This window comes from Micromonospora sp. NPDC050200, assembly GCF_040656135.1.
GTDB lineage: Bacteria > Actinomycetota > Actinomycetes > Mycobacteriales > Micromonosporaceae > Micromonospora.
In genome coordinates this window covers 1-110,635 of sequence record NZ_JBFALG010000013.1, presented here as the reverse complement: position 1 = coordinate 110,635, position 110,635 = coordinate 1, and the positions used below count along the sequence as shown (strand labels likewise).

The 110,635-nt window shown below is 73.2% G+C and carries 115 protein-coding genes, 1 tRNA gene and 2 riboswitches (1 of these 118 cut by a window edge); of the genes, 44 read left to right on the top strand and 72 right to left on the bottom strand.

Going from position 1 to position 110,635, the window contains the following annotated elements; translation table 11 throughout:
- Positions 1-302, top strand: the 3' end of a protein-coding gene (locus AB0I41_RS11855; RefSeq protein WP_357105220.1) for a nucleotidyltransferase domain-containing protein. Its footprint begins 376 nt before the window's first position; only the last 302 of its 678 coding nucleotides appear in the window; the start codon falls outside the window, past its left edge; the stop codon is at positions 300-302.
- Positions 303-479: 177 nt separating this feature from the next.
- On the top strand, positions 480-1,055 hold the full coding sequence (locus tag AB0I41_RS11850; RefSeq protein WP_357105218.1) for a dihydrofolate reductase family protein: 576 nt from the start codon (positions 480-482) through the stop codon (positions 1,053-1,055).
- A gap of 71 nt (positions 1,056-1,126) precedes the next feature.
- Here AB0I41_RS11850 and AB0I41_RS11845 read toward each other — a convergent pair whose 3' ends face one another.
- The 5 genes from AB0I41_RS11845 to AB0I41_RS11825 all read right to left on the bottom strand — a co-directional run bounded on the left by AB0I41_RS11845 (position 1,127) and on the right by AB0I41_RS11825 (position 4,413).
- Positions 1,127-1,861 (bottom strand): alanyl-tRNA editing protein, encoded by a 735-nt coding sequence (locus AB0I41_RS11845; protein ID WP_357105215.1) that lies wholly within the window; start codon positions 1,859-1,861, stop codon positions 1,127-1,129.
- An 11-nt stretch (positions 1,862-1,872) separates the two neighbouring features.
- Positions 1,873-2,760, bottom strand: coding sequence for an alpha/beta hydrolase (locus AB0I41_RS11840; protein ID WP_357105212.1), 888 nt, complete (start codon positions 2,758-2,760; stop codon positions 1,873-1,875).
- Positions 2,757-3,071, bottom strand: a complete 315-nt coding sequence (locus AB0I41_RS11835; protein WP_088964374.1) for a DUF2516 family protein — start codon at positions 3,069-3,071, stop codon at positions 2,757-2,759. The genes AB0I41_RS11840 and AB0I41_RS11835 overlap by 4 nt, the downstream gene beginning before the upstream one ends.
- Positions 3,072-3,145: 74 nt before the next feature.
- Positions 3,146-3,832: a hypothetical protein gene (locus AB0I41_RS11830; protein ID WP_357105209.1), complete on the bottom strand. Its 687-nt coding sequence runs from the start codon at positions 3,830-3,832 to the stop codon at positions 3,146-3,148.
- Positions 3,829-4,413, bottom strand: a complete 585-nt coding sequence (locus AB0I41_RS11825; RefSeq protein WP_357105206.1) for a helix-turn-helix transcriptional regulator — start codon at positions 4,411-4,413, stop codon at positions 3,829-3,831. Before AB0I41_RS11825 ends, AB0I41_RS11830 begins: the two co-directional genes overlap by 4 nt.
- Positions 4,414-4,529: 116 nt before the next feature.
- On the opposite strand from AB0I41_RS11825, the gene AB0I41_RS11820 reads away from it, so the two are divergent.
- Positions 4,530-5,321 (top strand): alpha/beta hydrolase, encoded by a 792-nt coding sequence (locus AB0I41_RS11820; protein ID WP_357105310.1) that lies wholly within the window; start codon positions 4,530-4,532, stop codon positions 5,319-5,321.
- Between the two features lie 329 nt (positions 5,322-5,650).
- Here AB0I41_RS11820 and AB0I41_RS11815 read toward each other — a convergent pair whose 3' ends face one another.
- From AB0I41_RS11815 to AB0I41_RS11800, 4 genes are all read right to left on the bottom strand, one after another.
- The gene (locus AB0I41_RS11815; RefSeq protein ID WP_357105203.1) at positions 5,651-6,610 is read right to left on the bottom strand and encodes an asparaginase; all 960 of its coding nucleotides are present in this window, start codon (positions 6,608-6,610) and stop codon (positions 5,651-5,653) included.
- A 94-nt stretch (positions 6,611-6,704) separates the two neighbouring features.
- On the bottom strand, positions 6,705-7,532 hold the full coding sequence (locus AB0I41_RS11810; protein WP_357105200.1) for a 3-keto-5-aminohexanoate cleavage protein: 828 nt from the start codon (positions 7,530-7,532) through the stop codon (positions 6,705-6,707).
- Positions 7,533-7,589: 57 nt separating this feature from the next.
- Positions 7,590-8,702, bottom strand: a complete 1,113-nt coding sequence (locus tag AB0I41_RS11805) for a folate-binding protein (protein WP_357105197.1) — start codon at positions 8,700-8,702, stop codon at positions 7,590-7,592.
- The gene (locus AB0I41_RS11800; protein WP_357105307.1) at positions 8,699-9,103 is read right to left on the bottom strand and encodes a Fur family transcriptional regulator; all 405 of its coding nucleotides are present in this window, start codon (positions 9,101-9,103) and stop codon (positions 8,699-8,701) included. The genes AB0I41_RS11805 and AB0I41_RS11800 overlap by 4 nt, the downstream gene beginning before the upstream one ends.
- A gap of 92 nt (positions 9,104-9,195) precedes the next feature.
- Between AB0I41_RS11800 and AB0I41_RS11795 the strand changes: the two genes are divergently transcribed.
- Positions 9,196-10,044: an aminotransferase class IV gene (locus AB0I41_RS11795; RefSeq protein WP_357105194.1), complete on the top strand. Its 849-nt coding sequence runs from the start codon at positions 9,196-9,198 to the stop codon at positions 10,042-10,044.
- A 14-nt stretch (positions 10,045-10,058) separates the two neighbouring features.
- Here the strand turns inward: AB0I41_RS11795 and AB0I41_RS11790 are convergent, their stop codons facing one another.
- Positions 10,059-10,649 (bottom strand): FABP family protein, encoded by a 591-nt coding sequence (locus AB0I41_RS11790; protein WP_357105192.1) that lies wholly within the window; start codon positions 10,647-10,649, stop codon positions 10,059-10,061.
- 4 nt (positions 10,650-10,653) lie between these two features.
- Positions 10,654-10,758, bottom strand: coding sequence for a small membrane protein MtfM (gene mtfM, locus AB0I41_RS11785; protein ID WP_357105190.1), 105 nt, complete (start codon positions 10,756-10,758; stop codon positions 10,654-10,656).
- 12 nt (positions 10,759-10,770) lie between these two features.
- On the opposite strand from mtfM, the gene AB0I41_RS11780 reads away from it, so the two are divergent.
- A complete protein-coding gene (locus AB0I41_RS11780) occupies positions 10,771-11,145 on the top strand; it encodes a DsrE family protein (protein WP_357105188.1) in 375 nt (124 codons plus the stop codon).
- 35 nt (positions 11,146-11,180) lie between these two features.
- Here the strand turns inward: AB0I41_RS11780 and AB0I41_RS11775 are convergent, their stop codons facing one another.
- The 6 genes from AB0I41_RS11775 to AB0I41_RS11750 all read right to left on the bottom strand — a co-directional run bounded on the left by AB0I41_RS11775 (position 11,181) and on the right by AB0I41_RS11750 (position 15,653).
- A complete protein-coding gene (locus AB0I41_RS11775; protein ID WP_357105304.1) occupies positions 11,181-11,969 on the bottom strand; it encodes a hypothetical protein in 789 nt (262 codons plus the stop codon).
- Between the two features lie 135 nt (positions 11,970-12,104).
- Complete coding sequence (locus AB0I41_RS11770; RefSeq protein ID WP_357105185.1) at positions 12,105-12,434, bottom strand: DUF1416 domain-containing protein; 330 nt, start codon at positions 12,432-12,434, stop codon at positions 12,105-12,107.
- A gap of 1 nt (position 12,435) precedes the next feature.
- On the bottom strand, positions 12,436-13,311 hold the full coding sequence (locus AB0I41_RS11765) for a sulfurtransferase (protein WP_357105183.1): 876 nt from the start codon (positions 13,309-13,311) through the stop codon (positions 12,436-12,438).
- Between the two features lie 204 nt (positions 13,312-13,515).
- Positions 13,516-13,593 (bottom strand): Ms5788A family Cys-rich leader peptide, encoded by a 78-nt coding sequence (locus tag AB0I41_RS11760; protein WP_323135737.1) that lies wholly within the window; start codon positions 13,591-13,593, stop codon positions 13,516-13,518.
- Between the two features lie 118 nt (positions 13,594-13,711).
- Positions 13,712-14,500, bottom strand: a complete 789-nt coding sequence (locus AB0I41_RS11755; RefSeq protein ID WP_357105180.1) for a DUF2993 domain-containing protein — start codon at positions 14,498-14,500, stop codon at positions 13,712-13,714.
- A 106-nt stretch (positions 14,501-14,606) separates the two neighbouring features.
- A complete protein-coding gene (locus AB0I41_RS11750; RefSeq protein ID WP_357105178.1) occupies positions 14,607-15,653 on the bottom strand; it encodes a hypothetical protein in 1,047 nt (348 codons plus the stop codon).
- A 252-nt stretch (positions 15,654-15,905) separates the two neighbouring features.
- Here AB0I41_RS11750 and AB0I41_RS11745 point away from each other — a divergent pair, with 252 nt between their 5' ends.
- The 3 genes from AB0I41_RS11745 (at position 15,906) to mshD (ending at position 18,641) form a co-directional block, all read left to right on the top strand.
- Positions 15,906-16,619, top strand: coding sequence for a response regulator transcription factor (locus AB0I41_RS11745; RefSeq protein WP_357105175.1), 714 nt, complete (start codon positions 15,906-15,908; stop codon positions 16,617-16,619).
- Positions 16,620-16,819: 200 nt separating this feature from the next.
- On the top strand, positions 16,820-17,683 hold the full coding sequence (locus AB0I41_RS11740) for a polysaccharide deacetylase family protein (RefSeq protein WP_357105173.1): 864 nt from the start codon (positions 16,820-16,822) through the stop codon (positions 17,681-17,683).
- A gap of 31 nt (positions 17,684-17,714) precedes the next feature.
- A complete protein-coding gene (gene mshD / locus AB0I41_RS11735; RefSeq protein WP_357105170.1) occupies positions 17,715-18,641 on the top strand; it encodes a mycothiol synthase in 927 nt (308 codons plus the stop codon).
- Here the strand turns inward: mshD and AB0I41_RS11730 are convergent.
- Entirely contained in the window at positions 18,622-18,852 is a 231-nt protein-coding gene (locus tag AB0I41_RS11730) for a hypothetical protein (RefSeq protein ID WP_357105168.1), read from the bottom strand. The two genes, mshD and AB0I41_RS11730, sit on opposite strands and share 20 nt — an antisense overlap.
- Before the next feature lie 241 nt (positions 18,853-19,093).
- On the opposite strand from AB0I41_RS11730, the gene pstS reads away from it, so the two are divergent.
- From pstS to pstB, 4 genes are read left to right on the top strand one after another with little or no spacing between them, the layout of a single operon-like run.
- Entirely contained in the window at positions 19,094-20,200 is a 1,107-nt protein-coding gene (gene pstS, locus AB0I41_RS11725) for a phosphate ABC transporter substrate-binding protein PstS (RefSeq protein ID WP_357105165.1), read from the top strand.
- Positions 20,201-20,242: 42 nt separating this feature from the next.
- The gene (pstC, locus tag AB0I41_RS11720) at positions 20,243-21,334 is read left to right on the top strand and encodes a phosphate ABC transporter permease subunit PstC (protein WP_357105163.1); all 1,092 of its coding nucleotides are present in this window, start codon (positions 20,243-20,245) and stop codon (positions 21,332-21,334) included.
- Positions 21,331-22,419 (top strand): phosphate ABC transporter permease PstA, encoded by a 1,089-nt coding sequence (gene pstA / locus AB0I41_RS11715; protein WP_357105161.1) that lies wholly within the window; start codon positions 21,331-21,333, stop codon positions 22,417-22,419. Before pstC ends, pstA begins: the two co-directional genes overlap by 4 nt.
- 20 nt (positions 22,420-22,439) lie before the next feature.
- Positions 22,440-23,216 carry a phosphate ABC transporter ATP-binding protein PstB gene (gene pstB, locus AB0I41_RS11710; RefSeq protein ID WP_357105158.1) on the top strand — a complete coding sequence of 259 codons (777 nt, stop codon included), beginning with the start codon at positions 22,440-22,442 and terminating at the stop codon, positions 23,214-23,216.
- Between the two features lie 206 nt (positions 23,217-23,422).
- Here the strand turns inward: pstB and AB0I41_RS11705 are convergent, their stop codons facing one another.
- The 3 genes from AB0I41_RS11705 to AB0I41_RS11695 all read right to left on the bottom strand — a co-directional run bounded on the left by AB0I41_RS11705 (position 23,423) and on the right by AB0I41_RS11695 (position 26,074).
- Positions 23,423-24,256, bottom strand: coding sequence for an NUDIX hydrolase (locus AB0I41_RS11705; protein WP_357105156.1), 834 nt, complete (start codon positions 24,254-24,256; stop codon positions 23,423-23,425).
- Between the two features lie 182 nt (positions 24,257-24,438).
- On the bottom strand, positions 24,439-25,443 hold the full coding sequence (locus AB0I41_RS11700; RefSeq protein WP_357105154.1) for an inorganic phosphate transporter: 1,005 nt from the start codon (positions 25,441-25,443) through the stop codon (positions 24,439-24,441).
- Positions 25,444-25,447: 4 nt separating this feature from the next.
- Positions 25,448-26,074, bottom strand: a complete 627-nt coding sequence (locus tag AB0I41_RS11695) for a DUF47 family protein (protein ID WP_347670841.1) — start codon at positions 26,072-26,074, stop codon at positions 25,448-25,450.
- 408 nt (positions 26,075-26,482) lie between these two features.
- Between AB0I41_RS11695 and sigJ the strand changes: the two genes are divergently transcribed.
- Positions 26,483-27,445, top strand: coding sequence for an RNA polymerase sigma factor SigJ (gene sigJ, locus AB0I41_RS11690; RefSeq protein ID WP_357105301.1), 963 nt, complete (start codon positions 26,483-26,485; stop codon positions 27,443-27,445).
- A 7-nt stretch (positions 27,446-27,452) separates the two neighbouring features.
- Here sigJ and AB0I41_RS11685 read toward each other — a convergent pair whose 3' ends face one another.
- Positions 27,453-27,959: a DUF402 domain-containing protein gene (locus AB0I41_RS11685; protein ID WP_357105151.1), complete on the bottom strand. Its 507-nt coding sequence runs from the start codon at positions 27,957-27,959 to the stop codon at positions 27,453-27,455.
- 119 nt (positions 27,960-28,078) lie between these two features.
- Between AB0I41_RS11685 and AB0I41_RS11680 the strand changes: the two genes are divergently transcribed.
- The gene (locus AB0I41_RS11680; protein WP_357105149.1) at positions 28,079-30,271 is read left to right on the top strand and encodes an ATP-dependent DNA helicase; all 2,193 of its coding nucleotides are present in this window, start codon (positions 28,079-28,081) and stop codon (positions 30,269-30,271) included.
- 140 nt (positions 30,272-30,411) lie between these two features.
- On the opposite strand, the gene AB0I41_RS11675 is transcribed toward AB0I41_RS11680, so the two are convergent.
- The gene (locus AB0I41_RS11675) at positions 30,412-31,716 is read right to left on the bottom strand and encodes an AI-2E family transporter (RefSeq protein ID WP_357105145.1); all 1,305 of its coding nucleotides are present in this window, start codon (positions 31,714-31,716) and stop codon (positions 30,412-30,414) included.
- Between the two features lie 160 nt (positions 31,717-31,876).
- Here AB0I41_RS11675 and AB0I41_RS11670 point away from each other — a divergent pair, with 160 nt between their 5' ends.
- Both AB0I41_RS11670 and AB0I41_RS11665 read left to right on the top strand, forming a co-directional pair.
- Positions 31,877-32,224, top strand: a complete 348-nt coding sequence (locus AB0I41_RS11670) for a co-chaperone GroES (protein WP_357105143.1) — start codon at positions 31,877-31,879, stop codon at positions 32,222-32,224.
- A gap of 85 nt (positions 32,225-32,309) precedes the next feature.
- A complete protein-coding gene (locus AB0I41_RS11665; protein ID WP_357105140.1) occupies positions 32,310-32,477 on the top strand; it encodes a hypothetical protein in 168 nt (55 codons plus the stop codon).
- A 33-nt stretch (positions 32,478-32,510) separates the two neighbouring features.
- Here the strand turns inward: AB0I41_RS11665 and AB0I41_RS11660 are convergent, their stop codons facing one another.
- Positions 32,511-34,001: a PrsW family intramembrane metalloprotease gene (locus tag AB0I41_RS11660; protein ID WP_357105138.1), complete on the bottom strand. Its 1,491-nt coding sequence runs from the start codon at positions 33,999-34,001 to the stop codon at positions 32,511-32,513.
- A gap of 23 nt (positions 34,002-34,024) precedes the next feature.
- Positions 34,025-34,146: riboswitch (SAM riboswitch) on the top strand.
- Positions 34,147-34,195: 49 nt separating this feature from the next.
- Here AB0I41_RS11660 and AB0I41_RS11655 point away from each other — a divergent pair.
- Complete coding sequence (locus AB0I41_RS11655) at positions 34,196-35,467, top strand: aminotransferase class V-fold PLP-dependent enzyme (RefSeq protein ID WP_357105136.1); 1,272 nt, start codon at positions 34,196-34,198, stop codon at positions 35,465-35,467.
- Between the two features lie 45 nt (positions 35,468-35,512).
- On the opposite strand, the gene AB0I41_RS11650 is transcribed toward AB0I41_RS11655, so the two are convergent.
- Positions 35,513-36,772: an FUSC family protein gene (locus AB0I41_RS11650; protein WP_357105298.1), complete on the bottom strand. Its 1,260-nt coding sequence runs from the start codon at positions 36,770-36,772 to the stop codon at positions 35,513-35,515.
- A 65-nt stretch (positions 36,773-36,837) separates the two neighbouring features.
- Between AB0I41_RS11650 and AB0I41_RS11645 the strand changes: the two genes are divergently transcribed.
- Entirely contained in the window at positions 36,838-37,473 is a 636-nt protein-coding gene (locus AB0I41_RS11645) for a metal-dependent phosphohydrolase (protein WP_357105133.1), read from the top strand.
- 139 nt (positions 37,474-37,612) lie between these two features.
- Here the strand turns inward: AB0I41_RS11645 and AB0I41_RS11640 are convergent, their stop codons facing one another.
- Positions 37,613-37,885 (bottom strand): DUF4031 domain-containing protein, encoded by a 273-nt coding sequence (locus AB0I41_RS11640; RefSeq protein ID WP_357105130.1) that lies wholly within the window; start codon positions 37,883-37,885, stop codon positions 37,613-37,615.
- Between the two features lie 35 nt (positions 37,886-37,920).
- On the opposite strand from AB0I41_RS11640, the gene AB0I41_RS11635 reads away from it, so the two are divergent.
- Entirely contained in the window at positions 37,921-39,321 is a 1,401-nt protein-coding gene (locus AB0I41_RS11635) for an FAD-linked oxidase C-terminal domain-containing protein (protein WP_357105128.1), read from the top strand.
- Between the two features lie 12 nt (positions 39,322-39,333).
- On the opposite strand, the gene AB0I41_RS11630 is transcribed toward AB0I41_RS11635, so the two are convergent.
- Both AB0I41_RS11630 and AB0I41_RS11625 read right to left on the bottom strand, forming a co-directional pair.
- Positions 39,334-39,846 (bottom strand): hypothetical protein, encoded by a 513-nt coding sequence (locus AB0I41_RS11630; RefSeq protein ID WP_357105295.1) that lies wholly within the window; start codon positions 39,844-39,846, stop codon positions 39,334-39,336.
- 84 nt (positions 39,847-39,930) lie between these two features.
- Positions 39,931-41,748, bottom strand: a complete 1,818-nt coding sequence (locus AB0I41_RS11625; RefSeq protein ID WP_357105293.1) for a glycerol-3-phosphate dehydrogenase/oxidase — start codon at positions 41,746-41,748, stop codon at positions 39,931-39,933.
- Between the two features lie 203 nt (positions 41,749-41,951).
- On the opposite strand from AB0I41_RS11625, the gene AB0I41_RS11620 reads away from it, so the two are divergent.
- The 3 genes from AB0I41_RS11620 to AB0I41_RS11610 all read left to right on the top strand — a co-directional run bounded on the left by AB0I41_RS11620 (position 41,952) and on the right by AB0I41_RS11610 (position 45,736).
- Entirely contained in the window at positions 41,952-44,372 is a 2,421-nt protein-coding gene (locus tag AB0I41_RS11620) for a S8 family serine peptidase (RefSeq protein ID WP_357105127.1), read from the top strand.
- 47 nt (positions 44,373-44,419) lie between these two features.
- On the top strand, positions 44,420-45,340 hold the full coding sequence (locus AB0I41_RS11615) for a GNAT family N-acetyltransferase (RefSeq protein WP_357105124.1): 921 nt from the start codon (positions 44,420-44,422) through the stop codon (positions 45,338-45,340).
- Between the two features lie 153 nt (positions 45,341-45,493).
- On the top strand, positions 45,494-45,736 hold the full coding sequence (locus AB0I41_RS11610; protein WP_357105122.1) for a hypothetical protein: 243 nt from the start codon (positions 45,494-45,496) through the stop codon (positions 45,734-45,736).
- A gap of 60 nt (positions 45,737-45,796) precedes the next feature.
- Here the strand turns inward: AB0I41_RS11610 and groL are convergent, their stop codons facing one another.
- The 3 genes from groL to AB0I41_RS11595 form a co-directional block, all read right to left on the bottom strand.
- A complete protein-coding gene (groL, locus tag AB0I41_RS11605) occupies positions 45,797-47,419 on the bottom strand; it encodes a chaperonin GroEL (protein WP_357105119.1) in 1,623 nt (540 codons plus the stop codon).
- Between the two features lie 277 nt (positions 47,420-47,696).
- Complete coding sequence (locus AB0I41_RS11600) at positions 47,697-48,731, bottom strand: hypothetical protein (RefSeq protein ID WP_357105117.1); 1,035 nt, start codon at positions 48,729-48,731, stop codon at positions 47,697-47,699.
- Between the two features lie 190 nt (positions 48,732-48,921).
- On the bottom strand, positions 48,922-49,125 hold the full coding sequence (locus AB0I41_RS11595; protein WP_007073263.1) for a cold-shock protein: 204 nt from the start codon (positions 49,123-49,125) through the stop codon (positions 48,922-48,924).
- Between the two features lie 222 nt (positions 49,126-49,347).
- On the opposite strand from AB0I41_RS11595, the gene AB0I41_RS11590 reads away from it, so the two are divergent.
- Positions 49,348-49,878 carry a GNAT family N-acetyltransferase gene (locus tag AB0I41_RS11590; protein ID WP_357105114.1) on the top strand — a complete coding sequence of 177 codons (531 nt, stop codon included), beginning with the start codon at positions 49,348-49,350 and terminating at the stop codon, positions 49,876-49,878.
- Positions 49,879-50,111: 233 nt separating this feature from the next.
- Here AB0I41_RS11590 and paaN read toward each other — a convergent pair whose 3' ends face one another.
- On the bottom strand, positions 50,112-51,785 hold the full coding sequence (gene paaN / locus AB0I41_RS11585) for a phenylacetic acid degradation protein PaaN (RefSeq protein WP_357105111.1): 1,674 nt from the start codon (positions 51,783-51,785) through the stop codon (positions 50,112-50,114).
- A gap of 149 nt (positions 51,786-51,934) precedes the next feature.
- Between paaN and AB0I41_RS11580 the strand changes: the two genes are divergently transcribed.
- Positions 51,935-52,225, top strand: coding sequence for a hypothetical protein (locus tag AB0I41_RS11580; protein ID WP_357105109.1), 291 nt, complete (start codon positions 51,935-51,937; stop codon positions 52,223-52,225).
- A gap of 70 nt (positions 52,226-52,295) precedes the next feature.
- On the opposite strand, the gene AB0I41_RS11575 is transcribed toward AB0I41_RS11580, so the two are convergent.
- From AB0I41_RS11575 to AB0I41_RS11560, 4 genes are all read right to left on the bottom strand, one after another.
- Positions 52,296-53,315: a GNAT family N-acetyltransferase gene (locus tag AB0I41_RS11575; protein ID WP_357105107.1), complete on the bottom strand. Its 1,020-nt coding sequence runs from the start codon at positions 53,313-53,315 to the stop codon at positions 52,296-52,298.
- Between the two features lie 422 nt (positions 53,316-53,737).
- Entirely contained in the window at positions 53,738-55,027 is a 1,290-nt protein-coding gene (thrC, locus tag AB0I41_RS11570; RefSeq protein ID WP_357105104.1) for a threonine synthase, read from the bottom strand.
- Positions 55,028-55,037: 10 nt separating this feature from the next.
- Positions 55,038-55,170, bottom strand: a riboswitch (SAM riboswitch).
- Positions 55,171-55,492: 322 nt separating this feature from the next.
- Positions 55,493-56,668 carry a Fic/DOC family N-terminal domain-containing protein gene (locus AB0I41_RS11565; RefSeq protein ID WP_357105102.1) on the bottom strand — a complete coding sequence of 392 codons (1,176 nt, stop codon included), beginning with the start codon at positions 56,666-56,668 and terminating at the stop codon, positions 55,493-55,495.
- 514 nt (positions 56,669-57,182) lie between these two features.
- Positions 57,183-57,416: a winged helix-turn-helix domain-containing protein gene (locus AB0I41_RS11560; RefSeq protein WP_357105099.1), complete on the bottom strand. Its 234-nt coding sequence runs from the start codon at positions 57,414-57,416 to the stop codon at positions 57,183-57,185.
- 249 nt (positions 57,417-57,665) lie between these two features.
- On the opposite strand from AB0I41_RS11560, the gene AB0I41_RS11555 reads away from it, so the two are divergent.
- The 3 genes from AB0I41_RS11555 to AB0I41_RS11545 all read left to right on the top strand — a co-directional run bounded on the left by AB0I41_RS11555 (position 57,666) and on the right by AB0I41_RS11545 (position 58,862).
- Entirely contained in the window at positions 57,666-58,196 is a 531-nt protein-coding gene (locus AB0I41_RS11555; RefSeq protein WP_357105096.1) for a hypothetical protein, read from the top strand.
- Between the two features lie 157 nt (positions 58,197-58,353).
- Positions 58,354-58,602, top strand: coding sequence for a DivIVA domain-containing protein (locus AB0I41_RS11550; RefSeq protein WP_357105094.1), 249 nt, complete (start codon positions 58,354-58,356; stop codon positions 58,600-58,602).
- Positions 58,590-58,862 (top strand): hypothetical protein, encoded by a 273-nt coding sequence (locus AB0I41_RS11545; protein WP_357105092.1) that lies wholly within the window; start codon positions 58,590-58,592, stop codon positions 58,860-58,862. The genes AB0I41_RS11550 and AB0I41_RS11545 overlap by 13 nt, the downstream gene beginning before the upstream one ends.
- Here AB0I41_RS11545 and AB0I41_RS11540 read toward each other — a convergent pair.
- Complete coding sequence (locus AB0I41_RS11540) at positions 58,852-59,760, bottom strand: ABC transporter permease subunit (RefSeq protein ID WP_357105090.1); 909 nt, start codon at positions 59,758-59,760, stop codon at positions 58,852-58,854. The genes AB0I41_RS11545 and AB0I41_RS11540 overlap by 11 nt on opposite strands.
- The gene (locus tag AB0I41_RS11535) at positions 59,760-62,627 is read right to left on the bottom strand and encodes an alpha/beta fold hydrolase (protein ID WP_357105087.1); all 2,868 of its coding nucleotides are present in this window, start codon (positions 62,625-62,627) and stop codon (positions 59,760-59,762) included. Before AB0I41_RS11535 ends, AB0I41_RS11540 begins: the two co-directional genes overlap by 1 nt.
- Before the next feature lie 31 nt (positions 62,628-62,658).
- Here AB0I41_RS11535 and AB0I41_RS11530 point away from each other — a divergent pair, with 31 nt between their 5' ends.
- Positions 62,659-62,817, top strand: a complete 159-nt coding sequence (locus AB0I41_RS11530; RefSeq protein WP_357105084.1) for a hypothetical protein — start codon at positions 62,659-62,661, stop codon at positions 62,815-62,817.
- Between the two features lie 41 nt (positions 62,818-62,858).
- A complete protein-coding gene (locus AB0I41_RS11525; protein WP_357105082.1) occupies positions 62,859-65,144 on the top strand; it encodes an AAA family ATPase in 2,286 nt (761 codons plus the stop codon).
- Positions 65,145-65,293: 149 nt separating this feature from the next.
- Here the strand turns inward: AB0I41_RS11525 and AB0I41_RS11520 are convergent, their stop codons facing one another.
- The 9 genes from AB0I41_RS11520 to AB0I41_RS11480 form a co-directional block, all read right to left on the bottom strand.
- Positions 65,294-65,422 carry a hypothetical protein gene (locus AB0I41_RS11520; protein WP_357105080.1) on the bottom strand — a complete coding sequence of 43 codons (129 nt, stop codon included), beginning with the start codon at positions 65,420-65,422 and terminating at the stop codon, positions 65,294-65,296.
- A 6-nt stretch (positions 65,423-65,428) separates the two neighbouring features.
- Positions 65,429-66,472, bottom strand: a complete 1,044-nt coding sequence (locus tag AB0I41_RS11515; protein WP_357105077.1) for an SRPBCC family protein — start codon at positions 66,470-66,472, stop codon at positions 65,429-65,431.
- A gap of 2 nt (positions 66,473-66,474) precedes the next feature.
- Positions 66,475-66,909 (bottom strand): hypothetical protein, encoded by a 435-nt coding sequence (locus tag AB0I41_RS11510; RefSeq protein WP_357105074.1) that lies wholly within the window; start codon positions 66,907-66,909, stop codon positions 66,475-66,477.
- Between the two features lie 286 nt (positions 66,910-67,195).
- Positions 67,196-67,705, bottom strand: coding sequence for a GNAT family N-acetyltransferase (locus AB0I41_RS11505; protein ID WP_357105071.1), 510 nt, complete (start codon positions 67,703-67,705; stop codon positions 67,196-67,198).
- Positions 67,706-67,869: 164 nt separating this feature from the next.
- Positions 67,870-68,769: a hypothetical protein gene (locus AB0I41_RS11500; RefSeq protein ID WP_357105068.1), complete on the bottom strand. Its 900-nt coding sequence runs from the start codon at positions 68,767-68,769 to the stop codon at positions 67,870-67,872.
- 128 nt (positions 68,770-68,897) lie between these two features.
- Positions 68,898-69,371, bottom strand: a complete 474-nt coding sequence (locus AB0I41_RS11495) for a DUF3263 domain-containing protein (RefSeq protein ID WP_357105066.1) — start codon at positions 69,369-69,371, stop codon at positions 68,898-68,900.
- Between the two features lie 128 nt (positions 69,372-69,499).
- Positions 69,500-70,522, bottom strand: a complete 1,023-nt coding sequence (locus AB0I41_RS11490) for an ABC transporter permease subunit (RefSeq protein WP_357105063.1) — start codon at positions 70,520-70,522, stop codon at positions 69,500-69,502.
- Positions 70,519-71,529, bottom strand: coding sequence for an ATP-binding cassette domain-containing protein (locus tag AB0I41_RS11485; RefSeq protein WP_357105060.1), 1,011 nt, complete (start codon positions 71,527-71,529; stop codon positions 70,519-70,521). The genes AB0I41_RS11490 and AB0I41_RS11485 overlap by 4 nt, the downstream gene beginning before the upstream one ends.
- A gap of 122 nt (positions 71,530-71,651) precedes the next feature.
- Entirely contained in the window at positions 71,652-72,437 is a 786-nt protein-coding gene (locus tag AB0I41_RS11480; protein WP_357105057.1) for a DeoR/GlpR family DNA-binding transcription regulator, read from the bottom strand.
- A gap of 194 nt (positions 72,438-72,631) precedes the next feature.
- Here AB0I41_RS11480 and AB0I41_RS11475 point away from each other — a divergent pair, with 194 nt between their 5' ends.
- Genes AB0I41_RS11475 through nagA form a run of 3 tightly spaced genes read left to right on the top strand, consistent with a single transcriptional unit; the run spans position 72,632 to position 75,599 of the window.
- Positions 72,632-73,561, top strand: a complete 930-nt coding sequence (locus AB0I41_RS11475) for a sugar isomerase (RefSeq protein ID WP_357105055.1) — start codon at positions 72,632-72,634, stop codon at positions 73,559-73,561.
- Complete coding sequence (locus tag AB0I41_RS11470) at positions 73,558-74,487, top strand: ROK family protein (protein ID WP_357105053.1); 930 nt, start codon at positions 73,558-73,560, stop codon at positions 74,485-74,487. The genes AB0I41_RS11475 and AB0I41_RS11470 overlap by 4 nt, the downstream gene beginning before the upstream one ends.
- Before the next feature lie 2 nt (positions 74,488-74,489).
- A complete protein-coding gene (gene nagA, locus AB0I41_RS11465) occupies positions 74,490-75,599 on the top strand; it encodes an N-acetylglucosamine-6-phosphate deacetylase (RefSeq protein ID WP_357105050.1) in 1,110 nt (369 codons plus the stop codon).
- A gap of 324 nt (positions 75,600-75,923) precedes the next feature.
- Here nagA and AB0I41_RS11460 read toward each other — a convergent pair whose 3' ends face one another.
- Positions 75,924-77,189 (bottom strand): DUF4032 domain-containing protein, encoded by a 1,266-nt coding sequence (locus AB0I41_RS11460; protein ID WP_357105047.1) that lies wholly within the window; start codon positions 77,187-77,189, stop codon positions 75,924-75,926.
- A gap of 56 nt (positions 77,190-77,245) precedes the next feature.
- Here AB0I41_RS11460 and AB0I41_RS11455 point away from each other — a divergent pair, with 56 nt between their 5' ends.
- Positions 77,246-78,013: a phosphatase PAP2 family protein gene (locus AB0I41_RS11455; RefSeq protein WP_357105045.1), complete on the top strand. Its 768-nt coding sequence runs from the start codon at positions 77,246-77,248 to the stop codon at positions 78,011-78,013.
- A gap of 9 nt (positions 78,014-78,022) precedes the next feature.
- Complete coding sequence (locus tag AB0I41_RS11450) at positions 78,023-79,261, top strand: APC family permease (RefSeq protein ID WP_357105043.1); 1,239 nt, start codon at positions 78,023-78,025, stop codon at positions 79,259-79,261.
- Positions 79,262-79,307: 46 nt separating this feature from the next.
- On the opposite strand, the gene AB0I41_RS11445 is transcribed toward AB0I41_RS11450, so the two are convergent.
- Entirely contained in the window at positions 79,308-81,095 is a 1,788-nt protein-coding gene (locus tag AB0I41_RS11445) for an NAD-binding protein (protein WP_357105040.1), read from the bottom strand.
- Positions 81,096-81,605: 510 nt separating this feature from the next.
- Between AB0I41_RS11445 and AB0I41_RS11440 the strand changes: the two genes are divergently transcribed.
- A complete protein-coding gene (locus AB0I41_RS11440) occupies positions 81,606-82,049 on the top strand; it encodes an HNH endonuclease (RefSeq protein ID WP_357105038.1) in 444 nt (147 codons plus the stop codon).
- A 95-nt stretch (positions 82,050-82,144) separates the two neighbouring features.
- Here the strand turns inward: AB0I41_RS11440 and AB0I41_RS11435 are convergent, their stop codons facing one another.
- The gene (locus AB0I41_RS11435; protein ID WP_357105035.1) at positions 82,145-82,765 is read right to left on the bottom strand and encodes a TetR/AcrR family transcriptional regulator C-terminal domain-containing protein; all 621 of its coding nucleotides are present in this window, start codon (positions 82,763-82,765) and stop codon (positions 82,145-82,147) included.
- 71 nt (positions 82,766-82,836) lie between these two features.
- Between AB0I41_RS11435 and AB0I41_RS11430 the strand changes: the two genes are divergently transcribed.
- Positions 82,837-83,430: a peroxiredoxin-like family protein gene (locus AB0I41_RS11430; RefSeq protein ID WP_357105032.1), complete on the top strand. Its 594-nt coding sequence runs from the start codon at positions 82,837-82,839 to the stop codon at positions 83,428-83,430.
- Positions 83,431-83,652: 222 nt separating this feature from the next.
- On the opposite strand, the gene AB0I41_RS11425 is transcribed toward AB0I41_RS11430, so the two are convergent.
- The gene (locus AB0I41_RS11425; RefSeq protein WP_357105029.1) at positions 83,653-84,420 is read right to left on the bottom strand and encodes an enoyl-CoA hydratase-related protein; all 768 of its coding nucleotides are present in this window, start codon (positions 84,418-84,420) and stop codon (positions 83,653-83,655) included.
- 115 nt (positions 84,421-84,535) lie between these two features.
- On the bottom strand, positions 84,536-86,932 hold the full coding sequence (locus tag AB0I41_RS11420) for a M4 family metallopeptidase (RefSeq protein WP_357105026.1): 2,397 nt from the start codon (positions 86,930-86,932) through the stop codon (positions 84,536-84,538).
- 206 nt (positions 86,933-87,138) lie between these two features.
- Between AB0I41_RS11420 and AB0I41_RS11415 the strand changes: the two genes are divergently transcribed.
- The gene (locus AB0I41_RS11415) at positions 87,139-87,630 is read left to right on the top strand and encodes a hypothetical protein (RefSeq protein WP_357105023.1); all 492 of its coding nucleotides are present in this window, start codon (positions 87,139-87,141) and stop codon (positions 87,628-87,630) included.
- Positions 87,631-87,737: 107 nt separating this feature from the next.
- Here the strand turns inward: AB0I41_RS11415 and AB0I41_RS11410 are convergent, their stop codons facing one another.
- The 7 genes from AB0I41_RS11410 to AB0I41_RS11380 form a co-directional block, all read right to left on the bottom strand.
- On the bottom strand, positions 87,738-88,163 hold the full coding sequence (locus AB0I41_RS11410; RefSeq protein ID WP_357105021.1) for an ASCH domain-containing protein: 426 nt from the start codon (positions 88,161-88,163) through the stop codon (positions 87,738-87,740).
- A gap of 29 nt (positions 88,164-88,192) precedes the next feature.
- Entirely contained in the window at positions 88,193-88,807 is a 615-nt protein-coding gene (locus AB0I41_RS11405) for a histidine phosphatase family protein (RefSeq protein ID WP_357105018.1), read from the bottom strand.
- Between the two features lie 71 nt (positions 88,808-88,878).
- A complete protein-coding gene (locus AB0I41_RS11400) occupies positions 88,879-89,106 on the bottom strand; it encodes a hypothetical protein (protein WP_357105015.1) in 228 nt (75 codons plus the stop codon).
- A 14-nt stretch (positions 89,107-89,120) separates the two neighbouring features.
- Positions 89,121-89,540 carry a VOC family protein gene (locus AB0I41_RS11395; protein ID WP_357105013.1) on the bottom strand — a complete coding sequence of 140 codons (420 nt, stop codon included), beginning with the start codon at positions 89,538-89,540 and terminating at the stop codon, positions 89,121-89,123.
- Between the two features lie 35 nt (positions 89,541-89,575).
- Positions 89,576-89,980, bottom strand: coding sequence for an AraC family transcriptional regulator (locus AB0I41_RS11390; RefSeq protein WP_357105010.1), 405 nt, complete (start codon positions 89,978-89,980; stop codon positions 89,576-89,578).
- Positions 89,981-90,358: 378 nt separating this feature from the next.
- On the bottom strand, positions 90,359-90,715 hold the full coding sequence (locus AB0I41_RS11385) for a hypothetical protein (protein ID WP_357105007.1): 357 nt from the start codon (positions 90,713-90,715) through the stop codon (positions 90,359-90,361).
- Positions 90,716-91,074: 359 nt separating this feature from the next.
- Positions 91,075-91,911: an aminoglycoside 6-adenylyltransferase gene (locus AB0I41_RS11380; RefSeq protein ID WP_357105004.1), complete on the bottom strand. Its 837-nt coding sequence runs from the start codon at positions 91,909-91,911 to the stop codon at positions 91,075-91,077.
- A 369-nt stretch (positions 91,912-92,280) separates the two neighbouring features.
- Here AB0I41_RS11380 and AB0I41_RS11375 point away from each other — a divergent pair, with 369 nt between their 5' ends.
- The gene (locus AB0I41_RS11375) at positions 92,281-92,727 is read left to right on the top strand and encodes a cytidine deaminase (protein ID WP_357105002.1); all 447 of its coding nucleotides are present in this window, start codon (positions 92,281-92,283) and stop codon (positions 92,725-92,727) included.
- Between the two features lie 670 nt (positions 92,728-93,397).
- On the opposite strand, the gene AB0I41_RS11370 is transcribed toward AB0I41_RS11375, so the two are convergent.
- Positions 93,398-93,474 (bottom strand) — tRNA-Thr (locus tag AB0I41_RS11370).
- Between the two features lie 366 nt (positions 93,475-93,840).
- Here AB0I41_RS11370 and ugpC point away from each other — a divergent pair.
- A complete protein-coding gene (gene ugpC, locus AB0I41_RS11365; RefSeq protein WP_357105000.1) occupies positions 93,841-94,932 on the top strand; it encodes a sn-glycerol-3-phosphate ABC transporter ATP-binding protein UgpC in 1,092 nt (363 codons plus the stop codon).
- Positions 94,933-94,999: 67 nt separating this feature from the next.
- Here ugpC and rlmB read toward each other — a convergent pair whose 3' ends face one another.
- Both rlmB and cysS read right to left on the bottom strand, forming a co-directional pair.
- Positions 95,000-96,127 (bottom strand): 23S rRNA (guanosine(2251)-2'-O)-methyltransferase RlmB, encoded by a 1,128-nt coding sequence (gene rlmB, locus AB0I41_RS11360; RefSeq protein WP_357104998.1) that lies wholly within the window; start codon positions 96,125-96,127, stop codon positions 95,000-95,002.
- Entirely contained in the window at positions 96,127-97,542 is a 1,416-nt protein-coding gene (gene cysS / locus AB0I41_RS11355) for a cysteine--tRNA ligase (RefSeq protein ID WP_357104995.1), read from the bottom strand. The genes rlmB and cysS overlap by 1 nt, the downstream gene beginning before the upstream one ends.
- 63 nt (positions 97,543-97,605) lie before the next feature.
- Here cysS and AB0I41_RS11350 point away from each other — a divergent pair, with 63 nt between their 5' ends.
- Both AB0I41_RS11350 and AB0I41_RS11345 read left to right on the top strand, forming a co-directional pair.
- Entirely contained in the window at positions 97,606-98,271 is a 666-nt protein-coding gene (locus AB0I41_RS11350; protein ID WP_357104992.1) for a helix-turn-helix domain-containing protein, read from the top strand.
- A 251-nt stretch (positions 98,272-98,522) separates the two neighbouring features.
- On the top strand, positions 98,523-99,374 hold the full coding sequence (locus tag AB0I41_RS11345; protein WP_357104990.1) for an AfsR/SARP family transcriptional regulator: 852 nt from the start codon (positions 98,523-98,525) through the stop codon (positions 99,372-99,374).
- On the opposite strand, the gene AB0I41_RS11340 is transcribed toward AB0I41_RS11345, so the two are convergent.
- The 3 genes from AB0I41_RS11340 to AB0I41_RS11330 all read right to left on the bottom strand — a co-directional run bounded on the left by AB0I41_RS11340 (position 99,336) and on the right by AB0I41_RS11330 (position 102,426).
- Positions 99,336-101,021, bottom strand: a complete 1,686-nt coding sequence (locus AB0I41_RS11340; RefSeq protein ID WP_357104987.1) for a vanadium-dependent haloperoxidase — start codon at positions 101,019-101,021, stop codon at positions 99,336-99,338. The two genes, AB0I41_RS11345 and AB0I41_RS11340, sit on opposite strands and share 39 nt — an antisense overlap.
- Before the next feature lie 92 nt (positions 101,022-101,113).
- Positions 101,114-101,389 (bottom strand): hypothetical protein, encoded by a 276-nt coding sequence (locus AB0I41_RS11335; RefSeq protein WP_357104984.1) that lies wholly within the window; start codon positions 101,387-101,389, stop codon positions 101,114-101,116.
- A gap of 77 nt (positions 101,390-101,466) precedes the next feature.
- Positions 101,467-102,426 (bottom strand): EamA family transporter, encoded by a 960-nt coding sequence (locus AB0I41_RS11330; protein WP_357104982.1) that lies wholly within the window; start codon positions 102,424-102,426, stop codon positions 101,467-101,469.
- Between the two features lie 83 nt (positions 102,427-102,509).
- Here AB0I41_RS11330 and AB0I41_RS11325 point away from each other — a divergent pair, with 83 nt between their 5' ends.
- Complete coding sequence (locus AB0I41_RS11325) at positions 102,510-103,055, top strand: CGNR zinc finger domain-containing protein (protein ID WP_357104980.1); 546 nt, start codon at positions 102,510-102,512, stop codon at positions 103,053-103,055.
- Here AB0I41_RS11325 and AB0I41_RS11320 read toward each other — a convergent pair.
- From AB0I41_RS11320 to AB0I41_RS11305, 4 genes are read right to left on the bottom strand one after another with little or no spacing between them, the layout of a single operon-like run.
- A complete protein-coding gene (locus AB0I41_RS11320; RefSeq protein ID WP_357104977.1) occupies positions 103,015-103,581 on the bottom strand; it encodes a GNAT family N-acetyltransferase in 567 nt (188 codons plus the stop codon). The genes AB0I41_RS11325 and AB0I41_RS11320 overlap by 41 nt on opposite strands.
- Before the next feature lie 39 nt (positions 103,582-103,620).
- Positions 103,621-103,860 (bottom strand): hypothetical protein, encoded by a 240-nt coding sequence (locus AB0I41_RS11315; RefSeq protein WP_357104974.1) that lies wholly within the window; start codon positions 103,858-103,860, stop codon positions 103,621-103,623.
- Positions 103,832-104,014 carry a DUF397 domain-containing protein gene (locus AB0I41_RS11310; RefSeq protein ID WP_357104971.1) on the bottom strand — a complete coding sequence of 61 codons (183 nt, stop codon included), beginning with the start codon at positions 104,012-104,014 and terminating at the stop codon, positions 103,832-103,834. Before AB0I41_RS11310 ends, AB0I41_RS11315 begins: the two co-directional genes overlap by 29 nt.
- Positions 104,005-104,817: a helix-turn-helix transcriptional regulator gene (locus AB0I41_RS11305; protein WP_357104969.1), complete on the bottom strand. Its 813-nt coding sequence runs from the start codon at positions 104,815-104,817 to the stop codon at positions 104,005-104,007. Before AB0I41_RS11305 ends, AB0I41_RS11310 begins: the two co-directional genes overlap by 10 nt.
- A gap of 315 nt (positions 104,818-105,132) precedes the next feature.
- Here AB0I41_RS11305 and AB0I41_RS11300 point away from each other — a divergent pair, with 315 nt between their 5' ends.
- Both AB0I41_RS11300 and AB0I41_RS11295 read left to right on the top strand, forming a co-directional pair.
- Entirely contained in the window at positions 105,133-105,429 is a 297-nt protein-coding gene (locus tag AB0I41_RS11300) for a hypothetical protein (protein WP_357104966.1), read from the top strand.
- Positions 105,423-105,683 carry a hypothetical protein gene (locus tag AB0I41_RS11295; RefSeq protein WP_357104963.1) on the top strand — a complete coding sequence of 87 codons (261 nt, stop codon included), beginning with the start codon at positions 105,423-105,425 and terminating at the stop codon, positions 105,681-105,683. The genes AB0I41_RS11300 and AB0I41_RS11295 overlap by 7 nt, the downstream gene beginning before the upstream one ends.
- On the opposite strand, the gene AB0I41_RS11290 is transcribed toward AB0I41_RS11295, so the two are convergent.
- From AB0I41_RS11290 to AB0I41_RS11280, 3 genes are all read right to left on the bottom strand, one after another.
- Positions 105,684-107,093, bottom strand: a complete 1,410-nt coding sequence (locus tag AB0I41_RS11290; protein ID WP_357104962.1) for a class II fumarate hydratase — start codon at positions 107,091-107,093, stop codon at positions 105,684-105,686.
- Between the two features lie 152 nt (positions 107,094-107,245).
- Positions 107,246-108,913, bottom strand: a complete 1,668-nt coding sequence (locus tag AB0I41_RS11285) for a fumarate hydratase (RefSeq protein ID WP_357104959.1) — start codon at positions 108,911-108,913, stop codon at positions 107,246-107,248.
- A gap of 91 nt (positions 108,914-109,004) precedes the next feature.
- A complete protein-coding gene (locus AB0I41_RS11280) occupies positions 109,005-110,459 on the bottom strand; it encodes a PQQ-binding-like beta-propeller repeat protein (RefSeq protein ID WP_357105290.1) in 1,455 nt (484 codons plus the stop codon).
- Between the last annotated feature and the right edge of the window lie 176 nt (positions 110,460-110,635).

Here is a 110,635-nt window from a genome sequence, read left to right as displayed (position 1 = left end):
CGTCGGTGGGCGGCCGGCGGCGCTCGGCGAAGCACGCCCGGCACCTGGCCCGGCTGCTGCACCAGGGGCGGGTGCTCTACGCGACCGGGTTCCTGGAGATCCGGCTGGCCGACCCGGAGTGGTTCCGGGCCTTCGGCGAGCGGGTGGCCGGCGGCGCGCTGGACGAGGCGCAGGCGCTGGTCGCCGCGGCGGAGCGGGACTTCGACACCATCCGTACGCCGCTGCCGGACCGGCCGGACGAGGCGACGGTGGAGCGGTGGCTGCTCGACGTCCGCGCCGCCCACCTGTCGCCGGCCGGCTGAGCCCTCACTGCACGCCGAACGCCGACCTGGTCGGTGATCTCTACCAGCAGACCCCGGCCCCGGAGTCCTGCGCAGGGCAAAATCGGCGCATCAGAACTTTCTCGGCGCGAGGTGTCGAATTCGACAGCTCCCGTTCGTCGCACTGACGACAACGTCAGACCAACCAAGGAGCAACCAATGCGCACCCTGATCGCCACCGCGTTCGTCTCGCTCGACGGCGTCATCGAGGCGCCCGGCGGAGAACCGGGCTACCGCAACTCGGACTGGACCTTCAACGACATCGAGTTCGACGAGGCCGCCTACGAGATCAAAGGCCGCGAGCAGGACGAGGCCGCGGCTATGATGCTGGGCCGGGTCAGCTACCAGGCATTCTCGCCGGTGTGGCCGGACATGACCGCGGAGTTCTCCCGCTACAACGCGATGCCGAAGTACGTCGTGTCGACCACGCTGCAGGAGCAGAACCTGGTGTCCAACTGGGGCGAGACCAGCATCCTCCGTTCACTGGACGACGTCGCCGCACTCAAGGCGACCGAGGGCGGGGCGATCATCATCCACGGCAGCGCCACCCTGAACCGCAGCCTGTCCGATGCCCACCTGATCGACCGCTACCACCTGCTGGTCTTCCCGGTCCTGCTCGGCGCGGGCAAGCGGCTGTTCAGCGACACCGACAAGGACAAGCAGAACCTCAAGCTCGTCGAGAGCGAGTCCTACGCCAACGGAATCCAGAAGCTGGTCTACGACGTCGTCCGCTGACCCACCGCACACCGTCACCCGCCGCACCGGGTCCCCGGCAACGGCCCGCCGGTGCCGGGGACCTCACCCGCTCAGTCCGCGAGCCGGACGCGGACCCGGCGGTTGGCGCGGCCCTTGCTCTCCACCTTGACCACCTGCACCTTGCCGATCTGGGCGGTCGAGGCGACGTGCGTGCCGCCGTCAGCCTGCACGTCCAGCCCGACGATGTCGACGATCCGGACCTCCTGCTCGTCCGGCGGAATCAGGTTGGACTGGGTACGGATGATGTCCGGCAGGGCCAGCGCCTCGGCCCGGGGCAGCACCCGCACGGCGACCGACCGGTCGGCGGTCACCTCGGCGTTGACCAGCTCCTCGATCCGGGTCTTGAAGTCCGGCGGCACCTCGGGCAGGTTGAAGTCCATCCGGGCCTCGCCCGGCTCCATGTTGCCGCCGGTGACCAGCGCGCCGAAGTCGCGGAACACCACCCCGCAGAGCACGTGCAGGCCCGAGTGGGTACGCATCAGCCGGGTCCGGCGGTCGTCCTCCACCGCGCCGGTGACCGTGGTGCCGGGCGGCGGCACCGGGTCACCCTCGGCGGGGATCAGGTAGAGGTCGTCGCCCTTGCGGGTGCCGACGATCCGGGTCTGCACGCCCTGCCAGAGCAGCACACCGTGGTCCGGCGGCTGACCACCGCCGCCCGGGTAGAACGCCGACCGGTCCAGCACGACGCCCTGCTCGTCGGCGGCCAGCACCGTGCACTCCCACTCCCGCAGGGTGGGGTCGGCGAGGTCGAGGCGGTGCGTACGGCCGTGGTGTGTGACGCCCATGACAGCAGACGTTACCCGTTGAGGAACGTCGAGATCCGCTCCCGCAGGTCGGCGCGTTCCGACCAGAGCACGCCCGGCCGGTCGTACACGTGCAGGGTGGCGTGCGGCAGCGCGGCGGCCAGCTCCTCGGCCACGTGCGCCGGGTGCAGGTCGTCGCCGGCGCAGCCGATCACCAGCACCGGAGCGGTCACCGCGGCGAGCGCCGAGACGTCCCGCAGCGGGGCCTGCTCCGGCAGGTCGGCCAGCCCGGGGGCGAGCCCGTCGCGGAGCAGCTGGTCGAGCCGCTGCCGCAGGTACGCCCAGCCGGCCGGGGTGTTGCGCACCGCCGTCGGCAGCTCCAGCGAGACCACGTCGGCGACGGCCGAGGCGTCCCCGCCGGCCACCGCGTCCAACAGGTCGGTCAGCCGTTCCCGGGCGACCGGGCCGCGCGGGGTGTCGAGCACCGCCGGCAGGAAGAAGACCAGCTTCTCGAAGCGGTCGGGGCTGTCCGCCAGCAGCCCGCAGAGCGCCCCGGCGCCGAGGCTGGCCCCGAAGGCGCGGGTGGCCACACTGAGGTCGGCGACCGCCCGCAGGTCGCGGGCGAGGTCCAGGTAACTCCACGGGCCGGGCGGCGCCTCGGAGCGCCCGTGCCCCCGGAACTGGAAGAAGATCTTGCGGCCGGTGACCGCGCTGCCGAACGGGCGGGTGGTGGCGATGCCGTTGCCCAGCCCGTGTGCGAAGACGGTGACCGGGTCACCGGCGCCGGTTACCAGCCGTTCCAGCCGTACGCCGTGCGGCGTGGTGACCAGCTCGGTCTCCGGCTCGGGCAGGGCCGGGCGCCCGGTACGCGGGCCGCCCGGGCCGGGCCCCCAGGTGCGGGGTCCGCCGTCGGGCGGTGGGGGCCAGCGGAAACCCCTCACCAGAACCCTTTGCCGTCGTGCAGGTCACGCAGCCCGACGCGGACGTCGAGCAGGTAGATCAGGCCGGCCGCGATGCCGATCAGCCCGAAGATGCTGAGCGCGCCGAAGCCGAGCAGGGTGAGCACCAGACAGACCGCCAGGATGGCGATCCAGCCACCCTTGGGCAGGGTGCCGATCGCCGGAAACGCGTCGGCCCGCTGGGTGATGGCGTGCACCAGGGCGACGCCCTGCACGATCAGCGCGAACACGAGCAGGATCCGGTCGATCACGAAGACGACGTCGAAGACGAAGATCGGCGCGGCGATGGCCATGCCGGCCAGCATATGCCGACGACCCCGGAAACGCCCCACAGGACGCTTCCGAGGTCGTACCGATGGTGGCCCGGTTACTCGGCGGCCGGGCGGGTCCGCTTGGTGGTCTTCGGCAGCTTCGCCGACGGGGTGGCGGTCGGCTCGGCGGCCCGGGCGGACCGGGCGGCCCGCGGCCGGGTGCTCTTCGCCGCGGCCGGCTTGGCCTCGACGACCTCGGCCACGTCGGCCGGGGTGGGGTTCCCGGTCCCCGCCTCGGCCGGAGTGACAGCCGGCGCGACCTCGGTCTTCACCTCGGCAGGGAGGGTGGCGTCGGTCGCCTCGATGTCGGCGTTGACGGTGTCGGCGGCCCCCAGCACGCCGGCGCCGACCACGCGCTCGCCACGGGCGATCAACGCACCGTACGCGGCCAGCGCCCGCTCCTGGGCGGCCTGCGCGCCGACCAGCAGCGCGGCGGCGTTGCGGGCCGCGACCTCGCGCACCTTGTCCAGGTCGAGGTCGCCCGGGACGGCCTTGTCGCGCAGGCCGGTCGCGGTCAGGTTGGCGGTCTTGAAGGTCTCGGTGGCCTTCTGGCGCAGCTCGACACCTGTGACGACGGCCTTGCCGCCGATCTCGGTGGCGACCTTGGTGCCGTCGGTGGCGATCTTGGTGCCCAGCTCGCTCACCACGGCGGGGAGCTTGCGGAGCTGCTGGTACGCCAGCTCGCCGGCGCCGGCGGCGGCGTAGAGCGGGGCCGGGATGCGGTTGGTCTTCGGCTGGGTCATGACTTCTCCTCCTCGGCCGCTCCGGCGGCCTTGCTGTCGGGAATGCCGGGAGCGGACGCCTGGCCCGCCTCGGTGACGGCGACCGATTCGAGGACCGCCTCGGTCGGGGTGCCGTCCGGGGTGGTGGGGCCGGTCGCGGCCGGCGTGGCGGTGGCGGCCGCTTCGGTCGGCTCCGCCGGTGGGGTGGGTTCCGCCGCCGGGGTGGCGTCCGGGCCGGCCGCGGCGGTCGCCTCGGCGAGCCGGATGTTCTCCCGGCGGAAGGTCTCGTAGATCTGGCTCAGCGACTGCTTCTGCGCCATCGTCAGGTCGGGATCGACGGCGATCGCCGCGAGCACTCCCTGACCCTCCTTGTCGTCGAGCAGCCCGGCGCGCAGGTACATCGCCGGGGTGGAGACCCGCAGCGCGCTGGCGAGCTGCTGGAGGACCTCGGCGCTCGGCTTGCGCAGCCCGCGCTCGATCTGGCTGAGGTACGGGTTGCTCACCCCGGCCTGCTCGGCGAGCTGGCGCAGCGAGATCTTGGCGTTCCGGCGCAGGTCACGGATGAATCCGCCGACGTCGGGTAGATCCTTGGGTGCGGCCATGAGCCCAACGGTAGTCCGCGATGCTAACTACAGCAAGCAAAACGCTAGCCAGAGTTAGCAAGCTAACGATAGCGGTTGCATACCGCGTGTCCGGTCCGTAGCTTGCACGCGTGACGATGATCGACATCAACGACGCGCGGCTCGCGTACGACGACCTGGGCACCGGCAGCCCGGTGCTCCTGCTGCACGCCGGCATCGCGGACCGGCGGATGTGGCGGGGCCTGCTGCCCGCCCTCGCCGAGCGGCACCGGGTGGTCGCGCTCGACCTGCGCGGCTACGGCGACTCCGAGCTGCCGCCGGCCTCCTTCGCCCACCACGACGACGTGGTCGCGGTGCTGGACGCGCTGGGCATCGACCGAGCCGCCCTGGTCGGCTGCTCGTTCGGCGGGGCGGTGGCGATCGACACCGCGCTGGCGCACCCGGAACGGGTGTCCGCGCTCGCGCTCTTCGGCTCGGCCGTCTCCGGCAACGAGTGGTCCGAGGAGGCCGAACAGCTCTGGGAGACGCTGGTCGGCGAGGTGGACCCGGAGGACTTCGCGGCGAGCGCGGCCGGCGAGGTGCGGTTCTGGGTGGTCGGCCCCGGCCGCCGCCCGGAGGACGTCGACCCGGGCCTGGTCGCCTTCGCCGAGGAGATGGACCAGCGGGCGCTCGCCGCCGAGCTGGCGCTCAGCGCGGTCGAGGTCGACGACCTCGACCCGCCGGCGATCGAACGCCTCGGCGAGCTGCGGCTGCCGGTGCTGGTCACCGCCGGCGCGGCCGACGTCCCGGACATCTCCCGGCTCGCCGACCGGATCGCGGCCGAGGTGCCCGGCGCGGTGCGCCTGCCCGACGTGCCGGACGCCGCCCACCTGTTGCCGCTGGAACGCCCGGAGGCGGTCGACGCCGCCCTGCGCGACTTCCTGGGCTGAGCCGGACCGGGCACCGGGCACGGGCACCGGGCACGGGCACCGGGCATGGGCACCGGGCATGGGCACCGCGCCTTCCGGCACACGGAGAGCGCCGGCCTGCCTGCCCGAACCAGCCGGCTACTGGGGTGAGCTGCTAAGCGCCCGGGCCTGTCGCGGCCCGGTAAACATGTGGCCAGTGAGCCTCATGCCTGTCGGGCACAAATATGCCCGACAGGCATGACGCTCACGAGAGTGTCCGGCCAGCCGGGCATCACGGTCGGTAGCCGGCGGTGGGCCGGCACCGCGGAAGGCCGGCACCGCAGAAGGCCGGCACCACGGAAGGCGGGGCATCACCAGACCGGGCGCACCGCGCCGACCGGCAGGCCGCCGCCGAGCAGCGGCAGTTCGGCGTACTCGGTCAGCACCGGGGCCTCGACGCCCAGCCGGCGCAGCGCGGAGACCAGCACCGGCATCCGGGCCCGGGCCGCGCCGTCGTCGATCTTGAGAGCGACCGCACCCAGGCCGGGGACGGCCGCGGCGATCACACCCTCCGCGCCCACCTTGGCCAGTGCCCCGGGTACGCCCCGCATCAGCCGGGTGTCGTCGGCCCCGGTCCCGCCCACCAGCTCCGGGTACGCCCGCATCGCGTCGGACACGGTCCGCTCCACCGAGCCCGGTTCGGCGGAGACCAGCCGCAGGTACGCCCGGGCCAGCCCGGTCAGCGACACGGCCAGCACCGGCGCGCCGCAGCCGTCCACCCCGACGGCCGCCACCTCCTCGCCGGTGAACTCCTCGACGGTGGCAGTCAGCCGCTGCTGCAACGGGTGCTCCGGACGCCAGTAGCCGTCCAGCGGCCAGCCGGCGGCCACGCAGGTCAGCAGCATCCCGCTGTGCTTGCCGGAGCAGTTCATCTGCACCCGGGTCGGCCCGCCGCCGGCGCGCAGCACCGCCTCCCGGGCGGCCTCACCGACGGGCAGGTCGGGCGGGCAGTGCAGGGCCGAGCCGTCCAGCCCGACCCGGGCCAGCAGCGCCTCCACCCGGGCCAGGTGGAACTCCTCGCCGGCGTGGCTGGCCGAGACCAGCGCCACGTCGGCCGGATCGGTCAGCGGCAGGCCGGCGCGCAGCATCCCGACCGCCTGCATCGGCTTGCTCGCCGAACGCGGGAAGACCGGCGAGGTGACGTCCCCCGCCCCGGCCACCGGCGCGCCACCGACGTCGAGCACCACCACCGAGCCGCGGTGCACGCCCTCCACGAAACCGGACCGGACCACCTCGGCGAGCGGCACGCCGCCCTCGTACGTCACTCCCACGGGGTGGACGGTACCGACGCCCCCGGCGGGCTCGGCAGCCGGGTGACCAGGGACGTCGGCCGTCGCCGTACAGGAGCGTCCGGCGGGGCCGGCCTTACAGGCCGAGCAGCGCGCGGGCCTCGGCGGTGGTCAGCGGCGGACGCTGGGCGAGCTGGGCGAAACCGACCGCCCGGGCGACCAGCTGCATGTTGGACTCCACCGGCTGGCCCTTGGCGTACGTGACGGTGTCCTCCATGCCGACCCGCAGGTGGCCGCCGGTCGAGAGGGAGGCCAGCAGCACCGGGAGGGTGCTGCGCCCGACGCCGGTGGCCGAGAAGGTGGTGCCCTCCGGCAGGTCGCGCAGCGCCTGGTGGGCGGCGACCAGCGCCTGCGTGGTGCCCGGCATGCCACCCGGCACGCCCATCACGAAGTCGACGTGCACGTGGCCGCCGTGCGGCAGCCCGTACCTGCCGAGCAGCCGCTGGAGGGCGGTGAGGTGGCCGAGGTCGAAGATCTCGTACTCGGGGACGATGCCGCGCTCCTGCATCCGGGTGTGCAGGTCGACGATGAACTCCCACCGGTTGAGGAAGACGTCGTCGCCGAAGTTCAGCGTGCCCATGGTGCAGGAGGCCATGTCCGGCCCGGCGTCGAGCACGGCCAGGCGGGCGGACTCCGGGTCGGTCACCGCGCCACCTGAGGAAAGCTGCACGATCAGGTCAGTGCCCTCCCGCAGCGCCGCCACGGTCTCCCGCAGCCGCCCCTGGTCCAGGGTCGGCTGCGCCTCGTCGTCGCGGATGTGGACGTGGATCACGGCGGCACCGAGCGCCTCGCACTCCTTGGCGGTCAGCAGCAACTCGTCGAGGGTCACCGGCAGCGCCGGCACCTCCGCCTTGGCCGACTCCGCGCCGGTGGGGGCAACCGTGATCAACGTCCCTGTCGTCATGCCGGCGATCCTAGACGCCCCGCTCGGGCCGAGTCGACAGCCGGACTGAACGCAGGTTCAGGACGGGTCGATCGCCGCCGCGGTCCCCCCCACCAGCAGGCGGGCGTCGTCGGGGACGTTGCGCTTGACCACGGCGAGGGCGACCTGCCCCAGCTCGTAGTGGTGCACCGCGGTGCCGACGAAGCCGACCGCCCGGCCGTCCAGGGTCACCGGGGTGCCGGCGGCCGGCGGCTGGTCGGTGGTCACCCCGTCCAGGTGCAGCAGTACGAGCCGGCGCGGCGGCTTGCCCATGTTGTGCACCCGGGCCACCGTCTCCTGCCCCCGGTAGCAGCCCTTGTCCAGGTGCACCGCCGGGGCGATCAGACCCACCTCGGCGGGGATGGTCCGGTGGTCGGTGTCCACCCCGACCCGGGTCCGTCGGGCGGCCGCCCGCACCGCCTCGTACGCCCACAGCCCGGCCACCGGCACCCCGTTGCCGCGCAGCTCGGCGACGACCTGGTCCATCGCAGCCCGGGGCACCAGCAGGTCCACGCCGAGCGGGACCCGGCGGGCCCAGCCGCCGACGGGCAGCGGCCGCACGTCGTACACGGCGGTGGGCCGGGGCGGCAGCTCGCCGGAGCGGAACTTCGGGCCCGGCACCGCGACCACGTCGGGGTCGGCCAGGCCGGTGACGCCGAGCGCCGCGACGGCGGTGGCCGCCTCCGGACCGACCAGCGAGAGCAGCGCGTGGTCGGCGGTCGCGTCGCGCGGCTCGACCCGGCTGAAGAACCGCATCTTCTCCAGGTACGCCAGCAGCCCCTCGGTGGCGCCCGGCTCGGTGTCGAGCCAGGTCGTCTCGCCGTCGTCGGCGACCATGGCGTGCTGCTCGACATGCCCGTGCGGGCTGAGCACCAGCAGCTCGGTGCCCTGCCAGGGCTTCAGCGCGGCCAGGTGCTGGCTGGTCAGCGTGTGCAGCCAGCCGATGCGCTCCTCGCCGGGCACCGCTACCACGCCCCGGTGCGACCGGTCGACCAGGCCGACGCCGGTGGCCAGGGTGCGCTGCTCGCGCATCGGGTCGCCGTAGTGCGCGGCGACGCCCCGGACCCCGGCCGCACGGTGCGCCGGCTCCGGCTGGTCGCGGCTGGACTCGTCGATCGCCTCGACGGCCACCGCTCCCGCGATGTCGATCATTTCGGTTCCCCGTCCTCGCAGTGGCCGCAGACGCCGAAGAGCGCCACGTGCCCGATGTCGACCCGGAACCCGCGCTCGGCCACGAGCTGGTCGGCGAGGGGGCGGAGCAGCTCGGGATCGATCTCGTCGATCGCCCCGCACTCGCGGCAGACCAGGTGGACGTGCTGGTGCTCACCCGCCGCGTGGTAGGTCGGCGACCCGTGTGACAGGTGGGTGTGGGTCACCAGCCCGAGCCGTTCCAGCAGCTCCAGGGTCCGGTAGATGGTGGTGATGTTGACGCCGGCGGCGACCTCCCGGACCGCCGTGTGCACCTGCTCCGGCGTGGCGTGCCCCAGGTCCAGCACGGCCTGGAGCACCAGCTGCCGCTGCGCCGTCAGCCGCAGCCCACGGGAGCGGAGCATTTCCGCGAGGGAGGATTCGGACACCGTCCGATCATAGTTCGGCCGCCGCACCGCCTCCGGACAGCGGGCGTACGCCACTAGGCTCGGCGGTCATGGAGGCATCGAGGATCGCCGTGCTCGGCCGGGGCGTCGTACCGGTCGGGGAGCCGGTGCTGCGGGGTGACGACCTCGGCGTGCTGCGCGGCGACGGCCTGTTCGAGACCATGCACCTGCGCGACGGGCGACCCTGGCTGCGTGGGGCGCACCTGGCCCGGCTGCGGGCCGGTGCCGCCGCCGTGGAGCTGCCGCTGCCGCCCGAGGCCGCCCTGGTCGAGCTGCTGGAGAGCGTGGCCGCCGGGTGGCCCGCCAAGGTGGAGGGCGCGCTGCGGCTGGTCTGCACCCGGGGCCCCGAGGGCGGCGGGCTACCGACCGTCTACGCCATTCTGGGCGAGGTCGCGCCGGCGGCGAAGCGGGCCCGACGGGACGGCGTGCGGGTGGCCACCCTCTCCCTGGGTGTGCCCGCGGCGGCCCGCCCAGAGCTGGACTGGCTCCCCGCCGGCATCAAGTCCACCTCCTACGGGGCGAGCACCGCCGCCCGGCGCTGGGCCGCCCGCAACGGCGTGGACGACGTGCTCTGGGTCTCCACTGACGGGTACGCCCTGGAGGGGCCGAGCGCGAACGTGGTCTGGCTGGCGGGCGGGACGCTCTGCACCGTCCCGGCCGCGGCGACCGGCATCCTGCCCGGCACCACCTGCGCCTGGCTCCTCGCCCACGCCGGCGAGGTAGGTCTCGCCGCCGACGAGCGGATGGTCACGCCGCGGGAACTGGACCGCGCCGACGGCGTGTGGCTCACCTCGTCCGTCCGCGGCCTGGTCGAGATCCACACCCTGAACGGCCACGACCTCCCACCCAGCGCCCACACCCGGGCCCTCCAGAACCTTCTCGCCTTCCCCCTCCCCTGACGGGAGGTGTCGGGTCAGCCGGCTACCCGGGTGAGGCGGGCGGAGAGGTGGGGGGAGAGGGCGTGGCCCATGCCGGCCATCTCCTGGGCGTACAGCAGCGCGCCCTCGACGATGCCGAAGAGGCGGGCGCCGGCGGTGACCTCCTTGGCGGTCGAGGTCCGCACGACCGCGTCGGTGGCGAACTCGATCTGGGTGCCGGTGCGCTTGCCGAGGTAGAGCTCCATGATCCCGGTCGGGCTCATCATCAGGGCCTCCAGCTCGTCGGTGGCCCGCTCGCCGCTGAGCACCGGACGCCACCAGCCGACCTCACGCCCGGCGGGCCGGACCGGCCGGCTCTGCGCGTCGAGGATCCACGCCCGCGACTCGTAGAACAGGAACGGCCGACCGTCGTGGCTGATCCGGATCTCCTGGCCGAAGTCGAAGTCCTCGATGGTGGGGAAGCCGCCCCGGCCCCGACCACGCCACACCCCGACGTACGGCAGCAGGCCGTCGAGCGCCGGGTGCAGCTTCGGGCCGACCCGCAGGTCGTGGCTCTCCTCGTACGGGTACTCCTCGACCGGCGGCGCGTTCAGCCATGGCGGCTGCAGGGGGTTCTCGTCGCTCACCGGTTCACCAACGTCCTCTCGATATGCGTACGGCAAGGTAGACCAGGCCACCGGCGAACGCGCCCAGGCCCGCGACCAGCAGGCTGACGAACCCGATCTCGGTAACCATCATGGTCATCCTATGCTGGGCGTCATGGCCCGCACTCTCGTCGTCAAGGCCACCGCCGGAGCGGACGCACCGGAGCGGTGCGCCCAGGCCTTCACGGTCGCCGCCACCGCCGCCGCAGCCGGGGTGGAGGTGTCGCTCTGGCTGACCGGCGAGTCGACCTGGTTCGCCCTCCCCGGTCGGGCGGAGCAGTTCGAGCTGCCGCACTCGGCGCCCCTGGCCGAACTGCTGCACATCATCCTCACCACCGGCCGGGTCACCGCCTGTACGCAGTGCGCCGCCCGGCGGGACATCGGCCCGGGCGACGTGCTGCCCGGCGTACGCATCGCGGGGGCGGCCGTCTTCGTCGAGGAGGTCATGGCCGAGGGGGCTCAGGCGCTGGTCTACTGACCGAACGGACGTCATGTCCGGACGGCGGGAGAGGATCAGCAGCCGGTGGAGGCGGACACCCGTACCTGCTCGCCGGCCGCGTCGGCCAGGACGACGACCGCGCCGCGCCGGTAGGCGTACACCTCGGGGGTGTCGATCACCGCGGCGCCGGCGGCCAGCGGCTTCAGCCCGGCCAGCGACACCGGCGCGGGACCGGCGGTGACCCACGCGGTCCGGGCGGCCCCGCCGCCGGGGCAGGGCGCGACGACCTGCCCCGGGGTGTCCGCCGGCCGGCCCAGCGCGCGCATCGCGTCGTCCAGGGCCGGCTCGGCGGGATACCCGGGGAGGAGCGTCACGTAGTCCACGTCGACCGGGCGGCAGCCGCTGTCGGCGGTCAGCCGGACCCGGCCGGCGGTGACCACCCGGCCCTCCACCGCGACGAACTCACCGGCGTCGGCGCGCAGGCGGGGGCCGTCGGAGGTGACCCGGACCCCGGCCCGCCAGTCCGCCGGGAGCCGACCGGCGATCCCCTCCAACAGCGCCCGCTCCCCGCCGTCGGCCACCACCACGTCCAGGTCCCGGGCCAGCGTCGCCCCGTCGTCCATCGGGGTGACCCGGCAGCCCCGGTCGAGCCGCGGGGCGCCCATCTCCCAGGCGCCGTCGCCGGTCGCCGCGACGAGCTGACCGAGCGCCCGGTCGACCACCGGACCGGCCTGGTCCAGGGGGCGCTGCTCACGCACGGTCGGCGGGTCGTGCCGCACGGACCACCAGGTGAGCGCGCCCAGCAGCACCGCCCAGAGCACGGTCGCGGCCAGCAGCCAGCGCGGCCAGCCGCGGATGGGCACCGGCTCGGGAGGACCAGTCGGCGGGGCCCACCCCGCCTGGACAGCACCGCTCACCGTCCCATCGTGTCACGCGCCCGCGGGCGGGGCCGGTCACCCCGGATGGGGTGACCGGCCCCGGGCCGATCAGAGCGTGGGTCAGGCGACCGTCACGGAGACCTCGTTGATCCCCCGCCCGGCGGTCACGGCGGTGTCGCCGTTGCCGTGCCGGGAGAGCGCCCGCAGCGTCCAGCTGCCCGGCGCGGCGAAGAAGCGGAACTGCCCGGTCGGGGAGGTGACCACCTCGGCGGTGAACTCACCGGTCGAGTCGAGCAGCCGGACGTACGCGCCCGGCACGGCCTCGCCCGCGTCGGAGCGGACCACACCGGTGATGACGGTTTCCTTCTCCAGGTCCAGGCTGGCCGGCAGCGGCGCGGCCTGGTCCGGAGCGGCGCAACCCGCGGCGGTAGGGGCGGTAGGAGCAGTCATCTCAGGCCTCCCCGCCAGAGCTGTCCGACCCGGCTCCGCCGGGAGTGTCGCCGAGCGCCACCGGCACGCCGACCAGCGAGCCGTACTCGGTCCAGGATCCGTCGTAGTTCTTCACGTTGCGGTGGCCGAGCAGTTCCTGGAGCACGAACCAGGTGTGCGAGGAGCGCTCGCCGATCCGGCAGTAGGCGATGGTCTCCCTGCTGTCGTCCAGCCCGGCGTCGGCGTAGATCGTGCGCAGCTCGTCGTCGGACTTGAAGGTGCCGTCCTCGTTGGCCGCCTTCGACCACGGCACGCTGATCGCGGTGGGGATGTGTCCGGCCCGCTGCGCCTGCTCCTGCGGCAGGTGGGCGGGGGCGAGCAGCCGGCCGGCGAACTCGTCGGGGCTGCGCACGTCGACCAGGTTCCTGGTGCCGATCGCGTCGACCACCTCGTCGCGGAAGGCGCGGATCGAGGTGTCCGGCTCCTGCGCGACGTACTCGGTCTTCGGACGGGTCACCGGGTCGGTGACCAGCGGACGGGCGTCCAGCTCCCACTTCTTGCGGCCGCCGTCGAGCAGCTTGACGTCCCGGTGGCCGTAGAGCTTGAAGTACCAGTACGCGTACGCGGCGAACCAGTTGTTGTTGCCGCCGTACAGGATCACGGCGTCGTCGTTGCCGATGCCCCGCTCGGAGAGCAGCGCCTCGAACTGGGCCTTGTTGACAAAGTCCCGGCGGACCGGGTCCTGCAGGTCGGTCTTCCAGTCCAGCTTGATCGCACCGGCGATGTGGCCGGTGTCGTACGCCGAGGTGTCCTCGTCGACCTCGACGAAGACGACGCCCGGAGCGTCGATGTTCTTCTCGGCCCACTCGGCCGAGACGAGTGCGGTGTCGCGACTCATCAGATCACTCCCTGGTGAGGTGGATGGTGAGCCAGCGCGGGGATCGAAATCGGTGATTGTCGCACCACGCGCGGGACCCAAAGAGGAACGGATCACGGGTTCGTGCGACGGCGCCGCTGCCGGGCGTGCGGTGGGAGAGCACCGGGAGGGTACGCGGACCCTGGAAGCCGGTTGGCCGCTAGGCGGCCGGAGACAGCCCCGCCGTCAGATGACGGAGCGACACAGGCAGGTGGCCACGCGGCACAGGTCGACCGCGCGCCGTTTGGTGAGGTGCGTCCCCATGAGCAGGGAGCCTATCAGCCGTCCCGGAGAGCGCCACCGACCCGACCAGCATGCGGGACGCACCCCGGGACACGGCGACGGCCCGGCCGTGGGGCCGGGCCGTCGCCACGCCGCCGGCTCAGCCGGCGGAGTTGATCGGTACGTCCGTCGCGTCGGCGGTCACCGCCAGCCCCTCCGGCTTCGGCTCGACCTTGCGGACGTTGAGCTGGAACGGCAACTTGGGCAGGGGCACGTCGATCGAGATGCTCTTGGCGTAGTTGTTCAGCAGCGTCCGGGCCAGCGGCACCGCCGGCAGCCCCTCGGCGGTCAGGTCGTTGAAGCGCAGGGCCACCTTGTTGCCCTCGGCGACGGTCACGTCGGCGGTGCCGGTGACGGTGAGCTTCTGCCCCAGGATGTCCACCGGGGCGGTGACGACGAGCTTGCCGTTCTGCTCGCCGAGCTTCAGCCCGGGGCGGTCCAGCAGGGCGGCGAGGCTGTCGTAGGTGACGGTGCCGGTGCCGTTGACCTTCTTGGCGACCACCTCGCCGTTGCCCGAGCGGAGGGTGTCCAGCGAGGCCCGCACGTCACGGGCGTCCACGTCCAGCCGGGGCAGGCTCACCGCCTTGCCCTCGACCGAACCCCGCACGTCGGTCAGCACGATGGAGATCCGCTCGTAGCGCCCGTCGAGCACCTGGGTCAGGAACGGGAAGCCGCCGACATCCACCTTGGGCGGGGCGGACCGGGCGTTCTGCTTGGCGACCTCCCGCTCCACCTGGTCGGCGATGGCACGCTCGGCCACCCCGGCCGCCACCCGGTCAGCCACGACCAGCAGCCCGACCAGGAGCAGCACCAGGACGACCAGGGTGACCAGCACCTTGCGCCCCCGCCGCCGGGGACGCTCCTCGTACGCGGGGTACGCCTCTGCCACGCCGCCTCCTTGTCCGTCGCCGTCGCGGTCCCGCGACGCCCGTTCCTACCGGCGCCACCACGCGGCGCACCGTTGGTACCCGAGGGGTGGAACGCTCAACCGTAGGTCAGAGAAACAGCACGCACATCGCGTACGCGGCCGGCGCGGCCAGCGCGAACCCGCCGAGCGGCCCCTGCATGTGCCGGGCGATCCACATGGTCGGCGGCTCCCCGGCCATCAGCCGGCCCGCCTCGGCGTACCCGACGGCGAGGTCGGCCAGCACGGCGGTGGCGGCGGTGACCAGGCCGATCAGCGCCGCGCTGGTCGGGGTGAAGCCGACCAGGTAGCTGCCGAGCACCGCGCTGGTCAGGGTGCCGATCATCGCGCCGGCGACCACGCCGGCCGCGCCGCGCGGCACCTGCGGGGCGAGCCGGGGCCAGGGCAGCACCGCGTCGGTGACCCGGGCGACGGTGAGCGCGACGCCGGTGGCGGCCAGGCAGACGGTGATCGCCTGGGTGCCGGCCGGGATCCGGCTCAGCGTGATCAGCGTGGCGAACGCGACGACCCCGACCACGATGAGCAGGGTGGTGCCGAGCGAGTCGGTGACCCGGATCCGGTCCACCCGGCGGACGAGCTGACCCAGCACGCCGAGGACGAAACCGCCCGCGGCGACGTAGCCGAGCGGCGCGAGGCCGGCGATGTCGGACTGCACCGCGGCGACGTCCGCCGCCCCGGCGACGGCGGCGCTGACGACCGCGACCAGCATCAGGGCGGGCGGGCGCATGGCCATCGTCCAGGCGAGGACGAAGAGCAGCTGCACGCCGAAGACGATGAAGGCGAAGGGCAGCCGGTGCCCGGGCCCGGCGGTCTGCGCGCCGAGCACCAGACCGACGCCGAGCAGCGCGGCGAAGCCCGCGACGGTCATCGAGAGCGGCTTGCGCACGTCGACCGGCTCGACGAACTCCTCCTCCGGCTCGGCCGGCTCGTCGTCGGGCCGGCGGGGCGCGCCGCCCTTGCGGGCCCGGCGCGGCCCGCGCTCCCGCCGCTGCTCACCGTCGTCGGCCGGACCGGTGCGCGGGCCGGGCGGAAGGCCACGGACGGGGCCGGCCGGCCCCGGGCGGGCGTCGCCGGCCCACGGGTCACGGCCGGTCTCGGGCGAGGTGGAGGAAAACACGACCTGATCGTGCCAGACCAGGCGGCTCCGGCGGAGGTCACGGTTTCAGCAACGTTAAAACCTGCGGCGCGATCATGGGCAGAAGCCGCAAAAGGGGAAAGGACGAACGGGTCCCACCTGGGCGACCAGTTACGCTCAAGCCGTTACCCGCCCGTCAGCGACGCCGGGACCCACGCCAGTTCGCAGCGCCACGCCCCGTCGGGCTGCCGCTGGTCACGCGCGGCTTCGCGCCGCCGGGACGGAGGTGATCGTGTGGAGATCCTGTTGCTGGTGACCGCGCGCGCAGGTGAACCATCGGCAGTGCTGCCGGCGCTCGACCTGCTGCCGCACTCGGTCCGCACCGCGCCCCGCGACGTCCGCACCCTGGTCGCCGCGCCGAGCCCGGACGCGGTGCTGGTGGACGCGCGTTCCGAGCTGAGCGAGGCGCGGGCGACCTGCCGGATGCTGCACGCCACCGGCCTCGGAGTGCCGCTGGTGGCGGTGGTGACCGAGGCGGGGCTGATCGCGCTGAACGCCGACTGGGGCGTGGACGACGTCATCCTGGCCAGCGCCGGTCCGGCCGAGGTGGAGGCTCGGCTGCGCCTGGCGGTCGGCCGGCTGAGCGACGCCACCGCCGGCGCCGGTGGCTCGATCCGGGCCGGCGAGCTCACCATCGACCCGGACACCTACGCGGCCAAGCTGAAGGGCCGGCCGCTCGACCTCACCTACAAGGAGTTCGAGCTGCTGAAGTTCCTGGCCCAGCACCCGGGTCGGGTCTTCACCCGGGACCAGCTGCTCCGCGAGGTCTGGGGGTACGACTACTTCGGCGGCACCCGGACGGTGGACGTGCACGTCCGACGGCTGCGGGCCAAGCTCGGCTCGGAGTACGAGTCGATGATCGGCACGGTCCGCCAGGTGGGCTACAAGTTCGTGGTCCCGCCGTCGCGCTCGCTGCCCGAGGCGGAACACGCCCCGCTGCCGGTCTGAGCGGAGCACGTCCGGCCGTCCGGCTGGGCTCGACCGCCGCGATTCCACCCGTCCGGAGTGCTGTTTCCGGTACGCCCTTTTTGCCCCTCTTGCCGGTTCTATTCTCGGTGCGAGTCGGCGGCGAAAGGGGCAACGGTGCGTGCACTGACCACGGTGGCGACGAGGGGACCGGTTCGCGGTCCACATCGGCGGTGGCACTGATGGGCGCCCGGACCACCGGCCGCACCGTCGGCGTCGTCGTCCTCGTGCTGGCCGCCCTGCTCGGCTCCGCGTACGCGCTCGGCCGGAGCCTGATCCACGACCCGCCGCGATCCAGCTCCGGCGTCACGACCAGCGCCCACGGCGCCGACTACGGCGAGCAGCCGGCCGCAACCGCCTCCCCGGCGGGATCGCCGTCGAACCGCGCCGAGGCCGGGCAGGAGGCCGACCGCCGCCGCGCGGCCGAGAACCAGGACGACGGCCCGTTCGGCAGCCGGGTGAGCACCGGCTCCCCCGAGGTGGCGCTCACCTTCGACGACGGGCCGGACCCGCAGTACACCCCGCAGGTGCTGGAGCTGCTCCGCACGTTCCACGTCCGGGCCACCTTCTGCGTGGTCGGCGAGAACGCCCAGAGCTACCCGGACCTGATCCGGGCGATCGTGGCCGACGGGCACACCCTGTGCAACCACTCCTGGCAGCACGACGTGCAACTGGGCGAACGCTCCCCCAGCACGATCCGCGCCGACCTGCTGCGGACCAACCAGGCGATCCGGGACGCGGTGCCCGACGCTCCCATCGCCTGGTACCGGCAGCCCGGCGGGGCCTGGACGAAGCCGGTGGTGTCGGTCGCCGCGGAGCTGGGGATGACCTCGCTGCACTGGGACGTCGACCCGTCGGACTGGCAGATGCCTGGCGCCGCCCGGATCACCACCCTGGTCACCCGGGACGCCGGGCCCGGCTCGATCGTGCTGATGCACGACGCCGGCGGGGACCGGCAGGGGACGGTCGACGCGCTGCGCCGGATCCTGCCCGACCTGACCAGCCGGTTCCGCCTGGCGGCACTGCCGGTCGACGGCACCACCTGAGCCCCGCCGCCGATCCGGCTACGGTAACGGGGTGAGCAGCGCGGAACCGACGACCGACCGGGTGGCCCGAGCCGACCGACTCGCCCCGGCCGAGGTGGCCGAGGCCCTGGCGCTGGCCCGCCTCGCGGGCGACGCCGACGGCGCGGACCCGTTCGACGAGCACACGCTGCTGCGGCTGCGCGACCCGGAGGCGGCCGTCGTGCACCTGACCGCCCGCGCCGCCGACGGCACCCTGACCGGGTACGCCCACCTGGACACCTCGGACCCGGCAGCCGGCGTCGGTACGGAGCTGGCGGTGCACCCGGCGTACCGGCGGCGGGGCACCGGCCGGGCGTTGGCCCGGGGCGTGCTGGCGGCGGCGTCCGGACCGCTGCGGGCCTGGGCGCACGGGGACCACCCGTCCGCCGCGGCGCTCGCGGTCGACCTGGGCTTCGCCCGCGCCCGGGTGCTCTGGCAGCTGCGCCGCCCGCTGGCCGCCGCGCTGCCCGCGCCCCGGTTGCCGGACGGCGTCGCGCTGCGCGCCTTCCGTCCCGGCGCCGACGACGAGGCCTGGCTCGCGCTGAACGCCCGCGCCTTCGCCACGCATCCCGAGCAGGGCCGGTGGTCCGAGGCCGACCTGCGGGCCCGGCTGGCCGAGCCGTGGTTCGACCCGGCCGGCTTCCTGCTCGCCGTCGAGGAGTCCGGCGACCGGCTGCTCGGCTTCCACTGGACCAAGGTGCACGAACGCCCGGGCTCGGGCCGGATCGGTGAGGTCTACGTGCTCGGGGTGGACCCGTCCGCGCACGGCGGCGGGCTGGGGCGGGCGCTGACCACCGCCGGCCTGGCCCACCTGCGGAACGCGCGGGGGCTGGACCGGGTGATGCTCTACGTCGACGAGTCGAACACGGGCGCGATGGCGCTCTACGAGCGGCTCGGTTTCGCCCGCTGGTGCGGGCACGTCAACTACCACCTGGGCTGAGCCGGCGGGCGGGCGGGCGGACGGCCGCGCACTGCCGCTCGTCGCCGTCGACGGCGACGCGGGCCGCCGGTAGGGTCGCCCCGCTCTGCCGCTCGTCGCCGTCGACGGCGACGAGGCCCGCCGGTACGGCGGCGCCCACCGGCCTGTGCGCGCCCGCGATGCCTCTCGTGAGGCCGTCCGCGCGGGTCACCGCGCGGTAACGGCGACGCATCGGCGCGATAACGCCGGGCCGGGAAAGTCGGATAAATAACGATAGCAGGACGGCAGTTCACCTATCGGACAACCGCTACTCAGGCAGCGGTCACCCCGCTGGCCGTGCTTGTTCATTCTCCGTTCACTTCTGACCGGCGAATCGTCTACCTGGCACTTCTAGCTTCGTGTCAGCCGGTCAGCGCCGGCACCCGGTCCCCCTCCGGGCGACCTGACCAAAGACGTGAAGGGAAACTCCTCAGGTGAAGCTCCAGCGGCACGGCACCATCGCCTGCCTCGCCCTTACCGCGGTGCTCGGTCTCAGTGCATGCGGCTCGGACAACAACGACGCGGCCAGCACCTCCGCCTCGGGCTCCGCCAGCGCCGCCGACTGCGCCAAGGGCACGCTGAACGCGCAGGGCTCCTCCGCCCAGAAGAACGCGATGGCCGAGTGGATCAAGGCGTACCAGCAGAAGTGCGCCGGTTCGACCATCAACTACGAGCCCTCCGGCTCGGGCGCCGGCATCCAGGCCTTCATCGCCGGCACCGCCGACTTCGCCGGCTCCGACTCGGCGCTCAAGCCGGAGGAGCAGCCGCAGGCTGACGCCAAGTGCACCCCCGGTGGCCAGGCCATCCACCTGCCGATGGTGATCGGCCCGGTGGCGGTCGCCTACAACGTCAGCGGCGTGGACAACCTCCAGCTCAAGCCGGCCACCCTGGCGAAGATCTTCGCCGGCAAGGTGACCAAGTGGGACGACGCGGCGATCAAGGCCGACAACCCGGACGCCAAGCTGCCGTCGACCACCATCCAGACGGTGCACCGCTCGGACGAGTCCGGCACCACCGACAACTTCACCAACTTCCTCTCGAAGACCGCCGAGGCGGACTGGACCTTCGGCAAGGCGAAGGCCTGGAAGGCCCCGGGCGGCACCGGCTCCAAGGGCTCGGACGGCGTGGCCAGCTCCGTCAAGGGCGCGGACGGCGCCATCGGCTACATGGAGTGGTCGTTCGCCGAGAACGCCGGCCTGAAGACCGCCAAGATCGGTAACGGCGCGGGCGAGTTCGCCGCGCTGACCGCCGAGAACGCCGGCAAGACCATCGCCGGGGCGACCGTCGAGGGCCAGGGCGACGACCTCAAGATGAAGATCGACTACAACACCAAGGCGGCCGGGGCGTACCCGATCGTCCTGGTGACCTACGAGATCGTCTGCGGCAAGGGCATCGCCGCCGACAAGCTGCCGCTGGTCAAGGGCCTGCTGGGCCACGCCGCCAGCAGCGAGGGTCAGGCCGAGCTGACCGAGCTGGGCTACGCCCCGCTGCCCGACTCGGTCCGTACCAAGGTCGAGGCCGCGGTCAAGAACCTCTCCTGACCGGCACCACCACCACCTTCTCAATTCGAAGCGAGCGAGCAGATGGGTGAAACCCCTCCGCGCTCGGCACACGCCGGCACCGGCGGGACCAGCGTGACCTCCGGTCACAACTGGCCCGCCGGTGCCTCGGCGCGTGTGGCCGAGACGTCAGTCAGCACCCGCACCCCGGGCGGGAACGGGGTGGGCGGCGGTGGATCACTGCCCCGGGCCCGGACCTTCGGCGCGGAACGCGCGTTCCGCGGGCTCACCCTGGCCGCCGGCATCGCCGTGCTGGTCGTCATCGCGGCGATCGCGATCTTCCTGATCGCCAAGGCGGTCCCGGCGCTGCGCGCGAACACCGAGAACTTCTGGACCTACGAGGGCTGGTCGCCCAACGAGGCGCAGCCGAAGTTCGGCATCGGCACGCTCGCCTTCGGCACCGTGCTCAGCTCGGCGCTGGCGCTGCTCATGGCGGTGCCGGTGGCGCTGGGCATCGCCCTCTACCTGTCGCACTACGCCCCGCGCCGGCTGGGCACCACCCTCGGCTTCCTGATCGACCTGCTGGCCGCCGTGCCCAGCGTGGTCTTCGGCCTCTGGGGGCGGGACATCTTCATCAACCCGGTGCGGGACTTCTCCGCCTGGCTCAACGAGTACTTCGGCTGGATCCCGATCTTCGGCGGCGACGGCCCGTTCGGTAAGTCGATCATGCTGGGTTCGCTGGTGCTGGCGATCATGGTGCTGCCGATCATCACCTCCCTCTCCCGCGAGGTGTTCCTGCAGACCCCGACCGCCAACGAGGAGGCCGCCCTCGCGCTGGGCGCGACCCGCTGGGAGATGCTGCGCACCGCGGTGCTGCCGTACGGCCGCCCGGGCATCATCGCCGCGGTGATGCTCGGCCTCGGCCGCGCACTCGGCGAGACCATCGCGCTGGCGATGACCCTCGGCATCACCTTCGGGATCTCGTTCAACCTGATCGAGAACGGCGGCAACACCATCGCCGCGAACATCGCCAACGCGTTCGGCGAGGCGAACGACACCGGTCGGGGCGCGCTGATCGCCTCCGGCCTGGTGCTCTTCACCATCACGCTGATCGTCAACATCACGGCGCGGGCGATCATCTACCGCCGCCGGGAGTTCACGGAGTCGGCCGCATGACCACGACACTCACCTCCCACCGCCCCCGGCCCCCGGCCCAGCCGCCCAGCCTCAAGGCGAAGCGGCTGCCCCGGTACGCCGCCCCGGCCATCGCCCTGGCCGCCGTGCTCGTCGCCGCCGGCATCGTCTACGGCGCGGGCATCGGCGGCCCGGTCCTCGTCGTGGTGGCCGGCGCGCTGCTCTACCTGGCCGGTCTCTTCGCCGCGGCGAACGCCGTCGAGGGGCGCCGGTCGGCCCGCAACCGCACCTGGAGCGCGCTGATCCACTCCGCCTTCGCGCTGGCGGTGCTGCCGCTGGCCTCGGTGGTCTGGACCCTGGTCAGCAAGGGCGCGGAACGCCTCGACGGGGACTTCTTCGGCACCTCGATGAACAACATCGGGGCCCGGGACGCTGGCGGCGGCGCGTACCACGCCATCGTCGGGACGCTGGAGCAGGTCGGGATCGCCGCCCTGATCACCGTCCCGCTCGGCGTCCTCTGCGCCATCTACGTCGTGGAGTACGGCCGGGGCCGGTTCGCCTTCGCGATCCGGTTCTTCGTCGACGTGATGACCGGCATCCCGTCGATCGTCGCCGGCCTCTTCGTGCTGGCGTTCTGGGTACTGATCGTCTCGCCGGTCTTCAACGACGGCCGGCCGGGCTTCTCCGGCTTCGCCGCCGCGCTGGCGCTCGGCGTGCTGATGCTGCCGACCGTGGTCCGCTCCACCGAGGAGATGCTGCGTCTCGTCCCGGCGCCGCTGCGCGAGGGGGCGTACGCCCTCGGCGTGCCGAAATGGAAGACCATCCTGCGGGTCGTGCTGCCGACGGCGCTGCCGGGCATCGTCACCGGCGTCATGCTCGCCGTCGCGCGGGCCGCCGGTGAGACCGCCCCGGTGCTGCTCGTCGCCGGTGGCGGCGCGGCGATCAACTTCAACCCGTTCGAGAACAACCAGTCGTCGCTGGCCCTCTTCGTCTACCAGCAGGCCGGTGACGCGTCGAAGTACGCGCCGGCACGGGCATGGACCGCGGCGCTGACCCTGGTCGCCCTCGTGCTCGTCCTGACCATCGCGGCGAAGTTGCTGGCCCGTCGCAACCGGCTCGGCCGATGAACCCCGGAGGTACCACCACCATGGCCAAGCGCATCGACGCCACCAACGTCAGCGCCTACTACGGCGCCTTCAAGGCGATCGAGAACATCAACCTGACGGTCGAGCCGAAGACGGTCACCGCCCTGATCGGGCCGTCCGGCTGCGGCAAGTCGACCTTCCTGCGCTCGATCAACCGGATGCACGAGGTGCTCCCCGGCGCCCGGGTCGAGGGCAGCCTGACCATCGACGGCCAGGACATCTACGACCGGGACGTGGACGTCACCGCGGTCCGCCGCACGATCGGCATGGTCTTCCAGCGCCCCAACCCGTTCCCCACCATGAGCATCTTCGAGAACGTGGTGGCCGGGCTGCGGCTCAACGGCGTACGGAAGAAGTCGATCCTGGACGAGGCCGCCGAGAAGGCGCTGCGCTCGGCCAATCTCTGGGACGAGGTGAAGGACCGGCTGGGCAAGCCGGGCGCCGGCCTCTCCGGCGGTCAGCAGCAGCGGCTCTGCATCGCCCGCACCATCGCGGTCGAGCCGCAGGTGGTGCTGATGGACGAGCCCTGCTCGGCGCTCGACCCGATCTCCACGCTGGCCATCGAGGACCTGATGTTCCAGCTCAAGGACAAGTTCACCATCATCATCGTCACGCACAACATGCAACAGGCCGCCCGGGTGTCGGACCGGACCGCCTTCTTCTCGATCGAGAAGACCGGCGACCCGGGCCGGCTGATCGAGTACGACAACACCCAGAAGATCTTCAGCAACCCGAGCGTGAAGAAGACCGAGGACTACATCACCGGCCGCTTCGGCTGAGCCGCTGGTTCCCGGTCCGGTGACCGCTGGGTCGGATCACCCCATCCCGGTGACCTCGACCCGGCGGTCGCTGTCGTTCGGGGTCAGGAACGCCAGCAGCCCCTCGGCCTCCCGGGCCACCGCGTCCGCGTCGGCCCGGGACAACCGGTGGTACGCCCGGACGGTCAGCGTCGCCGTCCCGCGCCGCCGGCTGGCGTCCGCGCGGCTCAGCCCAGGACGAAGCGGGGTTCGCCGTCGTCGGGGAGGTCCAGGCGCGGGGTGACCGGGGTGGCGGCGTCCCGGCCGGCGGCCACCCGCGCCACGCCGGCCAGGTCACCGGCGGTGGCCACCTCGGCCAGCGTGACCAGCGTCGGCGGCAGCATGGTCAGCTCGCCGGCCTCGGCCCGGGCCAGGGCGTCCGCCGGACGGACCCACATGGTGTGATCGGCCTCGCCGGACACGTCCCGGGTCCGCTGCCCCGCCGGCAGCAGGGCCACGAAGAAGTACGTGTCGAAGCGGCGCGGCTCGAACTCCGGGGTGATCCACCGGCTCCACGGCAGCAGCAGATCCGACCGGAGCGTCAGCCGCCGCCCGGCGAGCAGGTCGGCGAAGCCCACCCGGCGCGCCTCCAGGTCCTGCCGGGCGGCCTCCCAGTCGTCGCCGCTGACGTCGCCGACCACGATCGAGGGGTCCGGGCCGGCCAGCAGCACGCCGGCCTCCTCGAAGACCTCCCGCGCGGCGGCGCAGACCACGGCCTGAGCGGCCGCCGGGGCCACCCCCAGCCGGCCGGCCCACTGCGCCGGTTCCGGGCCGGCCCAGTCCAGGTGCGCCTGCGAGTCGGAGCGGTCCACCCCGCCACCGGGGAAGGCGTACACCCCGCCGAAGGCCATCGCGGCGACCCGGCGGATGACGTACACCTCGAAGTCGTCGCCGGCCGGGCGCAGCAGCAGCACGGTGGCCGCGACCCGCGGCACCGCGGGGGTGCCACCCTCGGCACGGAACCGGCGGGCGTGCTCGACCAGGGCGGCCGGGGCGGCGAAGCCGTGACTGTCGATCGTCATCCCGCGAGCCTAGTCCCGCCCGGCGGATCGCCCGCCGGGCCAGGGTGTCGATCTTGGTGCCGCACTCCGCCACCCTGGAGGTGATGGCACTCCTCGACAAGATCCGGGCCCAGATCGGCGTCGATTACTCCTGAGCAGCCGAATGGCCCCCGCCGAGTGGCGGGGGCCATTCGGTTCGGCCGTCAGGCGAAGAGCGGTCGGACCAGGAAGTACATCACGGCGCCGATGGCGCCGGCGGCCGGGAAGGTCAGGATCCATGCGCCGACGATGTTGCCGGCCACGCCCCACCGTACGGCGGAGAGCCGTTTGGTAGCGCCGACACCCATGATCGCGGAGGTGATCGTGTGGGTGGTCGAGATCGGGGCGCCCAGCACCAGCGCGTTGAAGTAGAGCACCGAGCTGGCCACGGCCTCGGCCGCGAAGCCCTCCGGCGGCCGGAGGTCGATGATCTTCCGACCCAGGGTCCGGATGATCCGCCAGCCACCGGCGTACGTGCCTACGGCCAGCACGGCGGCCGAGGTCCAGAACGCCCACTCCGGGATGCTCTTCGCGTTGTCCTGGTAACCACCCACGTACAGAGCGAGCACGACGATACCGATGGTCTTGGCGGCGTCCTGCATGCCGTGGCCGACCGACATCGCGGCGGCCGAAGCGGTCTGCGCCCAGCGGAAGCCCCGGTTGAGCTTGCCCGGGTTCCCCTTCCTGAAGATCCACTGCACCGCGATCATGACGATGTACCCGAGCAGGAAGCCGACCATCGGCGACAGGATCATCGGGAGCACGACGTTCTTGCCGAGACCGTTCCAGAGAACAGTGCCGGAGGCGGCGAGCGTCGAGCCGACCAGCCCCCCGATCAGTGCGTGCGACGAGGACGACGGCAGGCCGAAGTACCAGGTGATCAGGTTCCAGGCGATCGCGCCCACCACACCGGCGAAGACGATGGCCAGACTCGACGTCTGCGGCGGCAGCTTGACCAGGCCGCTGCCGACGGTCTTGGCGACGTCCTCGCCGAAGTGGGCGCCGATGAAGTTGCCGATCGCGGCCATTACCAGGGCCACTCGGGGGGTCAGCGCCCGGGTGGAGACGCTGGTCGCGATCGCGTTGGCGGCGTCGTGGAAGCCGTTGGTGTAGTCGAACACCAGGGCCACCCCGATCACCGCCAGCACGGCGATGAGTTCGGGACTCACAGGATCAGGACTCCTTGACCGCGATGGTCTCGACGGTGTTGGCGACGTGCTCGAAGGCGTCGCAGGCGGCCTCCAGCTCGTCGGCGACCTCCTTCATCTTCAGCACGGTGAGCGCGTCGTACTCGCCGGAGAAGAGCCGGACCAGCAGCATCCGGTACGCCTGGTCGCCGTCGTTCTCCAGCCGGTTGCACTCGATCCAGTAGTCCTCGAGGTCCTTCATCGACTTCAGCCGGGGCATCGCCTCGGCGGTCAGCTTGGCCTGCTGGTCGAGCACGTTCACCAGCTCGTGCAGCTCGCGCGGAAGCGCCGGCAGCTTGGTGAGGCCGTACAGGTAGAGCAGGTTGCCGACCGCCTCCAGGTGGTCCATCACGTCGTCGAGCAGCGAGCCCAGCCGGTAGATGTCCTCCCGGTCGAACGGGGTGATGAAGGTAGAGTTGATCTTCTTGTACAGCTCGTGGGTGATCTGGTCGCTGTCGTGCTCGACCTCGGTCAACCGCTCGCTGACCGACTGGACGTCGACGCCGGGCAGCGCCAGCTCGTTGAGCAGCTCGGTGCCCTTCACCAGGTTCTGCGCGGCCCTGGTGAAGAGCTCGTAGAAAGCGCCCTCGGTGGGACGGAAGGAAAACTTCACAGCACGGACCTCGTCGTGTCGGTGGAAGGGTGGCCGACGCCGCCGGGGCGCCTGCTCTGGGCATGCTAAGGACACGGCCGGAACGGGCATTCCCCGGCCCACCCCTGGCCAGACCCCATTTACCGGTCGTTCACCCGCCGTTAACCTTCATCCTTCATCCCCGGTTCGCAACCGCTCGCGCTCCCGCACCACGTCGAAACCGGCAGCCGGATACCGCAGCCGCAGATCGACGAACGTCTCCCACAGCAGATCCCCACCCCCGCCCAAGACCCCCGCACTTTCAGAGAAGGAGTGGCTTCCGGAGCCGGAATGAGCACTCTTTCGCTGAAAGTACCGGAATGGGAGGGTGGTGGGGGCGTTCAGGGGGCGGGGAGAATCCTGGTCGAACACGGGGAGGTGGCGGTGGCGGTGGACGAGGTGAGCGAGTTCGAGGCCGAGCGGGGGCGGCTGATGGCGGTGGCGTACCGGATGCTGGGCAGCCGGAGCGAGGCCGAGGACGCCGTCCAGGAGACCTGGCTGCGCTACGCCGGCGCGCTCGGCGACCCGGCCGCCCGCGCCGAGGTGCGGCACCTGGGCGGCTGGCTCACCACCACCTGCGCCCGGATCTGCCTCGACGTGCTCCGCTCCGCCCGGGTACGCCGGGAGACGTACCCGGGGCAGTGGCTGCCCGAGCCGCTGGTGACCCCGCTGGGTCCGGCCCCGGGGCCGGACGGCTTCGCCCCCGACCCGGCCGAGCGGGCCGTCCGCCGCGACCAGCTCGGCGCTGCCCTGATGGTGGTGCTGGAACGGCTCACCCCCGAGCAGCGGGTGGCCTTCGTGCTGCACGACGTCTTCGCGGTGCCGTTCGGCCAGATCGCCGAGGCGCTCGGCACCAGCCTCGAAGCGGCCCGGCAGCTCGCCTCCCGGGCCCGCCGCGCGGTCAACGCCCCGGACGCGCCCCGGCACACCGCCGACCTGGCCGAGCAGCACCGGGTGGTGTCCGCCTTCGTGGCCGCCACCGAGTCGGGCGACCTGGACGAACTGATGCGGGTGCTGGCGCCGGACGTGGTGCTGATCGGCGACGCCGGCGGGCACTTCCCGGCGACCCGCCGGCCGATCGCCGGGGCCGACAAGGTGGCCCGGTTCACCCTCGGCCTCTTCGGCCAGGCCGGCCGCTACGGTCAGCGGGTGCAGGGCCGGCCGGTGCTGGTGGACGGGTCGCTCGCGTTGCAGATGGAGACCGTGCACCACGACGGGCGTCCGCTGCGCCTGGTCGTCGCCTTCGCCGTGCACGACGGCGTGATCACCGGCATCTTCAACCAGCTCAACCCCGACAAGCTGACCAGGCTGCCGGACATCGGCGCCGGACACGGCTGGCCGCCCCGCTGGTGAGACCGGCTCAGACCACCAGGGCCAGCCACTTCCGGTACGACGTGGCGAACGGCTCGGTGCCGTCGCCCAGCGCGCCGAGCAGCCAGCACGACGCCGCCTCCGCCGCGGCCACCAGGTCGGCGGGGTAGCCGAACCGTTCCCGGTGCTCGGCGAACTCGTCCTCGTCGCGCAGCTCGACCGCCCCGGTGGCACGCCGGCGCACCACGTCCAGGTCGAGGTCGAACAGGTGCACGGTGTCGTCGCCCTCCCACCGGGCCGGGCTGGTGATGTCGCAGTAGACCTCGCTGGTCCGCGGCGGCGGGTTGAACATGCCCGTCCACCAGGCGTGGTGCGGCACCAGGAGCACGAACGGGATCTGCTCGACCGAGGGCCGGCCGTGGTAGACCGACTCGGTGCCGGCCGGTACGCCCAGCCAGACCCCGAGGTCGTCCTCGGTGAGCCGGCGGGCGGGGTAGTCGCGGTGGGCGCTGCCGTCGTACTTGCGGTAGATCACACGGACCACGTCGCTCGGCATGAGTCGCACCCTAACCGATTCCGCCCAGCGGTCGCTGCGGGGAAGTAACCGGTCACGATCGGGTATCCCACGCGGGCGGCGGCACGCCCGGTGTCGGGACCGGCGGGTACCGTCGCACGGTGACTCCGCCCCGCACCGCCACCGGTTCCGCCACCCCGTCGGCCCGAAGCGGCCGACGGCGGGGCGCCCGGCCCGGCGGCGGCGAGCTGCTGGCCGCCGCGGTCGGCGCGGTGCCCGGCGGCGCGGCCCGCCCCGGCCAGCAGCAGATGACCGAGGCGATCGAGCGCAGCATCACCTCCGGCGAGCACCTGCTGGTGCAGGCGGGCACCGGCACCGGCAAGTCGCTGGCCTACCTCGCCCCGGCGCTGACCGTGGACGGCCCGGCAGTGGTCTCCACCGCCACCCTGGCGTTGCAGTCCCAGCTGGTCGACCACGACCTGCCCCGGCTGGCCGACGCGGTGGAGCCGCTGCTCGGCCGGCGGCCCACCTTCGCGGTGCTCAAGGGCCGGCACCACTACCTCTGCCTCGCCCGGCTGGACAACTCGACCGAGGACGAACCGGAGGACACCCTCTTCGACGCCCCGGCGGCCCGGCCCGGCGGCGGCACGAAGTGGCTCGGCGAGGCCGGCCGGCTGGGCAAGCAGATCCAGCGGCTGCGCGACTGGGCCGACGAGACCGCCACCGGCGACCGCGACGAGCTGGACCCGGGCGTCGACGACCAGGCCTGGCGGCTGGTCTCCATGCCGGCGCGGGAGTGCGTCGGCGCGGCCCGCTGCCCGTTCGGCGCGGAGTGCTTCGCCGAGGCCTCCCGGGCCCGGGCCCGGGAGGCCGACGTCGTGGTCACCAACCACAGCCTGCTCGCCGTCGACATGATCGCCGGCCGGCACATCGTGCCGCCGCACAAGCTGCTGATCGTGGACGAGGCGCACGAGCTGGCCGACCGGGTCTCCTCGGCGGCCCAGGCCGAGCTGGTGCCGGAGCTGGTCGACCGGTCCGCGCGGCGGGCCCGGCCGCTGCTCCGGCCGGACGTCGCCGATCGGCTGACCGAGGCCGGCGACGCGCTCGCCGTCGGGCTGGCGGAGGCGCCGGCCGGGCGGATCACCGCCGGTCTGCCGGCCCCGCTGCGGGAGGCGTGCACGCTGCTCGACGCGGCGACCCGGGCCGCGCTCGACGCGATGGGCGACGTGAAGGCCGACGACCCGGACCCGGTACGCAAGCAGCAGGCCAAGGCGGTGCTGGACGAACTCTCCACCACCGCCCAACGGCTGCTGGAGGAGGCCGACCACGACGTGGCCTGGGTGGAGAAGCCGGAGAACGGCACCCGCCGGGCGCTGGTGGTCGCGCCGCTGTCGGTCGCCGGCACCCTCGCCACCCACCTGTACGACGAGCGCACCGTGGTCGCCACCTCGGCCACGCTGGCGCTGGGCGGCCGCTTCGACACGGTGGCCCGGGCGTTGGGGCTGGACGCTCCCCCGCCCGCCCCGCCGTCGCCGGCCGCCGCCGCGCTGGCCGCCACCGCCAGCGGCGGAAGGCGGGCCGGCACACCGGGCCCCGGGTCCGAGGCCGGCGCGACGGCCGTCGGGGTGGCGGTCGCCGCGGGCAGCCGGGCCGCGACCGGCACCGTGCCCGCCACCGAGGGGCCGGGCTGGCGGTCGCTGGACGTCGGCTCCCCGTTCGACTACGCCCGGCAGGGCATCCTCTACGTCGCCGCGCACCTGCCCCGCCCGAGCGTGTCGGGGCTGCCCGAGGCGGCGGGCGAGGAGTTGCTGGGACTCGTCGGCGCGCTCGGTGGGCGTACCCTCGGGCTCTTCTCCTCCCGGCGGGCCGCGCAGCAGGCCGCGGAGCTGCTGCGCGCGCGGACGGACCTGCCGGTGCTGCTCCAGGGTGAGGAGGCGCTGCCGCTGCTGGTCCGCCGGTTCCGGGAGGAGCGGTCGAGCTGCCTGTTCGGGGTGATGTCGCTCTGGCAGGGGGTGGACGTCCCCGGCGACGCCTGCCAGCTCGTGGTGATCGACCGGCTGCCCTTCCCACGCCCCGACGAGCCGCTGGCCGCGGCCCGAGCGGCGGCGGTGGACGCCGGCGGCGGCTCCGGTTTCGCGGCGGTCAGCGTGCCCATCGCGGCGGTCCGGCTGGCCCAGGGGGTGGGCCGGCTGATCCGGGCGACCGGCGACCGGGGCGTCGTCGCGGTGCTCGACTCGCGGCTGGAGACGGCGCGCGGCTACGGACCGTTCCTGCGCCGCTCGCTCCCCCCGTTCTGGTACACCACGCGCCCCGAGGTCGCCCGCGGCGCCCTCGAACGCCTCGCCAAGGCCTGACCCCACTCCACCCGTCCTGCCCCCGCCCCGGCCGGGAAGGCGCAACACGCCGCAGACAGCGGCACGGCAGCGGGCGACCCCACCACCGGGCCCGCCCAGCGCGGTGGCGGGGGCAGGCCCGGTGGTGGCGCGGGTAGGTGTCAGGGGGCGCGGGCGGCGACGACCACCACCGCGTCCGGCGGGGTGTCCGGGACGGTACGGGCGGCGAGGCGGCGGACGGCGGTGTTGAGCACCGCGATCAGCGGCACCGCCACCAGCGCGCCGGTGATGCCGGCCAGGACCACGCCGGCCGCGATCCCGATGATCACGGCGAGCGGGTGGATGGCCACCGCGCGGCCCATGATCAACGGCTGGAGCAGGTGCCCCTCGACCTGCTGTACGCCGATCACCACGCCGAGGATGATCAGCGCGGTCACCAGCCCGCTGTCGACCAGCGCCACCAGCACCGCCACGACGCCGGAGAGCGCGGCACCGACGATCGGGATGAAGGCGCCCAGGAAGACCAGCGCGGCCAGCGGGAAGGCGAACGGAACGTCGAAGATGACCAGGAAGATGCCGATGCCCATCGCGTCGATGAAGGCGACCAGCACGGTGGCCCGCACGTAGGCGCCGAGCGTCGCCCAGGAGGCCCGCCCGGCGTCGTCGACCTTCCAGCGGGCCGCCACCGGCAGCAGTCGGACCAGGAACCGCCAGATCTTGTTGCCGTCGCGCAGGAAGAAGAAGGTGGCGAAGAGCACCAGGATGGTGCCGGTCAGCAGCTCGGCCAGCGTGGCCGCGGTGGAGACCGCGCCGCTGGTGAACTTCTCGGTGTTGCCGTTGACCCAGCCCTGCGCCTCATCGATGTAGCGGTTGAGCTGGCCGTCGGAGAGGTGCAGCGGGCCGGTCTTGAGCCAGTCCTGGATCTGCCGTACGCCCTGCGACGACTTCTCGCTCAGCTCCGGCACGCCCTGGATGAACTCGTTCACCACCAGGGTCAGCGTGCCGACCACCGCGGCCAGGCCGCCGACCAGCACCACCGCCGTCGCCAGTGACCTGGGGAAACGCGCCCTGAGCAGCCAGCCGACGGCCGGCGCGAGCAACGCCGAGAGCAGCAGCGCGATCGCCAGCGGGATGATCACGATGCTGATCGTCCCGACGATCTTCAGCAGCGCCCAGGTGACCGCGCCGATCACGATCAGCCGCCACGACCAGGCGGCGGCGATCCGCAGCGCGTGCGGCACGTCCGCGTCGTCGCGGCTGCTGGTCGAGTTGTGCAGCGCCGCGGACGGGTCCGCACCGGCCGCCGTCGCCGATCTCGGCGCCGCCGGACCCGGGGACGTCGGCGAGGCGGTCCCGGGCTCCTCCGGCACTTCGTCAACGGCGGCGGAACGACTGGAGCGCACCGACTCCCGCCCGGACTCGTACGCGCGGCGGAGCCGGCCGCGTACCCGCTCGAAGCGGCTCAAGCGCACCTCCTCAGGAAGAAACCGGGCCGCCCAGCACGACGGTCCGGACAGGGTACGTCCGACAGCGACCACCGTAGGCCAGTTCCGCCACCCATTGGCCCCGCCCACCAGCGCTCAACCACGCCGACGACCGGCTCCGGGCACGCGGTAGCGTCTTCGCGTGACCGCCGACCAGAACGTCGACTCCGGCCTGCCGATCCGTCTGCTGCACGGCCGCGTGCTGGTGCGGGTGGAGGGCAGCGAGGGTGAGCGCCGCTCCACCGCCGGCATCGTGATCCCGGCCACCGCCGCCGTGGGCAAGCGGCTGGCCTGGGCGACGACGGTGGGGGTGGGCCCCAACGTCCGCGCGATCGTCTCCGGCGACCGGGTGCTCTTCGACCCCGACGACCGCTCCGAGGTCGAGCTGCACGGCCGGGGGTACGTCCTGCTGCGCGAGCGGGACGTGCACGCCGTCGCTGCCGAGCGGGTGGAGAGCGAGCCCACCGGCAACACCGGCCTCTACCTGTAGCGGCGCGTCCCGACCGGCCGCGCGCCGCCGTTTGTGGCGCTTCCCGGCGGGAAGCCAGGCACATCCAGCGCCCTGGGGAGGGACGATGCCGGTAGTCGTGAAGAAGCTGCTGCTCTGGGGTGGCGTCGCCTTCCTGATCTACTTCATGGCGTTCCGGCCGGACGGCGCCGCGCAGATGTGCAAGAGCATCGGGGCGGGGCTGATGGCGATGGCCCAGGGATTCGGCGACTTCCTCACCAGGCTGATGAGCTGACCGCGCCGCCGGGGACGCCGGCGCGTCGCCGGGTCAGACCTGGCCGGGCGGCCAGGGCGCGGCCGGGCGTGGGCCGTACCAGCCGGGCGGGCCGTAGCCGACCGGGTGGGCCGGGGGCGGCGGCGGGGCCAGCACCACCGGGATCGGCACCACCGGGGAGTCCGGGGCGTCCACAGCGCGCTGCGACCCGTCCGGGAACCGCAGGTGGTAGCGCTGCCCGTCCCAGACCCCGACCGGCGCCTGCGGGTCGCGCCCCACGAAGTACGACCGGTACGTGGCGATCGCCTCCAGCAGCTGCCGCTCCTCCCGGAGGGTCCGCTCCCGGTCGGCGGCCTTGCGGTCCAGCCCCCGGCGCATGCCGTCGCGCAGCAGCGCCAGCCGGGTGGCCGCGAACTGGTAGTGGCGCATCGCCCGCAGGCCGGCCTCGCCGCCGACCCGGCGGGCCCAGATTCGGGCCGCGTGCCGCCGGCCGAGGCTGCCCAGGGCCGCCACCTCGGGCGGGGTGAGCCAGCCGGCCCGGACGTAGTCGGGCAGGGTCCGCTCGGTGAGCCGCCCCTCCCAGGCGCGCAGCCAGACCGCGAAGCCGACCATGCCGAAGAAGATCGGCAGCATCAGCCCCACCATGCCGTACAGGAAGATCACCAGCTCGCCGGTGGCCTGGACCAGCGTCGGGATCAGGTTCCACGTGCCGTGCAGCATCATCGCCAGCAGCAGGCCGGCGGCCGGCGCGAGGACCCGCACCCGCCGGTCGGCCGTCCGGGCGGCGATCCCCAGCCCCACCCCGGTCATCGAGGTGAACAGCGGGTGGGCGAAGCCGAAGAACAGGATCCGGGTGATGAAGATGGCGAAGACCTGCCGGAAGCCGGTCGCCGGGCCCCACTGGTCCGCGCCCGAGGCGTAGCCGTAGCCGCCCAGGTAGAGGATGTTCTCCACCATGGCGAAACCGACCGCGGAGAGCCCGCAGTAGACCAGGCCGTCGGTGATGCCGGACCACTCCCGGCGCCGGAAGACCAGCAGCAGGATCGGGCCGAGCGCCTTGGTCAGTTCCTCGATGAACGGCGCCACCAGCACGCCGGTGAGCGCCGACGGCAGCCCCCAGTCCTTGAACAGCCTGGCGAAGGTCTCGTTGACCGTCAGCGAGGCGGCGGTGGAGACGAACGCGCCCCAGGCGAAGCAGAAGATCAGGTACTTCAGCGGCTCCGGCTCGTACCGGTCGAGCCAGAGGAAGCAGGCGACCAGCACCGGCACCGGCAGGATCGCCGCGACCACGCCGACGAGCAGCGCCTGCGGCCCGAGGCTGGAGCCGAGCACGAAGAGCATGTAGACCGCGCTGGCCGCGATCAGCAGCACCACCCCGGCCAGCGCCAGGATCCGCCGCCAGCCGAGCCGGCGCAGCGGCATCCGGGGCACGCCTCCGCCCGTCGGCGGGACGGCGGGCAGGGTCGGCGGCGGCGCGGGCGAGCCCGGCGGTGTGGCGGCCATGCGGTCAGCGTAGTCACCTCCGACCCACTGGTCCGGCCGCATCGGTGGTGGTTATGCTGCCATCAGGTCACGAGCGCCAGCGTCAAGCCCCGGCTTGCTGGCCGGCAACCCTCGTCGAGGTTCGCGGTGGGGTGCCCCGGGTGATGACCGGGCCCGGCCCGATCCGTGTGCTGGGCAAGCGCGGACCCCGTCCCGGTGTGCCCACACGCGGGGTCCTGGACCCCGGAGGCCATGCCATGACCCTCACCCTCGTACCGCCCGCCGCCCCGGCCACCACCCCGCCGGTGCCGGCCGGGCCGGACCCGCTCGGCGTGCTCGGCGTACCCGGGCAGGTGAACCTGGATTACGCGGCCAGCGCACCCTGCGCGCGGGCCGCGGCCGACGCGGTGGCCGAGCTGCTGCCCTGGTACGCCAGCGTGCACCGTGGCGCCGGGGCGCTGTCGCGGCGCTGCACCCTGGCCTACGAGCGGGCCCGGCAGACGGTCGGCGACTTCTTCGGCGCCCGCGCCGAGGACCACGTGGTGTTCACCCGCAACACCACCGACGCGCTGAACCTGCTGGCCCGGGCGCTGCCCGCCGGCACCACGGTGGTCACCTTCGCCGGGGAGCACCACGCCAACCTGCTGCCCTGGCCCCGCGGCTCGGTACGCCTGCCGGTGCCGGACAGCCCCGCCGGGGCGGTCCGCGGGCTGGACGCCGCCCTGGCCGAGCTGCGCCGGGGCGCGACCTCGGGGCCGCCGGTGCTGGTCGCGGTGACCGGGGCGAGCAACGTGACCGGCGAGCGCTGGCCGGTGGCCGAGCTGGCCTGGGTGGCCCGCCGGCACGCCGCCCGGATCGTGGTCGACGCCGCCCAGCTCGCCCCGCACGCGCCGGTGGACGTCGCCGCGCTGGACGTGGACTACCTGGCCGTCTCCGGACACAAGCTGTACGCCCCGTTCGGCGCCGGGATCCTGCTCGGCCGGGCGGACTGGCTGGACGCCGCCCCGCCGTACCTGGCCGGTGGGGGCGCCACCAGCCACGTCGGCGCGGCCACCCACGAGGTGCGCTGGGCGACCGGCCCGGCACGGCACGAGGGCGGGACGCCCAACCTGCTCGGCGCGGTGGCCCTGGCCGCCGTCTGCGCCGCGCTGGCCGGTGCGGACCGGGCGGCGCTGCACGCCCACGAGCAGCGGCTGGTGGACCGCCTGCGGGACGGGCTCGCCGCGCTGCCGGACGCCGTCGAGCTGCGCACCTTCGGGCCCGACGCGCCCCGGGTCGGCATCGTGTCGTTCGTGCTGGCCGGCCGGGACTCCGCCGAGGTGGCCGCGTACCTGGCCCGGGAGCACGACATCGGGGTGCGGGACGGGCTGTTCTGCGCGCACCCGCTGGCCCGGCGGCTGCTCGCCGAGGCGGCCGCGCGCGCCGGGCGGGACGACCTGCCGCCGACCGCGCTGCGCGCCAGTCTCGGGCTGGGCAGCACGGTGGCGGACGTGGACCGGTTGCTGGCCGCGCTCGCCGGCCTGCGCTGAGCCGGCCCCCGCCCGACCCGGGCTGGGCGGGGCGTGGGCGGCGGCTCAGCCCACGGGCGGCGCGGTGGGGGGCTGCGGGGCGGCGGCGGGCGGCGGCGGCTCCCCCGTCGGCTTCTCCTGGTCGCCGAAGGACTGCCGGACCAACCGGTTCGCCTCCTCCTGGTCAACACCGGAGGCGACCAGGATGTCGCTGGCGGTGGTACGCACCTGGGCGATCACCACGCTGCCGGAGAAGCCGACGCCCTGCGCGTAGGCCCGGCCGGCCTCGCTGACCGCCCGCAGCGCGCGTTCCCGGGCCTTCACCGGCTCCGCACCGACGGCGAACTCGTGCCGGAGCAGGCGTACCGACTCGGCGAGGTGGGCCACGGCCTCCGGCATCGGATCCGGGATCGGCTCTTCGTCCTCGATCATGGTGACCGCCCGCCGGATCAGCGTGCCGGTGTTGCGCATCGCCCGGTCGATCGGGTCGGCTGCCTCCGCGTAGTGGACCAGCTCGTTACGCCGGTGCCAGCGGGCCGGGGAGAGGGTGCTGGTCTCCTTCGCGCCCTCGATCGCCTCGGCGAACGTGCTCAGCTCCTCCTTGTTCTCCCGCAGCCGTTCCAGGGCCCGCTGGGCGCTGCCGCGGTCCCGGTTGCGCAGCGCCTCGACGGTGACGTCGAGCTGGCCGGCGAGCAGGTCGAGCGCCGGCCGGGCGGCCCGGTTGATCACCCGCAGCGGGTTGAGTGGCAGCAGGATCGCCGTCACCAGCAGCGCGATGCCGCCGCCGACGGCCGCGTCGATGAACCGGGGTATCTCCAGGTTCTTGGTGGAGGGGCTGAGCGTGACGATCAGCACCGCGGTGGCCGCCGCCTGGATGACGATGGCCACGCTGCCGCCGAAGAAGATGGTCAGCAGGATGGCCGCGGTCACCACCAGCCCGAGCTGCCATCCGCCGGTGCCGAGGAAGTAGATCAGGCCGTCGCCGAGGAACACCCCGACCGCGACCCCGACGATCAGCTCCACCGTGCGGCGCAGCCGCTGGCCGACCGAGGCGGCCAGGGTGCCGACCGCAGAGATCGGCGCGAAGACCGGCTGCGGGTTGTGCAGGAACTTGTACGAGACGACCCAGGCCAGCGCGGCGGCGAGCCCCGCCTGGACGGCGAGGCCCAGGGTCATCCGAACCCGGTGCAGCCGGTCGTGCAGGGTGGCCCGGCTGCGATGGCGCAACTCCTCCATCGCGCCGGCGATGCGGGCGGAGTCGATGTCGGAGGCACCGTCGCGCAGGCGGATCCGACGCAACAGCGGCGGTCGTCGGTCCCGGGCCACGGCCATGGCCGGGACTACCCGTACCGGCGTGGTTCATCCCCGCCCGCTCGGGCAGACTCGGCGGGGTGACGGAGCTGATCGACCGCTGGCGGTCGGCCGCGCGGGCCGCCGGCGCCCCCGACGGCCCGGCGCTCACCGGGGCCGGGGCAGAGCTGCTGGCCCGCTGGCGGGAACCGCTACGGCGGTACCACACCGTGCGGCACCTGACCGCCGTGCTGGACGTCGTCGACGCGTACGCGGAGCTGGCCGATCGGCCGGACCTGGTCCGGCTCGCCGCCTGGTGCCACGACGCGGTCTACGACCCCCGGGCGGCCGGCGACGCCAACGAACGGGACAGCGCCGCGCTGGCCGGCACGCTGTTGGCCGGGCTGCGGCTGCCGGCCGCCGCGGTGGCGGAGGTCCGCCGGCTGGTGCTGCTCACCGCGGGGCACGCCACCGCCGCCGGCGACCGCGACGGCGCGCTGCTCTGCGACGCCGACCTCGCCGTCCTGGCCGCGCCGCCCGAGGAGTACGACGCGTACGCCGCCGCGGTCCGCGCGGAGTACGCGCACGTGCCGGAGCCGGACTTCCGGGCCGGCCGCGCCCGGGTGCTGGACGCCCTGCTCGCCCTGCCGGCCCTCTACCGCCTTCCCCCGCTCGCGGCCCGCTGGACCGACCGCGCCCACGCCAACCTCACCCGCGAACTCACCACCCTCCGTTGACCCAGCCCCCACCCGGTGGCCGCACGCCCGCTCGGACGGGCCGCCCGGATGATCCACCCCGCGCTGCGGTGGGTCACGGTCTTCCCGTCGCCGGACACCGCGACCCGCCGCAAACCCGGCGGGCGGGGGCGGGGGGACGTCAGCAGGCGGGGCGGGCCAGGTGTCTGGGGCGGCGGAGGCCGGCGTCGCGGAGCAGGCGTACCACCTCGCGGCTGGGGACCACCCGGGCGCCGAGCCAGACGGCCATGGCGAAACGCTCGGCGGGGATGTCGTAGTGGTCGCGGTCGAAGCCGCGCCGGGGTGCGCCCAGCGCCTCGGCGAAGGCGTGCAGCTCGGCGGGGGAGACGTCGCTGATCAGGTGGGACCAGAGCCGCCCCCGCCACGGCCAGGCGGGCCGGTCGAGGTACAGCATGGCGGCCAATCTAGCCGCCGGTTAGCCTCTCCCGCATGGCCGGATCCCCCCTCCTCGACGACCTCCGTGCGGCGCTCGGCGACGACGCCGTCCTCACCGACCCCGATCTGCTCCGGATGCACCAGCGCGACGAGGCGGACCTCTGTCCGGCCGGTACGCCGCTGGTGGTGACCCGGCCGCGCGACACCGCGGGGGTGGTGGCGGTGGTCCGGGCCGCCGCCCGGCACGGCGTGCCGGTGGTGCCGCAGGGCGCGCGGACCGGCCTGGCCGGCGCCGCGAACGCGGTCGACGGCGCGGTGGTGCTCAGCACGGTGGCGATGGACGCGCTCCTGGAGATCGACCCGGTGAGCCGGATCGCCGTGGTGCAGCCCGGGGTGGTCAACGCGACGCTGGCGGCGGCGGTGGCGGAGCACGGGCTCTACTACCCGCCGGACCCAGGCTCCTGGGAGTCCTCCACCATCGGCGGCAACGTCTCCACCAACGCCGGCGGCATGTGCTGCGTCAAGTACGGGGTGACCACCGAGTACGTGCTCGGGCTGGAGGTCGTGCTCGCCTCCGGCGAGGTGCTGCGCACCGGCCGGCGCACCGCGAAGGGTGTCGCCGGGTACGACCTGACCCGGCTCTTCGTCGGCTCGGAGGGCACCCTCGGGGTACTCACCGAGATCACCGTGTCGCTGCGCCCGGCGCCCGAGGAGTCGCTGACCATGGTGGCGGTCTTCGGCTCGACCGCCGAGGCGGGCACGGCGGTGGCCCAGATCGCCGCCCGGGGGCTCACCCCCAGCCTGCTGGAACTACTCGACCGGACCCACCTGCGGGCGATCGAGGCGTACCGGCCGATGGGGTTGCGGACCGACGCGCAGGCGCTGCTGCTGGCCGCCGCGGACACCGGCGCCCGGGCGGCGGACGACCTGGCCCGGCTGGCCGAGGTCTGCGAGGCCGCCGGCGCCGAGGAGGTGTACGCGGCCACCGACGCGGTCGAGGCGGCGGCGCTGCTCCAGGCGCGCCGGCTGGCGCACCCGGCGATGGAGAAGTTCGCCGCGGACGCCTTCCCCGGCGGCAACGGCGGTCTGGTGATCGACGACGTGGCGGTGCCGCGCGGCTCGCTCGCGGCGCTGCTCGACGGGGTGGCCCGGATCGCCGAGGAGTGCGACGTGCCGATCGGCGTGGTCGGGCACGCCGGGGATGGCAACATGCACCCGAACATCGTGGTGGACCGGGCCGACCCGGCCAGCCTGGAGCGGGGCCGGCGGGCCTTCGACGAGATCATGCGGTTGGGCCTGGACCTCGGCGGCACCTGCACCGGCGAGCACGGCGTGGGGCTGCTCAAGCGGGACTGGCTGGCCCGGGAGATCGGGCCGGTCGGGGTCCGGGTGCACCAGGCGATCAAGGCGGCACTGGACCCGGCCGGGCTGCTCAACCCGGGCAAGGTGCTCTGAGGCCGCCGGCGGTCAGCGGGTGGGCTCGGCGGGGGTGGCCTGGGTGAGCAGCAGCAGGATCTCGTTCCCCACCGTCGGCCGCTCCTCCCCGGGGCAGTCCTGCGAGGTGATCAGGCCGGCCGAGGTGAGCAGGCTGGAGGTCAGCGCGTCGATGCAGCTGCCCCGGTACCGGCGGGCCTCGTCGGTCTCCTGCGCCAGCCGCGGGTCGGCGAGCAGGTCGTGGAGCCGCTTGACCTGCTCGGGGTCGAGCGTGCCCGTCGAGGTCACCCCGTCGCCGGCGCAGTCGTCGCACTCCCAGTGGCCGTCCGGCTCGACGTTGAGCGACCGGAGCGGGCCGTCCTGGCCGAGCTTCTGCATCAGGCTGACCCGGGCCGCGCCGGTCCCGCCACCGGCGGGCGCCGTCGCACCGGCGGCCTTGTCCTGGGTGGATTCCGCCCCGCCGAACACCGAACAGGCGGTGAGGGCGACCGTCAGCACGGCACCGGCGCAGAGCATGAGCGTGCGTGACCACTGGTTGAGAATCACGCGCCGCAACTTACCCCACCGTAGGTAGCGGCCGGTACCCGCCGACCGTACGACCATCGATGGGTGCGAGTCCGCCCCGATCGGTCAGCGGGACGAGGTGGGCAGCCCGGCGCTGTCCCCGTCGACGCCCCGGTCGGCGGCGAATCCCCGCACGTCCGGCGCGCCCAGCCGGGCCGCGTCGGCGGTCGCGTCGTCCGGCATCAGCTGGGACTCCCGCTCCGCCTCGACCCGGGCCCGGTAGTGGGCGATCTCGCGCTCGCGGGTGGCCGCGTCCCAGCCGAGCACCGCGCCCATCAGCTCCGCGGTGTGCCCGGCCGACTCCAGGCCCCGGTGGGTGGTCTCGAAGGAGATCCGGGTACGCCGGGTCAGCACGTCCTCCAGGTGCAGCGCTCCCTCGGCGCGGGCCGCGTACGTCACCTCGGCGGCCAGGTACTCCGGGGCGCCGGCCAGCGGCGAGGCGAGCAGCGGATCGGCGTCGACCAGGGCCAGCAGCTCCCGGGTCAGCGTGCCGTACCGCTCCAGCAGGTGCTCGACCACACCGACCGGCACCCCGTGCCGGCGGGCCAGGTCGGCCCGGTCCCGCCACATGGCCGCGTACCCGTCGGCGCCGAGCAGCGGCAGGTCGGCGGTGCGTGAGGCGCGGCCGCCCCCGAGCCGGCGGACCGCCCGGTCCACCACGTCGGAGGCCATCACCCGATACGTCGTGTACTTGCCGCCGGCGACCAGGAGCAGCCCCAGCATCGGCTCGAAGACGGCGTGCTCACGGGAGAGCTTGGAGGTGGAGTCGGCCTCGCCGGCGAGCAGCGGACGCAGCCCGGCGTAGACGCCCTCGATGTCCGCCGTGGACAGCGGCCGATCGAGCACCGTGTTGACCTGGTCGAGCAGGTACTGGATGTCGCGGGCGGAGGCGGCCGGGTGGGACCGGTCCAGCCGCCAGTCGGTGTCCGTGGTGCCGATGATCCAGTGCCCGCCCCAGGGGATGACAAAGAGCACGCTGGTGGCCGTCCGCAGGATCAGCCCGGTCTCGCCGGTGATCGCCGAGCGGGGGACGACCAGGTGCACGCCCTTGGAGGCCCGCACCCGGATGCCGGGGCGCAACCCGACGTCGTTGAGCATCCGCGACATGTCGTCGCTCCACACGCCGGTGGCGCCGATGACGGTGCGCGCGCGTACCTCGAACTCGGCGTCCGGGGAACCGGCGGGCGCCTCCAGGTCGCGGACCCGGACCCCGGTCACCTCGCGGGCCTGCCGGATCAGCCCGACCGCGCGGGCGCTGCTCACCACGGTCGCGCCGAGGCTGGCCGCGGTACGGGCCAGGGTCACCACCAGCCGGGCGTCGTCGACCTGGCCGTCGTAGTAGCGGATGGCGCCGGCCAGCGAGTCGGCCCGCAGGCTGGGGAAGATCCGGCGGGCGCCCTCCCGGGTCAGGTGCCGGTGCAGCGGCATCCCCCGCCCACCGCCGAAGACCCCGGCGAAGGCGTCGTAGGCCGCCACGCCGGCCCCGTAGTAGGAGCGGCGGAAGGCCCGGGCCGGCAGGTCGCGCAGGCCACGACCGGCGGGCAGCGGCACCAGGAACGGCACCGGCCGGACCAGGTGCGGGGCGAGCCGGGTGGCGAGCAGGCCGCGCTCGGTCAGCGCCTCGTGAACCAGGTGGAACTCCAACTGCTCCAGGTAGCGCAGGCCGCCGTGGATCAACTTGCTGGACCGGCTGGAGGTGCCGGCGGCGTAGTCGCGGGCCTCCACCAGGGCCACCTTGAGCCCCCGGGAGGCGGCGTCCAGCGCGGCGCCCGCACCGGTCACGCCACCGCCGATGACCAGCACGTCGAACCGTTCGGACCGGAGCCGGCGCAGGTCCGCGGCGCGGCGCTCCGGGGAGAGCTGGCCGGCGGCGGATCTGGTCACGTTGGGGTCGCGCACCCGTCCACCGTAACCGCCCGGTGTCCCGGGCAGCAGGCCCCGCCCACGCCCGGGGCCGGGAGCGGCCGGATCACCCACCGCCCGTCAACCGGACCGGCCACGCCCGGCCGGGGCAGCGAGGACCGGATCCGGGCACGCCGGGACGGTACGGACGCCGGGGAGCGGGCCGGGCGTCGTACTGTTTCCGGATGCGGGCCGAGCCACCTCTCACCGGAAGCGACGGGACCGACCGGTCCGCCAATCCCTGGGCGGTGGTGGCGGCCGTGCTGGCGGGCGGCTGGACGGTGGCGACCACCGTGCTGCTCCAGGTCGCCGGCTGGTCCGTCGACCAGGTGCGACTGGCCAGCGGGCTGAACCGGTGGCCCTGGGTCTGGCCGGCGGTCTCCCTGGCCACCGTCCTGCTGGTGGGCCTGCCGGCCCTGCTGCTGGCGCTGCTCCCCCGCTCCATCGCGGTCCGGGCCACCGGCCGGGCCTGGCTGGCCGGGGTGCTCGCGCTCGGCGCCCTCGGCGCGCTGCGGGCGCTCCCGCCCGTGCACCACGAGCTCTACCTGGCCGCGCTGGCCGCCACCGCCGCCGTGCTGGCCCTGGTCGCCGCCCGGCTGCCGGACCGCCGCCGCACCCTCGGCGGCACCCCGGAGGCGCCGGGCGGCCGCCGACCGGATCCGGTCACCCTGCTCGCGGTGGCCGCCGGGCTGGCGCTGCTGCTGCCCTGGGCCTGGATCGGCGCACTGGGCGGGCTGCTGGAGACCGTGCTCGCCGCGCTGGCCGCCGCGGCGGTGGGCGCGCTGGCCGGGGTGCTGCTCGACCGGCGGTTCTGGTCCCTCCTCGGCGACGAGCCGCCCCGACCGGCCCGGCTGGTGCTGGTCGGCGGCCTGGCCGGCGGGGTGACCCTGCTGCTGCTCGCCGCCGGCACCGGGCACTCCGGGGCCCAACTGCCCGCCCTGCTCGGCGTGCCGCCGGTCGCCTTCACGCTCGCCGCCCTGTACGCGGCGACCCGCCGGACCGGCACCCCGGTCGCCGGGCCGGTCCGGTGGCTGGTCGGGCTCGCGCTGTTCGGCCCGCTCGCCTTCGCCGACCCGGAGGAGATCTCGGTCCTCCTGGCCACCAGCCGCGACGTGCCGTTCTGGGTGGCGGCCGCCGCGGTCGCCGGGCTCGCCGTCGCGGTGCTGCTCGCCGTCGGGTACGGCGTCCTGCTCGCCCGCCGCCGCGGCGTCACGCCGAGCCGGCGGGTGGCCGCGCTGGCCGCCGGCGTGCTGCTGGTCGCGGTCGGGGTGGTCGACGTGGTTCCCGGGCAGCCCGGGCTGTACGGCGACCGGCTGCTGGTGGTGCTGCGCGAGCAGGCCGACCTCGCCGGCATCCCGGCCGGTACGCCGGGCCGGGCCGGTCGCGACGCGCGCGCCGTCGAGGTGTACCGCCGGCTGGTCGCCACCGCCGAGCGGACCCAGGGCGACCTGCGCCGCGAGCTGACCCGGCTGCGCCTGCGCCCGACCCCCTACTACCTGGTCAACGCGATCGAGACCGACGGCGGCCCGGCGGTGCGGGCCTGGCTCTCCGGCCGCCCCGAGGTGTCCCGGGTGCTGGTCAGCCAGCGGGTACGCCCGCTGCCCGCTCCCGCGCCGACCACCCACGGAAACGCGCCGGCGCCCGCCGGTCCGGCCTGGAACATCCGGATGATCGGCGCCGACCGGGTCTGGTCGGAGCTGGGAGTGACCGGTTCGGGGGTGGTGGTCGGCAGCTCGGACTCGGGCGTGGACGGCCACCACCCGGCGCTCGCCGACGGCTTCCGGGGCGGCGACGACTCCTGGTACGACCCGTGGGACCGCACCCGCACCCCGAACGACGCCAACGGGCACGGCACCCACACGGTGGGCAGCGCGGTGGGCCGGGACGGCGTCGGGGTGGCCCCGGGCGCGCGCTGGGTGGGCTGCGTCAACCTCGCCCGCAACCTCGGCAGCCCCGCGCACTACCTGGACTGCCTCCAGTTCATGCTGGCTCCCTTCCCGCCCGGCGGTGACCCGTTCACCGACGGCCGGCCGGCGCGGGCCCCGGACGTGCTGACCAACTCCTGGGGCTGCCCACCGATCGAGGGCTGCGACACCGGGGTGCTGCGGCCGGCCGCGGACGCCCTGGCCGCCGCCGGGATCCTGGTGGTGGCTGCCGCCGGCAACACCGGCCCGTACTGCGGCTCGATCGCCGACCCGCCCGCGCCGTACCCGGACGTGGTGACCGTCGGCGCGGTGGACAACAGGAGGCTGGTCACCCGGTTCTCGAGCCGTGGCCCGGCCCCCGGCGGAGCCGCCAAACCGGACCTGGTCGCCCCGGGCGCGGGCGTGCTCTCCGCGATGCCCGGCGGCGGCTACGCCACCCTGGACGGGACCTCGATGGCGACGCCGCAGGTGGCGGGCGTGGTGGCGCTGATGTGGTCGGCGAACCCGGCGCTCGTCGGCGACCTGGAGCGCACGCGGCGGATCCTGCGGGAGACGGCGAAGCCGGCTTCGACGAACTACCCCCCGCACGCTCCGCAGGGCACCTGCGGCGCGGCGGAGCGCATCGACGGCGCCGGCATCGTCGACGCGTACGGGGCGGTGCGGGCGGCCCGGGCCGGCTGAGCGGGGCCTTGCGCCGACCCGTGGTGGTTGATCTAGGGTCGGCCACCATGGAGTTCATCCTCGCCGACCTGCCCGCCGACCGGGTCCCCGCCGTCGTCGCGCTCTGCGGCCGCGCGCTCGACCTGCCCGAGGACGCCGCCGAGGCGGAGTCCGTGGTGACGGCCCTCTGGCCCCGGGCGGCGGCGGACCGGACGGTGCTGGCGCTCGGGGCGTACGCGGGGGACGAACTGGTCGGGGTGCTGATCGGGTCGGTCTCGGCGGCGGACCGGCGGCTCGGGCACGTCGACCTGGTCGCGGTCGCGCCGCAGCGGCGTCGCCGGGGTGTCGGCCGGGCCCTGGTCGCCGAGGCGGAACGGCGGCTCGCCGGCCTCGGCGCGGCCGAGCTGCTGCTGGCCGGGAACCCGCCGTACTACGCCTGGCCGGGCATCGACGTGCGGTACACCCCGGCGGTCTGCCTGGCGCTGGCGCTCGGGTACCGGCAGGACCGGACCGCGTGGAACATGACCGCCGACCTGTCGTACGACGGGTCGCCGGCGCTGCGCACGACGGAGCCGGCGGAGGCCCGGCTGGCCGGTCAGGGTGTGTCGGTACGCCGGGCGGAGTCGGCGGACCTGCCGGCGCTGGCCGCCTTCGCCCGGTCCACCTTCGGCGGCGCCTGGGACGGCGAGCTGGCCGGCTCGGTCGGCCGCGACGGCGCGGGCTGCCACCTGGCGGAGCGGGACGGGGAGATCCTGGGCTTCGCGGCCTGGGGTTCGTCCCGGCCGAGCTGGTTCGGGCCGATGGGCACCGCACCGGAGGCGGAGGGCTCGGGCATCGGTGGGGTGCTGCTGCGCCGCTGCCTGCGCGACCAGCACGAGGCCGGGATCCCGGCAGCGCAGATCGGCTGGGTGGGGCCGGTCGCTTTCTACTCGGGCAGCGCGGGCGCGCGGATCGAGCGGGTCTTCTTCCTGTACCGCCGGACGCTCTGACGACCCGCTCTGACGGGCATCACCGCACGCTCCGACGACCCCGCCGGACGCGGGACGGATCGACAATCGGGCGAATGGGATATAGACCCTGATAGTGCCATTCGCCCGCGTGGGTGATCGACGCCCCCTACCGTTTCGGTAGAGGAGGCGGCCATGACCACGGACAACGAACAGACCGACGACGCGGTGCCCCGCAGCTGGACGCCGGTCGGTGACCCGCCCATCGGAGTGCCGTTCGACCGGCGGGACTACGGCGACGCCGAGCAGCTTGTCGAGATGGCCGGGGTCGACGAGCCGGCGGTCGACGACCCGGTGACCGTGGTGGACGAGCCGGTCGCCGTCCGCCCGCCGTACGACCGGGCACAGAAGCGGCGCAACCAGCGCAGCCTGCCCTGACCGACGGAAAGGGGCGAACCGCTCGCGCGGCCCGCCCCTTTTCGGCGTTCGGAGCTGGACTCAGAAGTCCATGTCCCCGCCACCCGGACCAGCCGGGGCGGCCGGGGTCTTCTCCGGCTTGTCCGCCACGACGGCCTCGGTGGTGAGGAAGAGCGCCGCGATCGAGGCGGCGTTCTGCAGCGCCGAGCGGGTCACCTTGGCCGGGTCGATGATGCCCGCGGCCAGCAGGTCGACGTACTCACCGCTGGCGGCGTTGAGGCCGTGGCCGGCGTCCAGGTTGCGGACGCGCTCGACGACCACGCCACCCTCCATGCCGGCGTTGACGGCGATCTGCCGCAGCGGGGCGTCCAGCGCGATCTTGACGATCTGCGCGCCGGTCGCCTCGTCGCCGGTCAGGTCCAGCTTGTCGAAGGCGGTCTTGCCGGCCTGCACCAGCGCGACGCCACCACCCGGGACGATGCCCTCCTCGACGGCGGCCTTCGCGTTGCGGACGGCGTCCTCGATGCGGTGCTTGCGCTCCTTCAGCTCGACCTCGGTGGCCGCGCCGACCTTGATCACCGCAACACCGCCGGCCAGCTTGGCCAGCCGCTCCTGCAGCTTCTCGCGGTCGTAGTCGGAGTCGCTCTTGTCGATCTCGGCCCGGATCTGGTTGACCCGGCCCTGGATCTGCTCGGCGTCGCCGGCACCGTCGACGATGGTGGTCTCGTCCTTGGTCACCACGACCTTGCGGGCGCGGCCCAGCATGTCGAGGCCGACGGCGTCCAGCTTGAGGCCGACCTCCTCGCTGATGACCTGGCCACCGGTGAGGATGGCGATGTCGGCCAGCATGGCCTTGCGGCGGTCACCGAAGCCCGGCGCCTTGACGGCGACCGACTTGAAGGTGCCCCGGACCTTGTTGACGACCAGGGTCGCCAGGGCCTCGCCCTCGATGTCCTCGGCGATGATCAGCAGCGACTTGCCCGACTGCATGACCTTCTCCAGGATCGGGAGCAGGTCCTTCACCGACGCGATCTTGCTGTTGACGATCAGGAGGTAGGGGTCGTCGAAGACGGCCTCCATGCGCTCCGGGTCGGTCATGAAGTACGCGGAGATGTAGCCCTTGTCGAAGCGCATACCCTCGGTGAGCTCGAGCTCCAGGCCGAAGGTGTTGCTCTCCTCGACGGTGATGACGCCTTCCTTGCCGACCTTGTCCATCGCCTCGGCGATGATCTCGCCGACGGTGTTGTCACCGGCCGAGATGGAGGCGGTGGAGGCGATCTGCTCCTTGGTCTCCACGTCCTTGGCGAGCTTGAGCAGCTCCTCCGAGACGCTGGCCACGGCGGCCTCGATGCCCCGCTTCAGGGCCATCGGGTTGGCGCCGGCGGCCACGTTGCGCAGGCCCTCGCGGACCAGGGCCTGGGCCAGGACGGTCGCCGTCGTCGTGCCGTCACCGGCCACGTCGTCGGTCTTCTTGGCGACCTCCTTGACCAGCTCGGCGCCGATCTTCTCGTAGGGGTCCTCGAGCTCGATCTCCTTGGCGATGCTCACACCATCGTTGGTGATGGTGGGGGCACCCCACTTCTTCTCGAGCACGACGTTGCGGCCCTTGGGGCCGAGCGTCACCTTCACGGCGTCGGCGAGCTGGTTCATGCCCCGCTCGAGGCCGCGGCGCGCCTCTTCGTCGAACGCGATCATCTTGGCCATACGGCGTTGTCCTCCTGGACACTCACGGGCCACCCGGGTATTTGTGCCCCGGATGGGCCGCCTGGTGTACGCACCTTGGGACGCCGCCACCTGGCGACGACGACGTCCTTCGGCCGGGCCGGACAGCCCGCGACGACCGGCCATGTGCCGCCCCGGCGCCATCGAGACGCCCGTGCGGCCGTGGCCCTACCGCCCCGACCATTGGCACTCACGGTATGCGAGTGCCAATGACTTGTTTAGCACTCTCCCCTGCCGAGTGCAAGCGCGATCGGGCCGGTCAGCCGAGTTCCGCCGCCAGTCGCGCGACGTTCACCGGGGCCTCGTGGGCCCGCTGCTCGGCGTAGGTCACAACCAGCCCGACCAGCTGCACCAGGTAGACCGGGACGACCAGCGCGGCGGTCACCACGACCACCGCGACGGCGCCCACCGCCGAGCCCGGGGCCGCGAACGGGTCGGTGCCCAGGGGCGTCCTGCCGACGGCCTCCAGCACCGCGCCGACCAGGCTGCCGGCGATGACCGCCGCCGCGACCAGCGCGATCCGGCCCAGCACCATGCCGAGCCGGTCGTGGAAGAAGCGGAAGGAGCGGCCGATCGGGTTCTGCCGCTCGAAGAGGTAGACCGGGCCGGCCAGGGCGAGCGCGAAGGCGAGGTAGACGCCGGGCAGCACGCAGAAGGCGAAACCGACCGTGAGGATCACGCCGATCAGCAGGCTCCAGGCGTACAGGCCCGGCGCCCGGCGCAGGCCGTAGCGCAGCGCGCCGCCGAGGTCGGCCGGTTCACCGGCCGCCTGCCGGGTGAGCACCCACGTGCCGGCCGCCCAGCCCACGCTCTGCACCAGGGAGAGGAGCAGGCTGGCGACCAGCACCCAGCCCACGAGCGTGAGGAGGGCGCCCAGGTAACCCTCGGGCAGCGAGCCGTCGGCGGGCATCGACTCCAGCTGCGGCGTCGGGTCCAGCCCGAGGCTGATGATCGAGATCACCGCGGCGGGGAGGGCCTGGGTGAGCAGCATGATCGGCAGCAGCTTGCGCCAACTGCGGCGCAGCGCCCCGGCGCACCGGGCGAACCAGCCGCTGACGCCGGCGTACGGCGGGTTCACCAGCGGGTCGGCCGGGTCCCACCCACCGCCGACCGGCCAGCCGTACGGGAGGTGACCGCCGTACGGCGGGTAGCCCGGAGGGAAGCCGGCGTACGGGCCGGAGCCGGGCGGGTAACCGCCGGTGGGCGGGAACACCCAGCCCTGCGGCTGCGCGCCGGCCGGATCCCACGGCGATGGCGGGGCCGGCTGCCCCGGCGGCATGGGCTGACTGGGCACCACCGGACCGGACGCGGCCGGCTCCCCCGGCGCGGGTGAGCCCGTAGGACCGGGTTCGGGTGGACCCGACGGGAACTGGTCGGACATGGACCCTCCTCAGCGACGGCTGGATCGGCCCATGATCTTCCCTGGTGCCCGCCGGCGCCGCTGCCCCGCAGGGGGCCGGCCGGCAAGCGGGACGGGGCGCGACTCAGGCGACGACGCGTACCCGCTCGGCCTGCGGGCCCTTCTGGCCCTGGGCGATCTCGAACTCCACCCGCTGCCCGTCGTCCAGCGCCTTGTAGCCGTCCATCTCGATGGCGGAGAAGTGGACGAAGACGTCCTGGCCGCCGTCGACGGCGATGAAGCCGTAGCCCTTCTCGGCGTTGAACCACTTCACGGTGCCCTGTGCCACGGTGCACTTCCTCACTCTGCGCGGCGTTCCACGACCCCGGAGGCCGGCGGACCGGCACCGGAGGACCACCGCTTCGGCGATCGGTGAGGGCCGCTGAATCGGTGACCGAAATCGCACGCTACACGAGGAGTGACGACGGCGCACGACCCCAAATCGGGCATATTCCGGCGCTCCGCCGACCGTTCACCCATCGGCGGTGGTCGCTGCGGTATGCATGCGGACATGACAGCTACCCCGGCCCGGCCGGAAGCCCGGAGAGCCGGCGTCCGCCGGGTATGCCACGAGGACACCGCCCGGATGCGGGCGCTGCGGCTGGAGATGCTCGCGGACGCGCCGCTGGCGTTCCTGGAGACCGTGGCCCAGGCCGCCGCCCGCCCGCACGCCGACTACGCGGCCCGGATCGCCCACGTCTCCCGGGGTGACCACACCGCGCAGTTCGTCGCCGATCCCGGCGGCCGGCTGGTCGGCCACGCCGGCGGCACCGCCTCCCCGGACGAGCCCGGCCTGACCGTCGTCTACGCCGTCTACGTGACCCCGACCTGGCGGGGCAGCGGCCTGCTCGGCGAGCTGATCGACGGGGTGGCCGCCTGGTCGCGCGCGTGCGGCCGGCCGGAGCTGATGCTGGAGGTGGTGGTCGGCAACGAGCGGGCCTGTCGCGCCTACCGCCGGCTCGGCTTCACCGACACCGGGGTACGCGTACCGCACCCCACCGTCCCCGCCCTGCGCGAACTCCAGATGCGCCGCCCCGCCTGACCCCCGTAGAACCAGCACGCAAGGCAGCACCCCGGACTGCCGCCCCCGACCCTCAGAACCATCACGCAGGGCAGCACCCCGGTGAGACACACCCCCGGCCCCGGCAGCGGCGCCCGCCAGCGCACACCGCACGGGTTTCCGGGGGGGGAGCCCGCCCGCGGAAGGATCAAGCCTGACCGCCTGGAGCGGGCGGGCTCCCCCCGGAAACCCCAACCTGGACCCGAGACGAAGGCCTAGACGTGCCGACGACTCTGCACGATCCGGAACCGGTTCGCCACGTACGCGCCGTCGGTCAGCGCGGCATTCGCGGCCGGGTTGGCGCCGCTGCCGTGGAAGTCCGAGAACGCGGCCGACTGGTTCACGAAGACCCCGCCGGTCAGGTTGCAGGACAGGTGCACGCCGACGTCGACCGCGGCGGCCTCGGCCGCGTCCAGCACCGAGGGGTCGGTGGAGTAGACGGCGGCGGTCAGCGCGCCCTTCTCACCCACCGTCGTGCGCAGGATCTCCAGGCTGTGGGCGGTGGAGTCGGTGGCGATGACGAAGGAGATCGGCCCGAACCACTCGCGGCCGTAGGTCGCGGTGTCGTCGGCGGCCAGCTTCACGATGGTCGGCGTCCGCACCACCGCGCCGGGCAGCGACGGGTGCTCGACGGTACGGGACTCCAGCACCGGCTCGCCGACCTTGGTGACCTCGTCCAGCCGCTCCAGCACTCCCTCGTTGACGATGGCGCCGGTCAGCTCGACCCCGCGCGCCGGGTCGGCGGTGAGCTTGCCGATCGCACCCGCGATGCCGGCGGCCACCTCGTCGAAGCTCTTGTGCCCCTGGTCGGTCTCGATGCCGCCGGCCGGGATGAGGAAGTTCTGCGAGGTGGTGCACATCTGGCCGCTGTAGAGCGCCAGCGTGAAGCCCAGGTTGCGGCACATCCCGGCGAAGTCGTCGGTGGAGTCGACCACCACCGTGTTGAGGCCGGCCTTCTCGGTGTAGACGGCCGCCTGCCGGGCGTTCGCCTCCAGCCAGTCGCCGTACTCGGTGGAGCCGGTGAAGTCGACGATCTTGACGGCCGGGTGCAGGGCCAGGGTGGAGGCGAGCTTCTCGCCCGGCCCCTCGGGGGCGAGCAGCACCAGGTTGGGGTCGAAGCCGGCCTCGGCCAGCACCTCCCGGGCGTACTTCACCGTGATCGCCAGCGGCAGCACGGCGCGCGGGTGCGGCTTGACGACCACGGGGTTGCCGGTGGCCAGCGAGGCGAAGAGCCCCGGGTACGAGTTCCAGGTGGGGAAGGTGTTGCAGCCGATCACCAGGGCCACGCCCCGGGGCACCACGTGGAACGTCTTGGTCATCCGCAGCGGGTCGCCCTTGCCGGCCGCCTTCTCCCAGCCCGCCGTCCCCGGGTGCCGGGTCATCTCCGCGTACGCGTAGGCGACCGCCTCCAGCGCGCGGTCCAGCGCGTGCGCGCCGCCGGCCTGGAAGGCCATCACGAACGCCTGGCCGCTGGTGAACTGCACCGCGTTGGCCAGCTCGAAGATGTGCTTGTGCAGCCGGTCGAGGATCTCCAGGCAGACGCCCACCCGGGCCTGCGGGCCGGCGTCGCGCCAGGCCGGCAGCGCCACGGTGGCCGCGCCCACCAGCTGGTCGGCGGCGGCGTGCGGGTAGCGCACGTTCAGCTCCAGCCCGAACGGGCTGGCCTCGGTGGCGACGGTCGCGCCGTCGCCCGGCTGGTCGAGGGGGAACTCGCCGTCCAGGTACGCCTCGAAGGCGGCCTTCCCGTCGGCGGCGGCGGTCTCGCCGTACACCCGGGGGCTGGGTGACTCGGGATAGGCGGACCAGTATCCCCGCTCCGTGATCGCGGTCAGCGCGCGGTTGAGGGTGTCGGCGTGCCTGTCGTACAGGGGATGCGGGGTCTCCGTCATGACCGCCATCATGCCGCAGCCACCGAACGGGCAGTAGGGGCCGCTCCCAGCGGTGGCCCCGGCGTCCCGGGCGGGGCCGGAACACATGGACGGAAGCCCAGCGGGAATGCCCGGGCGGGATGGAAGGAACCCGTCGGGAGGTGGACCAGATGCCCTTTGTCCAGGTCATCGAGTACGAGTCGGACCAGCGTGACGAGGTGCGGAAACTCAACGAGCAGTGGGCACGGGAGCACCCGGACGGCGGCCCGAGCCGGTTCGTCATGGCCGAGGACCGGGAACGGCCGGGACATTTCGTCATGGTCGCCGAGTTCGACACCTACGAACAGGCGATGGCCCACAGCGGCCGACCGGAGACGGGCACGTACGCCGAGCGGATGCGGAGGCTGGCGAAGGGTGACCCCCGGTACGTCAACCTGGAGGTCGCCCAAGAGGGGACCTGATCCACGGACCAGGCGCCGGCCGCCCTGCTCCGAGGTTGTCCGATCTGCCGGGCCGGGGAGCCGTCGGAGTTCAGAGCGTCAACTGCCACTCCGTCGAGGCGTCGACCGGCCGGAAGCCGAGCTGCTCGTTGATCCGGATCATGTGCCCGTTCGCCGCCGCGTTGAAGGTGTCGACCACGCGCAGCGCCGGCTCGTGCGCCAGCGCGTGCTCCAAGTTCTCGACCTTGGTGAGCAGGCCGAGCCGGTGGCCCCGGTGGTCCGGGTCGACGATGGTGATCTGCTGCCAGGCGTGCCAGTCGGTGTTCGCGGCGAGGCTGAGCATGCTCCAGGCGACCAGCCGGCCGGAGCCCTCGTGCCGCGCCGCGACGTGGTAGCGGCGGCTGCCCCGGACGTCGAGCGCCCGCTCGGTGGCCCGGATCCGCTCCGCGTCGACCCGCTCCTGCTCCCACTCGACGTCGCCCAGGGGCGCGTCGGTCATCAGCCGGCCCTCCAGGTAGGCCACGTCGGCGACGTACTCGTCGGGGGTGACCTGCCGCCAGCTGACCGTGCGGTAGCCGGCGGCCGGGCCCCCGGCGTCGGCCAGCAGGGCGGCCCGCGCGGCCCGGTCGAGCCGGGTGGTGTCCAGCCGGCGGCGGACCGCCACCAGCGCGGGGCGCGCGCCCATCGCGGCGGCGAACGCGTCAGCGGCGCCGTCCCGCACCGGGCCGCCGGGCAGCGTCGACACCGCCGAACCGATCACCCGCTTGCGGCCCGCCTCGCGCAGCAGCCGCAGGCCGTGCTCGTGCAGCGCCCGGCCGACGCCCCGCCGCCGGTACGCCGGGTGCACCACCAGCTCGGCGGTCGCGTTCTCGGTGTTGTCCAGCTGTGGCAGTTCGAGGCGGAGCCAGCCGGCCGGCGCGCCGTCGACCCGGGCCAGTGCCCAGCGGGTGGCGATGCCCGGCATCGGATGCCGCACCAGCGCCTCGAACCGCCGCCGGCAGTACGCCGGGAGGTCCGGCCAGTCCACGTCGTCGGCCGCCGCGCCGATCCGGTACGCCCCGTCGACGGCGACCCGGTCACCCGCGTCGACGGGTGTGATGGTGATACCCATGCCGGTCAGCCTGCGGCATCGAAAAGCGAACGGGCCAGCGATTTATCCGCTGGCCCGTTCGGACGTTGGTCGGGAGGGACGTCCGCACAACGCCTCCGGCGTTGGGTCGTAAGAACTGAAAGTCTCCGGCGGAACGCCCTCCCGCACGGAGCATCTTGCGCCGTCCGGTTCCTGTCGTCAAGTCCTTGTCGGCGGGGTTTTCCACACTCACAGCGAAAATCCAGTTACCCGGCGGATCGACCCGATCCCCCGTCCGGGCGATCCGCCCCTCCCCTACCCGGCCACCACCCCACCTCGCCCGCACCGTCCGTCCGCGCCGATTCAGGGGTAACAGTCACCAGTTGATCTCCCACGGCGACCATTTCCCCTAGATCGACGGGATGGGAGGGGCGAGAGGCGGGAGGGGGCCAGGGCGGGGCGGGTCAGGCGAGCAGGCCGGCGTCGCGGGCCGCGCGCAGCGAAGGCTTGATCCGGTGGGTCGGGCCGACCTGGCCGGCGACGGCGTCGATGGTCTTCAGGCCCTCGCCGGTGTTGAACACGACCGTCTCGGCGGTCGGGTCGAGCCGGCCGGACTCGACCAGCTTGCGCAGCACCGCCACAGTCACCCCGCCGGCGGTCTCGGCGAAGACCCCGGTGGTACGGGCGAGCAGCCGGATCCCCGCTCGGATCTCCTCGTCGTCCACGTACTCCATCCAGCCGCCGGTACGGCGCACCGCCTCCAGCGCGTAGAGGCCGGCGGCCGGGTCGCCGATGTTGAGTGACTTGGCGATGCCGGTCGGCTTGACCGGGACGATGGTGTCCCGGTCGTCGTGCAGCGCGGTGGCGATCGGGTTGCAGCCGGCGGACTGGGCGCCGAAGACCTTCCAGCCGCCGGCCGGCGCCTCGACCAGCCCGATCTCGACCAGCTCGGAGAACGCCTTGTCGATCTTGGTGAGCAGCTCGCCGCTGGCCATCGGGATGACCACCTGTGCCGGGATCCGCCAGCCGAGCTGCTCGGCCACCTCGTAGCCGAGGGTCTTGGAACCCTCCGCGTAGTAGGGGCGGACGTTGACGTTGACGAACGCGGTGTCCTCGAACTCGTCGGTCTCCACCAGCTCGCCGCAGAGCCGGTTCACGTCGTCGTACGAGCCGTCGATGGCGACCAGGTCACCGCCGTAGACGGCGGTCGTGATCACCTTGCCCTGCTCCAGGTCACCGGGGATGAAGACCACCGAGGGCACGCCGGCGCGGGCGGCGTGGGCGGCCACCGAGTTGGCCAGGTTGCCGGTGGAGGCGCAGGCGAACCGGGTGAAGCCGAGCGCCCGAGCGGCGGTCAGCGCCACCGAGACCACCCGGTCCTTGAACGAGTGGGTCGGGTTGGCGCTGTCGTCCTTGACCCAGAGCGGCGCGGTGATGCCCAGCTCGGCGGCGAGGTGCGGGGCGGCGACCAGCGGGGTCAGGCCCGGGTTCAGCGTGACCCGGGTGGCCGGGTCCTGGCCGGCGGGGAGCAGGGCGGCGTACCGCCAGATGTTCTGCGGGCCGGCCTCGATCCGCTCGCGGGTGACGGCGGCCAGGGCGGCGGCGTCGTAGTCGACCTCCAGCGGCCCGAAACACTCGTAGCAGGCGTGCTGCGCGGCGAGCGGGTAGCGCGCGGAACAGGCGCGGCAGACCAGGGCGTGGGCCGGGCTGTCGGTGGTGTCGATGCCGGGGGCGGCGGGAAGCGTCGACGTCATGTCGAGAGTCCTCTCATCTTTCCCCACATCGCACCCTGCGGCGGGGACGGAATTGGCACCTGCCCGCGCTGGCTCGTCATCGAGCGTGCGGGTGGTTGCCGGGGCGTCGTCGGGCCGTATCCCTCAGCCCCTCTGGATGAGGTATGCAGTTGTGCCACCGAGTCTATGCAGACCCGCTCCGAACGCCCACCCGGCATCCCAGGGTGTGAGCCCCTGCCTTGGCGATCTCACGATCACGCCCGCCGACGGCGTGCAGGTACCGGCGGGCCGCTGCCGTCGATGACTGTCCGAGTCGCTTCGTGAGGTCGGCCAGGGTCGCGCCGGTCTGCGCGGCGAGGGTCTGCTCGGAGGCAAAGCCGCTCCAGCCAGGCAGAAGCCAAGACTTCATCTGGTGGCCGCTGCCTTGTCTCCCTCCACGAAGGCTGAACGGCCTATACCTTCCTGACGAGGAGATCCCGCCTGCGACTATCGAGCATCAATGATTCGAAGTACGTCCTTAGCGGCGAAGACGCGAGCGTAACGACGCCCCGTCCGCTCCTGCAGGATCCCCAGGTGCTCTAGCCGGCGGATGGCAGTGTTCACAGCTGGATAGGAGACGCCGTACATCTGGGATGCAGTGGTCGGGGTGATCATCGGGTAACCGATCAGATCCCCGACGATCCTGACGGCGACTCCACGAACGTTCGCCTCTCTGAGGCGTTCAAGCGCGTGCTCCCTCCAGTCCAGTAGAGCGTCGATGCGTTCAACAGCCAAGACCGCCTGTGCTCGTACTGCCTCTGAGAAGAACCTGATCCAGGGATCGAACTTGCCGGTCATGCTGGTCCGGAGGAGGTGGTCCTGATACTCCCGCCGTCGTACCTCCAGCCATGGTGAGAGATTCAGAACCGGGACCCGCAGCTCTCCTTGTGACGCGAGTTGGAGCACGCAAACCAACCGCCCGAGGCGCCCGTTTCCGTCATTGAACGGATGAAGCGTCTCAAACTGGTAGTGGCCAAGGGCCATCTTGGCGATCAGTGGAAAGTCGTCCCTGCTGGTGATCCAGTTCTCCCACGCTTCAAGGCCAGCCTGCAACTGGTCGCCTGGCGGCGGGGGGACGAAGCGGGCTTCCTTGACCCGGCCGGCGCTGAGGCCGATGAAGACTTGGATGCTCCTGACGTTGCCGGCGTCGGCTGTGTCTCCGCGGGTCCCTCGCACGAGGACCTTCTGGAGTTGGCGCAGCATGCCGATGGTGATCGGCCTTTCCTTGATCCACTCGTACGCCATCTCGGCGGCTCGGACGTAGTTCACCACCTCGGCAACCGAGGCTGATACCTCGCGGGCCTCTAGGAAGTCGGCCTCGAGTACGTCGTCCAGTGCTGCGTAGGTTCCTTCAAGCGCTGAGGTGCTGACAGCCTCACGACGGATCGCCGGCCTTGCCAGAAGCATGGGGTTTGGAAGCCTGATCGCTGCCTCATCCAGCCTTGCCACCGCAGCCGTTGCCATGGTGAGGTTTCGGAAGGTGTCCTGCTCGAGGTCAAGCCGGCCAGGCAGGGGGTTCGGCAGGAACGCCTTGTGATCGTAGGGCTCGTCGTACCGAGCATCGTGGCCGTTGATCGGCACCAGGACGCCAGCGGGAGACGCGGCGAACGCCTCGAGGTCCACGGTTTGTAAGCCATCCTCTAGAAACTTTAATTCCAGCGCTGCAATTAGAAGTCTAACCCAGCACTCGAGGTCACATCTAAAGCTTCGAGCTCGAAACTTACATTTGGAACCTGGGTTTGTAACTACGGAGCGTAAGCGTGAGCTCCCGCTGACGCACTCGTCCAGCTACATTCCGTAGCGATATCCCCACCGTCCGGCCTGCATGTCGACGATGGCGACGGCTTGAACACTTGTTGATACCCCCGCGCCCTCGAGGCCGGCACGCCGTCCCGGAGACCACACCCCCGGGCAGCCGGCCAGCCGTACGGCCGCCTGACGGCCGCTCCTGTCCGAGGGCGTCAGGAAGGGGCCCGTCCTTGCACGGTCAGCTGGTGACGTCCTTGCGGGTGAAGCGCCAGAAGGCCAGCCCCCAGAAGAGCGTCGCGTAGCTCACCGCCGAGATCGCCCCCGCACCACGTCGTCGGTCTGCAGTCGAAGGACAACCTTCGCCACTACCTCCGGGCCATCTGACGAACTACGCCGACTCCGGGGGTTCGGCAACATAGGTCCCCTTGCCCTGGTGCCCCTCCACCAGACCGCGATCTCGCAGGATGCGAAGAGCCGCCTGGGCAGTCGAGATGCTGATCTTGTACTGGTCGGCGAGCTGGGCGTAGGTGGGCAGCTTGTCTCCGGGGGCGAGCTCACCGGCACGAATCTGTGCGGTGATCGTCTCTACGACACGAACGTAGTCAGCGGTTCGGTTGGCCATCAGTGGTACTCCTCGCTCGGCACCACCATCTGACCACGGAATAACCATCACCTACAACACCGTCGTTGACTTAGGTAAGTATGAGAACTAGCCTGACGAACGCGGGACTCCTCGCTCGGCAGCCTGGCGTCTCGCGTCCCCCGGGTCTCACCCGGACAGCGCCGGGGCAGCACGCACAACGGCCCGACCCCTCTCCGGGCCGGCGGCCTGTGCTGCCCCGGCCCCACAGACGACAAGGAGGTCTGCACCGTGACGGACTCCGAGATAGCCGCCGCGAGCGCGATCTGGGCAGCCGAGCAGGTGGCCGGCGAACTGCGCGAGACGTACCTCGCGGTGGCCGCCGCCACCGTGCTGCTGGAACGGACCAGCGCGGGCTGTGCACATCCGGCGATCCGGCAGGCCCGACGCAGCGGCGAGGACGCGCTCGACCTGGCCGGCGACGCGGAACGGCAGCTCAGCGACGGGGTACGCCGGCTCCACGCCGACGCCGGCCACCAGGAGCCCGCCACCATCGGCGGCCTGATCGAGGTGCTGGACACGGCCCGGGACCAGTTGGACGCGGCAGCCGCCCGGATCGGGCAGCTCCCAGCCCGGATCACCACCGCCGGGCAGCGACTCCTCGACGCGGACCGGGCCGACCCGGCCACCGAGACGGCGGCCGGGCAGTGGCACCGCGCCGCCGAACAGCTCGACCTGATGACGGAGAGCCTGTCCGCTGCCGTCGCCGCGCTGGCGTCGTACACCGGCGGGTTGTCCGGCGCGGAACCCGCCACCACCTGAAGCCTGCTCGCGGACGCCCGTGAGAAGGAGAAGGGCCCGGGGCGGGTGCCGGGCTCCGGCCAGCACGCCACGCGCGGTCGTTCCGGTCGACCCCGCCCGCCCCGGTGCCGCCACCCGGCGAAATCGGAAAGCTGAGACAGCCGTGATCTACCGAGCCATGCAGCGTCTACTCCCGCAGCACGTCCGCGTCGCCACCTTCGGCACCCGCCGGTGGCGGGGCCTCGACCCCGACCAGGTGTACGCCTACCTGGACCGGCTCGCCGACGAACTGGAACGACTCAGCCGCGACCTGGTCACCGCCAACACCGAGGGCGAACGCATCCGGCAGGCGCTGCGCCAGTGGCAGTCCCGGCACACCGACTGCCGGCACACCACAGCGACCCCGAACAGCCGGTGGCCCCGGTGAACGAACCGCACTGGATCATTCACCTGCCGACCACGCTGACCCGGGTCGACGACGTCGCCGCCCTGGCCATGGCGCTGCGCCGCTCCCTCGGCCACGTGCTCGCCATCGACTTCGGCGAGACGACCATCTCCGAGGAGGACCGCCAGTCCGTCCGTACCCGGGTCTGGTGCGACGCCCGGCTCGACGGACCCGGCCGCTGCCGACACCCGGCCGGCCACGACGGCGGGTGCGCACCGGCCGGTGAGGCGGTCAGCTGGTGACGTCCTTGCGGGTGAAGCGCCAGAAGGCCAGCCCCCAGAAGACCGTCGCGTAGCTCACCGCCGAGATCGCGCCCCGCACCACGTCGTCGGTCTGCACCGGGGTGGAGAGCAGCCCCAGCCAGGCCGAGCTGTAGTGGGTGGGCAGGAAGTCGCGCAGCCCGCCGAGCGCGGTGATCTGGTCCAGGATGCTGGAGAGGATCCAGAGCAGCACCGCGCCGCCGACCGCACCGAGCGCGGCGTCCGTGCTCACCGACAGCAGGAACGCCAGCCCGGCCACCACCAGCAGGACGACGGCCAGGTAGCCGAGCACCGCCAGCAGCCGCAGCAGCCCCTCGCCCGGAGCCAGCTCGGCGGCGACCTGACTGCGCAGCGGCGCCCAGCCGTACCGGAGGGTGCCGGCGAGCAGGGCGGTGCCGGCGAGCAGCAGCAGGGCCAGCGCCGAGTACGCGAGCGCGACCAGCAGCTTCACCGCGAGCAGCCGGGACCGGGGCACCGGCACCGCCAGCAGGTAGCGCAAACTGCCCCAGCTCGCCTCGCTGGCCACGGTGTCCCCGCAGAACAGCGCCACCACCACGACCAGCAGGAACGACGACGAGACGAAGATCGAGAAGAGGGTGAAGTTCAGCCCACCCGAGACGGCCAGGTCGACCAGGCTGCCGAACTCGTTGTTCCGGTTCCGGTCCTCGTTGCCGGAGTTGAACTGGAACGCGATCAGGATGATCAGCGGCAGCGCCACCATGAACCCCAGCGCCAGCTGGGTACGCCGCCGCGACGCCTGCCGGCGGAACTCGGCCGCGAACGGCAGGGTCGCCGACGGCCGGTAACCGGCGGCCGCCCCGCCCGGGCCGACCGGGCCCGGGGCACCCGGACCCGCCACGTCGATGGATGAGCCCGCCATCACCGGTCCCCGCTTCCCCGAGAGTTCTCGCCCACCAGGGCGAGGAACGCGTCCTCCAGGCGACGCCGCGGCACCACCCGGTCCACCCCGATCCCGGCCCGGACCAGCTCCGCCACCACCTCGCTGCGCGCGGTGCCATTGGTGTCCACCACCAGGCCCCCGTCGCCGTCAGGCAGCACCCGGACCCCCTCCAGGCGGTCCAGCACGACCCGCGCGGCGGCCGGGTCGGTCACGTCGAACAGCACGCTCGGCGATTCGCCGACGATGTCCTCGACCGGCCCGGAGGCGACGATCCGGCCCTTGTTGACGACCACCGCGTGGGTGCAGGTCTGCTCCACCTCGGCGAGCAGGTGACTGGAGACCAGCACCGCGCGGCCGTCGGTGGCGTACCGCTGGAGCACCCGGCGCATCTCGGCGATCTGCGGCGGGTCGAGCCCGTCGGTCGGCTCGTCCAGCACCAGCAGCTGGGGCAGGCCGAGCATGGCCTGCGCGATGGCCAGCCGCTGCTTCATGCCGTGGCTGTAGTTCTTGATCCGCCGGTGTACGGAGTCGCCCAGGCCGGCGATCTCCAGGGCCTCCTCGAAGTGGGCGTCCACCGCCGGCCGCCCGGTGGCCCGCCAGTACGCCTTCAGGTTCTCCAGCCCGGACAGGTGCGGCAGGAACCCGGGCCCCTCGACCAGCGCGCCGATCCGCGACAGCACCGGCGAGCCGGGCACCAGCCGATGCCCGAAGACGTAGATCTCGCCGGCGGTGGGCTGGGTCAGCCCCATCAGCACCCGCAGGGTGGTCGTCTTGCCCGCGCCGTTCGGCCCGAGCAGGCCGACCACCTGACCGGGGTGCACCTCGAAGTCCACGTTGGAGACGGCGACGAAGCCGTCGGCGTACTCCTTGCGGAGCTGGCGGACGGCGAGCGGGACGCCCGCGTATTCCGGGTGGACGGAGCTGTCCTGGCGGCGCTGCCGGCGGCGGACGACGGCGACGACCACGGCGAGCCCGACCGCGATGGCGGCGAGCAGCCCGACCAGCACCCATCGCCAGACGGTGGCGGTGGTGGGGATCGGCTCGGCGTCGACCGTCGGCAGGCCGACCGGGGTGCCGCCCGCGGCCACCGTGTAGACGCTCGGCTCGACCGGCGTGGTGTACGCCTGGTCGGACGTGGCGACCACGACCCGCAGCCGGTGCCCGGCCTCGATCCGGCGGACGATCGCCGGCAACGTGACGGTGACCGGCTGCGCGGCGTCGACGGTCTTCGGCAGGCCGGTCAGCCGAACCGGGGCGACCAGGCCGTCGGGGAGCGTCGCGGCGCCCTGCGGGTCGACGTCGTAGAGCTTGACGAAGAGCACCGCCTCGCCGGTCGGCGAGGCCGCCCGGAGCGAGAAGGTGGGCGACCCGGCGACGTCCACCGCGTCGTCCAGCGGGGCCGACTCGAACCGGGCGTGCTGGCCGGGAACGTCGCCGGCCACCCCGCCGAGCAGCGAGCCGAGCGCGCCGGCGAAGGGCACCGACGAGATCGCGGCCGGGTTGCCGTTCGGCGGGTTGGCGATCGGCTGCGCCGGGCCGGTGACCTCGACCTCACGCCGGGCGGTCCCGGTGACGCCGGGGTAGTCGGCGGTGCGGTAGCCGGTGGCCACGAGCCCCCGGTCGAGGGCGTCGAAGCCGGCGATCCGGGAGAAGGTGAAGTCGTCGCCGGGGGCCGCCCCCTCGCCCTTGACGTAGTGGTCGAGCCACTGCGCGGTCAGGAACTTCACCCGGTCGGAGTCGCTGGTCGGCCCAGCACCGCCGTCGTGGCCGCCGGTGAACCAGGCCACCCGCACCGGGGTGCCGGCGGCGGCGATGCCGCGCGCGTTGGCGTCCGCCTCGGTCAGCGGGAAGAGGCTGTCCGCCTCGCCCTGCACCAGCAGGGCCGGCGCCTTGATCCGGTCGAGGACGCCGGCCGGGGAGGAGCGGCGGAGCAGGTCCACCGCCGCCTGGTCGGCCCGACCGGTGGTGGCGATCCGCAGGTACGCGGCGCAGACGTCGGCGGCGAACCGGCCACAGGACGGGTCGGCGGCCGGCGCCGGCCCGCGCCCCGGACCGGTGCCCGGCCCCGCGCCCGGCCCCGGGCTGGGCGGTCCGGCGGAGGCGGGGGCGCCCTCCGGCTGCGCGGCCGAGGTGCCGGAGAGCCCGGCCGGCCCGGAGCCGGTGTTGCCGCCGCCGCCGAAGAAGATCCCGGCCCAGCCCTTCTTGAACACGCCGTCGGTGGCCGGCCGGCCGGTGCTCTCCGGGAGGAAGGCACGGGAGAGGTCGTTCCAGGTGATCATCGGGACGATCGCGTCGACCCGCCGGTCCTGGGCGGCGAGGAGCAGGGCCAGGCCGCCGCCGTACGAGCCGCCCACCACGCCCACCCGGGGGTCGCCGGCGGCGTCGGTGCGGATCTCCGGTCGCTCGGCGAGCCGGTCCAGCAGCCGCTGGGCGTCCCGGATCTCGTAGTCGGGGTGGTCCAGGTGGATCTCGCCGCCGCTGCGGCCGAAGCCCCGCGCGGTCCAGGTCAGCACGGCGTAGCCGCGGGTGACCAGGTCCTCGGCGTCGGACCGGACCGAGTCCTTCGTCCCGCCGAAGCCGTGCGCCAGCAGCACCGCCGGCACCTTGCGGTCGGCCGAGGCGTCGTCGGGCAGCCAGAGCGTGGTGTCCAGCTCGACCGGCTGGTCGCCGGCCGGTCCGGAACGGACCGTGACCAGGGCGGACTCGGTACGGAAACCGGGCCGGGCCGGTCGGGCCGCCCAGACGGCGGCGACGGCCAGCAGCACGACGACCACCGACGCGACCGCGACCCGGCGCCGGCTGGCCAGGACGCGTCGCAGCCGCGCGGCCGACAGCGGTGATCTCATGTGGCTCACGGTACGGCGCGATTCCTGAGCGTTGGCTGGGATCCTCCGTACGTCCGTCCGGTTCGTCCGATCGACGAGCAACACCGGGCCGGTGTGGCCGTCCGGCCGGGGCGACGCGGGCACCGACCAGGCGGCCCGGCTGGCCGAGCTGATCCGCCGGGACCCGTCGCTGCTCACCGGCGACGGGTGAGCATGACGGCCGGGCGGGCCGAAGGCCGCTACTGTCGGGCGGTGGCCGAACCGGACCTGACCCTCACCGCCAGCCTGCGGCCAGCCGCGCTGGACGCCCGGCGGGGCATCGTACGGCTGCACCCGGAGGTGCTGACCGCGCTCGCGCTGCGCCCCGGCGACCCGGTCCGGCTGGCCGGCCGGCGGGTGACCGCCGGCATCGTGGCGTCGGCCGAGCCGACCGCGAGCGCCGCCCTGCTCTACGCCGACGACCTGATGCTGGGCAACCTGGGGCTACGCGACGGCGGTCGGGTGACGGTCGCCCCGGCGCAGGTGGTCCCCGCCCGCCGGGTGCTGCTCAGCGGCCCGGTGTCGGTGGTCGCCGCGGTGTCGCCGGAGATGCTGCGGCTCGCCCTGCTGGGCAAGATGGTCACCCCCGGCGACGACGTCTCCCTGCTGCCGCAGGACGTGCTCCCCGACGCCTCGGTACGCAGCCTGGTCGAGGCCGCACGGCGCAGCCTCGCCAACACCGTCGGGTACGCCTGGACGAGCACCCTGCTCTCCGTCGTCGACGCCGAGCCGGGCGCGGGCGCGCTGGTCACCATGGACACCGTGGTCGGCTGGGAGCACGGCGCGGCCACCCACGGCTCCCCGGGGCCGGCCCGCCCCACGACGGCCCGGCTCGCGCCCGGCTCGGGGCCGGGCGGCCACCCCGCACCCACCGCCTCCGCCGGACCCGGCGAAAGCGGACCGGCCGACAGCGGGAGGGTCGCCGCGGACGAGGCGCCGCACGTGGACGAGCTGCCCGGGCTGCGGACCCAGGCCGAGGAGCTGACCGAGCTGCTCGACCTCGGCTTCCACCACCGCGAGGTGCTGGGCCGGCTCGGCACCACCGTCTCGCTCGGCGTGCTGCTCAGCGGGCCCGCCGGCTCGGGCAAGTCGGCGCTGGTCCGGGCGGTCGCGGCCGCTGTCGGCGCGCGGGTGCGCCCGCTCTGGGCACCCGAGTTGGCCGCGCTGAGCAACGACGCGGCGGCCCGCCGGCTCCGCGAGGCCGCCACCGACGTACGCGCCGGCGGACCGGCCGTGCTGCTGGTCACCGACGTGGAGGCGCTGGCCCCGGCCGAGGAACCGGGCCCGCTGGCCACCGTGTTCCGGCAGGTGCTCGCCGAGACCGTCCGCGCAGGGGCGGCGGTGGTCTGCACCACCTCCCGTCCCGAGGCGGTCGACCCGGCGCTGCGCGCCCCGGACCTGCTCTCCCTGCGGATCACCGTGCCGCTGCCCGACCCGGCGCTGCGCCGGGAGCAGCTCACCGTACTGACCCGGCAGGTGCCACTGGCCGAGGACGTGCGACTGGACGAGGTGGCCGGCCGTACCCCCGGCTTCGTCGCCGCCGACCTGGCCGCGCTGGTCCGTGAGGCCGGGGTGCGCGCGGCCCTGCGGCAGAAGGCCGCCGAGCGGCCGACGGTGGCGATGGCCGACTTCACAGCGGCGCTGGAGGTGGTCCGGCCGACCACGATGGCCGCGTCCACCCTGGAGCTGGCCTCGGTGACCCTGGACGACGTCGGCGACCTGGTCGAGGTGAAGCAGACCCTCACCGAGTCGGTGCTCTGGCCGCTGACCTACCCGGACACCTTCGCCCGGCTGGGCGTGCAGCCGCCCCGGGGCGTGCTGCTCTACGGCCCACCCGGGTGCGGCAAGACATACCTGGTGACCGCGCTGGCCGGTTCGGGCCGGGCGAACGTCCTGTCGGTCAAGGGTGCGGAGCTGCTCTCCAAGTGGGTCGGGGAGAGCGAACGCGCGGTCCGCGAGCTGTTCCGCCGGGCCCGCGAGGCCGCGCCCACGCTGATCTTCCTCGACGAGGTGGACGCGCTGGCCCCGGTGCGCGGTCAGGCCAGCGACGGGGGTACGACCGACCGGGTGGTCGCCGCGCTGCTCACCGAGCTGGACGGGGTGGAGGCGCTGCGCAACGTGGTGGTGGTCGCCGCGACCAACCGGCCGGACCTGGTCGACCCGGCGCTGCTGCGCCCCGGCCGGCTGGAACGGCTGGTCTACGTGCCGCCGCCGGACGGCCCCGCCCGGACGGAGATCCTGCGCGCCGCCGCCCGGACCGTGCCGCTCGCGCCGGACGTGGACCTCGCCGCGCTCGGCGGGGAGCTGGACGGCTTCTCGGCCGCGGACTGCGCGGCGCTGGTCCGGGAGGCGGCGCTGGCCGCGATGCGCGAGTCGCTGACCGCGTCCACGGTCACCGCCGCGCACGTGGCGACCGCCCGGCGGCGGGTCCGCCCGTCGCTGGACCCGGCGCAGGTGACCTGGCTGGCCGCGTACGCGGAGAAGCAGGCGGCCCGCTGACCGCGGCGTCCCGGCGCCCCGGCGCCCCGGCGTTTCGGCGCCCCGGCGCCCCGGCGCCCCGGCGCATGTTCCCCGGGAGCGTGATACCGCAGAGGTATCAATATGACTCTGAGGTATCGCGCTCGCGATGGCTCACGCCGCCGCTCCGCTCAGTCGGTGGGCAGCAGCGGGCCCAGGGGGCCGAGTCTCCACCACGTCGGCGGAATGCCGCCGCCCCTGCCGCCACGCTCCAGCGCGCTGCCGGGCTGTTCGCCCCCGCTGGTCGTCGCGATGGTCATCCCTCGTCACGCTCCTCCCGCCGACGACGGACCACGGGCCGTCGGGGCGCCTCCGGGGCGCGGCGGGGGCGGCTCCTCCCCCGGTTCCTCCTCGGCGTACCCCTCGTCGTAGTCCTCGCCCTCGTCGTACGCGGCGTACTCGTCCTCCGCGTGCCGGCGGCGCACCGGCGGGCGACGGCGGACGCGCTCGGCGGCCCGGCCCCGCTGCTCCTGCTCCTCGCGGAGCGCGGTCTCGTGGTCCTTGACCACCTGGGAGTCCTCGATCTCGCCGCGCCAGCCCTCGACGGAGTCGGGGTCGAGCACGGTGCTGGTCATCACGTGCCGGACGAAGTGCTTCAGTTCCAGCCGGACCCGCCGGCCCTGGGCCCGCCAGAGGTTGCCGGTGTGCTCGAAGAGCCCCTGCGGGTGGTACTCCAGAACGACCAGGATGCGGGTCAGGTCGGGAGTCAGCTCGTGGAAGCTGACGGTGCCGTCCACCGATCCCTTCCCGCCCCTGGACCGCCAGTGGATGAGCCGGTCCGGGACCTGCCGGACGATGGTCGACTCCCAGGTCCGGTGCGACCAGAAGACCTGCGCCTTCCAGGTCATCTTCTCGTCGGAGTCGTTCCCCGCCCGCTCGACCTTCTTCATGAAGCTCGGGAAGCCGCCGAACTGGGTCCACTGGTTGTAGGCGACCCGGACCGGCACGCCGACCTCGATCGTCTCGACGACGTTGGTGACCTTGAGCTTCCTGCCGCCCTTGCGGCCCTTGCCGCCGCCACCACCGAACGCCGACATCACCTTCTCCCTACCGCCGGCCAGGCCGGCATGGAACATGGCCTTCACCGGGGAGTGGCCCTCGGCGAGCTTCTGCGCGCCGGTGGCGGCGGCGACCAGGCCGGGGCCGCCACCGGACCGGGCGTACTCGCTGAGCCGTCCGGTGACGCCGGTGATCCGCTCGCTGACCACCGCGACGGCCCGCTCGCCGATCGCGGACGCCAGGTCCCGGAGGTCGGCGCCGAGCTGCTCCTTCGCCCGACCGGCCAGGGCGCCGGGGCCGTTCGCCGCCATGGTCACCACCCCCGCGTCGACGCCGCCGGGTCCGCGCCCCGGTCGTGGCCGTCCGGTTCCGGCTGGTCGCCCAGTTCCTCCTCCTCGTCGGGCGCGGACCGCTGGCCGTCGCCACCACCACCCCCGCCGGACCTGCGGCGCAGGGCGTCCGCGCCACCGCGCAGCTTGCCGCTGATGGCGTCGATGCCGCTGCCGGCGGCGGCGGTCGCGGCGGCCCTGCCGGCCGAGGCGAGCGGACCGCGCAGCTTGGCGAGGTTCGCCAGCTGGGGGGACGAGCTCAGCAGGTCACCGCCGCGCTCGAGCAGCTGGCCGGGATCGCGGCTGGCCCGCCCGACGGCGACGGCGGCGGCCAGGGTCAGAGCCGTACGCAGTTTCCTCCGCCTGCCGAGGACGTATCCGAGGACGACCGCGAGACCGACCCGCATTCCGCTCTTCATCGGTTCTCCTTCACTCCCCGGTGGGTCGGAGACCCGATCCACCGAAGGCCGGAAACCAGCAACCGGGGAAATGCGCACGGCAGGCCCGCGATCGGGACGTCCCGTATCGGCGGACCCGGCCGGCAGTACCCGCAGGCCCATCCGCAAAACATTTCCACGCAGCTTCCAGGGCGATTACCGACGTCCGGGAAGGGTGTCGCAGATCGACCGATCAAGCCGCAAATCGGGCAAGCGAAGCGCCTTGAACAGCAAGGACGCGGAAAGGATCAAACCTCGCGAAGAATTGTCACAATGCCGGCGGAATGGCGTCGAGGCAGATTCTGGCGTGCACCTCGTCGCCATTTTCCAGCAATTTGGCGCCACATTTCTTCAACACCTGGACGGCCCCGATGTTGTCGCGGGTGGTGTCCGCGACGACGGCACGCATGCCGGCCGCCGCGGCCTCGTTGAGCAACTCCCGCAGGGCGCCGACGCCGAGGCCCTGACCCCGGGCCGAGCGCCCGAGCCACATCCCGGTCTCCACCACCCCGGGCTCCTCGCAGCGCCTCATCCGCACCATGCCGACCACCTCGCCGCCGCCGACGATGGCGTACATGCGGGTGCGGGTGGGGCCGTCCAGGCCGGCGAAGCTGGCCCGGTGGAACTCCCGGAACGCCTCCCGACGGGCCGCCGACCAGCCGGCCGGCGCCTCGACCGGGGGCATCACGTCACCCGGTTCCGCCTCGGCCACCGCTACGGAGAGCAACGGCTCCAGATTCTGCTCGTTCACCTGCTCCAGTCGTACCGCACCCGTCACAGTGCCGCAGTCTGCCGGGACCGCCGCCGGTCGTCCACCCTTTTGGGCCGCGATTGGCTCTCCGGCGGGAGGGACCGGCCGGTCGTCCCATCGGGGTGTTCTGCGTCACGCTCCGCTGTCAACGGCGCGACGGCCGGGTCCGCGCCGGGCCGAGCGGCGACCGGTCACGTCCGTGGCGGGAACTCACAGAACACCGCCGAGGCGTCGTCGGCGCGCTTGTGCCGGCGCAGCCGCTCCGGATGGTCGCGTTCGGCGGCGCGTACCCGCTCGATCAGCGCGCCCGGCCCGTGCGCGGTCACCACGTCGAGCAGCCCGGCCCAGTCGAGGAGGTCGAACTCCTCGACGATGCTGGACGCGCCGTCGGAGAGCAGCACCGCCCGGCGTACCGCGTCCGGTCCGCACAGCGGCAGCGTGCCGGTGACCGCGTGGTACGCGGCGTCCGGGTCCGCCGCGGCCACCCAGTAGCCGTGGGTGCGGTTCATCCGCTCCCGCTGCACCTGCACCGCCTGCCGGAACCGGGTCTCCGGGTCGACCTCCCCGGCCGGCAGTCCCGCCACGATCCGGCGCAGATCGGCCATCGCGGTGTCCAGCCGGTCGTCGGAGACCACCTCGACCCGGCCGCCGACGTCGAGGACCAGCGGACTGTCGCAGAGCACCAGGTGGTCGACCTCGTCGGCACCCTCCCGCAGCAGGCAGACGGTCGCCGACGGGGTGCCGGGATGGTCCAGGTCGCAGGCGTCGCCGTGGTCGGCGCGGACCGCCAGCAGCGCGGCGGCGAGGCTGCTCACCAGGGTCGCCGCCGGCCGGGCGGCGACGGCCAGCCCGATCCGGGCGGCCAGGTGGCGGACGAACCACGCCGGTCCGTGCACGCACCCGGTGTCGAACCCGTCCGGCACGGTGGCCCCGTCGAGCACGCCCACCAGCGGGCCGAACCGGAAGACGACGTCCTCGTTCTCCAGGCGGCCCGGCGCGGCCACCGAGGCGGACCGGACCCGCATCGCGTACGCCTCGCCGACGGTCCGCACGGTGTGCCCCGCCGGGTGTCGCGCCTCCGGTCCCGCCATCAGCCCCGCTCCCCTCGCCGTCGTCCCAGGCCCGGCTACCCGGCCCGGCCGGTGCCATGCCCGTTCCCCCGGGCTGCGGGGGCCGGATGAACCTTACGGCAGGTCGCGGTCACCCACGGTAGCGTTGATCAGCGCCGACGGTTGCGGGCCCGCGAGGAGCGCAGCCGGCGCAGCCGCCCGATCAGCACCGGCTCGGCGGCCAGCGCGGCGGGCCGGTCCAGCAGGGCGTTGAGCAGCTGGTAGTAGCGGGTGGCGGAGAGGCCGAAGGTGTCCCGGATGGCCTGCTCCTTGGCCCCGGCGTGCTTCCACCACTGCTGCTCGAAGGCGAGGATCCGCTGTTCGCGCTCGGTCAGGGTGTCCGCCGTGGCCGGGTCGGCCGGCGCGCGCTGCGCGGGCACCGGTTCGCCCGACGTACCCACGGGCGGCCCATCGGGCTCCGTCACGTCGGCGGGGACGGTCGCGGCGTCGACGGGCTCCGGGGCGTCCTCCACCGGCGGAGCGCCGCGCGGCGGAGGGACGACGGCGCCGGGCCGCTCGTCGGTGCTGGCCCGCCCGGGCGGCTCCGGCCGGTCGGTGGCGGCCGCGGACGCGTCGGCGGGCATGGTCGCTCCTCACTCAGCACGGCCGGCAACGGCTACGCCGACCGGGGGACCTCAGCGTAGCCAGGGCCGCTGCCCGACGCACCCGACGCCGCCGGGCCCCGCGCGGTGGCGCGGGACCCGGCCGGCGGTCAGGAGATGTCGCGCCGCCGCATCGTCCAGAAGGCCGCCCCGAGCATCAGGACCAACCCGACGACCAGCAGGGTCGACGAGTGCTGCCAGGTGATGTCGAGGGTCTCCGGCTTGCACTCCCCGAAGTACGAGGCGTTGTTGCAGGACTGCCAGTTCTCCAGGGTCACCTTCTTCTGCATCCAGGCCAACGCGTAGGTGGGCAGCAGCCACGCCTCCACGAACCGCACGTTGGCCATGCTGAGCAGGATGCCGACGCCGAACTGGCCCACCACCGCGAGCGCGATCGCCCCGCCGAGGGCCATCGCGGTGTGCCGGCCCAGCGAGGCCAGCGCGAAGCCGATCGCCGCGGCGGCCAGCACCAGCAGCAGGCCCCGCAGCCCGGTGAGCGCGAAGGACTGCCAGGCCCCGGCCGTCATCTTCGCGGTGGTGCCGCGCAAGGTGCCGACCAGCCAGAACCCGGCCGTCCAGACCACCGCCGAGGTCAGGGTCAGGGTGAGCAGGCCGGTCAGCAGCGCCGCCAACTTGGTCAGCAGTACGGTGAGCCGCTTCGGCCGCCAGAGCAGCAGGTTCATCATCCCGCCGGTGCTCCACTCGGCGCCGACGAAGGAGGCGCCGACGACGAACCCGACCAGCGCCAGGATCGCCGCGAACGGGATGAGAGTCGCCTCGAAGCTGGCCCGGAAGTCGAAGGTGGACGGGAGGAACCACTTCGCCTCGATCACGTCGCGGGGAGGTGGGCTGATCACCTCGCACTCCGGCGGGAACCGGCGGTCGGTGTTGGGCGTACCGGCCGCCTTGGCCTGCTCGCAGGCGGTCCGCTCCTGCTGGGCCCGGCGCACCTGCTCCTGGTACTGCTGCTCCGCCTGGCGCTCGGCGCGGGCCTGCTCGGCGGGACCGATCTTGTGATTGGTCAGGAAGACGCCGGCGAGCACGGCCAGCAGCACCAGCACCCCGGCCAGGGTCATCCAGCGGGTGAAGCGCCGCTTGATCAGCCGGCGCAGCTCCGTACGGTAGAGACTCATGCTCCCCAACCTCCTCCGGCGGTGCCGGCCTGCTCCGACCCACCGACCTTCGTGGACTGGTCGACCTGGCGGTGCTGACCGGGCACCGGCGCGGTGGCGGTCAGCTCCAGGAAGACGCTCTCCAGGTCCACCGCGACCGGGGCCAGTTCACTGACGTACAGGTGCTGCTCGGCGAGGAGCCGGCTCACCGAGGCGGGCTTGTCCACGCCGGCGAGCATCAGGTGGTCGGGGTGCCGGGTCACCGGCACGCCGGCCCGGTCGAGCAGGTCGGCGGCGGCGGCCAGGTCCTCGGCCGCCTCCAGCCGGACCCGGACCGCGCCGTGCGAGTGCGCCGCGAGCACCTGGTCGACCGGGCCGAAGGCGACCCGCCGGCCCAGCGAGATGATGGTGACCGAGTCGCAGATGAGCTGGATCTCGCCGAGGATGTGGCTGGAGAGCACCACGGTCATCCCGGATTCGGCGAGGGTGCGCATCAGGGTGCGCATCTCCCGGATGCCGCCGGGGTCGAGTCCGTTGGCCGGCTCGTCGAGGATCAGCAGCTTCGGGTTCTTGAGCAGGGCCGAGGCGACGGCGAGCCGCTGTTTCATGCCCAGCGAGTACGTCTTGACCCGCTCGCCGGCCCGGTCGCGCAGGCCGACCAGCTCCAGCACCTCGTCGACCCGGGCGACCGGCACCTCGCCGGCGCCGGCGAGCAGCGACAGGGTGTCCCGCGCGGAGAAGTGCGGGAAGAACTGCGGGCTCTCCACGATCGCGCCGACCTGACCGGCCACGGTGGGCAGCGCCGCGGGCACCTCGTGCCCGAGGATGGTCATCCGGCCGCCGTCGGGCCGGATGAGGCCGAGCAGGGTCCGCAGGGTGGTGGTCTTGCCCGACCCGTTCGGGCCGAGGAAGCCGTGCACCTGACCGGCCTCGACCCGCATGTCGAAGCCGTCCAGCGCGTTGCGGGTGCCCCGCCGGCGGCTCTTGTACGTCTTACGTAGGCCTTCGATCTCCAGGACAGCCGACAAGCTGCGCCTCCCCCGATTGGTGGCATTATGACAGCGGTCACCATACTCGGTATGCCCTGTTCGGCAATACCCGGTATGCATCGGGGCGCCGATCCGCTACCGACGGTGTACCAACGAGGGACTCAGGCGCAGATGACGGTGACCCCGGCGGCGCGGAACGCCTCCACCACCTCGGTCGGCGCGCCCGAGTCGGTCACCAGCGTCTCCACCCGGTCCACCGGGCAGATCCGGGCGAAGGCGTGCCCGCCCAACTTGGACGAGTCCGCGATGATCACCACGCGCTTGGCGCGGGCCACCATGAGGTTGTTCATCGCCGCCTCGCCCTCGTGGTGGGCGGCGGCGCCGAGCTGCGGGTCGACCGCGTCCACCCCGAGCAGGGCGACGTCCAGGGTGACCTCGCGCAGCAGCGCCCCACCCAGCGGGCCGACCAGCTCGAACGACTTCGGGCGCACCACCCCGCCGGCGACCACGACCTTCATCCGGGACCGGACCAGCAGCTCGTTGGCGATGTTCAGCGCATTGGTGACCACGGTCAGCTGGGCGCCCTCGGCGCTGGTGTTCAGGTCGGGACGGACGGCCAGGGCGCGGGCGACCTCGGTGCTGGTGGTGCCGCCGTTGAGGCCGACCACGGTGCCCGGGGAGACCAGGGCGGCGGCGGCCGCGCCGATCCGCTGCTTCTCGGCGGAGTGCTTGGCGGTCTTGTAGCGCAGCGGCAGGTCGTACGAGACGCCGTTGGCGACCGCGCCGCCCCGGGTACGCGTGATCATCTGCTGCTGGGCGAGCTGGTCGAAGTCACGCCGGATGGTGGCCTGCGAGACGTCCAGCCGCTCGGCCGCCTCCTCGACGCTGACCCGGCCGCTGTCGGTCAGCATCTCGAGCAGAGCGTTCCATCTGGCGTACCGGTCCACCGGGGGGCCTCCGTTGACTCTGCACGAACGGTGATTGATTGCGTGCACAGTAGTGCGCGAAACTGCGAGGGCGCAAAACCACCAGCTGCGCGATCTGGGAGCCGGTTGCCACGGCCACCCGGTTCGCGCAGAATAACGCGCGAAAGACGGCCGTAATGAGCCGTATTGCGCACCGCCCTGTGCGAGGAGTTCTCATGGCGTACGTCGACGCGGAGATCGCGAGCCAGCCCGACTGCTGGCGGGAGGCGGCACAGCTCGCCGGCACCGTCACCGCCGACCTCCCCCGCCCCGGTGAGCGGGTCGCCGTCGTCGGGTGCGGCACCTCCTGGTTCATGGCGATGGCGTACGCCGGCCTGCGCGAGCGTGCCGGCCACGGCGAGACCGACGCCTTCCAGGCCAGCGAGTTCCCCACCGGCCGCCGCTACGACCGGCTGATCGCGATCACCCGCTCCGGCACCACCACCGAGGTGCTCGACCTGCTCGCCGCGCTGCGCGGGCAGACCCCCACCACGGTCCTCGTCGGCGACCCCGCCTCCCCCGCCACCGGGCTGGCCGACGCGGCGGTGACCATGCCCTTCGCCGACGAGCGGTCGGTGGTGCAGACCCGCTTCGCCACCACCGCCCTGGCGCTGCTCCGCGCCCACCTCGGCGACAACGTCGAGGCGCTCGCCGCCGACGCGGAGGTGACCGTCCGGGCCCCGCTGCCGATCGACCCGGCCCGCATCGGGCAGGCCACCTTCCTCGGCCGGGGCTGGACGGTGGGGCTGGCGCAGGAGGCCGCGCTGAAGTGCCGCGAGGCGGCCACCTTCTGGGCCGAGGCGTACCCGGCGATGGACTACCGGCACGGCCCCATCTCGATCGCCGCCCCCGGCCGGCTGGTCTGGGCGTTCGGCGCGCTCCCCGACGGCCTGCCCGAGGACGTCGCGGCCACCGGCGCGGCCTTCGTGCACAGCCGCCACCACGGCTGCCACACCGTGCTGGGCAGTTGGGCGGCGGGGCGTACCCCGGTCGACCCGATGGCCGACCTGATCCTCGCCCAGCGTTTCGCGGTCGCCCTGGCCACCAGCCGCGGCCTCGACCCGGACGCGCCCCGACACCTGAGCCGTTCCGTGGTCCTCGCGTGACCGACGCCCCCGACGGTGCGCCGGTCGTCGTCGCGCTGGACGTCGGCGGCACCGGGATGAAGTGCGCGCTGGTCCGCCCGGACGGCGACGTGGTGCACGCCGAACGGCACCCCACCGGCGCGGAGCGCGGCCCGGCCGCCGTGCTGGACACCATCCTCGACGTGGCCGAGGGGCTGGCCGGCAAGGCCCGCGCCGACGGCCTCACCCCGATCGCCTGCGGCATCGGGGTGCCGGGGCTGGTGGACGAGTTCGCCGGGGTGGCGGTCTGGTCGTCCAACGTCGGCTTCCGGGACGTACCGCTGCGGGAGCTGGCCCGGACGCGGCTCGGACTGCCCACCGCGCTCGGCCACGACGTGCGCGTCGGCGGCCTCGCCGAGAGCCGGCTCGGCGCCGGCCGCGGGGTCGGGCATGTCCTCTTCGTCGCCGTCGGCACCGGCATCGCCGCCGCCCACGTGGTCGGCGGGTCGGCCGCCGCCGGGGCGCACGGCGCCGCCGGCGAGCTGGGCCACATCCAGGTACGCCCCGACGGACCGCGCTGCGGCTGCGGACGGCCCGGCTGCCTGGAGGCAATGGCCTCGGCCTCGGCCATCGGCCGCCGGTACACCGAACTTGCCGGCACGCCGCTGACCGCCGCCGAGGTGGCCGACCGGGCGGCGGCCGGTGAGGAGCTGGCCGGGCGGGTCTGGGGGGAGGCCGTCGAGGCGCTCGCCGACGGGCTCGCCACCGCCCAGGCGCTCTACGACGTGGAGACCATGGTGATCGGCGGCGGACTGGCCCGGGCCGGTACGCGGCTGTTCGACCCGCTGCGGGCGGCGCTGCGGGAACGGATCACCTTCCACCGGGAGCCGCGGCTGGTCCCGGCGGCCCTCGGCGACGAGGCGGGCTGCCTCGGCGCCGCCCTGCTCGCCCTCGACAGACTGGAGTAGTGATGGCCCTGCGGGTGACCGGCAAGGTGGTGACCCCGACCGGCGTGGTCCGGCAGGGGTGCGTGGAGATCAGCGGGGACCGGATCACCGCGGTCGCCGAGTACCCGGCGAAGCGGGACGGGCACTGGATCGTGCCCGGCTTCGTGGACATGCACACCCACGGCGGCGGCGGGCACACCTTCACCACCGGCGACGCCGACGCCGCCCGCGAGGCCGCCGCCTTCCACCTGCGGCACGGCACCACCACCCTGCTGGCCAGCCTGGTCAGCTCCCCGTTCGACCTGATGCGGGCCGCGACCGCCGCGTTCGCCCCGCTGGCGCGCGAGGGGGTGCTGGCCGGCGTCCACTTCGAGGGGCCGTACCTGTCGGCGGCGCGCTGCGGCGCGCAGAACCCGGAGTACCTCCGCGACCCCGCCACCGACGAACTGACCGAGCTGATCGAGCTGGGCGCGGGCGCGGTGCGGATGGTGACGCTGGCCCCGGAGCGGGCCGGCGCGCTGGACGCGATCAAGCTGCTCACCTCGCACGGCGTGGTCGCCGCGGTGGGCCACACCGACGCCACGTACGACGAGACCCGCTCCGCCGTGGCGGCGGGCGCGAGCGTCGGCACCCACCTGTTCAACGGCATGCGGCCGCTGCACCACCGCGAGCCCGGCCCGGTCGTCGCCCTGCTGGACGCCCCGAACGTGGTGTGCGAGCTGATCGCCGACGGCGTGCACCTGCACGACGGCATGCTCACCTTCGCCACCACGACCGCCGGCCCGGAGCGGGCCGCCCTGATCACCGACGCGATGGCCGCGGCCGGGATGCCCGACGGCGAGTACGAGCTGGGCGGCCAGGCGGTCACCGTGGCCGACGGGGTGGCCCGGCTCGCCCGCGACGGCTCGATCGCCGGCAGCACCCTGACCATGGACGCCGCGCTGCGGCACGCCGTCTCCGCCGGCATCCCGATCGCCGACGCGGCCCGCATGGTGGCCACCACCCCGGCCCGCGCGATCGGCCTCGGCGACCGGGTCGGCTCGCTCCAGGTCGGGCTCCGCGCCGACCTCGTCGTGCTCGACGACGAGCTGAACGTGGTCCGGGTGATGCGCGGCGGATCCTGGCTGGAGTGACGCCCTCGGCGCGGCGGCTCCTGGCCGGAGTGACGCCCCGGGCCTGGGGCGACATACCCCCTCGGCTCCCTTTGGAGCTGATGTCGTAGACGCATCACCCGCCGTCCCCCACGGAATGCACTCCCGTTCGCCGGTGTGGCGGCATCCCCTGACCCGGACACCGCCATACCGGCGAGACCGGGTGGATCAGGTGGCACACGGTCGCCGGCGCGAATCGTCTACGACGTCAGCTCCAAAGGACGCGGCACCACCCACACCCCCGGCCGAAGCCGCCGACCGCCCGGGCCGGAGCCGCCGAACCGGGCGGGCCGGGCCCGGTGGAGGTCAGCCTGCGGTGGGCACCTCGACGCCCAGCACGGCCTGCTCGTCGGGGCGGTGCACCAGCACGTCGGCCAGGTACGACTGCACCGCCGGGCCCATGCCGACGTCGCGGCCGGCCTGCTCGGAGAGCAGCCACTTGTGCTCGATGATCTGCGCGAAGAGTTCCTGCGGCTCCAGCTTGCGACGCAGGTGCGCCGGCACCGCCCGGACCACCGGCTCGAAGACCTCGGTCAGCCAGCGGTGGGCCGCCTGCTGCTCGTCGGTCAGGTCGCTCTCCACCCGGTAGGCGTCCAGGTCGTTGAGCAGCCGGCGGGCCTGGTTCTCCTCGGCGTCCAGGCCGGTCAGCCGGAGCAGCCGCCGGGTGTGGTAGCCGGCGTCGACCACCTTCGGGCGGACCAGGTACCGCCCGTTGTCGACCGTCGACATGGCCACCTCGGCGACGTCGAAGCCCATCTCGTTGAGGCGGCGGATACGCCGCTCGATGTCGTGCCGGGCCTCCCGCTCGACCTGCTGCTCGTAGGTGATCTCGTGCCAGAGCCGCTCGTAGCGCTGCACGACCTCCTCGCAGACCACCTCCGGGTCGATCGACTCGTGCAGCAGCCCGGCGGCCTGGAGGTCCAGCGCCTCGCCGAAGATGTTGACCCGGGCGATCTCCAGGTCCTCGCCGCGCTGGCCGTTCGAGAGCGAGTGGTGCAACGCCCCGGTCTCCGCGTCCACGAGATAGGCGGCGAACGCGCCCGCGTCCCGACGGAAGAGCGTGTTCGACAGCGAGCAGTCGCCCCAGAAGAACCCCGTCAGGTGCATCCGCACCAGCAGCGCGGCGAGCGCGTCGAGCAGCCGGCCCATCGTCTCCGGGCGCAGGGTGTGCGAGAAGAGCGCCCGGTACGGCAGCGAGAACTGCAGGTGCCGGGTGATCAGCACCGGGTCGAGCGGCTCACCGTCGTCGCTCTGCCGGTCGGCCACGATCGCGATCGCCTCCACCGACGGGAAGTCGATCCGCTCCAGCGCGCGGAGCAGGTCGTACTCCCGCTCGGCGACCCGCTCGCCGGTCTCCTTGACCGCGTACACGTAATCGCCGAGCCGGACGAACCGGACAATGTGCCGGGAGATGCCCTGCGGCAGCGCCACCAGGTGACGGGCAGGCCACTGCTCCAACGGCGTCGACCACGGGAGGTCGAGCAGCGCCGGGTCGACGAGGGCCGAAGTGATCCGCACGGGGACAAGTGTGCGGAGTGCCCCCGCCGAACGCTTCCCTTCGTGGCTCGGCACACAGCCACCACGGCCCGCGCCGGCCGGCCGCCGCCCGGGGCCGGTAGCGTGATCGCGTGCGGGAGACCACGACGGTACGCGGCGCGGCCCGGCCACGGCGGGTACGGCCCGCCGGCTGGTGGTGGGACGCGCTGCTGCTGGCCGGGCTGGTCGGGCTGACCGTGGCGCTCGCCACCGGCCACCTCTTCGCCGTCGACCGCGCGGTGGCCGACTGGGCCGCGGACCACCGGCCGGCGGCGGCGTACTGGGTGGCGCGGGTGTTCAACTACCTCGGCCAGGGCACTCCGTTGACGCTCCTCGCCGCCGGGCTGGGCGTGCTGCTGGCGGTCCGGCTGCGTTCGGTCCGCCCGGTGCTGCCCCCGGTGGCCGCCTTCGCGCTGACCTACCTGACCATCGGCCCGCTCAAGGTCTGGACCGCCCGCCCCGCCCCCAGCGCGAGCGTCAAGGAGCCGTTCCTGCCGCCCGAGCAGACCCTGCCGCTGTTCCAGCACGACCTGCCGGTCGGCTACGCACAGTCCTACCCGTCGGGCCACGTCGCCAACGCGATCGTCTGGTACGGCGTGCTGGCGCTGCTGATCGCGCCGCTGCTGCGCGGCTTCGGCCGTACCGTGCCGGGCTGGCTGGTCACCGTCGTCCGGGTGGCGCCGCCGCTGGTCGTACTGACCACCACCACCTACCTGGGCTGGCACTGGCTGACCGACTCGGTCGCCGGGCTGCTGCTCGGGCTGCTGCTGGACCGGCTGCTGCACCGGGTGCCGTGGGACGACCTGCCGCTTCCCGGCTGGTTGCGCGGTTGGGACCGTCCGTTCACCTCGGTCATCTAGCCTGCGCCGATGGAGCGACTGAGGCGACGGCTGGGCGTACCCGACGCGGTGGTGATCGGGCTGGGGTCGATGCTCGGCGCGGGCGTCTTCGTGGTCTTCGCCCCGGCTGCCGCCGCGGCGGGCGGCGGCGGGCTGCTGGTCGCGCTGGCGGTGGCCGGCTTCATCGCCTTCTGCAACGCGACCAGCTCGGCCCGGCTGGCCGCGCGCTACCCGGAGTCGGGCGGCACGTACGTCTACGGGCGGGAGCGGCTCAACCCGTTCGCCGGCTTCCTGGCCGGCTGGGGGTTCGTGGTCGGCAAGACGGCGAGCTGCGCGGCGATGGCGCTGACCATCGGGGCGTACCTCTGGCCGGGGCAGGCCCGGCTCGTCGCCGTCGCCGCCGTGGTCGCGGTGACCGCGGTGAACCTGCGCGGCATCGGCAAGACCGCCGCCACCACGAAGGTGCTGGTGGTGCTGGTGCTGGCCGTGCTGGCCCTGGTCGCGGTGGCCGGGCTGGCGGCCGGCGACGTCCGGCTCGACCGGCTCACCGAGTCCGGTGGGTCCGCCCGAGGGGTGCTCACCGCGGCCGGGCTGCTCTTCTTCGCCTTCGCCGGGTACGCCCGGATCGCCACCCTCGGCGAGGAGGTACGCGACCCGGAGCGGACCATCCCCCGGGCGGTGCCGCTGGCCCTCGGCGTGGTGCTGGCGGTCTACCTGCTCATCGCCGTCGTCGCGGTCGGCGTGCTCGGGGCCGACCGGCTGGCCGGATCCGCCGCGCCCCTGGTCGACGTGGTGACCGCCGCCGGACTGCCCGGCCTCGCCTGGGTGGTCCGGGCCGGGGCGACCGTCGCGGTGACCGGGGTGCTGCTCTCCCTGGTCGCCGGGGTCGGCCGGACCCTGCTGGCGATGGCCCGCCGCCGGGACGTGCCCGGCGCCCTGGCCGCGGTGCACCCCGTCCACCGGGTGCCGCACCGCGCGGAGCTGGCGGTGGCCGCCGTGGTGATCGTGGTGGTCGCGCTCGGCGACGTGCGCGGCGCGATCGGCTTCTCCAGCTGCACGGTGCTGGTCTACTACGCCATCGCCAACGCGTCGGCGCTCACTCTCGGCCGCGACCCGGCCCGGAAGCTGCCGGTACAGGCGCTGGCCGTGGCGGGGCTCGTCGGCTGCCTGGTGCTCGCGGTCAGCCTGCCCCCGGCCAGCGCGCTCGCCGGCTTCGGCGTGCTCGCCCTCGGCGCCGCCTGGTACGCCGTCCGCCACCGCCCCCGGTGACCGTGACCAGTTCGTGGAGAAGCCAGCAACCGGGCGGTGAAGTCGGTCATTCCTCCGGCCCTCGGGGCTCGGGCACGCCGTCCGGCCCCGGGGGCAACGGCGGCGGGGTGGTCTCGCGCAGCAGCGCGCTCAGCCCGGCCCGCCGGGCCACCACGGTCAGCCGGTCCCCCGCGTTGATCACCATGCGCGGGTCCGCGGACCAGTCCGTCCGCTGCCCGGCCCGGGTGTGCGCGAGCAGGCGCACCTCGCCCGGGCGGGCCACGGCGGCCAGCGGCCGGCCGTCCAGCGGCGCGCCGGCCACCACCGGCACCTCCACCACCAGCAGCGCGTGCCGGTCGACCGGAATGGTGGCGATGACCGCCCGGTCCAGCAGCGCCGCCGCGAACGCGGGCGCGGCCAGATACGACACGCTGCGCGAGATGCCGATGTCGAACGCCTGCTGGATCCGCTCGGCGAAGTCGCCGTCGAAGAGCCGCAGCACCACCCGCAGTTCGGCGTTGAGCGCCCGGGCGTTGAGCGCGGCGCGCAGGTTGGCACCGTCGTCGGTGGAGACCACCACCAGCGCCTGGCAGGTCTCCACGGAGGCGGAGCGCAGGGTCTCCTCCCGGGCCGCGTCCCCGACGATCAGCGGTACGCCCAGCCGGCGGGCCAGCGACGCGCCGCGCGCCTCGGCCGTCCGGTCGATCGCCACCACCTCCACGCCGAAGTCGCGCAGCTGGGCCATCACCCGGGTGCCGATGTTGCCCAGCCCCACCACCACGACGTGCCCGGTGCGGTCCGGCTGGATCCGGCCGTCGTGCAGGGCGAGCCGGGCGTTGACGATGCCGTCCACCACCACAGCGGTGATCAGCGGGATCAGCGCCAGCCCGGCGAGGTTGAGCACCACCTGCATGATCTGCGCGGCGGCCGGCTTGGTGACGTCCGGGTCCTGGCCGGTGAGCGTGGTGACCAGCGTCAGGTAGAGCGCCTCGGTCCAGCTCACGTCGACCGCGCGGGCGTTCAGCCAGCCGAGCACCGCGATCACCGCCAGCAGCACGATCACCGCGATCCCGATCTTGCGGGTGGCGAAGCTGCGGACCGCCCGCAGCAGCACCGCGAGCGGTTGCCGCCGGCGTCGGGCCCGGACCAGCCGGCGGGCGGCCAGCTCGGTGCCGGCCGGCTGGCCGGTCGCCTCGGCGAGCACCACGTCGGCCGCCGGCTCGTCGGCCGGCAGCACGCGGACCAGGGCCGGGTCCGTGGTGACGGCCAGCCCGCAGACGACGTCGCCGGGGCGGACATCCTCGCGGCGGGCCACGTAGAGGGTGCGCCCGGCGTGCCGGAAGTGCGTGGGAGCGACCTCACCGAGAGCGGCGGCCACGAACGCCGGGGCGGCGATCGAGGCGTCGGAGAGCACCGCCGAGTCGGGGAAGAGCTCACGCAGGCCGTTGGCCAGGCTGGTGTTGAACATGCGTACCACCAGGCGCAGCCGGGGCTCGACCTCCTGCGCGCAGAGCGCGGCGTGCATGTTGCCCACGTCGTCCTGGTGCAGCAGGGCCAACCCGTCCGCCCCGGCCAGGCCGGCCCGGCGGAAGGTGGTCTCGTCGAGCCGGTCGGCCCGGACCACCTGGATGCCGTCCACGTCGCGGCCGTCCGGCCCCTCGGAGCGGCGGCGCTCGGGCACGACCAGGGTGATGCGTACCCGGCCGTGCGCCAGCTCGGTGGCGAGCAGCGCCTTGACCACCCAGTAGGCGAGCGGGTCGTTGCCGCAGACCACGTAGTGCGGCCGCGTCTCGCCGTTGACCCGTAACCGCCAGCCGGTCGCGCGGCGCGCGCGATCGCGCAGGGGTTCCGCCATGACCGGATCGTAGTCAGCCGGTCGCACCCGGCGCAGCCCCGCCGATCATGAGCGCATGCCGGCCCGCACGGCGGGGACGTCCCGCCGACCTGGAGTACGTCTGGCCCGCCTCGGACCGCGAACGGCGCTGTCTGCCGCCGTCGGACGGCTGACCGGGCCCCCGTCCGCACCCACCTGCCCCTCGCCACCGCCCCGTCCGCCGGCCGCGCCGGCCGGCAACAACACCCGGGACGGGTGGGGAGCGGATCGAAATACGTTGCCCCCTCTCCCTCGCCGACCTACCGTGATCGCGCAAGGTCAGCCGCCGGATCGGGAGTTCAGCATGACGAACGCGCACGTCACCCGCGTGCCGTCGACGCTGTCCGCCGACGGCTGCCGAGCCGAAGGTCCCCGGGACGGGAGGCCCGACTGACGCGTGCGCGCACGCGTTCCAGCCGCCCGTCCCCAGCCGGACCGGGCGGCTTTTCGCTGCCCGGCCCGGTCCGCCGCCGATCGTGAAGGGAGAGCCCGGTGGACGCCGTCCTCGTCATCAACGCCGACCTCGGCCCGCTGCACCGGGTCACCGTCCAGCACGCGATCCGGATGCTGTGCCGCCGGGTCGCCGAGATCCACGAGGCCGAGCCGGACCAGGTGATCGGGGTCTTCCCGGTCCCCCGGGTGGTCCGCCTCGTCCGGTACGTGGTCACCCGCTGGCGGTTCCACGCCGGACCGGCCTGGTCCCGGGCCGGCGTGCTGCGCCGCGACGCCCGCTGCTGCGCCTACTGCGGGGGCCCGGCCAGCACCATCGACCACATCCTGCCCCGCTCACGCGGCGGCCGGAACGCCTGGAAGAACACCACCGCCGCCTGCTACGCCTGCAACCAGCGCAAGGGCGACCGGACGCCGGCCGAGGCGGGCATGCCGCTGCGCCGCGAGCCGGTGACGCCGAGCTGGGCCGCGTTCGCCGGGCGGTGACCGGCCGGCCGGCGGGCACAGGGGGCCGCGTCGGGGGTACGCCTCCGGCGCGGCGCCCGCCGGTCCTCTCCGCCGGCCGGGCGGAGTCGCCCCGGTCAGTCCGGGTCGACGGCCAGGCCGCGCAGCAGCACGTCGAGCCCGCCGCCGAACTCCTCGTCCGGCCCCACCCGGCGGGCGTCGGCGGCGGTGGCGGCCAGGTGCGGGAACTCCCCCACCGGCAGGGCCGCCATGGTGGTGGTGCCCGGCCCCGAGAGCGGGCCGAGGTGTTCCAACTGGATCGCACCGACGGCGTACGCGAGCAGGGCGCGCAGCGCGACCACCCGGCGGGTGCCGACGAAGCCCGCCTCGGCGAGGACGCCGAGCACGCCCTCGGTCCAGCGCAACACGGTCGGTGACCGGTGCCGGTGGACGGGGAGCAACGGGACCACGGCGGGATGCCGGCCCACCGCGAGCCGCATCCGCCGGACCATCACACCGACCCGGTCCGGCCAGCTCCCGTCCGCCGCAGGGGCGGTGTCGACGGTGGACAGGACCTCCTCCACGACCAGCGCCTCCAGCTCGTCGCGGTCGGCGACGTACCGGTAGAGGGCCATCGGGCTGGTGCCGAGTTCCGCGGCGACGGCGCGCATGGTGAGTGCGGGAAGCCCGTCGCGGTCGATGACGGCGAGTGCCGCCGAGGCGAGCTGGGCGGGGGTGAGCGAGCGGGGGCGAGGCATGGCCTTGACAGCGTACAGCGTAAGCCTAACCCCGTAAGAGTACGTCGTACGCCTACGGCAGGGAGGCAGCCGTGCCCCGTTCCTTCGCCCCCGGTTCGACCGTGTCCGCTCGCCGGCTCACCCCGGTCGGCGGGCCGCCGGTCGACGTCCCCGACGCCGCACGCCTGGTCCATCTCCAGTTCCGCCGGTTCGCCGGCTGCCCGGTCTGCCACCTGCACCTGCGGTCGATCGTCCGCCGGCACGCCGAGATCGAGGCGGCGGGCGTCCGCGAGGTGGTGGTGTTCCACTCCCCCGCCGCCGAGCTGCGGGAGCACACCGACGACCTGCCCTTCGCGGTGGTCGCCGACCCGGACCGGGGGCTCTACCGCGAGTTCGGTGTCGAGCCGTCGGTGCGCTCGCTACTCGACCCGCGTGCCTGGCCACCCATCCTGCGTGCGGTGCTGCGCAGCTCGTGGGCCGTCCTGTCGGGGCGGGAACGCCCGCCGGCGGCCGTCCCGCACGGCGGACGGTTCGGGCTGCCCGCCGACTTCCTGATCGCGCCCGACGGCCGCGTGCTGGCCAGCAGATACGGCGAGCACGTCTACGACCAGTGGTCGGTCGACGAGCTGCTGACGCTGGCCACCAAGGCGTCATCGGCCGCGCCGACTCCTCACGCCGGCCGCTGACGGGCCCCGAACAGGCCCCATCGGAGGATCGGCTGGCGGACCAGACCCGTTTGTGGGCATGGGCCCGCCGGTGATCCGTCTACGTCATCAGGTCCACAGCGTCCGACGGGGACCCGCCGGTGCCGGCCGACTCGCCCAACCCGCGGGACGCGCAGCCACGCGCGGCCCGCGCCGCCGGTCCGGCACGGCGTACACCTGGATCAGCGCGGGTGAACGCGGCGGTCAGGGACGGTCGGACGGCGACCAGGCGAAGTTCGGCGCGCGGCGCTCGCGATGGGCCGCGACGCCCTCGCGGGCCTCGCCGCTGTCCCGCACCTTCCGGTGCCACCAGGCGATCCGTGCCGGCCCGGCCCGGTCGTCCACGATCTCCTTGGCGGCGGCGACGCTGAGCTGCGAGCGCTGCGCGATGGCGGTGGTGATCGTCTCCACCCGGGCGGCGAGGTCGTCGACCACCTCGTCCACCAGGCCGACCCGCAGCGCCCGCTCGGCGTCGATCAGCTCGGCGGTGAAGAGCAGGAACTTCGCGGTGCCAGGGCCGACCAGCCGGGTCAGCCGGCGGGTGGTCGGGGCCGGGTAGACCAGCCCGAGCCGGGCCGGCGGTACGCCGAAGCGGGCGTCCCGGGCGGCGACGCGCAGGTCGCAGGCGACGGCGAGCTGGCAGCCGCCGCCGACGCAGGGCCCCTCGACGGCGGCGACGGTCGGCTTGGCGAAGGTGGCCAGTCGCTCCTCGGCGACGACCGCGATGCTGTGGTCGCCGGCGTCCAGCAACTCGTCCAGGTCACCCAGGTCGGCGCCGGCGCAGAAGGCGCCGCCCGCGCCGGTGAGCACCAGGGCACGCACCACGGGGTCGGCCTCCAGCCCGTCGAGCAGCACCGGCAGTTGCCGCCACATGTCCGGCGTCATCGCGTTTCGCCGGGCCGGGTTCCGGATCGTCACCGTCGCCACCGCGCCGGTCACCTCGACGGTCAGCTCCGCCTCCGACACCGCCACCACCCCTTCCCCCGCCGGCCGGCACCCACCGAACCCGGTCCGGCGACCATAACGGCGCGGGCCCGACGACCACCCGCGAGGGGTGGCCGCCGGGCCCGCCGACGATGAGGTCAGGTCAGGAGACGTTGACCGCGGTGTCGTCGACCACGAAGGACGTCTGGAGCGAGGCGTCCTCGGTGCCGGTGAACTTCAGGGTGACGGTCTGGCCGGCGTACGAGGCCAGCGAGAACGACTTCTGCGAGTACCCGGTGGCCTTGTTCAGGTTCGAGTAGGTCGCCAGGGTCGCCAGCACCGTCCCGGAGGAGTTGAGCACCTGCACCTTGAAGGTGTCGTACGCGATGCTGGTGGTGGTCTCCGCCGAGTCGACGTGCAGCCAGAAGCTGAAGTTGTACGACGTGCACCCGGCCGGCAGGCTCACCGCCTGGGAGAGCGTGTCGGTGTGGGTGATGCCGTAGCCGTCCATCCAGGCGTTCCAGGTGCCACCGTGGGTCGGCTGGCCGCTGCCGCCGTACTGGCCGATGACGCCGGAGGTGGACGACCAGACCGTGTTACCGGACTCGAAGCCGGGGTTGCCGAGCTTCTGGCCGGGGCTGGTGCAGCCGCCGCCGGTGCCGTTGACGGTCAGCGTGTAGGGCGCCGTCCGGTTCACCGAGCCGGCACCGGTGACGGTGATCGTGTAGGTGCCGGCCGGGGTGCTGGTCGAGGTGGAGATGGTGAGGGTCGACGAGCCGCCCGAGGTGACCGAGGTCGGGTTGAACGTGGCGGACGCCCCGGTCGGCAGGCCGGACGCGGAGAACGTCACGGTCTGCGCGGTGCCACCGGTGGTGGCGGTGGAGACGGTGGTGGAGACCTGGCCGCCCGCGGTCACCGAGCCGGAGGTCGGGGAGAGCGAGACGGAGAAGTCGTTACCGGTCGAGCAGGGCGCGTCGTTGCCGGAGACGGCAACCGCGGTCCACGCCGCCTGGACGGCCTTGTACTCGGTGGAGCAGGTGCCGTACAGGTCGGTCGCCGCGCGGAGGCTGTACGCCCGGGCGGTGTTCGACGGGGTGGTGGTGTTGACGTACGAGGTGTTCGACGTGAAGTACACGTCCAGGGCGCGGAACCAGATCTTCTCGGCCTTGGCGCGGCCGATGCCGACCACCGCCGGGGCGGAGCCGCAGACCGGCGAGGTGCCGTACGCGGTGGAGCCGGTGCCCTCGGCCAGGTTGAAGAAGAAGTGGTTGCCCGGGCCGGAGGAGTAGTGCACGTCGACGTTCTTGGTCGAGGTGGACCAGCAGGTGTGCGAGCCGCCGTCCAGGCCGGGGTTGTACATGTAGCGCAGCGGGGTGCCGTTGCCGTTGATGTTGATCTTCTCGCCGATGTCGTAGTCGCCCGGGTCGCTCGGCGCGGCGGCGTAGAACTCGACCATGGTGCCGAAGATGTCGCTGGTGGCCTCGTTGAGGCCGCCGGACTCGCCGGAGTAGGTCAGGCCGCCGGGCACCACGTTCTCGGTGACGCCGTGGCTCATCTCGTGGCCGGCCACGTCGAGGGAGACCAGCGGGCGGGAGTTGCTCGAGCCGTCGCCGTACGTCATCCGGGAACCGTCCCAGAAGGCGTTGACGTAGTTGCTGCCGTAGTGCACCCGGCTCGGCACGCCGGCGCCGTTGCCGAAGATGCCGTTGCGGGCGTGCACGTTCTTGAAGTAGTCGAACGTCTTGGCGGCGCCGAAGTGCGCGTCGACCGCGGCGGACCGCCGGTCGGAGTTCGTGCCGTTGCCCCAGGTGTTGCTGGTGTTGGTGAACGTCGTGCAGGTCGACGTGCCCTGGTTCATGTCGCAGGTGGAGCCGTTGCCGTGCGACGGGTCGATCATCTGGTACGTGCTGCCGGAGAGCGTGGTGTCGATGCTGACCGTGCCGGAGTAGATGCTGTTGCCGGTGCCGGCGACCATCTCGATCTCGTCGTACGAGCCGATCACCTTGCCGCCGAGCGCGTCGGTGATGACGTGGAGGCGGGAGGGGGTCTGGCCATCGGTGTGCCAACCGGCGAGCACGGTCTCGTAGGCGAGGCGCCCCTTGCCGGAGCTGGCGTCGACGAAGAGCTCGGGCGTGCCCACCGTCTCGAGCTTGCCGGCGAACGCCTTGCGGGCGGACGCCTTGACGGAGGTCAGCGTGACCTTGGCGGCGGTGCCGAGGGTGAGCGGCGCGGCCAGGCCGACCGAAGAGCCGGCGTAGCCGCCGGTGGGCGTCGTGTGGATGACGAAGTCGCCGCCGTAGACGCGGAGGCCCTTGTAGGTACGGGTGTAGCGGGTGTGCGACGCCCCGTTGGCGTCCACCTTCGTGCTGACAGCCTGGTAGGACTCTCCGCTGACGCCCTGGACGGCGCCGGGGTTGCTGCGGAGCAGGCTCTCAGCACGAGCTGCGGGTGAGGTGTTCGGGGCGGGGGCGCTGGGGGCTGCCTGCGCTGCGGTGGCGACGCAGGTCAGCATGCCACTGGTGAGCAGCACTGCGCTGACAGCGGCGAGGGATCTTTTCACGTGCCCTCCTGATGAGGAAGTTGTGACGGGGGTAGTCACGCATGTAGATATAGCGATACACCGGGAGAAAGAAAAGAGGGGAAGCGCTTCCAGCGTGCGACACTGGCCGAACGGGGGAGGCGGCCCTGGTGATGGAACCCGGCGGCGACACTGCACGTCCGATCGGCATGAGATCATCCGCCCTGGCCATTGTCAAGATCGTAACTGTGGCCGGCCTGCTGACCGGCTGCTCAGCAACCGACTCCGGTTCACCTGCGTCGACGCCGAGCACCCCCACCGCCGGTGCCGCCACCGTCACCCCGGGCAGCAGCGCACAGGGCACCGCCACGCCGGGCACCACCGCCACCGGCGCCACCACCGCGACCGCCTCCCGGGTGGTGCTGACCCGCACCGGCGGCTTCGCGGGCCGCGCGGACACGGTGACCGTGGAACCGGACGGCCGATGGACGGCGACCGACGTTGCCGGGGCGACCCGGACGGGTCAGCTCGCTCCGGGCGAACTCGACCGGCTGCACGCGCTGGCGGGCACTGTGACGATGAGCGGCGGCGCCGCCGACACCGGCTCCTGCGCGGACGCCTTCACCTTCCGGGTGGCGGTGGGCACGAACACCGCCGAGTGGACCGACTGCGGTCCGCAGCCACCGGCCGCCGCGTCCGCCGTGGCCGACCTCCTGATCAGCGCCACCGCCCTGGGCTGACGGCCGGACCACCAGCCGGCCGTTTCCACCAGCGCCGGATGCCCGAGCAGCTACGAGCGATGTCGTTCGGACGCAGCCGTGATCGGGCCGCGTCGAACGACGGACCGTCAGAACCGGCGGAGCAGCCGGAACCGTACGGCCACCGCGAGGGTGTCGTCGTCCACGGTGAAATCCGGGTCGCCGAGCCAGCCCAGGTAGTCCGGGCCGTGCCAGTACGCCTCGTGCCCGACGCGCCAGGCGGCGACCGAGTCGTACCCCTCGCCCTCGTCCCGCGCGTGGTCGAGGTCGACCTCGCCGAGCCGGACGACGCGTACCTCGGTCAGCTCGATCACCGCGACCGGGCGGTCCGCGGAGTCGACCACGACGGAACGGTCGCCGACCACCGGCAGCGGCTCGCCGTCGCGCTCGTAGTCCTGGAACAGGCCGGTGGTGGAGGTCTTCGCGCCGGAGAGGACGGCGGCGACGAGCTGGTCGCGCAGCGGCCCCGGGAAGGCGAACTCGGTCTTCGGCAGATCGGGCGGCGGTGTCGTCATCCGGCGACCGTAGCCGGCACCGCGCGCGGTCACACCCGATAATCCGTGGGCAGCCCGGTGCCGCGCAGCTCGGGCGGCAGGTGGGCCACGTCGTTGAAGGCGATCAGGCTGGGCGGCCCGGCCGAGCTGTAGCGGATCACGGTCAGCCCGGCGTTGTGGTGGTTGAGCCCCAGCCAGCGCCGCTCCGGGGCGTCCAGGGCGTGCCGGACCAGCCAGGCGATCAGGAAGTTGTGCGTGATCACCAGCTCACGGACGTCACCGTCGGCCGGGGCGGTGGCGAACCGCGTGACGGCCTCCGCCACCAGTCGCGGCCCGTCGGCCCGCTCGCGCGCCGAGAAGCCGGCCAGAAAGCTCGCGTACGCCGCGGGCAGGCCGGCCGGCTCCGTGTCGTGCGGGAGGTGGTCGCCGGCCAGCTCGGTCGCGTACACCGGCACTCCCCGCAGTGACCCGGCGACCAGCTCGGCGGTCTCGACGGCCCGGCGCAACGGTCCGTGATGGACGGCGCGCAACGGTACGGCCCGCAACCGCCGGCCGAGCAGCGCGGCCTGACGGCGGCCCCGCTCGGAGAGCCCCACCTCGGGCGACTCGACCTCCGGGCGGTCCTGCTCGGCGTGCCGGGCCAGGTAGAGCAGTCGGGTGGCCATCGTCGTCTCCTCGTGCGGCCGGAAGGCGCGATGCTAACCCGCGCCTTCCGGCCGCCGACGCCCGACCGCGTTCAGCGAGGCGACCGCCGCGACGCCCCGGCGAACGTCCCGCTGACCCAGGCCCAGCCGACGGTCACCGCCAGACCGAAGGCCACCATGGCCACCGGGCCGGGCCGGACGATCAGCGAGCCCCAGGCGACCGCGAAGACCGGGCCGGCGAGGACACCGCCGGCCAGCAGGGCCCGGTCCCGGCCGACGGCGGCCGGTCGGACGGCGGGGAAGGAGATCGCGTCGGTCACTGGGTCCGCTCCCCTCAGGCCCGGGGGAACATCTGGCCGATACGGATCCGGTTGCCGAACGGGTCCCGGATGCCGAAGTCGATCCCGTACGGACGCTCGGTCGGCTCGTCGGTGATGTCGACGCCCTTGGCCACCAGGTCCTCGTACGCCTTGCGGGCGTCGTCGGTGGTAATGCTGATCCAGCCGCCGATCGCGCCCTTGGTGAGCAGCTCACGGACCTGCTCGGCGGTGGCCGGGTCCAGCGCCGGCGGGCCGGGCTTCTCCAGCAGGATCTCGCGCTCCGGGTCGCCGGGCACGTTCACCGTGAGCCAGCGCATGAAGCCGAGGTCCTGGTCGGTGTTGACCTCGAAGCCGAGCTTGCCGACGTAGAAGTCGAGGGCCTCGTCCTGGTCGAGGACGTAGATCTGGGAGCGGGTGATCGCGTTCATCGTCATGCCCATCACGCTAGGGGGCGGGCATGACCTGCTGCTTATCCAAAACTGCTGGGTCTGGTCCAGGCCTTGGTGAAGCAGCTCGGCACGTTCGCGGCGGCGGCCGAGCGGCGCCTGCGGAAGTCGCTGGGCGACTCGCCGACGATCTGGCGGAACGTCCGGCTGAACGACCCGAGGCTGCTGAAGCCGACCGCGAAGCAGATGTCGGTGACGTCCCGGTCACTCTCGATCAGCATCGACATCGCCCGTTCCACCCGCCGCCGTTGCAGGTAGCGGTGCGGGGTCTCGCCGAACGTGGCGCGGAAGGTCCGGATGAAATGGGCCTCGGAGACGAGCGCTATCCGGGCCAGCGCCGGGATGTCCAGCGGCTCGGCGTACGCCCGGTCCATGGCGTCCCGGGCGCGCAGCATCGCCCGGTTCGACTCCTCCACCGCACGACTCATCGGCCCCCGCCCGTCGTCCCCGTCGTCAGCGCCAGGTTATCCCCGTCGACCGCCACCGGGGCCCCCTCCCCGGCGGCGATGCAACCCTTTCGATCGACCCAACGCGACCGCCTCCGCCAGCACCCCCGAGTCCTCGTCGGAGAGAAACACCGACTCGGACATCGTCACGACCATCAGCGAATACTGGGACCCGCGCGGGCTGAGCGCCGTGGTCGAGGTGCGGGACGGCGCGGAGACGGCGGTCGACATCGGCCTGCTGCCGCAGTCCTGACCGCCGGGGCCGGGCCATCTGCTGATCTTGGAAGCACCGCCGAGGGCCCCCGGTTCACCCCGGGGGCCCTTGCTCATGGCCGCGCCGGGGTCGACTTGTTCTGGCTGCTACGGATGGTCGATGGAAGTCGCCTGCGACCAACGCACCCTCCAGAGGCCACCGTCCCGCTCGCGGCGATAGCAGTCGAGATGCCAGCACTCCAGCAGCCCCGCCTCTTGTCCTCGGACCGCGATGTCGATGAGTGATGGGTAGCGCAGAACGGCCAGGTTGCCGTCCACCATCACGTCGATGTCCGACACCGCCTCGAAGCGGCGGTAGTGGATGCCGTCGCCGCTGCCGACATTCAGCATGGCCAGGTACCACCGAAATGTCTGCACAAGGTCGACCGGCCCGCCGAATCCGTCGCGATACCAGCAGGCCACCGCGAACATGCTGGCCTTGTCGCCGGCCTCGGCGCTCCGCACGTACCACCGCAACGCCTCCTCGTCGAGGTCGGCCGGTCACCCAGCCGTGCGTACGCCTCAGTGACCCCGGCCTCGGCGGCCTGGCGCAGCACGGTCGGCAGTCTCCCGGATAGTCCCCGTCGCCGAACTGTTCAAGGCCTGCCAGTTGGAAGGTGTCGAGCATCAGCTTGTGAATCGCGTTGATCTACACGTTAGGTAACCGTCTCACCCTGGACATGTGCTACACGGCGTCAGAACGGACCCTCGGTACACGGTTGCGTGGCCGTGTTGACCGCCATGTCGGGCACGGATCGGGCACGCCACTCGCTGCACACTCGGCGGGCACCCGGACCATCGAACGCTTCCCGGGTGCTCTTGGCCTACGCGAGTACCGCCCGCAGGTGCTTCCGGATCCCGTCGTGGGCAACGGTGAGCTCCAGCCCGAGACGCTCGGCGCATTCGCGCTCAAGTCGTTCAAACAGGTTGACGGTCGCCCACAAGGCACGGGCGACGTCGTCCGCGTCGTAGCTGGCATAGGCGCTGCGGAGATCGTGGAGAGCTTGTCGGTCGGCCCACCGTTCCAGGAAGCGTCCGCTATGCCACGTGTCCATCTGCGGATGCGACGCCTGCGCGTGCCACGCGAGCAGCCTGACCAGCAACGTCTTCAGGTAGCAGTCGCAGCACTCCTTGGCGGTCCAAACCTCGCCCCGTCGTAGCTTCTTGGCGGTCCACAGCGCGTGATACCAGAAGTCGTGAGTCAGGTTCCCGAACACAGCGGCATCCGGCGGAGCCGGCGGCACCAGTGCGACGCTCGGCAGCCTTCTCTCCAGGTTGACCTTATCGACCAGCACCCGGAACCCCCGGCCCAACACCGCGGCGGCCTCGGGATCCGTACCGATCTGCTCGGCCGCGTCTGACGGCAGCAGCGCGAAGTCGACGTCCTGTCCGGTGTCAAAGAGCACCCGCCGCTCGATGAACCCCCCAACCGCAGTGGGTTCGGTAAAGGTCAGCAACGGCCGACCGAACGTTGCCAGCCAGCTGGCGTCGGCCGCGTAGGTCATCGGATCGTCGACCACGAGGACGATGTCGATGTCGGACCACTGGTCCGCTGGAACGTCAGCGCGCGCGTGAGATCCGACCACCAGGGCGGCATGGATGTCGTGTCGCTGCCGACCCCACATTGCAATAGCGGCCAGCAAGCTCTCGATGTTGTCCACCACAGCAGCGTCCACGATCGCAGCCGGCATTGACAATCCGTCGCACGACAGGCGCGGGCCGTGAGAGGCAGCCAGCTGTCCTGCGCCGGCTGATGGTTGACACGGCGACCTCGGTCGATGGTTGACATGGTCGAGCTGGAGTGGGGTGTTCCCACGTTCACAGCTTCCGGTCGACGGGGTCGGCACCCGGCTGTACCCCTGCGGCATCGTCACGAGCTGGTCATACATGAAGAGGCCTCAGGCGCCGGTTCCTCTCGTATGCCTTACCGCCTCGCTCGCCAGGCCCGAACCATCCGGGTAGTACTGGCACGTGATAGATCGGTTCCAGGACCTGGGTGACACTCCCTGGCGTGGCTGTACCCTCGCGCTATGAATCTTGATCAACGCCTCATCGATGCAGCCGTTGACCAGATGAACCGCCGATGGCCGGCCGACGAGTACGGCGGGGCAGCTGCCGTGTACCTCGAGGACGGTCAGATCCTGACCAGTGTCTGCCTCGACAACCTCAACGCCGGGGTCACTCTGTGCCACGAAACCGGAGCCATCTGCCAGGCATACACGCTGAACAAGCGGGTGACTGCATCGGTGTGCGTGGGAAGAGAGGCCGGCAGCACGGACATCTTTGTACTGGCGCCGTGCGGGATCTGCCAGGAGCGTCTCGCCCTATGGGGGCCGGAGGTTCAAGTGGGCGTGAGTGACCCTCTCAGCCCGTCTGGATGGACGGCGCGGACACTTGTTGAGGTTAATCCGTTCTACTGGGGAACCCGATTTGCCGATGGCGGCCCCTGGCCCTCTCCGGTCGTGCATACATCCTGACCCACTGGTCGCTGAACAGCCCCGCCCACAGCAATGATCATCTAGCCGGAGGTGTCACCCACGTTCCGAGACCGATCTGTCACGGACGTCCTGAGACCCGACATCGCCGGCAGTCCGGCCGGCCTTCCGGGCGACGACCGCCGCCGGTTGTCCAGGTCAGGCGTTGGTCGAAAGAAAGAGGGCCTCGTAGCGCGATCGCCCGGGACTCGATGAGCTGTATGCGGAGCTGCCACTCCGCGGTCGCAGTCCACTCGGCCTGTGCGGTGATCTGATCGGGGTGCTTCCGGTACAGCAACCCTGGTTCGTCAATGAAGTACCCGCCGGCGACTACTGAGGCTGCGAGCAGTAGCCCAGTGTCCTCGCCGCCGGGTAGCGCCATCCAACCGCCGAGGGCAATCGCGAGTTCTCGTCGGGTCGCCAAGCTGGTCCGGGCCGCCGCTGCCGGCCACGACTCCATGCCCTCTACGTCGTGACGGCCACGTCGTCCAGACCATCGCCCGGCACGCCAGCGTGAAGATCACCCTCAAGGTCTACGCTCACGCCAATCTCGACGCGATGCGGCAGGCGCTCGGCAAGCTCGACGGGCGGCTGTCGTGAACCCGGCTGCTGTCAGCGTTGCTGTCATCCGGCCGTCTCGCGGCAGTCTCCGCCCCGAAACGCCTGGTGGAATTGGAGCCCCCGGCCGGGATCGAACCGGCGACATCTCGCTTACAAGGCGAGTGCTCTGGCCAGCTGAGCTACAGGGGCGCATGTGCCGACGTCAGCATAGCGACTGACTCCCGGAATTCCCGCTCGGCAGGTGTCCCGAGCACGGATAACGTCAATTTCCCGACCGCTCCGGCCAAGGGATCGCCATCGCGCGCCCGGACGTCGGTGGTGATTGATGCCTGGCCGTGCCTGGCTGACCGGAATGCGCAAGCTGTCGGTCCCTCCCGCTGTTCCCCGTCTTGGCAGGGTGGAGAAAGCCGTTTACCGTGCAGTGACACGGACGACACCCACGATCGGCTCCGGCCGCCCCAGGGACGTCGCCCGTGGACCGGCACCGAGGGTGCCGGTGGCTCCTTCACTCGGATCGTCCGGCACGTTCCTGCCGGTGAAAGGAAGCGCACCACCATGGCTACGGTCACCTACGCGAAGGCCTCCCGGATCTACCCGGGTACCGAGCGCCCCGCGGTCAACCAGCTCGACCTCCAGATCGGCGACGGAGAGTTCCTCGTCCTGGTCGGCCCGTCGGGTTGCGGTAAGTCCACCAGCCTGCGGATGCTCGCCGGCCTGGAGGACGTCGACGACGGCGCGATCTACATCGACGACCGGGACGTCACCCACCTGCCGCCGAAGGCCCGCGACATCGCGATGGTCTTCCAGAACTACGCCCTCTACCCGCACATGTCGGTGTACGAGAACATGGCGTTCGCGCTCAAGCTGCGCAAGACCTCCAAGGACGAGATCGACCGGCGGGTCAAGGAGGCGGCGGGGCTGCTCCAGTTGGAGGAGTTCCTCAACCGCAAGCCGAAGGCGCTCTCCGGCGGCCAGCGCCAGCGGGTCGCCATGGGCCGCGCGATCGTCCGCGAGCCGCAGGTCTTCCTCATGGACGAGCCGCTGTCGAACCTCGACGCCAAGCTCCGCGTGCAGACCCGTACCCAGATCGCCTCGCTGCAGGCCAAGCTCGGCATCACCACGGTCTACGTCACGCACGACCAGGTCGAGGCGATGACCATGGGTCACCGGGTGGCGGTCATGCTCGACGGCGTGCTCCAGCAGGTGGACACTCCCCGCGCGCTCTACGACACCCCGGCCAACGTCTTCGTCGCCGGCTTCATGGGCTCCCCCGCCATGAACATCAAGACCGTGCCGCTGAACGAGCAGGGCGCCGCCTTCGCCGAGCTGCAGATCCCGCTGACCCGGGAGCAGGTCGCCGCCGCACAGGCCGAGAACGGCGACGGCAAGGTGACCGTCGGCTTCCGTCCGGAGGACTGCGACCTGGTCAGCCCGACCGAGGGCGGCATGCCGGTCGTGGTCGAGCTGGTCGAGGACCTCGGCTCGGACGCCAACGTCTACGGGCACGCCGCGCTCCAGGGCCACGACGAGCGGTTCGTGGTCCGCACCGACCGGCGCACCATGCCGAACATGGGTGACACCGTGTTCGTCAAGCCGCGTACCGGCCGCAGCCACGTCTTCCACGCCACCACCGGCAACCGGATCTGACGTACGCGAAAGGGGCGGTCCGCTGTCGGCGGGCCGCCCCTTCGTCGTCGGTGCGTGCGCGGGTCGGTCAGACCTCGACGGCGCGGCGGCGGGCCACCTCGGCGAGGGTGACCGCGGCGGCGACGCTGGCGTTGAGCGACTCCACCTCGGAGATCATCGGGATGCTGACGGTCAGGTCGCAGGTCTCCCCGACCAGCCGGGACAGCCCGCGCCCCTCCGAGCCGACCACCACGACCAGCGGGCCGACGGCGGCTTCCAGGTCGTACAGGTCGGTTTCGCCGTCGGCGTCCAGGCCGACCACCATGTAGCCGGCGTCCTGGCAGGCCTTCAGCGACCGGGTCAGGTTGGTGACCTGGGCGACAGGCACCCGCGCGGCCGCGCCGGCGCTGGTCCGCCAGGCGGTCGCGGTGATCCCGGCGGCCCGCCGCTCGGGTACGAAGACACCCTGCGCGCCGAACGCGGCGGCGGACCGGATGACCGCGCCCAGGTTGCGCGGGTCGGTGACCCCGTCCAGCGCGACCAGCAGCGGGGCGGTGTGCTCCACCGACGCGGCGATCATGTCCTCGAAGGGCTGGTAGGCGAACGGCGGCACCTGGAGGCCGACGCCCTGGTGCAGCACCCCACCGGTCATCCGGTCCAGCTCGGCCCGGCTGATCTCCAGGATGGCGATGCCCCGGTCGGCGGCGGTACGCACGATCTCGTTGACCCGGTCGTCGGCGTCGATGCCCTGCGCGGTGTAGAGCGCGGTCGCCGGCACCTGCGCGCGCAGCGACTCCAGCACCGGGTTGCGGCCGACCAGCAGCTCCGGGGTGTCCTTCGACGGGTTGGACTTGCGGCCCGGCGCGACCCGGGGGCCGGAACGACCGGTGGGCTTGCCGCCCCGGCCGCCCGCGCCACGGGCCGCCGGAGCGCCCCGGCCGCCGCCCCTGCCCCAGGTGGTGTCCTTGCTGCCCGGCTGACCGATCTTGGGGGCGCGCCCCTCCTCGGCCGCCGCGCGGCGCTCCTTGTCCTGCTTCCAGGCGGTGCGCTGGGGCAGTTTCTCGGTGCCCGAGTACGCCTTGTGCCAGGGCCGCTCGTCGGCGGGCAGGGTCTTGCCCCGGCCCGCGAGGGAGTCCTTGTTCTTGCCGCCGGAGCCCTTGGGGGCACCCGCCTTCGGCGTCAGTCGCCGGCCACGGCGCTGCGAGTTGCCGGCCATCAGTCCTGCTCTCCAATAGTCCAACGGGGGCCCTGGGGGGTGTCCTCGACCACCACGCCGGCCTGCTTGAGCTGGTCGCGTACGGCGTCGGCGGCGGCCCAGTCCTTGCGGCCGCGGGCCTGGGCGCGCTGTTCCAGGGCCAGCGCGACCAGGGAGTCCACCACGCCGCGCAGGTCGTCGGCGCGGTCGCCGCCGGTCCAGGCCGAATCCAAAGGGTCGACGCCGAGGATATCCAGCATGGCCCGCGCGGCGGCCAGGGTCGTGCGGACGGTCACATCGTCGCCGGCGGTCAGCGCGGTGTTGCCGTCCCGGATGATCTCGTGCAGCACGGCGAGGGCGGCCGAGGTGTTCAGGTCGTCGTCCATCGCCGCGACGAAGCCGGCCGGCAGCTCGCCGAGCTGGCCGCCGCCGACCCGCTCGGCGGCCCGCTGGACGAAGCCCTCGATCCGCCGGTACGCCACCGCGGCCTCGCGCAGCGCGTCCTCGGAGTAGTCGATCCGGGACCGGTAGTGGGCCGCCGCGTAGTAGTAGCGCAGCTCGACGGGGCGCACCCCGAGCGAGTCCACGTACGTCAGGTCGAGGGCGTTGCCGAGCGACTTGCCCATCTTGGCGCCGCCGATGCTGAGCAGCCCGTGGTGCACCCAGTAACGGGCGAACGGCAGGCCGGCGGCCTGCGACTGGGCGATCTCGTTCTCGTGGTGCGGGAAGGTCAGGTCGAGCCCTCCGCCGTGGATGTCGAACTCGGCGCCCAGGTAGCGCCAGCACATCGCCGAGCACTCGATGTGCCAGCCGGGGCGGCCCCGACCCCACGGCGACGGCCAGTACGCGTCGGCCGGCTCGTCCGGCTTGGCGCCCTTCCAGAGCGCGAAGTCCCGGGGATCACGCTTGCCACGCTCGGGGGCGTCCCCGGCGGACTGCATGTCGTCCGGCGACTGCCCCGACAACGACCCGTACGCCGGCCAGGAGGCCACGTCGAAGTAGACGTCGCCGGAGCCGTCGGTGGCCGGGTAGGCGTGCCCATCGGCGATCAGCCTGGCGATCAGCTCGTGCATCTCCGGGATGTGCCCGGTGGCGCGCGGCTCGTACGTCGGCGGCAGCACGTTCAGCGCCCGGTACGACTCGGCCAGGATCAGCTCGTTGGCGTACGCGATGGTCCAGAACGGGCGGCCCTGCTCCAGCGCCCTGACCAGGATCTTGTCGTCGATGTCGGTCAGGTTGCGGATGAAGGTGACCTCGTAGCCGGCGACGAGCAGCCAGCGGCGCAGCACGTCGTAGTTGACGCCGGAGCGAAGGTGACCGATGTGCGGCGGGGCCTGGAGGGTGAGACCACACAGGTAGACCCCCACCTTGCCGGCTTCCCGCGGGACGAAGTCCCGCACCGATCGGGTGGCGGTGTCATACAGGCGTAGCGTCACCTCACAAGGGTAGCCGTCCATGCTTTCCGGGATCGCCGGGAGCCGGGCCGTACGCTGCGTGCTGTGGAGACGGCAGGACCGGCGGGTGACCCGGCCCGGGGCGGGGAGACGGCGCGGACCCTCGACCGGGGGCTGCGCCTGCTGCACCTGGTGGCCGACGCGCCGTCAGGCCTGACCGTCACCGAGGCGGCGAACCGGCTGGGCATCGGCCGGGCGGCCGTCTACCGGCTGGTCGGCGCGCTGACCGGGCACGGGATGCTGCGCCGCGACGGCGAGGGCCGGCTGCGTCTCGGCGCGGGCGTGCTGCACCTGGCCCGCCGGGCCCAGCCGCTGCTCGCCGAGGGGGCGCTGCCCGCGCTGCGCAGGCTGGCCGAGCAGGCCGGGGCCACCGCGCACCTCACCGTGGTCGAGGGGGGCGAGGGGGTGGCGCTGGCCGTGGTGGAGCCGAGCTGGACATCGTTCCACGTGGCGTACCGGACGGGGGCGCGGCACCCGCTGGAGCGGGGAGCCGCCGGGCGGGCCATCCTCGCCGGGCGCTCGGGCGACGCCGCTCCGGTGAGCACTGCCAGCGAGTTGCAGGCCGGGGCGTACGGGGTGGCCGCGCCGGTGCTCGGGGTGGCCGGGCTGGAGGCGAGCGTGGGGGTGGTGGCGCTGGCCCCGCTGGACGTGGAAGCGGTCGGCGCCCAGGTGCTCGCCGCCGCCGAGGCGGTCGCCGCGGCCCTGCGCTGAACCGGCCGGCACGGCGATCCCACGTCCCGGCCATTACCTTGCGCGTCATTGTCATCGCATCGTGCAACTTCTATGGTGACAGCAGCTTGGCGTTCTCCTCGAAAAACGGGGGGTGGAGGACTGATGGGCTTCTGTTCGCGTGCCGTCCGCCGTGACCCGGCACGGCCGTCATGAGATTCCGACTGCTGGGCCCGCTCGCCGTCGAGGGGTCCGACCATCGACCGAGGCTGGACGGGAGGAGACCGCGGGCCGTGCTGGCGTTCATGCTCCTGGAGGCCGGCTCGTTGCTGCGGGTGGAGCAGATCATCGACGCGGTCTGGGGCGAGTCGCCGCCCCGGACGGTACGCACCCAGGTGCACGGCCAGATCTCGGTGGTACGTCGATGGCTGCGCGCCCTGCCGGACACGCGGATCGTCACCCACGACACCGGCTACGTGCTGCGGGTGGACCCGGCCGACATCGACGTGGAGGTGTTCCGGCGGCTGGCCCGGCGGGGGCGCCGGCTCGCCGCGACCGGGCAGCCGGTGGCGGCGGCAGATGCGTACCGGGCCGCCCTCCAGCTCCACGTGGGCCCGCCGCTCGGTGACATCGACGCCCCGTTCGCCGGTGCGGCGGCCGCCCGGCTCGCGGAGGAACGCCTCGGCGTGCTCGGGGACCTGAACAACCTGGACCTCGCCGCGGGGCGGCACCACGAGCTGATCCCGGCCCTCTCCGCGCTGGTGGAGCGGCACCCGTTGCACGAGCCGCTCTGGTGTCAACTGCTGGTGGCGCTGGACCGCGCCGGCCGGCGGGGAGAGGCGATCGGCTGCTACCACCGGGCCCGCCTGCTGCTGCGCGAGGAACTGGGCGTCGAGCCGGGTCCCGAGCTCTCCGGGGCCTACCGGTCGCTGCTGGCCGCCGATCCGGTCGCGGCCGGCGGCGCCGACCTCACCCGTACCCTCAGCCGGCTGGCCGAGGCCGAACGGATGCTGGGCGAGATCCGGCACCAGCTCTCCCTGCTGGGCATCGACGCGCCGGCGGCGCGGTCGGAGCCACCGACCACGCCGCCTGCGCCGCTGTGTCCGTCAGGAGATGGTGCAGGTCACGAAGAGGTTGCGGCTTGACCCGTCCCGCAGCAGGACGGAGAGTGTCTGGCCGGCGAGGCCACACACCTTGCCGGGAAGGACGGTGACCTGGTAGCGGCCGTTGGTGACGCTGACGGCACCGCTGTTCGCCCCCGGTTGGCCGTTCCAGGAGACGCCGACGACCGCGTTCAGGTCGGTGACCGGGGTGCCGTTGGCGGAGAGCGCGAAGTTGAGGGTCATGTTTCCCCCCGCGACGCCGTCCGGGTAGCTGTCGCCGATGTACCACTGCCCCTCGTAGAAGCCGTCGAACGTGTACGCCGGCACGGTCGGCCGCAGGTAGTTGCCGGTGACGTGGTTGGCCAGCGAGGTGCCGGAGGACATCCCGGCGTCGGCGTCGAACTGGTAGTGCACCCCGAGGTACACCCGGCTGCGGGCGTTCTCGGTGGCCGCCGCGCTGAAGCTGGTGAAGCTGCGAAGCACCCCGACGGCGTGCGGGTCCTCGGTGGTGGCGACGAAGCGGTAGCTGTCCGTACCGAAGAAGCCCTTCATCGCCCCCGCCCAGGCGGCGGCGAACGTGGCGTGCCCGGAGGTGTACGCCGGGAACGGCGGCGAGAAGTTCACGTTGTCGCGGTCGGCGGAGAGCGGCTTCCAGTTGGGGTCGGCGACCGTGTCGGCCCGGGAGTCGGTGCCCGCGAGCCTGACCGCGGTCTCGGGTCGCCACAGGTCGACCTCGGTCTGGTACTTGGCGTCCCACGCCACCACTGCGGCATCACCCATGGCGAAGCCGACCAGCGCGAAGAGCCGGGCGTTGCCTGCCTGGGTCAGCTTGGCCGACGTGGACACGATCCGGGTGTGGGCGAAGAGCTGGCCCGGCGGCTTGTAGGTGCGGTCCAGGTCGTTGGCCCAGAACCAGGCGGCCTGCGTCTGGTCGGCGGTACGGGTGGTGCTGGTGGACGATCCGAGGCTCTTCACCTCGTTCACCTGGGCGGCGTACTCGGAGCTGGCGAGCAGCGTGGCGTAGCTGGAGTAGCCGGCCGGCGGGCCGGGCCGGAACTGGGTGTTCGAGGTCATCGCGAACGGCTTCACCAGCCCCCAGCTCGGGGTGGCGGGCTCGCCGGAGCCGGTCCGCCGCCACTGGCCGGGCACGGTGCCGTCGGCGTAGGTGGAGGTGTCGGGCGCCCCGTCGCCAACCCGGAAACTGATCATCGCCTGCGCGCTCGCCGAGCCCATCCGCTGGCCGTCGGTGCGCGCCGCCGAGTTGGCGATGCCCTCCTGCGCCGCGGTGAGGTCGGCGCTGAAGTCGATCGAGGGATAGACGCTGCGCAGCGTGTCGTACGCCGCGTAGTCGATGGCGGTGGCGAGGTCCGGGGTGACCCCGGCGGTCGGGGTGACCGTGACCCGGTACTGCTGCCCGATGCACCGATCAGCACCGGCGGCGCAGAGGGCGGAGTTGGCGGCGTCGTAGATGGCCCCGTGCACCATCGCCCCGGCCCGGGCCAACGGACCGGGAGCGCCGCCGACCTGACGGAAGGTGCGGAGCAGGACGTCGTTCCAGTACAGGACGTGGTCGGTGGGCCCGGCGGCCAGCGCCGGAGTGGTGGGGACGACGGCGACGGCGGCGCCGACGGTGACGGCCGTCAGCGCGACGGCACTCCAACGACGGGTGGACGTGTGCAACCTGCCCATGGGACTCCTCAGCGGGACCTCGATCGACCGCGACTGATATCCGCGGCTCCCCTGAGGCTGGCCCGGTCGGCTACGCGTCCACTACGCCGCCGCTATCCGGCCGGGTGGGCGTCCCGCAGCAGGTCGGCGCAAGGTTCGGCGGGCACAGCGAGGTCGCCGTCCGCTCCGGCGAGCGCGGCGGGCAGGTCGGCCAGCGAGGACACCTCGGCGTCGGGGCGTACCCCGGGCGGGCAGGGGAGGCCGTGTCGGTTGAGCCAGATCCCGCACAGGCCGGCACGCTGCGGGCCGACCACGTCGTGGGCGAGCGAGGCGCGTACAACTCGAAGGCGAACTCGCCGGCCAGCCCGCAGCGTCGGCCACCAGCCCACCGGTGACCGCCGGGCGCAGGTCGAGCAGGGTCTCGTCGGCGTCGAACACCACCACGCTCAGCACGACGCCCACCCTGTCACGCGAGCGCCGGCTCGTCCGTCCGCTCCTGCGGCCGTTCGGCGCGGGCGCCGCGCAGCTCGTCGAGGCGGACCAGCGCCACCCCGGCGACGATCAGCGCACCCCCGAACAGCTGCACCACGCTGGGCAGTTCGGCCAGCACCAGCCAGGCGATGAGCACCGCGAACATCACCTCGGTCAGCCCGACGAACGACGACAGCCGCGCGCCGAGGATCCGGGTGGCCGCGATCCCGGCCTGGTACGCGACCACCGCGGCCACCAGCGACAGCCCGGCGATCGGGACCAGCCAGCTGGTGCGCTGCCCGGCGAAGTCGACGTCGCCGAAGGTGGCCCGCAGCGGCAGCACGCCGACGAGGCCGAGCAGGGCCAGCACGGCGGCGCCGATGGCCATGCCGAAGCTGGCCATGGTGACCGAGGGCAGGTCGGCGTCGACCCGGGCGGCGAGTACGAAGTAGCCGGCCAGGCCGACCGCGGCGCCGAGACCCCAGAGGACGCCGACCGGGTCGAGGCGGCTGGCGCCGGTCAGGTCGAGCACGAAGGCCAGCCCGGCCAGCGCCGCGACCGAGCCGACCACGGTGAGCCGGCGGGGGCGCTGGCCGTGCACCAGCCACATCCAGGCCACGACCAGGATGATGCCGAGGTATTCCAGCAGCAGGGCCACCCCGACCGGCAGGTAGCGGACGGCGTTGAAGAAGCACGCCTGGGCGGTGGCGACGCCGAGCAGGCCGAAGACGCTCACCGGGCCGAGGGTGCGACGCAGCACGGCGCCCTTGCCGCGCAGGGAGAGCACGGCCGGCACCGCCAGCACCAGGGCGGCGATGCCGACCCGGGCCACGACGACGGCCTCGGCCGACCAGTCGGCCTCGATCAGGGAGCGGGCGAAGGTGCCCGAGGTGGCGAAGGTGACGGCCGACAGCAGGGCCAGCCCCAGGCCCGCGCCGGCGGATCGTTCGTGCATCAGGCTCTCCTCGCCGGCCAGGTGTCATGACCGAATCGCGCTTATGCTGGTGACGCTAACGGCCTGATCTGACAGGAGTCAAGTTGCTCTTTGCTCATGACACAGAATGTGGGTTGATCGCCACGGCCGCCCTGGTCAACACCGACGGCCCGGACGGCGAAGGGCTGCCCGACGTCGCCGCGCTGGACGGGTTCTTCGTGACGCACGGCTGGACCGGCCGGCACGAACACACCGAGGCCGAGCTGCGCTCGGTACGCGAGCTGCGCCCCCGGCTGCGCCGGATCTGGGACGCCGACGCCGACGGGATCGTCGCCATCGTCAACGAACTGCTCCGCGAGTCCCACGCGCTGCCCCAGCTGATCCGGCACGACGGCGAGCCTTACCACCTGCACGCGGTGCCCCGGGACGCGCCGCTGGCCACCCGGATGGCCGTCGAGGCGGCGATGGCCCTGGCCGATCTCGTCCGCCTCGGCGAACTGGGCCGGCTGCGGATCTGCGCCCACCAGGACTGCGACAACGTGCTGGTCGACCTGTCGAAGAACCGGTCCCGCCGGTTCTGCGAGGCGGGCTGCGGCAACCGGGCCGCGGTCAACGCGTACCGGGCGCGGAAGGCGGCCACTCGCTCCTGAGCAGCTCGTACTCCACCTCGCCGTGTTCGGTCCCCGGGACCGGGTCGTCGAAGTGCAGGTGGAAGGTGCGGACGTACCGCAGGCCGGCCTTCGCCAGCACCTGACGGGAGCGGGTGTTGACCGTCATGGTCTCGGCCCAGACCCGCCGCACGCCCACCGTGTCGAAGGCATGCCGGAGCAGCGCCCGGGAGCCCTCGGTGGCCAGGCCCCGACCCCACGCCGACCGGCGCAGCCGGTAGCCCAGCTCCGCCTCCGTCCCGTCGTCGGACGGGTCGAGCGCGAACCAGCCCAGGAACTCGCCGCCGTCCCGGTCGAGAGCCGCCCAGCGGCCCAGGCCGGGGTGGCGGTCGTACTGGCGCAGCATCCGGGGCAACTGCTCGTCGCGCACGGTGGCGCGCGGGGTGGGCGGGCCGAGGAAGCGCATCACCTCCGGGTCGCCGTCCAGGTCGACCAGGTGGTCCACGTCGTCCGGGGTGAACCGGCGCAGCCGCAGCCGCTCGGTCTCCAGCAGCACGTCTCCGGTCATGCCGGGATCATGCCCGCCGACCGCGCACCGGTCGACGGGTTATCCCGTCAGCGTCCGTCCGGCCATCAGCCACCGGGTCACGTCGACCCGAAACAGGACGTACTGGCCGTCCGGCCCGGCGGTCGCGATGTCCCAGCCGTCGTACCGCTCCGCGAGTGCCGCCACGACGTCCGGCGGCAGGGTGCAGAGCCAGACGGTCCGCTCCCGGTCCAGCCGGTCGAGCAGGTCCGCGCCGGGCGCGGCGACCACGTCAGCGCGGCGGCGCGGCCACAAAGGCACGCCAGGCGTACGGGTCGAAGGTGAGCACCGAACCCTGCGGATCCTTGCTGTCCCGCACCCCGACCACCCCCGGCAGGTTCGTCGCCACCTCGACGCAGTTGTTGTCCTGGGCGCTGCGGCTGCACTTGCGCCAGGCGGCACCGGTCAACTCCATGACTCCGCCACTTCCCTCATCAGCTCGATGGACTCCTGTGGGGGCAACGCCTCGCCGAGGATAGTCTCCCAGACCCGTTGGAGCCGGTGCAGATCCTCCGGTCGGTCCAGCTCCTGGCCCCTGATCTGACTGTCCAGATAGGCAAGCTCGGAGTCATCCACCAGAGTGGCGAGAATGAAGGGGCCACCGAGCCCTGGGTGCTCCCCGGCGGAACAAGGAACGACCAGAAGCCGGACCCGGGGGTGTTCAGTGGTCAGCCGTGCCAGATGCAACGTCTGGTCGCTCATCGTTTTCCGGCTGCCCACCGGCCGCCGGAGGGCCGCCTCGTCCATCACCGCAACGACCTTGGGTGGTCGGTCGCTGTAGAGAATGCCCTGCCGTTCCATCCGGTCGGTCAAGCGCCGCTCCACCTCGTCGGGATCGAGCAGACCACCAGCCTCGAAGACGGCCCGGGCGTAGGCCTCGGTCTGGAACAGGCCAGGAACGTGCAGGGGTCCATACCAACGCAGTGCCTTGGCCTGCTTCTCGATGGTGCGGCCACCGCGTAGCCAGATCTGGGCCTTGTCCATACTCACCAGTTCGGTGAGCATCCGGCTGAAGAGGCCGCCGGTGTCCAGGGCCCTGTCGACCAGTTCCAGGTACTTCGCCGTGGGCTGCTGCTGCCCCAACTCCACCGCGCTCACCATGGACGCCGAATAGTTGACGGCCTTGGCGAGGTCGTCCTGGCTCCACCCTCGACGCATCCGCGCCCGGCGCAGCTCGGCGACCAGGAAGGCCGCCGCCGTCATCCGCCCGTCCGCCATCCCCAGCCGCCCTCCAGCGCCCCGATGATCGACTCCAGCGCCAGGCCAGCCGGGGGACCCACGAACGCAGGGCGTCTCCCAGCACGGGCGCAAACCCTTCACACCGTAGTGGTGTCGTCAGCAGACTGTGAAGCGTGACATCGAGCGCCCACCCTCCGGGCGCGGCGGTGTCGCGGTGGGACCGCCCGCTCCCCCGGCCGGCGGTCCCACCTCCCGGGGGAGATCACGCAGCCGACCCACCTTGGAGACGACGCGATGCCCCGGCTCACCTGGAGAAACCGTCCCGCCCTGCCGTCCCGGCCCGCCGAAGGGTCGATGCCGACCCCGGTCATCCGCTCCGGCCCGGTCGGGTGGGCCCGCAACGAACGGCCCGTACCCCTCGCGCCCCGGCACCGGCGGACCTGGCGGGACCTGGGCCGGCGGTGCTCGTGCGGGCTGCGGTGGCGCGAGTGCCCGGACCGGCACGCCACCGTGCCGACCGAGCCGGTCGCCGGCCCACCCACGTCCCCGCGTCCGGAGTGGGCGGGTGCCACGCTGGCGTACCCGCAGGTGGGTCGCGCCGGTTGGCTCACGCTGGCGCAGCAGTGGCGGGCCAACGGCGGCCGGTGGTGACCGACCGCCCGCACCTGCCGCTGCGCCCACTCTGGCTCTGCCGGGTCTGCGCCGCGCCGTGGCCCTGCGCCACCGCCCGCCTCGCCCTGGTCGCCGAGTACGCCCACGACCGGGTCGCCCTCAGCGTCTACCTCTGCACAGTCCTGTACGACGCCGCCGCGGACCTGCACCGGCTGCACCCGCACGACGGGCCCGACCCGGCGGCGCTCTTCGCCCGGTTCCTCGGCTGGGTGCCGCGCACCGGACCGAAGTGATCAGGGGTGGGTCATCCGGAGCAGGTCCAGAGCCTCGTCGAGCTGGGTCTCGGAGAGCTTGCCGGAGTCCACGTGCCCTCGGGAGATCACCACCTCGCGGATGGAGGTCTGCTTGGCCAGCGCCTCCTTGGCGATCGAGGCGGCCTCGTCGTACCCGAGGTAACGGTTGAGCGGGGTGACGATCGACGGCGACCCCTCCGCGTACGCCAGGCAGACCTCGGCGTCCGCGACCAGGCCGACCACCAGGCGGTCGGCGAAGAGCCGGCTCGACGCGGCCAGCAGCCCGATCGACTCCAGCAGGTTGCGGCCCATCACCGGGAGCATCACGTTCAACTCGAAGTCGCCCTGCGAGCCGGCGAAGGCGACCGCCGCGTCGTTGCCGATGACCTGTGCGCAGACCTGCCGCATCGCCTCGGCGACCACCGGGTTCACCTTGCCCGGCATGATCGACGAACCGGGCTGGAGGTCGGGAATGCGCAGCTCCCGCAGGCCGGCGCGCGGGCCGGAGCCCATCCAGCGGATGTCGTTGGCCATCTTGTAGAGCCCCACGGCGATCGTGCGCAGCTGACCGGAGGTCTCCACCAGCGCGTCCCGGGCGCCCTGCGCCTCGAAGTGGTTACGCGCCTCGGTCAGCGGGAGCCCGGTCGAGGCGCGCAGCTTCTCGATCACCTTCCCGGCGAAACCGAACGGGGTGTTGATGCCGGTGCCCACGGCGGTGCCGCCCAGCGGCAGCTCGGCCAGCCGGGGCAGCGCCGCCTCCAGCCGCTCGACGCCGTAGCGGACCTGCGCGGCGTAGCCGCCGAACTCCTGGCCCAGGGTGACCGGGGTGGCGTCCATCAGGTGGGTACGCCCCGCCTTGACCACGGTCTCGAACTCGGCTGCCTTCTCCTCCAGCGCCCCGGCCAGGTGCTTCAGCGAGGGGATCAGATCCTCCACCACGAACTGGGTGGCGGCCAGGTGGATGGAGGACGGGAAGACGTCGTTGCTCGACTGCGAGGCGTTGACGTCGTCGTTGGGGTGCACCTCCCGGCCCAGTTCCCGGCTGGCCAGGGTGGCGATCACCTCGTTGGTGTTCATGTTGGACGACGTCCCCGAGCCGGTCTGGAACACGTCGATCGGGAACTGGTCGTCGTACCCGCCGTCGGCCACGTGCGCGGCGGCGGCGGCGATCGCGGCGGCCACGTCCGCGCCGATCACGCCCAACTCCCCGTTGACCTGCGCGGCGGCACCCTTGATCTGGGCCAGGGCCTTGATCTGGGCCGGTTCGATGCCGCGCCCCGAGATCGGGAAGTTCTGCACCGCGCGCTGGGTCTGCGCCCGCCACAGCGCCTCGGCGGGCACCTCCACCTCGCCCATCGAGTCGCGTTCGATCCGGTAGCCCGCTGCCTCTGGAGTCGTCACGCGTACCATCCTGCCGCGCCCGCCGCCGGCTCGCAGATGATCGCTCAGTCCAGCTCGGCCAGCAGCCGGGCGACCTCGTGCTGGTCCGGCGACTCGACCTGGCGGAACAGCCAGCGCCCGCATCCGGCGGGCGATACCGTCCGGCGGCGAGCCGCTGTGCCTCAGCGGCGACCGACGGTCAGCACCGGCTTGGTGACCTCGGCGAAGAAGTCATTGCCCTTGTCGTCGACCACGATGAAGGCCGGGAAGTCCTCGACCTGGATCTTCCAGACCGCCTCCATGCCCAGCTCCGGGTACTCCAGGACCTCGACGTGCTTGATGCAGTCCTGGGCGAGCCGGGCCGCCGGGCCGCCGATCGAGCCGAGGTAGAAGCCGCCGTGCTGCTGGCAGGAGCGGGTGACCTGGGCCGAGCGGTTGCCCTTGGCCAGCATCACCTGGGAGCCGCCGGCGGCCTGGAACTTCTCCACGTAGGCGTCCATCCGTCCGGCGGTGGTCGGGCCGAACGAGCCGGAGGCGTAGCCCTCGGGAGTCTTGGCCGGGCCGGCGTAGTAGACGGCGTGGTCGCGCAGGTACTGCGGCATCGGCTCGCCCGCGTCCAGCCGCTCGGCGATCTTGGCGTGGGCGATGTCCCGGGCGACGACCAGCGGGCCGGTCAGCGACAGCCGGGTCTTCACCGGGTACTTCGACAGTTCGGCGCGGATCTCGTCCATCGGCCGGTTGAGGTCGACCTGGACGACCGTCTCGGCGTCCAGCGTCTCGTCGGTGACGTCGGGCAGGAAGCGCGCCGGGTCGGTCTCCAGCCGCTCCAGCCAGACGCCCGACGGGGTGATCTTGGCGACGGCCTGCCGGTCGGCGGAGCAGGAGACGGCGATCGCCACCGGGCAGGAGGCGCCGTGCCGGGGCAGCCGGACCACCCGCACGTCGTGGCAGAAGTACCGGCCGCCGAACTGGGCGCCGATGCCGAAGTTGCGGGTCAGCTCCAGCACCTCCGCCTCCAGCTCCAGGTCGCGGAAGCCGTGCGCGGTCATCGAGCCGGAGGTGGGCAGCGCGTCGAGGTACTTGGCGGAGGCGTACTTGGCGGTCTTCAGGGCGTACTCGGCGGAGGTGCCGCCGATGACGATGGCCAGGTGGTACGGCGGGCACGCCGAGGTGCCGATGAGCCGCAGCTTCTCCTCCAGGAACTGCATCATCCGCGTCGGGTTCAGCAGCGCCTTGGTCTCCTGGTAGAGGTAGGACTTGTTGGCCGAGCCGCCGCCCTTGGCCATGAAGAGGAACTTGTACGCGTCCGGGTGCCCGTCCGGGTCCTCCGCGTAGAGCTCCACCTGGGCCGGCAGGTTGCTGCCGGTGTTCCGCTCGTCCCACATGGTCAGCGGGGCGAGCTGCGAGTAGCGCAGGTTGAGCCGGGTGTACGCCTGGTAGACGCCGCGCGAGATCGCCTCGGCGTCGGTGCCGTCGGTGAGCACGTGCCGGCCGCGCTTGCCCATCACGATCGCGGTGCCGGTGTCCTGGCACATCGGCAGCACGCCACCGGCGGCGATGTTGGCGTTGCGCAGCAGGTCCAGCGCGACGAACCGGTCGTTCGGCGAGGCGGCCGGATCGTCGATGATCGACCGCAGCTGGGCCAGGTGCGCGGGGCGCAGGAAGTGGGCGATGTCGTGCATCGCCTCGGCGGTCAGCGCGGTCAGCGCGGCCGGCTCCACGGTCAGGAACCGGCGGCCCCCCGGGCCGTTGACGACGTCGACGCCCTCGTCGGTGACCAGGCGGTACTCCGTCTGGTCCGGACCGGTCGGCAGCAAGGGGGCGTACGAGAACGCGGCGGCACTGCTCATGACGGGAAAGCCTAGGGCAGACCCGTCGATCGGTGGCACCCGACGGGTGGGTCGTGGGACGCCGCTCTCACCCGTGGCGGACCCGCCGCGCTCAGCCGTCCTTGTTCCGCGGGTCGGGGCAGAGTTCCCGCTTCGGCCCACAGTCGCCCTGATCGCCGGGAGCGCCTCCGGTGTCGGCCCCGGTGTCGCCGGGGCCGGGGGCGCCGCCACCGTCGCGGGGCGGCGGCGGTTCGCTGCCGCCGCCGCCGAACCGGACGTACCCGATCTCCCGCCCCTCGCCGATGATCATGCCGCCCGGTCCGACGGCGAGCGCGTTCGCGCTCGTCCGCAGCACCGCCAGCTCCCGACCGGTACGCGGGTCGAGCGCGATCAGCCGGTTCGGCTTCTCCTCGGTGACGACCGCCGCGTACGGGGTGAGTGCCGCCCCCGCCTTGCCGCCGGCCGGGCGGTTCCAGCGCACCCGGTCGACGCCCAGTTCCCGGCCGACGACGGTGCGCTTGTCGGCGGTACGCACCAGCGCGTACCGGTCGTCGACGGCGAGCAGCTTCTCGCCCTCCGCGTCGACCAGGAGCAGCCGCCCGTCGTACCCGTCGATGACCGCCTCCCGGCCGTCCGGCGCCACGCCGATCAGCACGTTCCGCGCGCCCTGCGGGTCCTCCCGCTGCGCGCAGCCGCCGCTGTCGGCGGTCCGCAGGTTGACCCCGGCCTTGCGCCACGCCTCCTGGCCGGTGGCCGGGTCGCGGGCGGAGATGGCGTACTGGCAGGTGCCGTCCCGGGAGACGGCGGTGATCCGGAGCATCCGGCCGCCGATCACGGCGAGCCGCTCGTCCCGCCCGGGCTCGACGTTCTGCACCACCCGCCCGGTGGCGGTGTCCACCACGTGCACCCGGCCGTCGACGGGGAAGCCGAGCAGTGGCGGCACCGACTCGGGGCCGGCCACCCCGCCGTCGATCCGGGGCGCGGTGAGCCGGCGGGTGCCGAGCAGGTTGGGGTTGTCGGCGAAGAGCCCGGTGCTCACGCCGGGCAGGAACGCCGTCCAGAGTGGTCGGGTGCCGCGCGGGTCCCAGGCGGTCAGCGTGCAGTCGGTCGGCTCGAGGCAGTGCGCGTCGAGCAGCATGTTCCGGTACGTCCAGACGGCCACCGCGTCGTCGTCGCGCCGGCGTACCGCCCCGGTCGTCGGGTCGAGCAGTTCGTACCCCTTGACCAGCAGCTTGCCCACGGCAACGACCGGGTCCCGGGTGCCGCCGGCCACCGCGGCCCAGTCCGCCTTGCGTTCCCACAGCTGCGTCCCGGTGGCCAGGCTGCGCGCCTCGACCCGGGTCCGCTGCTCGACCACGACGGTGTCCCCGGCGATGGTCACGCTCTTCGGGGTGCCGCCGATGCGCTCCTGCCAGACCACGTCCGGCTCGGAGATCGGCTTCCGGCGGTCGATCCAGTCCCACATGCCGGGGAACGGGTTCCAGACCCCGGTGGCGGCGAGGACGACCACGGTGACGAGCCCCAGCAGCAACCAGCCGCGTACGCCAAGGCCCTTCACACCGCACACGGTAGCGACGATCACCGCCCTCCCTCCGCCCCGCGCCGGAGTGTCGCCGCCTTTCTCCGCGCCGATCTTGCACTTGCGGCCCTCGATATATCCGGTTGAACCCGGTACGCCCGGGCAGCAACTGCAAGATCGCCGGGGTGGAGGGAGGGCGGTGATCGTCGCTACCGTGTGCGGTG

What these genes read in the sequence shown, in the direction of transcription:
- paaN (WP_357105111.1), bottom strand. Translation starts at nt 51,785, where the DNA reads ATGACGGAGACCCCGCATCCCCTGTACGACAGGCACGCCGACACCCTC.
- pstB (WP_357105158.1), top strand. Translation starts at nt 22,440, where the DNA reads ATGGCCAAGCGCATCGACGCCACCAACGTCAGCGCCTACTACGGCGCC.
- AB0I41_RS11635 (WP_357105128.1), top strand. Translation starts at nt 37,921, where the DNA reads ATGGCCGGATCCCCCCTCCTCGACGACCTCCGTGCGGCGCTCGGCGAC.
- AB0I41_RS11435 (WP_357105035.1), bottom strand. Translation starts at nt 82,765, where the DNA reads ATGCCTCGCCCCCGCTCGCTCACCCCCGCCCAGCTCGCCTCGGCGGCA.
- AB0I41_RS11450 (WP_357105043.1), top strand. Translation starts at nt 78,023, where the DNA reads ATGGAGCGACTGAGGCGACGGCTGGGCGTACCCGACGCGGTGGTGATC.
- AB0I41_RS11660 (WP_357105138.1), bottom strand. Translation starts at nt 34,001, where the DNA reads ATGCGGCCGGACCAGTGGGTCGGAGGTGACTACGCTGACCGCATGGCC.
- AB0I41_RS11835 (WP_088964374.1), bottom strand. Translation starts at nt 3,071, where the DNA reads ATGGCCATCGCCGCGCCGATCTTCGTCTTCGACGTCGTCTTCGTGATC.
- AB0I41_RS11805 (WP_357105197.1), bottom strand. Translation starts at nt 8,702, where the DNA reads ATGATCGACATCGCGGGAGCGGTGGCCGTCGAGGCGATCGACGAGTCC.
- AB0I41_RS11825 (WP_357105206.1), bottom strand. Translation starts at nt 4,413, where the DNA reads ATGGCCGCACCCAAGGATCTACCCGACGTCGGCGGATTCATCCGTGAC.
- AB0I41_RS11285 (WP_357104959.1), bottom strand. Translation starts at nt 108,913, where the DNA reads ATGAGCAGTGCCGCCGCGTTCTCGTACGCCCCCTTGCTGCCGACCGGT.
- AB0I41_RS11590 (WP_357105114.1), top strand. Translation starts at nt 49,348, where the DNA reads ATGACAGCTACCCCGGCCCGGCCGGAAGCCCGGAGAGCCGGCGTCCGC.
- AB0I41_RS11560 (WP_357105099.1), bottom strand. Translation starts at nt 57,416, where the DNA reads ATGGCCAACCGAACCGCTGACTACGTTCGTGTCGTAGAGACGATCACC.
- nagA (WP_357105050.1), top strand. Translation starts at nt 74,490, where the DNA reads ATGGCCCTGCGGGTGACCGGCAAGGTGGTGACCCCGACCGGCGTGGTC.
- AB0I41_RS11575 (WP_357105107.1), bottom strand. Translation starts at nt 53,315, where the DNA reads ATGGGTATCACCATCACACCCGTCGACGCGGGTGACCGGGTCGCCGTC.
- groL (WP_357105119.1), bottom strand. Translation starts at nt 47,419, where the DNA reads ATGGCCAAGATGATCGCGTTCGACGAAGAGGCGCGCCGCGGCCTCGAG.
- AB0I41_RS11495 (WP_357105066.1), bottom strand. Translation starts at nt 69,371, where the DNA reads ATGCCCGCCGACGCGTCCGCGGCCGCCACCGACCGGCCGGAGCCGCCC.
- AB0I41_RS11665 (WP_357105140.1), top strand. Translation starts at nt 32,310, where the DNA reads ATGCCGGTAGTCGTGAAGAAGCTGCTGCTCTGGGGTGGCGTCGCCTTC.
- AB0I41_RS11395 (WP_357105013.1), bottom strand. Translation starts at nt 89,540, where the DNA reads ATGACGATGAACGCGATCACCCGCTCCCAGATCTACGTCCTCGACCAG.
- AB0I41_RS11535 (WP_357105087.1), bottom strand. Translation starts at nt 62,627, where the DNA reads ATGAGATCACCGCTGTCGGCCGCGCGGCTGCGACGCGTCCTGGCCAGC.
- pstA (WP_357105161.1), top strand. Translation starts at nt 21,331, where the DNA reads ATGACCACGACACTCACCTCCCACCGCCCCCGGCCCCCGGCCCAGCCG.
- AB0I41_RS11830 (WP_357105209.1), bottom strand. Translation starts at nt 3,832, where the DNA reads ATGACCCAGCCGAAGACCAACCGCATCCCGGCCCCGCTCTACGCCGCC.
- AB0I41_RS11410 (WP_357105021.1), bottom strand. Translation starts at nt 88,163, where the DNA reads ATGACGACACCGCCGCCCGATCTGCCGAAGACCGAGTTCGCCTTCCCG.
- ugpC (WP_357105000.1), top strand. Translation starts at nt 93,841, where the DNA reads ATGGCTACGGTCACCTACGCGAAGGCCTCCCGGATCTACCCGGGTACC.
- AB0I41_RS11475 (WP_357105055.1), top strand. Translation starts at nt 72,632, where the DNA reads ATGGCGTACGTCGACGCGGAGATCGCGAGCCAGCCCGACTGCTGGCGG.
- mtfM (WP_357105190.1), bottom strand. Translation starts at nt 10,758, where the DNA reads ATGGTTACCGAGATCGGGTTCGTCAGCCTGCTGGTCGCGGGCCTGGGC.
- AB0I41_RS11540 (WP_357105090.1), bottom strand. Translation starts at nt 59,760, where the DNA reads ATGGCGGGCTCATCCATCGACGTGGCGGGTCCGGGTGCCCCGGGCCCG.
- AB0I41_RS11375 (WP_357105002.1), top strand. Translation starts at nt 92,281, where the DNA reads ATGAATCTTGATCAACGCCTCATCGATGCAGCCGTTGACCAGATGAAC.
- AB0I41_RS11515 (WP_357105077.1), bottom strand. Translation starts at nt 66,472, where the DNA reads ATGGCGGCGAACGGCCCCGGCGCCCTGGCCGGTCGGGCGAAGGAGCAG.
- AB0I41_RS11730 (WP_357105168.1), bottom strand. Translation starts at nt 18,852, where the DNA reads ATGCGTCGCCGTTACCGCGCGGTGACCCGCGCGGACGGCCTCACGAGA.
- AB0I41_RS11800 (WP_357105307.1), bottom strand. Translation starts at nt 9,103, where the DNA reads ATGCTCCGCTCCCGTGGGCTGCGGCTGACGGCGCAGCGGCAGCTGGTG.
- AB0I41_RS11640 (WP_357105130.1), bottom strand. Translation starts at nt 37,885, where the DNA reads ATGCTGTACCTCGACCGGCCCGCCTGGCCGTGGCGGGGGCGGCTCTGG.
- AB0I41_RS11795 (WP_357105194.1), top strand. Translation starts at nt 9,196, where the DNA reads ATGGAGGCATCGAGGATCGCCGTGCTCGGCCGGGGCGTCGTACCGGTC.
- AB0I41_RS11610 (WP_357105122.1), top strand. Translation starts at nt 45,494, where the DNA reads ATGACCACGGACAACGAACAGACCGACGACGCGGTGCCCCGCAGCTGG.
- AB0I41_RS11770 (WP_357105185.1), bottom strand. Translation starts at nt 12,434, where the DNA reads ATGACTGCTCCTACCGCCCCTACCGCCGCGGGTTGCGCCGCTCCGGAC.
- AB0I41_RS11320 (WP_357104977.1), bottom strand. Translation starts at nt 103,581, where the DNA reads ATGACCGGAGACGTGCTGCTGGAGACCGAGCGGCTGCGGCTGCGCCGG.
- rlmB (WP_357104998.1), bottom strand. Translation starts at nt 96,127, where the DNA reads ATGGCCGGCAACTCGCAGCGCCGTGGCCGGCGACTGACGCCGAAGGCG.
- AB0I41_RS11330 (WP_357104982.1), bottom strand. Translation starts at nt 102,426, where the DNA reads ATGCACGAACGATCCGCCGGCGCGGGCCTGGGGCTGGCCCTGCTGTCG.
- AB0I41_RS11510 (WP_357105074.1), bottom strand. Translation starts at nt 66,909, where the DNA reads ATGAAGAGCGGAATGCGGGTCGGTCTCGCGGTCGTCCTCGGATACGTC.
- AB0I41_RS11445 (WP_357105040.1), bottom strand. Translation starts at nt 81,095, where the DNA reads ATGGCGGAACCCCTGCGCGATCGCGCGCGCCGCGCGACCGGCTGGCGG.
- AB0I41_RS11520 (WP_357105080.1), bottom strand. Translation starts at nt 65,422, where the DNA reads ATGACCATCGCGACGACCAGCGGGGGCGAACAGCCCGGCAGCGCGCTG.
- AB0I41_RS11310 (WP_357104971.1), bottom strand. Translation starts at nt 104,014, where the DNA reads ATGGAGTTGACCGGTGCCGCCTGGCGCAAGTGCAGCCGCAGCGCCCAG.
- AB0I41_RS11705 (WP_357105156.1), bottom strand. Translation starts at nt 24,256, where the DNA reads ATGACGATCGACAGTCACGGCTTCGCCGCCCCGGCCGCCCTGGTCGAG.
- AB0I41_RS11615 (WP_357105124.1), top strand. Translation starts at nt 44,420, where the DNA reads ATGGAGTTCATCCTCGCCGACCTGCCCGCCGACCGGGTCCCCGCCGTC.
- AB0I41_RS11780 (WP_357105188.1), top strand. Translation starts at nt 10,771, where the DNA reads ATGCTGGGCGTCATGGCCCGCACTCTCGTCGTCAAGGCCACCGCCGGA.
- AB0I41_RS11845 (WP_357105215.1), bottom strand. Translation starts at nt 1,861, where the DNA reads ATGGGCGTCACACACCACGGCCGTACGCACCGCCTCGACCTCGCCGAC.
- AB0I41_RS11550 (WP_357105094.1), top strand. Translation starts at nt 58,354, where the DNA reads ATGCAGCGTCTACTCCCGCAGCACGTCCGCGTCGCCACCTTCGGCACC.
- AB0I41_RS11685 (WP_357105151.1), bottom strand. Translation starts at nt 27,959, where the DNA reads ATGCCGAGCGACGTGGTCCGTGTGATCTACCGCAAGTACGACGGCAGC.
- AB0I41_RS11740 (WP_357105173.1), top strand. Translation starts at nt 16,820, where the DNA reads ATGGGCGCCCGGACCACCGGCCGCACCGTCGGCGTCGTCGTCCTCGTG.
- AB0I41_RS11765 (WP_357105183.1), bottom strand. Translation starts at nt 13,311, where the DNA reads ATGAGTCGCGACACCGCACTCGTCTCGGCCGAGTGGGCCGAGAAGAAC.
- AB0I41_RS11300 (WP_357104966.1), top strand. Translation starts at nt 105,133, where the DNA reads ATGCCGACCCCGGTCATCCGCTCCGGCCCGGTCGGGTGGGCCCGCAAC.
- AB0I41_RS11820 (WP_357105310.1), top strand. Translation starts at nt 4,530, where the DNA reads ATGATCGACATCAACGACGCGCGGCTCGCGTACGACGACCTGGGCACC.
- AB0I41_RS11490 (WP_357105063.1), bottom strand. Translation starts at nt 70,522, where the DNA reads ATGAGTCTCTACCGTACGGAGCTGCGCCGGCTGATCAAGCGGCGCTTC.
- AB0I41_RS11580 (WP_357105109.1), top strand. Translation starts at nt 51,935, where the DNA reads ATGCCCTTTGTCCAGGTCATCGAGTACGAGTCGGACCAGCGTGACGAG.
- AB0I41_RS11760 (WP_323135737.1), bottom strand. Translation starts at nt 13,593, where the DNA reads ATGGGGACGCACCTCACCAAACGGCGCGCGGTCGACCTGTGCCGCGTG.
- pstC (WP_357105163.1), top strand. Translation starts at nt 20,243, where the DNA reads ATGGGTGAAACCCCTCCGCGCTCGGCACACGCCGGCACCGGCGGGACC.
- thrC (WP_357105104.1), bottom strand. Translation starts at nt 55,027, where the DNA reads ATGACGTCGACGCTTCCCGCCGCCCCCGGCATCGACACCACCGACAGC.
- AB0I41_RS11655 (WP_357105136.1), top strand. Translation starts at nt 34,196, where the DNA reads ATGACCCTCACCCTCGTACCGCCCGCCGCCCCGGCCACCACCCCGCCG.
- AB0I41_RS11620 (WP_357105127.1), top strand. Translation starts at nt 41,952, where the DNA reads ATGCGGGCCGAGCCACCTCTCACCGGAAGCGACGGGACCGACCGGTCC.
- AB0I41_RS11810 (WP_357105200.1), bottom strand. Translation starts at nt 7,532, where the DNA reads ATGACGACAGGGACGTTGATCACGGTTGCCCCCACCGGCGCGGAGTCG.
- AB0I41_RS11500 (WP_357105068.1), bottom strand. Translation starts at nt 68,769, where the DNA reads ATGGCGGGACCGGAGGCGCGACACCCGGCGGGGCACACCGTGCGGACC.
- AB0I41_RS11390 (WP_357105010.1), bottom strand. Translation starts at nt 89,980, where the DNA reads ATGAGTCGTGCGGTGGAGGAGTCGAACCGGGCGATGCTGCGCGCCCGG.
- AB0I41_RS11850 (WP_357105218.1), top strand. Translation starts at nt 480, where the DNA reads ATGCGCACCCTGATCGCCACCGCGTTCGTCTCGCTCGACGGCGTCATC.
- AB0I41_RS11340 (WP_357104987.1), bottom strand. Translation starts at nt 101,021, where the DNA reads ATGGGCAGGTTGCACACGTCCACCCGTCGTTGGAGTGCCGTCGCGCTG.
- AB0I41_RS11290 (WP_357104962.1), bottom strand. Translation starts at nt 107,093, where the DNA reads ATGGTACGCGTGACGACTCCAGAGGCAGCGGGCTACCGGATCGAACGC.
- AB0I41_RS11305 (WP_357104969.1), bottom strand. Translation starts at nt 104,817, where the DNA reads ATGGCGGACGGGCGGATGACGGCGGCGGCCTTCCTGGTCGCCGAGCTG.
- AB0I41_RS11405 (WP_357105018.1), bottom strand. Translation starts at nt 88,807, where the DNA reads ATGGCCACCCGACTGCTCTACCTGGCCCGGCACGCCGAGCAGGACCGC.